The 110,721-nt window shown below is 64.4% G+C and carries 112 protein-coding genes (2 of these 112 running past the window's edge); 54 read left to right on the top strand and 58 right to left on the bottom strand.

The window, feature by feature from the left end:
- Positions 1-858: the 5' portion of a LysR substrate-binding domain-containing protein gene (locus BMI86_RS07235; protein WP_078540355.1), read on the bottom strand. 33 nt of this gene lie to the left of the window's left edge; only the first 858 of its 891 coding nucleotides appear in the window; its start codon is at positions 856-858; its stop codon lies off the left edge, out of view.
- A 135-nt stretch (positions 859-993) separates the two neighbouring features.
- On the opposite strand from BMI86_RS07235, the gene BMI86_RS07230 reads away from it, so the two are divergent.
- Positions 994-2,214, top strand: coding sequence for an acyl-CoA dehydrogenase (locus BMI86_RS07230; RefSeq protein ID WP_078540354.1), 1,221 nt, complete (start codon positions 994-996; stop codon positions 2,212-2,214).
- Positions 2,214-3,329, top strand: a complete 1,116-nt coding sequence (locus BMI86_RS07225; protein WP_078540353.1) for a CaiB/BaiF CoA-transferase family protein — start codon at positions 2,214-2,216, stop codon at positions 3,327-3,329. Before BMI86_RS07230 ends, BMI86_RS07225 begins: the two co-directional genes overlap by 1 nt.
- 160 nt (positions 3,330-3,489) lie before the next feature.
- On the opposite strand, the gene BMI86_RS07220 is transcribed toward BMI86_RS07225, so the two are convergent.
- The 9 genes from BMI86_RS07220 to BMI86_RS07180 form a co-directional block, all read right to left on the bottom strand.
- Positions 3,490-4,080 (bottom strand): DUF1007 family protein, encoded by a 591-nt coding sequence (locus BMI86_RS07220; protein WP_078540352.1) that lies wholly within the window; start codon positions 4,078-4,080, stop codon positions 3,490-3,492.
- Positions 4,077-4,877 (bottom strand): hypothetical protein, encoded by an 801-nt coding sequence (locus BMI86_RS07215; RefSeq protein WP_078540351.1) that lies wholly within the window; start codon positions 4,875-4,877, stop codon positions 4,077-4,079. The genes BMI86_RS07220 and BMI86_RS07215 overlap by 4 nt, the downstream gene beginning before the upstream one ends.
- Positions 4,867-5,514, bottom strand: a complete 648-nt coding sequence (locus tag BMI86_RS07210) for a HupE/UreJ family protein (protein ID WP_078540350.1) — start codon at positions 5,512-5,514, stop codon at positions 4,867-4,869. The genes BMI86_RS07215 and BMI86_RS07210 overlap by 11 nt, the downstream gene beginning before the upstream one ends.
- Before the next feature lie 118 nt (positions 5,515-5,632).
- On the bottom strand, positions 5,633-7,540 hold the full coding sequence (locus BMI86_RS07205) for a ferrous iron transporter B (RefSeq protein ID WP_078540349.1): 1,908 nt from the start codon (positions 7,538-7,540) through the stop codon (positions 5,633-5,635).
- The gene (locus tag BMI86_RS07200) at positions 7,537-7,824 is read right to left on the bottom strand and encodes a FeoA family protein (RefSeq protein ID WP_078522079.1); all 288 of its coding nucleotides are present in this window, start codon (positions 7,822-7,824) and stop codon (positions 7,537-7,539) included. The genes BMI86_RS07205 and BMI86_RS07200 overlap by 4 nt, the downstream gene beginning before the upstream one ends.
- Before the next feature lie 244 nt (positions 7,825-8,068).
- Positions 8,069-9,421, bottom strand: coding sequence for an HlyD family type I secretion periplasmic adaptor subunit (locus tag BMI86_RS07195; protein WP_078540348.1), 1,353 nt, complete (start codon positions 9,419-9,421; stop codon positions 8,069-8,071).
- A complete protein-coding gene (locus tag BMI86_RS07190) occupies positions 9,418-11,499 on the bottom strand; it encodes a type I secretion system permease/ATPase (RefSeq protein ID WP_143594709.1) in 2,082 nt (693 codons plus the stop codon). Before BMI86_RS07190 ends, BMI86_RS07195 begins: the two co-directional genes overlap by 4 nt.
- 36 nt (positions 11,500-11,535) lie before the next feature.
- Positions 11,536-13,824 (bottom strand): hypothetical protein, encoded by a 2,289-nt coding sequence (locus BMI86_RS07185; RefSeq protein WP_078540346.1) that lies wholly within the window; start codon positions 13,822-13,824, stop codon positions 11,536-11,538.
- A 174-nt stretch (positions 13,825-13,998) separates the two neighbouring features.
- The gene (locus BMI86_RS07180; protein WP_078540345.1) at positions 13,999-15,441 is read right to left on the bottom strand and encodes a hypothetical protein; all 1,443 of its coding nucleotides are present in this window, start codon (positions 15,439-15,441) and stop codon (positions 13,999-14,001) included.
- A 680-nt stretch (positions 15,442-16,121) separates the two neighbouring features.
- Here BMI86_RS07180 and BMI86_RS21460 point away from each other — a divergent pair.
- Both BMI86_RS21460 and BMI86_RS07170 read left to right on the top strand, forming a co-directional pair.
- Positions 16,122-16,835 (top strand): response regulator transcription factor, encoded by a 714-nt coding sequence (locus BMI86_RS21460; RefSeq protein WP_246831651.1) that lies wholly within the window; start codon positions 16,122-16,124, stop codon positions 16,833-16,835.
- A complete protein-coding gene (locus BMI86_RS07170) occupies positions 16,828-17,352 on the top strand; it encodes a hypothetical protein (RefSeq protein WP_246831650.1) in 525 nt (174 codons plus the stop codon). The genes BMI86_RS21460 and BMI86_RS07170 overlap by 8 nt, the downstream gene beginning before the upstream one ends.
- A gap of 39 nt (positions 17,353-17,391) precedes the next feature.
- Here the strand turns inward: BMI86_RS07170 and BMI86_RS07165 are convergent, their stop codons facing one another.
- The 3 genes from BMI86_RS07165 to BMI86_RS07155 all read right to left on the bottom strand — a co-directional run bounded on the left by BMI86_RS07165 (position 17,392) and on the right by BMI86_RS07155 (position 21,058).
- On the bottom strand, positions 17,392-17,778 hold the full coding sequence (locus BMI86_RS07165; RefSeq protein ID WP_134330188.1) for a response regulator: 387 nt from the start codon (positions 17,776-17,778) through the stop codon (positions 17,392-17,394).
- An 8-nt stretch (positions 17,779-17,786) separates the two neighbouring features.
- Positions 17,787-19,667 (bottom strand): GAF domain-containing protein, encoded by a 1,881-nt coding sequence (locus tag BMI86_RS07160; RefSeq protein WP_078540342.1) that lies wholly within the window; start codon positions 19,665-19,667, stop codon positions 17,787-17,789.
- Positions 19,668-19,993: 326 nt separating this feature from the next.
- Complete coding sequence (locus BMI86_RS07155) at positions 19,994-21,058, bottom strand: YeeE/YedE family protein (protein ID WP_078540341.1); 1,065 nt, start codon at positions 21,056-21,058, stop codon at positions 19,994-19,996.
- 123 nt (positions 21,059-21,181) lie between these two features.
- Between BMI86_RS07155 and BMI86_RS07150 the strand changes: the two genes are divergently transcribed.
- From BMI86_RS07150 to BMI86_RS07135, 4 genes are all read left to right on the top strand, one after another.
- On the top strand, positions 21,182-22,414 hold the full coding sequence (locus tag BMI86_RS07150) for an MFS transporter (RefSeq protein ID WP_078522071.1): 1,233 nt from the start codon (positions 21,182-21,184) through the stop codon (positions 22,412-22,414).
- 68 nt (positions 22,415-22,482) lie between these two features.
- Positions 22,483-23,127 carry a peptide-methionine (S)-S-oxide reductase MsrA gene (gene msrA, locus BMI86_RS07145; RefSeq protein WP_078540340.1) on the top strand — a complete coding sequence of 215 codons (645 nt, stop codon included), beginning with the start codon at positions 22,483-22,485 and terminating at the stop codon, positions 23,125-23,127.
- A 79-nt stretch (positions 23,128-23,206) separates the two neighbouring features.
- A complete protein-coding gene (locus BMI86_RS07140; protein ID WP_078540339.1) occupies positions 23,207-24,076 on the top strand; it encodes a 50S ribosomal protein L11 methyltransferase in 870 nt (289 codons plus the stop codon).
- Positions 24,077-24,168: 92 nt separating this feature from the next.
- Complete coding sequence (locus BMI86_RS07135; protein ID WP_078540338.1) at positions 24,169-24,516, top strand: hypothetical protein; 348 nt, start codon at positions 24,169-24,171, stop codon at positions 24,514-24,516.
- Between the two features lie 75 nt (positions 24,517-24,591).
- Here BMI86_RS07135 and BMI86_RS07130 read toward each other — a convergent pair whose 3' ends face one another.
- The gene (locus BMI86_RS07130; protein WP_078522067.1) at positions 24,592-24,777 is read right to left on the bottom strand and encodes a DUF1127 domain-containing protein; all 186 of its coding nucleotides are present in this window, start codon (positions 24,775-24,777) and stop codon (positions 24,592-24,594) included.
- A 216-nt stretch (positions 24,778-24,993) separates the two neighbouring features.
- On the opposite strand from BMI86_RS07130, the gene ruvC reads away from it, so the two are divergent.
- The 4 genes from ruvC (at position 24,994) to BMI86_RS07110 (ending at position 27,712) form a co-directional block, all read left to right on the top strand.
- On the top strand, positions 24,994-25,527 hold the full coding sequence (gene ruvC / locus BMI86_RS07125; protein ID WP_078540337.1) for a crossover junction endodeoxyribonuclease RuvC: 534 nt from the start codon (positions 24,994-24,996) through the stop codon (positions 25,525-25,527).
- Positions 25,524-26,192, top strand: a complete 669-nt coding sequence (gene ruvA / locus BMI86_RS07120) for a Holliday junction branch migration protein RuvA (RefSeq protein ID WP_078522065.1) — start codon at positions 25,524-25,526, stop codon at positions 26,190-26,192. The genes ruvC and ruvA overlap by 4 nt, the downstream gene beginning before the upstream one ends.
- A gap of 85 nt (positions 26,193-26,277) precedes the next feature.
- On the top strand, positions 26,278-27,312 hold the full coding sequence (gene ruvB / locus BMI86_RS07115) for a Holliday junction branch migration DNA helicase RuvB (RefSeq protein WP_078540471.1): 1,035 nt from the start codon (positions 26,278-26,280) through the stop codon (positions 27,310-27,312).
- Positions 27,305-27,712 (top strand): group III truncated hemoglobin, encoded by a 408-nt coding sequence (locus tag BMI86_RS07110; RefSeq protein ID WP_078540336.1) that lies wholly within the window; start codon positions 27,305-27,307, stop codon positions 27,710-27,712. The genes ruvB and BMI86_RS07110 overlap by 8 nt, the downstream gene beginning before the upstream one ends.
- A 96-nt stretch (positions 27,713-27,808) precedes the next feature.
- On the opposite strand, the gene BMI86_RS07105 is transcribed toward BMI86_RS07110, so the two are convergent.
- The 6 genes from BMI86_RS07105 to BMI86_RS07080 all read right to left on the bottom strand — a co-directional run bounded on the left by BMI86_RS07105 (position 27,809) and on the right by BMI86_RS07080 (position 35,200).
- Entirely contained in the window at positions 27,809-28,807 is a 999-nt protein-coding gene (locus BMI86_RS07105) for a TIGR01620 family protein (RefSeq protein ID WP_246831649.1), read from the bottom strand.
- Entirely contained in the window at positions 28,804-30,207 is a 1,404-nt protein-coding gene (locus tag BMI86_RS21455; protein WP_078540335.1) for a YcjX family protein, read from the bottom strand. The genes BMI86_RS07105 and BMI86_RS21455 overlap by 4 nt, the downstream gene beginning before the upstream one ends.
- Before the next feature lie 113 nt (positions 30,208-30,320).
- Positions 30,321-31,799 (bottom strand): NAD-dependent succinate-semialdehyde dehydrogenase, encoded by a 1,479-nt coding sequence (locus BMI86_RS07095; RefSeq protein ID WP_078540334.1) that lies wholly within the window; start codon positions 31,797-31,799, stop codon positions 30,321-30,323.
- Positions 31,800-31,832: 33 nt separating this feature from the next.
- Positions 31,833-32,843 carry a P1 family peptidase gene (locus BMI86_RS07090; RefSeq protein ID WP_078540333.1) on the bottom strand — a complete coding sequence of 337 codons (1,011 nt, stop codon included), beginning with the start codon at positions 32,841-32,843 and terminating at the stop codon, positions 31,833-31,835.
- 63 nt (positions 32,844-32,906) lie between these two features.
- A complete protein-coding gene (locus BMI86_RS07085) occupies positions 32,907-33,647 on the bottom strand; it encodes an SDR family oxidoreductase (RefSeq protein ID WP_078540332.1) in 741 nt (246 codons plus the stop codon).
- 107 nt (positions 33,648-33,754) lie between these two features.
- The gene (locus tag BMI86_RS07080) at positions 33,755-35,200 is read right to left on the bottom strand and encodes an aldehyde dehydrogenase family protein (RefSeq protein ID WP_078540331.1); all 1,446 of its coding nucleotides are present in this window, start codon (positions 35,198-35,200) and stop codon (positions 33,755-33,757) included.
- 199 nt (positions 35,201-35,399) lie between these two features.
- Here BMI86_RS07080 and BMI86_RS07075 point away from each other — a divergent pair, with 199 nt between their 5' ends.
- The 3 genes from BMI86_RS07075 (at position 35,400) to panC (ending at position 38,185) form a co-directional block, all read left to right on the top strand.
- Positions 35,400-36,332 carry a L,D-transpeptidase gene (locus BMI86_RS07075; RefSeq protein WP_338113658.1) on the top strand — a complete coding sequence of 311 codons (933 nt, stop codon included), beginning with the start codon at positions 35,400-35,402 and terminating at the stop codon, positions 36,330-36,332.
- Positions 36,333-36,524: 192 nt separating this feature from the next.
- Positions 36,525-37,349 carry a 3-methyl-2-oxobutanoate hydroxymethyltransferase gene (gene panB / locus BMI86_RS07070; protein ID WP_078540330.1) on the top strand — a complete coding sequence of 275 codons (825 nt, stop codon included), beginning with the start codon at positions 36,525-36,527 and terminating at the stop codon, positions 37,347-37,349.
- Entirely contained in the window at positions 37,346-38,185 is an 840-nt protein-coding gene (panC, locus tag BMI86_RS07065) for a pantoate--beta-alanine ligase (protein WP_078540329.1), read from the top strand. The genes panB and panC overlap by 4 nt, the downstream gene beginning before the upstream one ends.
- 138 nt (positions 38,186-38,323) lie before the next feature.
- On the opposite strand, the gene BMI86_RS07060 is transcribed toward panC, so the two are convergent.
- Entirely contained in the window at positions 38,324-39,604 is a 1,281-nt protein-coding gene (locus tag BMI86_RS07060) for an acetylornithine deacetylase/succinyl-diaminopimelate desuccinylase family protein (protein ID WP_078540328.1), read from the bottom strand.
- Positions 39,605-39,719: 115 nt separating this feature from the next.
- Between BMI86_RS07060 and BMI86_RS07055 the strand changes: the two genes are divergently transcribed.
- The 3 genes from BMI86_RS07055 to BMI86_RS07045 all read left to right on the top strand — a co-directional run bounded on the left by BMI86_RS07055 (position 39,720) and on the right by BMI86_RS07045 (position 40,999).
- Positions 39,720-40,028, top strand: a complete 309-nt coding sequence (locus tag BMI86_RS07055; protein WP_078522055.1) for a hypothetical protein — start codon at positions 39,720-39,722, stop codon at positions 40,026-40,028.
- 61 nt (positions 40,029-40,089) lie between these two features.
- Positions 40,090-40,368 carry a hypothetical protein gene (locus BMI86_RS07050; protein WP_143594708.1) on the top strand — a complete coding sequence of 93 codons (279 nt, stop codon included), beginning with the start codon at positions 40,090-40,092 and terminating at the stop codon, positions 40,366-40,368.
- A gap of 7 nt (positions 40,369-40,375) precedes the next feature.
- Entirely contained in the window at positions 40,376-40,999 is a 624-nt protein-coding gene (locus tag BMI86_RS07045; protein ID WP_078540327.1) for a DUF1523 family protein, read from the top strand.
- Positions 41,000-41,104: 105 nt separating this feature from the next.
- Here BMI86_RS07045 and grxD read toward each other — a convergent pair whose 3' ends face one another.
- The 6 genes from grxD to BMI86_RS07015 all read right to left on the bottom strand — a co-directional run bounded on the left by grxD (position 41,105) and on the right by BMI86_RS07015 (position 47,151).
- Entirely contained in the window at positions 41,105-41,464 is a 360-nt protein-coding gene (gene grxD / locus BMI86_RS07040; RefSeq protein ID WP_078522053.1) for a Grx4 family monothiol glutaredoxin, read from the bottom strand.
- A gap of 42 nt (positions 41,465-41,506) precedes the next feature.
- The gene (locus tag BMI86_RS07035) at positions 41,507-41,749 is read right to left on the bottom strand and encodes a BolA family transcriptional regulator (protein ID WP_075775791.1); all 243 of its coding nucleotides are present in this window, start codon (positions 41,747-41,749) and stop codon (positions 41,507-41,509) included.
- A gap of 78 nt (positions 41,750-41,827) precedes the next feature.
- A complete protein-coding gene (locus BMI86_RS07030) occupies positions 41,828-42,820 on the bottom strand; it encodes an FUSC family protein (protein WP_168173800.1) in 993 nt (330 codons plus the stop codon).
- A gap of 101 nt (positions 42,821-42,921) precedes the next feature.
- Positions 42,922-45,084, bottom strand: coding sequence for a phosphoribosylformylglycinamidine synthase subunit PurL (gene purL, locus BMI86_RS07025; protein ID WP_078540325.1), 2,163 nt, complete (start codon positions 45,082-45,084; stop codon positions 42,922-42,924).
- A gap of 141 nt (positions 45,085-45,225) precedes the next feature.
- Positions 45,226-45,822 carry a hypothetical protein gene (locus BMI86_RS07020; protein ID WP_078540324.1) on the bottom strand — a complete coding sequence of 199 codons (597 nt, stop codon included), beginning with the start codon at positions 45,820-45,822 and terminating at the stop codon, positions 45,226-45,228.
- A 426-nt stretch (positions 45,823-46,248) separates the two neighbouring features.
- Positions 46,249-47,151: a LysR family transcriptional regulator gene (locus BMI86_RS07015; protein WP_078522049.1), complete on the bottom strand. Its 903-nt coding sequence runs from the start codon at positions 47,149-47,151 to the stop codon at positions 46,249-46,251.
- Between the two features lie 157 nt (positions 47,152-47,308).
- Here BMI86_RS07015 and BMI86_RS07010 point away from each other — a divergent pair, with 157 nt between their 5' ends.
- From BMI86_RS07010 to BMI86_RS07000, 3 genes are all read left to right on the top strand, one after another.
- Positions 47,309-50,719, top strand: coding sequence for an indolepyruvate ferredoxin oxidoreductase family protein (locus BMI86_RS07010; RefSeq protein ID WP_078540323.1), 3,411 nt, complete (start codon positions 47,309-47,311; stop codon positions 50,717-50,719).
- Between the two features lie 77 nt (positions 50,720-50,796).
- The gene (locus BMI86_RS07005; protein WP_143594707.1) at positions 50,797-51,699 is read left to right on the top strand and encodes a lysophospholipid acyltransferase family protein; all 903 of its coding nucleotides are present in this window, start codon (positions 50,797-50,799) and stop codon (positions 51,697-51,699) included.
- A 40-nt stretch (positions 51,700-51,739) separates the two neighbouring features.
- Entirely contained in the window at positions 51,740-52,552 is an 813-nt protein-coding gene (locus tag BMI86_RS07000) for an aspartate/glutamate racemase family protein (protein ID WP_078540322.1), read from the top strand.
- 18 nt (positions 52,553-52,570) lie between these two features.
- Here BMI86_RS07000 and BMI86_RS06995 read toward each other — a convergent pair whose 3' ends face one another.
- Positions 52,571-53,386 carry a DUF805 domain-containing protein gene (locus tag BMI86_RS06995; RefSeq protein WP_078540321.1) on the bottom strand — a complete coding sequence of 272 codons (816 nt, stop codon included), beginning with the start codon at positions 53,384-53,386 and terminating at the stop codon, positions 52,571-52,573.
- 103 nt (positions 53,387-53,489) lie between these two features.
- Between BMI86_RS06995 and argC the strand changes: the two genes are divergently transcribed.
- From argC to BMI86_RS06975, 4 genes are all read left to right on the top strand, one after another.
- On the top strand, positions 53,490-54,518 hold the full coding sequence (argC, locus tag BMI86_RS06990) for an N-acetyl-gamma-glutamyl-phosphate reductase (protein ID WP_078540320.1): 1,029 nt from the start codon (positions 53,490-53,492) through the stop codon (positions 54,516-54,518).
- A gap of 63 nt (positions 54,519-54,581) precedes the next feature.
- The gene (gene ccmE / locus BMI86_RS06985; protein WP_078522044.1) at positions 54,582-55,025 is read left to right on the top strand and encodes a cytochrome c maturation protein CcmE; all 444 of its coding nucleotides are present in this window, start codon (positions 54,582-54,584) and stop codon (positions 55,023-55,025) included.
- Positions 55,026-55,110: 85 nt separating this feature from the next.
- Complete coding sequence (locus BMI86_RS06980) at positions 55,111-55,722, top strand: holin-associated N-acetylmuramidase (protein WP_078540319.1); 612 nt, start codon at positions 55,111-55,113, stop codon at positions 55,720-55,722.
- Positions 55,713-56,207 (top strand): holin family protein, encoded by a 495-nt coding sequence (locus BMI86_RS06975; RefSeq protein WP_078540318.1) that lies wholly within the window; start codon positions 55,713-55,715, stop codon positions 56,205-56,207. Before BMI86_RS06980 ends, BMI86_RS06975 begins: the two co-directional genes overlap by 10 nt.
- Positions 56,208-56,349: 142 nt before the next feature.
- Here the strand turns inward: BMI86_RS06975 and metG are convergent, their stop codons facing one another.
- On the bottom strand, positions 56,350-58,059 hold the full coding sequence (gene metG / locus BMI86_RS06970) for a methionine--tRNA ligase (protein WP_078540317.1): 1,710 nt from the start codon (positions 58,057-58,059) through the stop codon (positions 56,350-56,352).
- Positions 58,060-58,160: 101 nt separating this feature from the next.
- Complete coding sequence (locus BMI86_RS06965) at positions 58,161-58,622, bottom strand: GNAT family N-acetyltransferase (protein ID WP_078540316.1); 462 nt, start codon at positions 58,620-58,622, stop codon at positions 58,161-58,163.
- A 163-nt stretch (positions 58,623-58,785) separates the two neighbouring features.
- On the opposite strand from BMI86_RS06965, the gene BMI86_RS06960 reads away from it, so the two are divergent.
- Positions 58,786-59,496: a YoaK family protein gene (locus BMI86_RS06960; protein WP_078540315.1), complete on the top strand. Its 711-nt coding sequence runs from the start codon at positions 58,786-58,788 to the stop codon at positions 59,494-59,496.
- Positions 59,497-59,581: 85 nt separating this feature from the next.
- Here the strand turns inward: BMI86_RS06960 and rpmE are convergent, their stop codons facing one another.
- Positions 59,582-59,803, bottom strand: a complete 222-nt coding sequence (gene rpmE, locus BMI86_RS06955; RefSeq protein WP_078522037.1) for a 50S ribosomal protein L31 — start codon at positions 59,801-59,803, stop codon at positions 59,582-59,584.
- Positions 59,804-59,814: 11 nt separating this feature from the next.
- Positions 59,815-60,192 (bottom strand): 50S ribosomal protein L19, encoded by a 378-nt coding sequence (gene rplS, locus BMI86_RS06950; RefSeq protein ID WP_075775806.1) that lies wholly within the window; start codon positions 60,190-60,192, stop codon positions 59,815-59,817.
- Between the two features lie 399 nt (positions 60,193-60,591).
- Between rplS and BMI86_RS06945 the strand changes: the two genes are divergently transcribed.
- Positions 60,592-61,008 carry a VOC family protein gene (locus BMI86_RS06945; RefSeq protein ID WP_078540314.1) on the top strand — a complete coding sequence of 139 codons (417 nt, stop codon included), beginning with the start codon at positions 60,592-60,594 and terminating at the stop codon, positions 61,006-61,008.
- A 49-nt stretch (positions 61,009-61,057) separates the two neighbouring features.
- Here BMI86_RS06945 and trmD read toward each other — a convergent pair whose 3' ends face one another.
- The 8 genes from trmD to BMI86_RS06905 form a co-directional block, all read right to left on the bottom strand.
- Positions 61,058-61,876, bottom strand: a complete 819-nt coding sequence (gene trmD, locus BMI86_RS06940) for a tRNA (guanosine(37)-N1)-methyltransferase TrmD (RefSeq protein WP_078540313.1) — start codon at positions 61,874-61,876, stop codon at positions 61,058-61,060.
- A complete protein-coding gene (locus BMI86_RS06935) occupies positions 61,869-62,684 on the bottom strand; it encodes a hypothetical protein (protein ID WP_078540312.1) in 816 nt (271 codons plus the stop codon). The genes trmD and BMI86_RS06935 overlap by 8 nt, the downstream gene beginning before the upstream one ends.
- A gap of 4 nt (positions 62,685-62,688) precedes the next feature.
- The gene (gene rimM / locus BMI86_RS06930; RefSeq protein ID WP_078540311.1) at positions 62,689-63,195 is read right to left on the bottom strand and encodes a ribosome maturation factor RimM; all 507 of its coding nucleotides are present in this window, start codon (positions 63,193-63,195) and stop codon (positions 62,689-62,691) included.
- Between the two features lie 83 nt (positions 63,196-63,278).
- Positions 63,279-63,653: a 30S ribosomal protein S16 gene (gene rpsP / locus BMI86_RS06925; protein WP_078540310.1), complete on the bottom strand. Its 375-nt coding sequence runs from the start codon at positions 63,651-63,653 to the stop codon at positions 63,279-63,281.
- 45 nt (positions 63,654-63,698) lie between these two features.
- The gene (locus tag BMI86_RS06920) at positions 63,699-63,995 is read right to left on the bottom strand and encodes a chorismate mutase (protein ID WP_078540309.1); all 297 of its coding nucleotides are present in this window, start codon (positions 63,993-63,995) and stop codon (positions 63,699-63,701) included.
- Entirely contained in the window at positions 63,992-64,534 is a 543-nt protein-coding gene (locus BMI86_RS06915) for a GNAT family N-acetyltransferase (protein WP_078540308.1), read from the bottom strand. Before BMI86_RS06915 ends, BMI86_RS06920 begins: the two co-directional genes overlap by 4 nt.
- Before the next feature lie 4 nt (positions 64,535-64,538).
- Entirely contained in the window at positions 64,539-66,038 is a 1,500-nt protein-coding gene (ffh, locus tag BMI86_RS06910; RefSeq protein WP_078540307.1) for a signal recognition particle protein, read from the bottom strand.
- A 207-nt stretch (positions 66,039-66,245) separates the two neighbouring features.
- Positions 66,246-66,818, bottom strand: coding sequence for an NAD(P)H-dependent oxidoreductase (locus BMI86_RS06905; RefSeq protein WP_078540306.1), 573 nt, complete (start codon positions 66,816-66,818; stop codon positions 66,246-66,248).
- A gap of 123 nt (positions 66,819-66,941) precedes the next feature.
- Between BMI86_RS06905 and BMI86_RS06900 the strand changes: the two genes are divergently transcribed.
- Positions 66,942-67,838, top strand: a complete 897-nt coding sequence (locus tag BMI86_RS06900; RefSeq protein ID WP_078540305.1) for a LysR family transcriptional regulator — start codon at positions 66,942-66,944, stop codon at positions 67,836-67,838.
- Positions 67,839-67,851: 13 nt separating this feature from the next.
- Here the strand turns inward: BMI86_RS06900 and BMI86_RS06895 are convergent, their stop codons facing one another.
- From BMI86_RS06895 to BMI86_RS06880, 4 genes are read right to left on the bottom strand one after another with little or no spacing between them, the layout of a single operon-like run.
- Entirely contained in the window at positions 67,852-69,048 is a 1,197-nt protein-coding gene (locus tag BMI86_RS06895) for an OpgC domain-containing protein (RefSeq protein ID WP_168173799.1), read from the bottom strand.
- On the bottom strand, positions 69,041-70,855 hold the full coding sequence (gene mdoH / locus BMI86_RS06890) for a glucans biosynthesis glucosyltransferase MdoH (protein ID WP_078540303.1): 1,815 nt from the start codon (positions 70,853-70,855) through the stop codon (positions 69,041-69,043). Before mdoH ends, BMI86_RS06895 begins: the two co-directional genes overlap by 8 nt.
- Position 70,856: 1 nt before the next feature.
- Positions 70,857-71,069: a hypothetical protein gene (locus BMI86_RS06885; protein ID WP_078540302.1), complete on the bottom strand. Its 213-nt coding sequence runs from the start codon at positions 71,067-71,069 to the stop codon at positions 70,857-70,859.
- Positions 71,066-72,694, bottom strand: coding sequence for a glucan biosynthesis protein (locus BMI86_RS06880; RefSeq protein ID WP_348638951.1), 1,629 nt, complete (start codon positions 72,692-72,694; stop codon positions 71,066-71,068). Before BMI86_RS06880 ends, BMI86_RS06885 begins: the two co-directional genes overlap by 4 nt.
- 440 nt (positions 72,695-73,134) lie before the next feature.
- Between BMI86_RS06880 and BMI86_RS06875 the strand changes: the two genes are divergently transcribed.
- The 7 genes from BMI86_RS06875 to BMI86_RS06845 all read left to right on the top strand — a co-directional run bounded on the left by BMI86_RS06875 (position 73,135) and on the right by BMI86_RS06845 (position 80,224).
- Complete coding sequence (locus tag BMI86_RS06875; protein ID WP_078540300.1) at positions 73,135-76,131, top strand: monovalent cation/H+ antiporter subunit A; 2,997 nt, start codon at positions 73,135-73,137, stop codon at positions 76,129-76,131.
- On the top strand, positions 76,131-76,469 hold the full coding sequence (locus BMI86_RS06870; RefSeq protein WP_078522021.1) for a Na+/H+ antiporter subunit C: 339 nt from the start codon (positions 76,131-76,133) through the stop codon (positions 76,467-76,469). Before BMI86_RS06875 ends, BMI86_RS06870 begins: the two co-directional genes overlap by 1 nt.
- Positions 76,469-78,184, top strand: coding sequence for a monovalent cation/H+ antiporter subunit D (locus BMI86_RS06865; RefSeq protein ID WP_078540467.1), 1,716 nt, complete (start codon positions 76,469-76,471; stop codon positions 78,182-78,184). Before BMI86_RS06870 ends, BMI86_RS06865 begins: the two co-directional genes overlap by 1 nt.
- 13 nt (positions 78,185-78,197) lie before the next feature.
- Positions 78,198-78,689 carry a Na+/H+ antiporter subunit E gene (locus BMI86_RS06860; RefSeq protein WP_078522020.1) on the top strand — a complete coding sequence of 164 codons (492 nt, stop codon included), beginning with the start codon at positions 78,198-78,200 and terminating at the stop codon, positions 78,687-78,689.
- Entirely contained in the window at positions 78,686-78,955 is a 270-nt protein-coding gene (locus BMI86_RS06855; RefSeq protein WP_078522019.1) for a K+/H+ antiporter subunit F, read from the top strand. Before BMI86_RS06860 ends, BMI86_RS06855 begins: the two co-directional genes overlap by 4 nt.
- A 7-nt stretch (positions 78,956-78,962) precedes the next feature.
- The gene (locus BMI86_RS06850) at positions 78,963-79,379 is read left to right on the top strand and encodes a Na+/H+ antiporter subunit G (protein WP_078540299.1); all 417 of its coding nucleotides are present in this window, start codon (positions 78,963-78,965) and stop codon (positions 79,377-79,379) included.
- Positions 79,380-79,480: 101 nt separating this feature from the next.
- The gene (locus BMI86_RS06845) at positions 79,481-80,224 is read left to right on the top strand and encodes a sterol desaturase family protein (protein ID WP_078540298.1); all 744 of its coding nucleotides are present in this window, start codon (positions 79,481-79,483) and stop codon (positions 80,222-80,224) included.
- Positions 80,225-80,436: 212 nt separating this feature from the next.
- Here the strand turns inward: BMI86_RS06845 and BMI86_RS06840 are convergent, their stop codons facing one another.
- Positions 80,437-81,486, bottom strand: a complete 1,050-nt coding sequence (locus BMI86_RS06840) for an FAD-binding oxidoreductase (RefSeq protein ID WP_078540297.1) — start codon at positions 81,484-81,486, stop codon at positions 80,437-80,439.
- Between the two features lie 49 nt (positions 81,487-81,535).
- On the opposite strand from BMI86_RS06840, the gene mnmD reads away from it, so the two are divergent.
- A complete protein-coding gene (mnmD, locus tag BMI86_RS06835; protein ID WP_078540296.1) occupies positions 81,536-82,210 on the top strand; it encodes a tRNA (5-methylaminomethyl-2-thiouridine)(34)-methyltransferase MnmD in 675 nt (224 codons plus the stop codon).
- On the top strand, positions 82,203-83,078 hold the full coding sequence (locus tag BMI86_RS06830) for a DMT family transporter (protein ID WP_078540295.1): 876 nt from the start codon (positions 82,203-82,205) through the stop codon (positions 83,076-83,078). The genes mnmD and BMI86_RS06830 overlap by 8 nt, the downstream gene beginning before the upstream one ends.
- Positions 83,079-83,188: 110 nt before the next feature.
- Here BMI86_RS06830 and BMI86_RS06825 read toward each other — a convergent pair whose 3' ends face one another.
- Positions 83,189-85,132, bottom strand: a complete 1,944-nt coding sequence (locus BMI86_RS06825; RefSeq protein ID WP_168173798.1) for a lytic transglycosylase domain-containing protein — start codon at positions 85,130-85,132, stop codon at positions 83,189-83,191.
- A gap of 157 nt (positions 85,133-85,289) precedes the next feature.
- Here BMI86_RS06825 and dapA point away from each other — a divergent pair, with 157 nt between their 5' ends.
- On the top strand, positions 85,290-86,162 hold the full coding sequence (gene dapA / locus BMI86_RS06820) for a 4-hydroxy-tetrahydrodipicolinate synthase (RefSeq protein WP_078540293.1): 873 nt from the start codon (positions 85,290-85,292) through the stop codon (positions 86,160-86,162).
- A gap of 76 nt (positions 86,163-86,238) precedes the next feature.
- On the opposite strand, the gene BMI86_RS06815 is transcribed toward dapA, so the two are convergent.
- From BMI86_RS06815 to BMI86_RS06805, 3 genes are all read right to left on the bottom strand, one after another.
- Positions 86,239-87,405, bottom strand: a complete 1,167-nt coding sequence (locus BMI86_RS06815) for a flagellar motor protein MotB (RefSeq protein ID WP_078540292.1) — start codon at positions 87,403-87,405, stop codon at positions 86,239-86,241.
- 199 nt (positions 87,406-87,604) lie between these two features.
- On the bottom strand, positions 87,605-88,069 hold the full coding sequence (locus BMI86_RS06810; protein ID WP_078522010.1) for a MucR family transcriptional regulator: 465 nt from the start codon (positions 88,067-88,069) through the stop codon (positions 87,605-87,607).
- A 169-nt stretch (positions 88,070-88,238) separates the two neighbouring features.
- Positions 88,239-88,508: a MucR family transcriptional regulator gene (locus tag BMI86_RS06805; protein WP_078540291.1), complete on the bottom strand. Its 270-nt coding sequence runs from the start codon at positions 88,506-88,508 to the stop codon at positions 88,239-88,241.
- Positions 88,509-88,849: 341 nt separating this feature from the next.
- Here BMI86_RS06805 and BMI86_RS06800 point away from each other — a divergent pair, with 341 nt between their 5' ends.
- The 5 genes from BMI86_RS06800 to BMI86_RS06780 all read left to right on the top strand — a co-directional run bounded on the left by BMI86_RS06800 (position 88,850) and on the right by BMI86_RS06780 (position 93,545).
- Entirely contained in the window at positions 88,850-89,581 is a 732-nt protein-coding gene (locus BMI86_RS06800; protein WP_078540290.1) for a winged helix-turn-helix domain-containing protein, read from the top strand.
- A gap of 495 nt (positions 89,582-90,076) precedes the next feature.
- Positions 90,077-90,337: a hypothetical protein gene (locus tag BMI86_RS06795; RefSeq protein WP_078540289.1), complete on the top strand. Its 261-nt coding sequence runs from the start codon at positions 90,077-90,079 to the stop codon at positions 90,335-90,337.
- Between the two features lie 240 nt (positions 90,338-90,577).
- The gene (locus BMI86_RS06790) at positions 90,578-91,321 is read left to right on the top strand and encodes a sigma-70 family RNA polymerase sigma factor (protein WP_078540288.1); all 744 of its coding nucleotides are present in this window, start codon (positions 90,578-90,580) and stop codon (positions 91,319-91,321) included.
- 168 nt (positions 91,322-91,489) lie between these two features.
- Positions 91,490-92,860 carry a flagellar hook-length control protein FliK gene (locus tag BMI86_RS06785; protein ID WP_078540287.1) on the top strand — a complete coding sequence of 457 codons (1,371 nt, stop codon included), beginning with the start codon at positions 91,490-91,492 and terminating at the stop codon, positions 92,858-92,860.
- Between the two features lie 10 nt (positions 92,861-92,870).
- Positions 92,871-93,545: a flagellar hook assembly protein FlgD gene (locus tag BMI86_RS06780; RefSeq protein WP_168173797.1), complete on the top strand. Its 675-nt coding sequence runs from the start codon at positions 92,871-92,873 to the stop codon at positions 93,543-93,545.
- 39 nt (positions 93,546-93,584) lie between these two features.
- On the opposite strand, the gene BMI86_RS06775 is transcribed toward BMI86_RS06780, so the two are convergent.
- The 5 genes from BMI86_RS06775 to flgF are packed head-to-tail and all read right to left on the bottom strand — an operon-like array spanning position 93,585 to position 97,009.
- Positions 93,585-94,019: a hypothetical protein gene (locus BMI86_RS06775; RefSeq protein ID WP_143594705.1), complete on the bottom strand. Its 435-nt coding sequence runs from the start codon at positions 94,017-94,019 to the stop codon at positions 93,585-93,587.
- Positions 94,020-94,028: 9 nt separating this feature from the next.
- The gene (gene flgH, locus BMI86_RS06770) at positions 94,029-94,784 is read right to left on the bottom strand and encodes a flagellar basal body L-ring protein FlgH (RefSeq protein WP_348638950.1); all 756 of its coding nucleotides are present in this window, start codon (positions 94,782-94,784) and stop codon (positions 94,029-94,031) included.
- Positions 94,781-95,458, bottom strand: a complete 678-nt coding sequence (gene flgA / locus BMI86_RS06765; protein WP_078540284.1) for a flagellar basal body P-ring formation chaperone FlgA — start codon at positions 95,456-95,458, stop codon at positions 94,781-94,783. The genes flgH and flgA overlap by 4 nt, the downstream gene beginning before the upstream one ends.
- A gap of 4 nt (positions 95,459-95,462) precedes the next feature.
- Positions 95,463-96,248: a flagellar basal-body rod protein FlgG gene (gene flgG, locus BMI86_RS06760; protein ID WP_078540283.1), complete on the bottom strand. Its 786-nt coding sequence runs from the start codon at positions 96,246-96,248 to the stop codon at positions 95,463-95,465.
- 23 nt (positions 96,249-96,271) lie between these two features.
- Positions 96,272-97,009, bottom strand: coding sequence for a flagellar basal-body rod protein FlgF (flgF, locus tag BMI86_RS06755; protein WP_078540282.1), 738 nt, complete (start codon positions 97,007-97,009; stop codon positions 96,272-96,274).
- A 170-nt stretch (positions 97,010-97,179) separates the two neighbouring features.
- Between flgF and BMI86_RS06750 the strand changes: the two genes are divergently transcribed.
- The 4 genes from BMI86_RS06750 (at position 97,180) to BMI86_RS06735 (ending at position 102,886) form a co-directional block, all read left to right on the top strand.
- Positions 97,180-98,934: a hypothetical protein gene (locus BMI86_RS06750; protein WP_143594704.1), complete on the top strand. Its 1,755-nt coding sequence runs from the start codon at positions 97,180-97,182 to the stop codon at positions 98,932-98,934.
- Positions 98,935-99,067: 133 nt separating this feature from the next.
- Positions 99,068-100,366 (top strand): flagellar hook protein FlgE, encoded by a 1,299-nt coding sequence (locus BMI86_RS06745; protein WP_078540280.1) that lies wholly within the window; start codon positions 99,068-99,070, stop codon positions 100,364-100,366.
- 27 nt (positions 100,367-100,393) lie between these two features.
- Positions 100,394-101,806: a flagellar hook-associated protein FlgK gene (gene flgK / locus BMI86_RS06740; RefSeq protein WP_078540279.1), complete on the top strand. Its 1,413-nt coding sequence runs from the start codon at positions 100,394-100,396 to the stop codon at positions 101,804-101,806.
- A gap of 12 nt (positions 101,807-101,818) precedes the next feature.
- The gene (locus tag BMI86_RS06735; protein WP_078540278.1) at positions 101,819-102,886 is read left to right on the top strand and encodes a flagellin; all 1,068 of its coding nucleotides are present in this window, start codon (positions 101,819-101,821) and stop codon (positions 102,884-102,886) included.
- A gap of 9 nt (positions 102,887-102,895) precedes the next feature.
- On the opposite strand, the gene BMI86_RS06730 is transcribed toward BMI86_RS06735, so the two are convergent.
- Positions 102,896-103,648: a response regulator transcription factor gene (locus tag BMI86_RS06730; RefSeq protein ID WP_078540465.1), complete on the bottom strand. Its 753-nt coding sequence runs from the start codon at positions 103,646-103,648 to the stop codon at positions 102,896-102,898.
- 152 nt (positions 103,649-103,800) lie between these two features.
- Here BMI86_RS06730 and BMI86_RS06725 point away from each other — a divergent pair, with 152 nt between their 5' ends.
- From BMI86_RS06725 to BMI86_RS06695, 7 genes are all read left to right on the top strand, one after another.
- Positions 103,801-104,958: a flagellar basal body P-ring protein FlgI gene (locus tag BMI86_RS06725; RefSeq protein ID WP_078540277.1), complete on the top strand. Its 1,158-nt coding sequence runs from the start codon at positions 103,801-103,803 to the stop codon at positions 104,956-104,958.
- The gene (locus tag BMI86_RS06720) at positions 104,958-105,275 is read left to right on the top strand and encodes a rod-binding protein (RefSeq protein WP_078540276.1); all 318 of its coding nucleotides are present in this window, start codon (positions 104,958-104,960) and stop codon (positions 105,273-105,275) included. The genes BMI86_RS06725 and BMI86_RS06720 overlap by 1 nt, the downstream gene beginning before the upstream one ends.
- Positions 105,268-105,762 carry a hypothetical protein gene (locus BMI86_RS06715; RefSeq protein WP_078540275.1) on the top strand — a complete coding sequence of 165 codons (495 nt, stop codon included), beginning with the start codon at positions 105,268-105,270 and terminating at the stop codon, positions 105,760-105,762. Before BMI86_RS06720 ends, BMI86_RS06715 begins: the two co-directional genes overlap by 8 nt.
- Before the next feature lie 119 nt (positions 105,763-105,881).
- Positions 105,882-106,709, top strand: coding sequence for a flagellin (locus BMI86_RS06710; RefSeq protein ID WP_078540274.1), 828 nt, complete (start codon positions 105,882-105,884; stop codon positions 106,707-106,709).
- 159 nt (positions 106,710-106,868) lie between these two features.
- Positions 106,869-107,270, top strand: coding sequence for a flagellar biosynthesis regulator FlaF (locus BMI86_RS06705; RefSeq protein WP_078521980.1), 402 nt, complete (start codon positions 106,869-106,871; stop codon positions 107,268-107,270).
- Between the two features lie 13 nt (positions 107,271-107,283).
- Entirely contained in the window at positions 107,284-107,718 is a 435-nt protein-coding gene (locus tag BMI86_RS06700; protein ID WP_078521978.1) for a flagellar biosynthesis repressor FlbT, read from the top strand.
- Positions 107,712-108,539 (top strand): DUF1217 domain-containing protein, encoded by an 828-nt coding sequence (locus BMI86_RS06695; RefSeq protein ID WP_078540273.1) that lies wholly within the window; start codon positions 107,712-107,714, stop codon positions 108,537-108,539. The genes BMI86_RS06700 and BMI86_RS06695 overlap by 7 nt, the downstream gene beginning before the upstream one ends.
- Positions 108,540-108,563: 24 nt before the next feature.
- Here the strand turns inward: BMI86_RS06695 and BMI86_RS06690 are convergent, their stop codons facing one another.
- The 3 genes from BMI86_RS06690 to BMI86_RS06680 all read right to left on the bottom strand — a co-directional run.
- Positions 108,564-109,580: a flagellar motor switch protein FliG gene (locus BMI86_RS06690; protein ID WP_078540272.1), complete on the bottom strand. Its 1,017-nt coding sequence runs from the start codon at positions 109,578-109,580 to the stop codon at positions 108,564-108,566.
- Positions 109,581-109,704: 124 nt separating this feature from the next.
- Complete coding sequence (fliP, locus tag BMI86_RS06685) at positions 109,705-110,568, bottom strand: flagellar type III secretion system pore protein FliP (RefSeq protein WP_078540271.1); 864 nt, start codon at positions 110,566-110,568, stop codon at positions 109,705-109,707.
- Positions 110,565-110,721: the 3' portion of a FliM/FliN family flagellar motor switch protein gene (locus BMI86_RS06680; RefSeq protein ID WP_078540270.1), read on the bottom strand. The gene runs 245 nt beyond the window's last position; the window shows 157 of its 402 coding nt (coding positions 246-402); its start codon lies off the right edge, out of view — the gene reads right to left on this strand; it ends in the stop codon at positions 110,565-110,567. The genes fliP and BMI86_RS06680 overlap by 4 nt, the downstream gene beginning before the upstream one ends.

The raw sequence follows: 110,721 nt of genomic DNA, 5'->3' as shown, positions 1-110,721 counted from the left end.
GAAGGCGCTTACATGCGGCGCCTCCCGCGCGCGCTCGGGCAGGATCAGCGCGTAATTCTCGCCCGTGGCAAACCGGCGCGGCGTCGCCTGCACCAGCCGCCCCGAGGCCAGCGCCCCTTCGGCGATGATCGCGGGCACCAGCCCCAGCCCCATCCCCGCGCTCGCCGCATCGAGGATCATGTCGAAATGATCAAACCGCGCGCCGCGCAGGATATGCCGCGCATCGCGCCCGCTCTCGCGAAACCAGTCGAGCCAGAGCGTCGGGCGCGTCGATTGCTGCAATAGCGGCAGGGCTAGTAGCGCGTTGTCCTCCAACGCCGCACGCCCCGCCATCAGGTTCGGCGCGGCCACGACGATCAACTCCTCCGCCACCAGATTTTCGACCTCGGCCCCTGCCGGTTCATGCCTTGAGCGCATGATCGCCAGATCGAAAGGCTCATGCTCGAACTCCACGGGCAAGAGCCGCGCGCTCAGATCGAGGCTCACCTCCGGCTGCGCGGCTTCAAAGCCTGCCAGCCGTGGGATCAGCCAGGACCGCGCAAAGCTCGGCAGCACCGCCATGCGCAGCACCGCCCGCGCGCCGCCGAAAGCCATCGCCCCCATCGCGGCCCGGTCGATCTGGCCCAGAATTTCCTCAGCCTGCGCCAGAAAAACCTGACCCGCAGGCGACAGAGACAGCCGCTTGCGCACCCGGTCGAACAGCGCCACGCCCAGCCGCTCTTCCAACGTCCCGAGCGAGCGCGACACCGCCGATTGCGTCAGGTTCAACTCCGCCGCCGCCCGTGTCGTCGTGCCCAAGCGCGCACAGGCGGCGAAGGCCTGCAGCTCGTTGATCGTCGGGGTGTAGCTCTTACGCATGGTTGCGAGGGTGCTCCGCTGTGGTTCGCATGGATCATGCGCAAAACTCATCATCTTCGCAAATTTAATCGTTTGCGCCGCGCGCCCCGATGCCTAGAGTCCGACGCAACCAAAGATAGCCTCCGAGGACCCGCCATGACCGACCGCCCCACGCTCAAAGCCAAGGATGCCCCCGATCTGGGCAAGTTCACCTGGGACGACGCGCTGCGTCTCGAAACCCAGCTGAGCGAAGACGAACGGATGCTGCGCGATGCGGCCCGTGCTTATGCGCAGGACAAGCTGCAGCCGCGCGTGATCGAGGCCTTCGAGAATGAGACCACCGACCCCGCGATCTTCCGCGAGATGGGCGAGATGGGCCTCTTGGGCGCGACCATCCCCGAGGAATATGGCGGGATCGGCGCGGGCTATGTCTCCTACGGCCTGATCGCGCGCGAGATCGAGCGCGTCGATAGCGGCTACCGCTCGATGATGTCGGTGCAGTCGAGCCTCGTGATGTATCCGATCTACGCCTATGGTTCGGAGGAGCAGCGCCAGAAATACCTGCCGAAGCTGGCCTCGGGCGAGTGGATCGGCTGTTTCGGCCTGACCGAACCCGATGCGGGTTCGGACCCGGCGGGCATGAAGACCCGCGCCGAGAAAACCGAGGGCGGCTACCGCCTCACCGGTTCGAAAATGTGGATCACCAACTCGCCGATCGCGGATGTCTTCGTGGTCTGGGCGAAATCCGAGGCGCATGGCGGCAAGATTCGCGGCTTCGTGCTGGAGAAGGGCATGAAGGGGCTGAGCGCGCCGAAGGTCGGGCAGAAGCTGTCGCTCCGCGCCTCGATCACCGGCGAGATCGTCATGGACGGCGTCGAGGTCGGCGAAGACGCGCTGCTGCCGCATGTCGAGGGACTGAAAGGCCCGTTCGGCTGTCTCAACCGCGCACGCTACGGCATCGCCTGGGGCGTGATGGGGTCGGCCGAGTTCTGCTGGCACGCCGCACGCCAATACGGGCTCGACCGCAAGCAGTTCAAGAAGCCGCTGGCGCAGACGCAGCTGTTCCAGAAGAAGCTCGCCGATATGCAGACCGAGATCACGCTGGGCCTGCAAGCCGCGCTGCAAACGGGCCGCCTGATGGACGAGGCCGACGCCGCGCCCGAGATGATCTCGCTCATCAAGCGCAACAATTGCGGCAAGGCGCTGGATATCGCGCGGATGTCCCGCGACATGCATGGCGGCAACGGAATCTCGGGCGAGTTTCAGGTGATCCGCCACATGGTCAACCTCGAGACGGTGAACACCTACGAGGGCACCCATGACGTCCACGCGCTGATCCTGGGCCGTGCGCAAACGGGCCTGCAGGCCTTCTTCTGATGGCCCCGCTGGAAGGTGTGAAAGTCGTCGAGCTGGCGCGCATTCTGGCCGGTCCCTGGGCCGGTCAGGTGCTCGCTGACCTCGGCGCGGACGTTATAAAGGTCGAGGCGCCCGAAGGCGACGATACGCGTCGTTGGGGCCCGCCCTTCATCGCCCGCGAAGGCGACGGGCCCGAGGGCCGCTCGGCCGCCTATTTCCACGCCACCAATCGCGGGAAGATTTCGGTCGTGGCCGATTTTCGCACCGAGGAGGGCCAGAAGATCGTGCGCGATCTGGTCAAGGACGCCGATGTGGTGATCGAGAACTTCAAGCTCGGCGGCCTCAAGAAATACGGGCTCGATTACGAGAGCCTTTCGGCGATCAATCCGCGTCTCGTCTATTGCTCGATCACCGGTTTCGGGCAGGACGGTCCTTATGCCAGCCGCGCGGGCTACGACTTCCTGATCCAGGGGATGGCGGGCTGGATGGACCTGACCGGCGACCCGCAAGGCCAGCCGCAAAAGGTGGGCGTCGCCTTCGCGGACATCTTCACCGGGCTTTACGCGGTGATCGGCATTCAGGCGGCGCTGGCTGCGCGGGCGCGCACCGGGCGCGGGCAGTTGGTCGACATGGCGCTTCTGGATTGCGCGGTGGGCGTGCTCGCCAATCAGGGGATGAACTTCCTCGCGACCGGCAATGCGCCGCAGCGTCTGGGCAATGCGCATCCCAACATCGCGCCCTACGAGGTAGTCAGTGCCAAGGATGGCGATCTGATCCTCGCAGTCGGCAATGACGGGCAGTTCAAGCGGCTTTGTGAGGTGCTGGGCCTCAACCTTGCGACCAACCCGGACTTCGCCACGAACGAGGCCCGCGTCGCCAATCGCTCAGCGATGCGTGAGACGCTTCTGCCTTCGCTCGCGCAATGGCCGCGCGCCGATCTGCTCGCCGCGCTCGAAAAGGCGACGGTGCCAGCCGGCCCGATCAACTCCGTCGATCAGGTCTTCGCCGACCCGCAGGTTGAGGCGCGCGGGATGCGGATCGAGGCCGAGGGCATCCCCGGTATCCGCACGCCGATCCGCTTCTCGGACACGCCCTTGGCGGAACCAAAACCCGCCCCGAAGCTCAAAGCCGACTAGCCTCTTCCTCTTGGTGGAAATATCCCGGGGGGGAGGCGGGATCAGCGGCCTTCCAGTGGAAGGACGCCCCGCCGAACTCCCGAAGCGCAAGCGAAGGGCCGTCAGCGCGGGGGCAGCGCCCCCTCCCGATTCAAGTTTTGCACGCCGACGCGTGCGGGCGTCACCCCTTACAAGCCAGCGTCAGCGCGATCGGAATATTGTCCGGCCCGCCATGCACATCCGGTTGGTTGACCGACACGTTCGGCACGCAGGTCGCGCCGTCGGCCAAGCCCCGGATCACCACCGGGTTGGATTTCACCGGCACCAGACCGGTCAGGTTCTCGGGGTCATACATCTCGATGCGCAGATCGTTCGGGTTCTCGGCTTGGGGCAGGGCGAGCGCGAAGGCCATCGTGACGGCCCCGTCCTTCACTGTCGCCTGAAAACCGTAGATCTGCGGATCGGGCAGTCGCTCGGCCCCTTTCCAGAAGCGGGTGTAGAAGAACGAGCCTTCCGAATTCTGCTTCGCCGCGTCTTGCAGCGGAGCCAACTCGTCTCCGGTGAACGCTCCGTCGCCATTCTTGTCGAAGGTCTGTATCAGCCAGTCGGAAACGGTCGGATCGAAAGTCCAGCTTTCGCCGATATGGGTGACTTTGCCGCTCTCCATGCCGACGAGCAGGCGGATCAGGATTTCGTCTTCCGGGTGGGCTGCGGCCAATCCCGGCGCGAGTCCGATCAGGGCGGCGAGGGCGAAAGCGGCAGGACGGATCATGGCTGGAAATCCGGCTTCTTGCTGCCGGGCGGGGCGGCGGGCGGTGGCGCGCCGAAGCTCGGGAACGCATCGGCCTCGGGCACGGCGGCCTCGGCGGCGGGCGCGTTCTCGGAGGCCGCGGTCGAGGGATCGGCATTCTTCGGCTTCAGCTTGCCGCCCATCAGCGCGACCCCGCCATAGAGTAGCCCGATCGCGACCAGCCAGCTGCCGACGATCCGGCCCGCGATCTCGAACCAGCGCGCCTGCCAGCTGCGCAGCACCAGATAGACCGCACCGATCAGCCAGACGCCCAGCCCAACCCCAGCCAGGAAGACCCACGGTTTGCCGCCATAGCTCGGATCGGACAGCTTCACCGAGAGCGCATACATCACCCCCAGAACAAAGCCCGCAGGCACGATCAGCGCGGGCCGCGACCACCGCCCCAGCGCGAGCGTCGCGCCAATGGCGATGGCCGAGATCGGCATGGTCAGGAAGTGATGTGTGATCGCGCCGGGGAGTTGTTGCAACGCGGCCATCAGCTCGATGCGGAAGGTGAAGCCGAGTGCGATCCCGACGGCCCAAAGGAGCGCCGCGATCAGCGCCGCGCGCCGCCCGACCAAGGCCAACGCGATCCCGAAACCAAACAGCGGGAACAGCCGCTCGATCGCGACCGCATCGCGGATCAGCCATGCGCCGGTCTCGCCGCGGTCCGCGGGCGGGATGACCGCCAGCACGATCAGGGCCGTCAGCCCGGCCAGCACCCAGAGGTGACGCAGCCAGCCGAGGCCGGAACGGTTATGCGATACGTCAATGGCCAAAGAGGCTTAGCCCACCTTGTAGGAACCCGAGCTGAGATTGCAGGTAACCCAGCGCCAGCGCAAGGAAGCCAACCCCGACCACCGCGATGATCGCACCCAGCCCGCGCGAGAGTTGCCCGCCCCGGATCGGCTCGAGGATGAGGCCCACGCCGACGCCGATCACGTGGATCATCCCGGTCGCCAGCACGAAGCCGATCGCGAAATCGGCCGGGTCGGCGGCCAGCGGCAGTTCCGCCCCATGCGCATAGCCGTGATAGAGCGCGAAGACCGAGATGATCGCCAGCGCGACCCATTCGTAGGGTTTCCACCCGGCGGCGATGGCGAGGCCGAGCACCACGATCGACAGCGCGATCCCGATCTCGATCCCCGGCAGTGGCAGGCCGAGAATGCCGATCACGCCGCCCACGACCATGATCAGCGGAAAGGTCACCGGCAATTGCCAGACCTGCCGCCCGCCCATCTGCGCGCCCCAGAGGCCCACGGCGAACATCGCGAGGAAATGGTCATAGCCCGAGAGCGGATGCTCGAACCCCGCGGTGAACCCGCCCGACCCGGTCGCGGTGATATGGGCGGTGGCCACCTGCGGCAGCATCAGGGCGACGAGGCCCGCGAGGGCGGCGAGGCGGCGATGGATCATGCGATGGTTCTCTGTCCCGTGATTGTTGGGCGGCATCATCCGGATCGGGACACGAAACTCAAGGCGGCAAATGGTTCACCGCGCCTCACCATCGATTGAAGGGGCCGGGCGCGCGCGCTCAGCCCGCGCCGAGCAGGGCGGAGATCTGATAGGTCGCGAAGGCCGCGAGATAGGCCAGCGCGAACATGTAGACGACGGCGACCCACATCCATTTCGCCGAGCCCGCCTCGCGCCGGATCACCGCCAGCGTGGAGATGCATTGCGGCGCGAAGATATACCATGCGAGGAGCGCCAGCGCGGTGCCGAGGCTCCATTGATCGGAGAGCGTGTGGATCAGCCCGTTCTCGCCGCCTACCGCATAGACCGTCGCAAGCCCGGCCACGGCGACTTCGCGCGCGGCCATACCCGGCACCAGCGCCACCGCGATATGCCAGTCGAAGCCCAGCGGATGCAGGATCGGGGCGACGAAATGGCCGATGATCGCGGCGAAGGAGTAGTTGATTGCGGGCTCCGTCGCGCCTTCTGGGGCCATCGGGAAGGTCGACAGGAACCAGATCACGACCATCGCCCAGAAGATCACCGTGCCCGCGCGGCGCAGGAAGACCCGCGCACGCTGGTAAAGCCCCAGCGCGATATTGCGCAGGATCGGCGTTTTGTAGTCGGGCAGGTCGAGCATCAGCGGCGCCGAGCGCTCCTCTCGGGCAAAGAGGTAGCGCGCGACGAAGGCCACCGCGAGGACCGAGAAGACGCCCGCCGCATAGAGGCCGAACATCACCAGACCCTGCAGGCTCAGCCCGCCGAGGACTTTCGTGTTCGGGATGAAGGCCGCGATGATCAGCGTATAGACGGGAATGCGCGCCGAGCAGGTCATCAGCGGTGCCACGAGGATCGTCGTCAGCCGGTCGCGTTTGTTGTCGATCACCCGCGCCGCCATGATGCCGGGGATCGCGCAGGCAAAGCTCGACAGGAGCGGGATGAAGGCGCGCCCGTTCAGCCCCGCGCGGCCCATGATCCGGTCCATCAGGAAGGCCGCCCGCGCCATGTAGCCGAAATCTTCCAGCAGCAGGATGAAGAGGAAGGTGAACAGGATCTGAGGCAGGAAGATGATGACCGAGCCGATGCCCGCGATCAGCCCGTCCGCGATGAAGCTCTGGATCAGCCCGTCCGGCAGCAGCTGCGTCACCGCTGCGCCAACGGAGGTAAACGCCCAGTCGATCGCGTCCATGAACGGCGCGGCCCAGGAAAAGACCGCCTGAAACATCACGAAGAGGATTGCGAGCAGGATGATCGGCCCGGCGATCGGGTGCAGCACGACGCGGTCGATCTTGGCGGAGACCGTGTCCGGCTCTGGCGGCTGGATCACATGGGTCTTCACCAGCCGTTCCGCCTCGCGCATCGAGACACGCATGTCATGGGTGCTCGGCACGGCCCAGCTTGACGGTTGCGGTGCGTCGAGACCGGCTTCCAGCATCGGGTCGACTGCGGACCAGAGCTCGTCCAGTCCGCCACGGCGCACGGCGGTCGCGGGGATCACCGGGATGCCCAGTTCCTCGCTCAGCGCCACATGGTCGATCTGCAAGCCGCGATGGCGCGCGATGTCGATCATGTTGAGGATCATCACGATCGGCAGGCCGATCTTCTTGAGCTCCGAGACCAGACGCAGCGCGCCGCGCAGGTTGGTCGCATCGCCTACGGCGAGGATCATGTCGGGGACACGCTCGCCCGGACGCTGGCCCAGCAGCACGTCGCGAGTCACTTCCTCATCGGGGGAGCGGGCGCGCAAGGAATGGGTGCCGGGCAGGTCGATCAGTGCGAACTTGCGCCCCGCAGGCGTGGTGGCCACGCCGACTTTGCGCTCCACGGTCACGCCGGAATAATTGCCGACCTTCTGCGTCGCGCCGGTCATCGCGTTGAACAGCGCCGTCTTGCCGCAATTGGGCGCACCGACAAGCGCCGCCTCGATCGGCTGGGCGTCGGGGTCGGTCTGGGCTGCTTTGGGCTGGTTTATGGCAGGTGCCGACGTCATTCCGCGAGGATGGCCATCGCCTCGGCACGCCGCAGAGCGACGGTGGTGTCGTTCACGCGCACCGCAATCGGATCGCGCCCGAACGGACCTTCGTGAAGGATGTGGACCGAAGCGCCCTCGATGAAGCCAAGCTCCAGCAGGCGCAGTTCCAACTCGTCCGCGTCATAGCCGTCATTCCCGGCGAGCGGGCAGACCGATACCAGAGTGCCCCGGAACCCACGACGGCACTGGCCAAGCGGCAGCGCGCATTTGCAGGTTTCGTTCTCGATAGGGCTGGCCTTCATGAGGGCACCTCCGTGATGGGTCGCGAGTTGGTCTTCGCTTCCTACAGATTGGAGATAGTCTGGAAATTGATCTCTGACAAATGAAGTCTGGTATTTTCCCGCCTTCGTGATCGATTATTTTAGTCAGGAATTTAGAAGGACTCTAAATTGTAGGATAAGTGGCTGAAAAGATTGTTTTCACATGGAAAGGCGCCGCCCCCTTGGGAGCGACGCCTTCAGGCCGGTTTTCCGCCGGATCGACCCCTCAATGCTCGCGGAAAGCGCGGTTCATCGAATCCACCACCGGTTTCGCGATGTATTGGGCGAAGGTTCGCGACGCGGTCTGGATCATCACTTCGACCGGCATCCCCGGCATCGGCGCGAAGCCCGGCACGCGGCGCAGTTCCGAGGCGGGCAGGCGGATGCGCGCGATATAGACCTCGCGCGGATGTTCGCCCGAGCGCTCCACGATCGCGTCGGCGGAGATGTAATAGACCTCTCCGATCAGGATCGGCGTCGTGCGCTGGTTGAGCGCTGACAGCCGCACCGAGGCCTCCTGTCCGACCTTGATCGCGTCGATATCGGTGCGTGCGATCATCGTCTCGATGATGAGCGGCGCTTCCGAGGGCAAGATCTCGGCGATCACCTTGCCCGCTTCGATCACGCCGCCCGCGCCGGAATAGTTCAGCCGCACCACGGTGCCCGACACGGGGCTGTCGATCACGACGCGCTTCAGGATGGAGGTGGCCTTGCGCTCTTGTTCGCGCACGGAATCCAGCTCCGCCTGCACGGTTTCCAGCTCGTCGAGCGCGGCCTGCTTGTGGGTTTCGATCGTCTGCGTGGTCTGCGCCTGATATTTCGCGCGCATCTCCTCGCTCTCGCCGATCTCCGCTTTGAGGCGTCCGATCTGTCCCTCCGCATCGGCCAGAGCGCGCAGCAGGGCGTTCAGTTCGGTCCGTCGGATCAAGCCGCTCTCGTAGAGTTTCGCCTTGCTCTCGTGGTCCTGCGCCAGCAGGTCGCGCTGGGCCTCGGTGGCGGTCAGCTGCGCACGATAGCCTTCGGCGCGGCTTTCCATGGCGGCGATGTTGCGGGCCAGAAGGTCCAGCTCGCTCTGCACTTTCGCCCGTGTCACCTCGAAGGCGAGGCGCTGCGAGTCCATCATCGCGGCGATCTCCGCATCGCGCCGGGCCTCTTGAAGCCAATCCGGGAAGACCAATTCGCGCCAGCCGTCATATTCGGCCTGAATCCGGGCCTCCATCGATGTCAGTCGCGCACGACGCAGAAATAGCGCGCGTTCATTGGCCAGAGCCGAGGTCTCGTCGAGACGCAGGAGCGGTTGCCCCGCCGTGACGAAATCGCCCTCGGAGACGTTGATCTCCTTGATGATCCCGCCTTCGAGGTGCTGGATCATCTTGTTGCGGCCCGTGGCCACGAACGAGCCCGGCGCCATCACGGCGGCGGCGAGCGGTGCGCTGAAGGCCCAGACACCGAAGCCTCCGAAGGCCATCGCGAAGATCGTTAGGCCGACGATGACGAGCGTCTTGATGTTGCGCGGAACCTCGGTCGACCAGTCGCGGGTTTCGGCAGATTGGATCGGGTTGGTCAGAAGGAGTGTCATGCCGGCGCTCCTTGCATGGGTGCGTTGGCGGCGCTGGTGGCGGGTTGGGCCGCTGCGCGCTGTTGCTGGACCTGTTGAGTCTTGGCCTGCTTGCGCCGCTCCAGTTCCGCCAGCATCTGATCGCGCCAGCCGAACATCGCTATATTGCCGTCATTGAGCAGCATGATCTTGTCGACCGCGCTGAGCAGCGAGGGTTTCTGCGTGACCACGACCACCGTGATCCCGTTCGCCTTGGCATGGCCGAGCGCGCGCACGAGGGCCGCATCGCCTTGGGTGTCGAGGTTCGAGTTCGGCTCGTCCAGCACCACGAATTTCGGATCGCCGAAGAAGGCGCGTGCGAGACCGATCCGCTGTTTCTGCCCGCCCGAGAGCGGCGAGCCATCCGAGGCCACGACCGTCTCATAGCCCTGCGGCAGCGAGGCGATCATCTCATGCACATCGGCGAGCGCGGCGGCGCGGTGGATCGCTGCGTCGCTCGCATCCTCGCGCATCCGGGCGATGTTCTGCTTGATCGTGCCCGGGAACAGCTGCACGTCCTGCGGCAGGTAGCCGATGCATTCCCCGAATTGCCGCGGGTCCCAGTTGCGGATGTCCATCAGATCCAGTCGCACAGCCCCCGAGGTCGGCAGAACCGATCCCACCAGCATCTTGCCGAGCGTCGTCTTGCCCGCACCCGAATTGCCGATGATCGCCAGCTGATCGCCCGGCGCGAGCGAGAAGGTCAGCGCGTTCAGCACGACATGTTTGGTGCCCTGCGGGACATAAAGGAGACGCTCGATATCGAGCCGCCCCTCGACCTTGGGCAGGCGCAGCTTGTCGTTGCGGGTCTTGGCCGAGGCCAGAAGCTGGCCGACCCGGTCATAGGCGCCGCGTGCCAGCAGGAACGAGTTCCAGCCCTCGATCGCCCCTTCGATCGGCGCAAGCGCACGGCCCGCCACGATCGAGGCGGCGATCACCATGCCGCCGGTGATCTGCCCGTCGAGCGCGAGATAGGCGCCCCAGCCGAGCATTCCGATCTGGGTGAACAGGCGGAACATCCGCGAGGCGGAGGCGGTGAAGACGTTGCGGTCCTGCGCCTCGGTCTGTGCGCGCAGCGAGGCGGCGGTATCGCGGCCCCAGATCGACACGGCCTCGGGGATCATCGCCATCGCGTTGATGATCTGGCTGTTGCGCGACATCGACTCGAGATGAAGGTTCGCCTTGGTCTGCGCGATATTGGCGCGGCGGAAGCCCTCCGAGGTGATCTTCTGGTTGATCCAGGCGAAGACCATCAGGATCAGCGCGGTGATCACCACGATCGTGCCGAGATGCGGGTGGATCAGGAAGACCGCGAGCACGAAGATCGGTGTGAAGGGCACGTCCAGAAAGGACAGTAGCGTGCCGGACACGAGGAAGCTCCGCAGCGCGTTGAGATCGCCCAGAACCTGATATTCGCGCCCGTTGGAATGCAGCGAGGCCTGCGCCGCCGCCGACAGAACCGGCGCGCCCAGACGTGCCGCCACATCCACCGCCGAGCGCATCAGCACCAGCCGTCGCACCGCATCGAGCAGCGTCTGCACCACGATCGCCCCGACGATCACGATGGTCAGCATCACCAGCGTATCGGTCGAGCGCGAAGTGAAGACCCGGTCGGAAATCTGGAACAGATAGATCGGCACCGCGAGGATCAGGATATTCGTGGCGCAGGTCATCAAAGCGACGAAGGCAATGTTCGCGCGCAGGCGCTTCTTCATGTCATGCAGCGTGCGGGTGAAATCCACCGGACCGAGGCGCTTGTGAAAGGTTGGAGTGGAGGGTGGCGCCGGTGGGGAGCCGGAGGCATTTTGCGCGGGGACACGACCCGCCTCCTTTTGGGTGTCAGCACCACCCTCCGTCCGGGCGGCGACTGTTTCGACAGTCCCCTCCGCGCCGGTCTCTTCGGCTTGCGTCTCCGCCTCGGGACGGTCTCCCGTGGTGGCTTCCGCCTGCCGTTTGTCTGTCGGATCGACCTCTGGCCGGTCCTCGTTCTGAGCCATCGCGTCATGACCATCTTGGCGGTGCGCCTGCCCCCCGGCGGCGTCGTCAGTCCTGTCTTTCATCGAAGTTCCCCTAGTATGTGTAGTTCCGCGCCCCCGTCAGGCCAGAACCGTGTGCAATGCATCGAGCGACCCGCTTCCCCCGTGGGAGCCCGGATGCACCTGGAATTCCTCATCGTCGTAATTCGGCGTGTTCTCGATCATCCCGTCCGCGAGGAAAGCGACCGCCTCCGAGGCGAGCGCCCCTTCGCTGGAACTCGTCGGACCCAGAGGATCACCGCTGCCGTCATCCATCATGCCCGCCTGCCAGATCACCGCGTCGGAATAGACGCCATCGGCGGCCATGATCGTGCTGTCGACACCCGCGACGGTCAGCGACGCGACATTGCCAAGCGTGTTGCCGCCAGCCTCGACGCCGAACTCGCCCGGCCCGTCGATCGAAATCAGGTCGGCGTCATCGAGTATGTTGATCTGGGTGAAGTTGTCCCGGATGACGAGGTCGCCCTCGATATAGAGCACCCGCAGCGCCATCTGGCCGCCGAGAAGCTCATCGCCCAGAAGCCCTTCGACCGCCTCGAAGGCCGCGCCCGGAGGCATCGAATGGTCTTCGCCCGCGTTCGGACCGAGGCCGCCGTAAATCTTGGCAAGCTGATCGAGGACGCTCTGATATTGCGCGTCCATCTCCATGTACTGGTCGATGCCCACCTTGGTCAGATGCGCCTCGTTCCACAGCAGGTTATCCTCGCTCGACACATGGCCCGCGCCGCCATGCCCGACGCCGCCAGATCCGCTCATCACCAGATCGTCGTCGAGCAGCACGTTGATCTGCTCGAGCTGCGCGATTTCGTACATGTTGCCGCCGATCATGATCAGATCGAACTGCGAACCGATTTCCAGCAGCAGCTGCAGATTGACGGTCGAGTTGTCGCCCATCACGATCTCGGCGGAATAGGAGCCGAATTCGAAGCTCACCAAATCCCCGTCGGAGACCGCGTTCACCTGCGTCGTATGGTTATCGATGATCAGGTCGCCGCGAATTGCCGTCATCGCGATCAGGCTGCTGCCAGCCGGCATGACGAGATTGAGGAAGTTCGCGGGATTGGCCTCTTGGGTGTAGACCGCGATGTTGTGGGCCTGCGAGGCGAGCGGATCATAGCCCTCCGCGTTCCCGAGGCCGTTCCCGCCAGCGCTGTTCCCGGTGCCGTGATGGCCCAGTCCGAGCTTCATATCCACGTCGCGCAGCACGTTGACCTGCGAGATCACCGAGAGCGAGGTCATCGACCCGCCCACTGCGATGACCGGCGCATCGAGCCAGTCATGCACCGCCTGCGACTGGTTCAGCAGAAGGTTGTTGCCGGTGCTCAGGCTCTGCACGATTTCCAGCGCCAAGCCAGCCGGATCAACGGGCATGTCGGGGCTTTGGACCAGTCCGGCGGCCCCGTCCTCGCCGCCGATCCCGTCGATCTCGACCTCGACCACACCTTCGCCAAACGGTGCGTCCTCGTCCTCAGACGGATCGCGCGCTTCCAGCCGCAGCGTCAGCGTCTCGGGCATCTCGTCCATGAGCTGTCCGTCGAACACCACTTGGCCGGAGAAGGCGGGCGGAAGGGGGGAGGAGGCTTCACCGTCTTCGAGGCTTTCGTTTTCCGGCTCGGTCATGGTGTCAGGATCGGAAGCGCCCGCTCCTGCTTCGTCTTCCGCATCGGTGTTGGTGGGTGCGGCGAAGATCGTCTCGCTACGGAACATCGCAGCCGTTGCGCCGCCGGGCACGGCCTCGGGATCGAGCGCGTCGATCTGGGCCATCAGTGTCTCTGTCTGCGCTTCGATGGTCGTGCCCACAGGCGCGGTGCTCACCGTCAGCGCATCGGCATAATCGGCCAGCGCCATCAGCTTCGATGCGGAGGCCTCCGGGCCGTATTCGTCCATCAGCTCCGCCGGCATCATGAAGGGCTTGTCGTAGAGCACGTCATGATCGTTCAGCGTGTTGATCTGCGAGGTAATGTGGAGCACCGAGGAGGGCGGGGCCATTCCGAGGAACACCTGAAACGGCACCGGAACTGGCGGAAAATCATAGGGCGGGATCGCGAACTGGCCGGGCGGCAACCCGGGCGGTGCGATGTCGCGCAACTGGTAATCGTCGACGAAGGGCAGCCAGGGCGCGCCGGGCGGCGGCGCCAGTGGCAGTCTCAGCTGCAGCGACGGATCGAAATCTCCGAGCAGGTAATTCGAGTCGACGTTGACGGTGACGGAGAGCAGAACCCCCGGAGCAGGCGTGGAGGCCTGCAGCGCGCGGAAAGCGTCGTATTCCTGTCGGGCGACATAGGCCTCGGTCGTCTGATTGAAGGCACCGATGAAATGGGCGATGATTTCGGTCTGCCGGTCAAGCATCTTACTTCCCCCCTTCATGACGCTGGAGACCCGCGCTTGGATGCGGGTCGTCAGACTGTCGGTTCATCGCATCGGGCGGGCGAATGCCGCCGAGGTCAGGTCCGGGCGTGATGCGATGTGAAACGCCGGGAACGAGATGCGGCGCGCCTCCGGGGAGGCGCGCCGCGCAGGAGCTTATGCCCCGGTGGTGTCGTCGTCGCCGATATAGGTCGAGGACAGCGAGCCACCGACCACGGTGGTATCCACGGCGTTGCCGAGGATGTTCGCACCCATCACGATCGACTGGTTGAACGCGGTGGTGTCGATGGCCGCGCTCGCATCGGCGTAGGACTGGCCGGTGACGATGCCATCATCGCCATTGCCCGAACCCCAGTTGCCGAGGCTGCCGCCATTGCCGCCGCCGCCTGCGGTGACGTCGCCACCGCCGTTACCGCCGCCAGCATAGCCGCCCGTCGCCCAGGAACCGCCGCCCGAGGCTTGCGAACCGGTCGAGGACCAGCCGTAGCCGTCGCCGCCAGCACCGCCGTTGCCGCCTTCACCAGCGCCGAGGCCCATACCATGGCCGACACCCATCGAGCCTGCGGTCGCGCCGCCGAACTCCATCGCACCGGCATCGCCGCCCGTCGCCAGTTCCGGCGAAATGATCGGAAGGATGTCCAGGCTTCCCGTGTCGCCGCCGCCAGCGATCGCACCGGCGCCGCCGTCTTGCGCTGCGGCACCCGAGGCGCCCACACCCAGCCCGACGCCGAGACCGAGGCCTGCGCCGCCGTCACCGCCGTCATCGCCTTCACCCTCGGTGTCCGAGGCCGCGATCGACACGCCGCCGCCCGACAGGGCGATACCGCCACCGGCAAGTGCAGCGCCACCGGTCGAGCCGACATCTTCGGCACCGTTGCCGCCTTCGGAGGCTGCATCGATCCCGTCATCCGCCTCTGCCGAATTGTCCTTGATCGTGGCGTCGACCTGGAAATTCGCTTCGTTGGAAACGCTCGGATTGCTCAGCGTGTCGTTGTCGTTCAGGCTGTTCGACTGAGCATTGATGAGCATGTTGTCGTTACCCGCGCCGTTGAGCACGTCGGTAAAGTTCATGTCATCGCCGGGATCATAGGCGTAGTTCATGTTGCCATCGGCCATCAGAACATCGCCGACGCTCGCCGAGCCGCTCAGGTCAAAATCGGCGAAATCGTCATCGCTCGGCTCGTAGCCGTCGAGATTGAGCCCCACCTGCACATCGACCGCAGTCAGGTTCGCATTGAGGTTCGCATTGGCGTTGAGGTTGCCATTGCCGTTCATGTTCGTGTTGTCGCTGGAGCTATGAGCGCCAGCCCCTGCATGCGAACCGCTATGCGAGCCGGAATCGCTGTTCGAGCCGGAGCCCGCATGCGCACCGGCACCTGCTCCCGACATCGCGCCCGAACCCGCAAGGCTGCCAGCGCCCGATCCCGCCAGCGAACCGGAGTCGCTGCTGTTCTCGGTGGTCGAGTGCTGATACTGGCCCTGGCCTTGACCTTGGTTCTGGGCCTCTAGCTGAGCCTGGCCCTGAGCTTCCGTCTGGCCCTGATTTTGACCCTGCACCTGGATGCTCGGATCGAACCAGTTATGCTTAAAGCTTCCCATTTTCTTACTCCCAGTTGATCGGTCCGGGATCCGTCACTCTGTCTAAAACGGATATGGTCGGACCTTCGTGATTAAGGGCTTTCGCCCCGGTGAATGTCCGCTTCCCCAACCGCTCGGCACCCCGATCCCGATCCCCGAATCGAGCGATTCGCAGGTGGGTCACCCTTTACGGGCGGAGTGTGGAAACAGACGAGTCACAGCCCCCAGCTGCGACACCAACATCCTGCGCCCCGTGATCCTGAGGACCTAGCTAGCAAATGGGTCTAGCCGGTCGGGTCCTCTAACTAACCGGCTGAAACGCATCCATTTTCTAAAATTCCGCGCGCAGAGGGCTGCGGAATCCCGGAGGATCGCGGTGATTTTCACAAAGCCGTTGCAAATGCAGAAATTGGGACAAGGTCTAGTGGCGAAGCTAATGCGCGCTACCACTGGCGCGCGCCAGTAAGTGCCGCAGCGCAGAAATCCCACCACTCGCCCGCCGATTCGAGTAAGATTACGTTACGTAAGAGAATCCTTACCATCGGGTAAACACTTCGGGTAACGCTGATCTCACTGGTCCGTGATATGGTTGATGCGGGCGGTATGACGTGGGGTTAACCGTCCGCATATTGAGTTCAGGGTAGGAGGAGGGGGCCGCCATGAATGCGTTATATAAGAGTGAACCCGCGGGGAAACGTGTAATGCCGTCTTGCCGCAAACAGGATGCTGCGATCTGTTTTCTGGGCGCGTCGCAGATTTTTTCCGATACCGTATTGAGAACCGTCGATGCCGAGGTGGCACCGGCGACTTGTCTGCGTCTGGATGATTTCGAAACGTTGCTCGAGGCGTTGCGGTCCGACGGTTGGATCGAGGATCACGGTGCGCTGTGTTCCCTTATCGTCGATGAGGACCACGCTGATGGTCTCGTCGCGCTGGCCGAACGACGTGAGCCGCTTCTGTCGCGCGTGAAGCTGATCGTCGCGATCGAAGACGAGGCTTATGCGCAAGATCTGATGACGCGCCATAGCGCTGCCATTCTGTCTCATCACATCAGTCTGCTGCCGATGAACGTCAATCTGACGACGTGGCTCTTGATCCTGCGGATGATCGTCTCGGGGGGGCACTATATCCCGCCCGCGCTTCTGCGCTGCCGTCCGGCAGATCCGCCGATCTCGGCGCTGAACGGATCGGCTGCAGCCAACGCGTCGCATGCGATCGACGTATCGGGTCTGACGCCGCGGGAAACCGAGGTGCTGGAGATGCTCGCCTCGGGGCAGCCGAACAAGATCATCGCGGGGCAGCTGAACCTCTCCGAACATACGGTGAAGCTGCATATCCACCGCATCATCGGGAAGCTCGGCGTCACCAACCGCACCGAGGCGGCGATCTGGTATCACCGAAACCGAAGTGCCTAAAGATCCGCCCACGCCGACGGAGATGCGCCCGCCGGATTTCGATCAGTTCCTGATGCAGATCGGGCGCATCAACTACGCGTGGACCAATACGGAGAGCCTTCTGATTCATCTGATCGCGGGGCTCGCCGGGACCGACAAGGGCGTCGCGACGATCATCCATCTGACGCTGAACACGACGCGGGCGCGGCTCGATCTGGTGGATCGGCTGGCCAAGCGCGACGACTGCCCCTGCGCGCCAAAGGCCTGCGAACGGGTGCTGGCGGTGTCCGCGCGGATGAAGAAAGTTTCGGGGCTGCGCAATCATTTCAACCACTGTCTCTACGCCTTCGACGAGGGCGGAGGGCCGGTGCGCGCAATCCAGATGCGGATTGCGGATCGCAAGACCAGTCTGAGGATTGGAGAGGAAAGCGTTCTGGACCGCGCAACGCTCGCAGATCTGGAAGCTGCGCTTGTGGAAATGCAGGCGATCAATGCAGAGATCTGGGCGATCGCCAAGGACTATGGAATGCCGCTGTAAAGCGGGCAGGGGGCGGCAGAAGATATGCCGCGCCGAAGCTCAGTTGCGCATCTGGCGTCCCAGCGCCTCGGCCAGTTCCCACGGGTTCGTCGGCTTCGAGAAGACGGGAATTTCCGGCATGATCGACTGGAAGGCGAGCGGCAGCGGCTCGGCCGTGTTCACCACCAAGGGCACTTCGCGTTTCCACAGCTCAACGATCAGGGCTTCCGCCGATCCGTCGAGCAGGTTCATGTCGAGGATCGCGCCATCGACGTTCATCGAGCCGTCGGACAGCGCGGCACGCGCGCGCGCCAAGGTCGCGAAGGGCCCGGCAACCTGACCGCCCGCCTCCTCGACCGAGAAGGCGATGTCGTAGGCAATGAATAATTCGTCTTCGACCACGAGGACATTGCTGCCCTCGAGGCAAGTCATACTGCTCTGTAACATGGGCTACGCTACCCTTTTATCAGGTCCATTGGCACGGTCATGCGAGCTTGGAACCCGTCGGGAACCCATTCGGTTCCATAGGTTCCCCGCAATTGGCCCTGAATGGTCAGGTCGATGAGCTTGGATCCGAAGCCGCTGTTGCTCGGCCGCACCAGTTCTTCGGGATAGCCGCTTTCTCGCCAGTCGAGTTCGAGCTGCCCGGACGTGTCGCGCCAGGTCAGTTCCAGAAGCCCCGCGTCATGCGACAGCGCCCCGTATTTCACGGCGTTAGTCGCAAGTTCGTGGATCACCAGCGCAAGGTTGGTCGATCCCGCGTGGTTCAGCGCGACAGGAGGACCGCTGAGGACCAGGCGCGGATCGTCGATCCCGGTATAGGGCGAAAGCACGCCCAGCAACAATTCGCGCAACTCGACCATCCCCCGGAAATCGCGCTCGGGCGTGGCGGTCGGATTGATCAGCTCATGGGCGCGGGCCAGTGCACCGATCCGCTCGCGCAGGCCCCGCGCCATTTCCTCCGGCGTCGTCGCATGGCGCGCGGTCATGCCGACCAGTCCCGACATCATCGCGAAGGCGTTCTTGACCCGGTGGTTGAGTTCGCGCGTCAGCGTGTCGCGCGCTTTCGCGATCTGCCGCTCCTCGGTCACGTCGCGGAGATAGGCGAGGATCGCGCCGTGCTCGGGGTAAAGGCGTGCCTCCAGAATGCGGCCGTCTCGCCCGTCCTGATCGGTGACTGTCGGGACACCTGTGCGACGGGCCTCTTCCAGAGCTTTTTCGAAACTGCTTCCGATCAGATGGGGCGCGGTCTCCCAGAGCGACCGCCCGACCGCCTGTGCTTCCGCCTCGGCTCCGACCGAGTCGCGGATGCGGGCGCGCATGACCGAATTGGCGAACCGGATTTTGTCTTCGCTATCGAGTTCGACAATCGCGTCGAAGGTGATTTCGTGAAAATGCGCGAGCCGCCGGTCGACCTCGGCCGCATGTTCGCGCGCCGCGTTCAGATCGGAAATGTCGAGCGCGGTTGCCACGGCCACGGGCGGCTCGCTTTCGACCCGCTGCGCCGAGACTAGCAGATTGCGTTCCGGCCCGTCATGGCGCACGCAGCGCAGTTCCATATGGCTGATCGTCTCTTCGTTGCGCGCCGCGCGCACGATCGGAAACTCGCTCAAGCTGAGCTTGCGCCCTTCTGGCGTGTACGCGTCGAAGGCGAGCTGCTTGGTCACGTCGCCGTCCGTCACGCCGAACATCTCGATCGCGGTGGCATTCAGATCGATAAGCCGACCGGTGCCCAGCTCGGCCACACCGACGCCGATCGGCATCTGGTCGAGAACAGCGCGGAACCGGTTTTCCTCACGATGGGCGACGTTGATCTGACGCCGCAGCCGGATTTCCGCCTCGACCCCGGCGGCGATGTCGGACAGCGCCTCGTATTCTTCCTCGGTCCACTGACGCGCTTCCCGGTCGATCAGGCAGAACGCCCCCAGCGGCTGCCCGTCGATCGTGCGCAGCGGAACCCCGAGATAGGCGGTCACACCCAGATCGCGCACCGCGCCATTTTCGTGCAGCACCGCGTCCTCGCGCGCATCGGATACGTTCAGCGGCGCATCGGATTCCACGACATAGCGGCAGAAGGAATGGCTGAGCGGCGTCTCCGAGGGGGCAGGGGCGTCCAGCCCGGTTTGTGCCACGAAGACCTGTCGGTTCTCATCGACCATGGAAACCAACGAGACAGGCACTCCGGTCACCCGCGTGGCGAGCCGTGTCGCGCGCTCGAAGATTTCCGCAGGCGCACTCTCCAAAAGACCGGTTTCGCGCAACGCGCGAAGCCGCGCCGGATCGGCGAGTCTGGACCGTTCTTCACCGGTCAGCGGAGGGGGCATAGAGGTGTTCATGCGCAGGCTCTCATAATTCCACCTATGCCCCGAAGAAACCCATTTCGCCCAGTGTCATTTGACACGGTTGCGATCACGATTTCCGCCAAACACGATTTTTTTCTACGTTTTTCGTGACTCGGTTGCGGTGTCGACGAATCGCAGAGCCAAGAGGTCGCGATCACCCGCATTCCGAAGGCGCCTTATCCTGAATCCGTAACGCTTTCTAAGGGGTGACGTTAGGTAAGGATTCGCGCAGGTTTCACGTGAACCGGCAGGAACTCGCCTAAGGCGCGCCCCGGTCTTGCCGGGACGCGCCATACGCAAGCACGCGACGGAGAGCGTGCTTAGCAAGCAGCGGCAGGTGTCATCGTGCGTTGGTCGAGCAGGAAGTCGGTCACCATCGCGCCGATCCACATACAGAACAGCGCCAGCCACGCGGTGCCTGCCAGAACGGAGGTGCCCGTCACGCCGTTGCCGATGGCGCAGCCGCCTGCGAGCATCGCACCGAAGCCCATGAAGATCGCCCCGATCATCGAGCGCCGCATCACCGGCATCGAGTCGAAGCCCTGCCATGCGAACTGGCGCGAGAAGAGCGAGCTCAGGAAAGCGCCCAGAACCACGCCGGGCACGAGGCCCACGTCGAATTCCAGCACCGAGTTGCGGTCGAGGAAGAACATCAGCGTATTGGCCGAGGGGCCCGAGAAGGTGACGGAGTTCACCGGCACCGGGTCGAAAGCGACCTGGCTCAGCATGAAGGTCAGCACCCAGCCCACCGCGACCGCGAAACCGACGCCGGAGGCGAAGATCCACGTCTTCACGCCGATCTCGTTGCGCTTGGCCAGATACATACCCGCGACGGCGAAGACGATGCCGATCGCAAGCCCGGTCCAGTTGGGCAGGTGCAGCGCGTCGAGGATATTCACGTTCTGCGCACCGGTGATCCAGAGGCTCGCCAGCCGGTCACGTAGTGGCGCGAGGATGCCCTTGAGGCTCATCGTGGCGGTCACGGCGAAGATCAGCCCCGAGACGACCGAGCGCAGGTTGCCCGTCGCCGCCAGCACCAGAAGACGGCCCGAACAGCCGCGCGACAGCACCATGCCGACCCCGAAGAGAAGCCCGCCGATGATCGCGCCCGACCACGAGCCCGGGACCGACATCACCCGGCTGTCGCCCTGCCGGAACAGGTCCAGAAGCTGCGCGCCCTGCACCCAGACGAGCGCGGTCGAGAAGGTCAGGAACCACACCGCGACCTTGCCGCCCAGCTTGCCGCGCGCGAATTCCACTGTCGCCGCGCGCAGGCAGAAGTTGGATTTCTGCGCGGCGACGCCGAAGATAAGCCCGGTGATCACCCCGAAAAGCGCCGCTGTGGGGCCTTCGCCGATCCGCTCGATGAGTGCGATGATGTCCATGATACGATCTCCCGTTCGCGCACGGGTTCTGCCAGAAACCGCAGAAACGCACATTGATCTGAGTCAGGTTGCACCTTTTGCAGACTTGTCGCGGGGTGCGCGGTCGCGTCTAAGGAGAGGATGATGAAGTTCCGATCCGTCCCTCTCGACGAGGCCCACGAGCTGCCGCGCTGGCGCAGACCCGAGGCGCTGCTCTACGTCATGGCCACCGCCATGCCGATCTCCTTCGCCACCTGGTCGGCGCTGCTGAATAACTTCGTCATCGACGTGGTGAATTTCGACGGCGTCGATATCGGCTGGCTGCAGAGCTTCCGCGAAGTGCCGGGCTTCCTCGCGATCGGCGTGATCGTCGTGCTCTGGGTGATGCGCGAGCAGACGCTAGCGATTCTGTCGCTGCTGCTACTGGGCGGGGCGACGGCGGTGACCGCGCTGTTTCCGAGCTTCGCCGGTTTGATCATCGTGACGCTGCTGTCCTCGATCGGGTTTCACTATTTCCAGACGGTGAACCAGTCGCTGCAATTGCAGTGGATCGACAAGGCGAAGGCGCCGCAGACGCTGGGCCGGATCGTGGCTATCGGGTCTGGCGCCTCGCTTGCGGCCTATGCATTGCTGGTGCTGACCTGGAAAACGTTCAACCTCAGCTACGAATTCGTCTACGCCACCGCCGGGATCGCGACGATGGTGATGATGGCGGCCGCCGCGCTGATCTATCCGCAATTCCACACCCGCGAGCCGCAATCGAAGAAGTTCGTGCTGCGCCGTCGCTACTGGCTCTATTACGCGATCACCTTCATGGCGGGCGCGCGGCGGCAGATTTTCGTCGTCTTCGCCGCCTTCATGATGGTCGAGCGCTTCGGGCTGCGGGTGGATGAGATCACCGCGCTCTTCCTTATCAACTTCGCGGTCAACATGGCCGCCGCGCCTGCAATGGGCCGCTTTGTGCATCGCTTCGGCGAGCGCCGGGCGTTGATCTTCGAATATGTCGGGCTGACGCTGCTGTTCCTCGCCTATGGCGGGATCTACTGGTTCGGCTGGGGCATCTGGCTGGCCTGCGCGCTTTACGTGGTCGATCACTTGCTGTTCGCTCTGGCCTTCGCGCAGAAGACCTATTTCCAGAAGATCTGCGACCCCGAGGATATCGCCCCCACCGCCGCCGTCGCCTTCACGATCAACCATATCGCGGCTGTTTTCCTGCCGGTGACGTTGGGCTATCTGTGGATGGTCTCGCCCGGCGCGGTCTTCGGGCTGGCGGCCTCGATGGCGGTGATCTCGCTGGGGCTTGCGCTCTTAGTGCCGCGTCACCCCTCCAAAGGCTACGAGACGGTGCTGCAAGGCCTCGGTCCGGTTCCGGCGTGACGCCTGCTTGAACTGGAAATTCCGCCGCTCCGCGCCTATCTGAGAGGGGCGCGAAAGGGAGATTTACCATGCTGTTCGGAAAACCCGCCACCATTCCCACCAAGGCCGACGCCCTGCCGGGCCGGGACGAAGCGATGCCTCTGGCAGAGCCGCATTTCCTCTGGGGCCGCGACCTGCGCTCGCCCGTGCCCGAAGGCATGGAAGAGGCGATGTTCGGCATGGGCTGCTTCTGGGGCGTCGAGCGCATGTTCTGGAATACCGACGGCGTCTGGCTCACCATGGTCGGCTATGCGGGCGGTCCGACGCCCAACCCGACCTATCGCGAGGTCTGCACCGGCATGACCGGCCACAACGAAGTCGTCCGCGTGATCTACGACCCCGCCAAGGTCAGCTACGAAGACCTGCTGCGCGTCTTCTGGGAGGGTCACGACCCGACCCAAGGGATGCGCCAAGGCAATGACCGCGGCACGCAGTATCGTTCGGGCATCTACACCTACACGGATGCGCAGAAAGAGGCGGCTGAAGCCTCCCGCGACGCCTATGCCGAACGCCTGCAGGCGGCGGGTTATGGCACGATCACGACCGAGATCATCGACGCGCCGCCCTTCTACTATGCCGAGGATTATCACCAGCAATATCTGGAGAAGAACCCCGGCGGCTATTGCGGCATCGGGGGCACCGGCGTGACCTGCCCGATCGGGCTGAATGCGTGATCTGATGCGTGTGCGCGCCGCTTGACGGCTCGCGCCCGCGGCCCTAAGCCCGGGCGCAACCATCCCGAGGAGCGCGCCCATGACCACCTTCACCGCCTTTACCACGCTGGCCGATCGCGAGGCCGCCGAGGCGCTGTCCGAACGTCTCGAGGAGCTCGATCCCGGCCCCTACGGCACCGGCGTGTTCGAGATCGAGGACGGGTCGGGCCGCTACGAGGTCTCGGGCTATTTCCTCGAGGCCCCCGACGATGTGGCGCTGGACCTGCTGGCGATCTCGCACGGGGCGCAGCCTTTCGTCGTCTCGGAAATCCCGGAAACCGATTGGGTCGCCCATGTGCGGCGCGAACTGGCCCCGGTGCGCGCGGGCCGCTTCTTTCTCTATGGCAGCCATGACGAGGACAAGATCCCCGCCGATGCGATCGCCCTACGGATTGATGCGGCGATGGCTTTCGGGACGGGCCATCACGGGACCACCTCGGGCTGCCTGACCGCGCTCGACGATCTGGCGAACGAGGATCACACCTTCCACAACGTCGCCGATATCGGCTGCGGCACCGCCGTTCTGGCGATGGCGGCGGCGAAGCTCTGGCCCGAGCCGGTGCTGGCCTCCGATATCGATCCGGTCGCGGTAGAGACGGCGGCGGCGAATGTCGCGGTGAACGATCTTGAGGGGCGCGTGATCTGCATCGAGGCTGCGGGCTTCGGCGATCCGCGCCTGAAAGAGGCCGCCCCCTTCGATCTGATCTTCGCCAATATCCTCAAAGGCCCGCTCGTCGCGCTCGCCCCCGAAATGGGCCGCAACTGCGCCGAATCGGGCTTCGTGATCCTCAGCGGGATCCTCAACGAACAGGCCGATGAAGTCGTCGCCGCCTATCAGGCGCAGGGCTTTGTTTCCCATTCGCGTAAGGAATTCGGCGAATGGACGACATTGGCCATGCAGCGCGCCTAATGCGCCACAAATCCGCTCTGATTGCCGTAAGGATTGCTTTACCCTGACCTGAGAAATTGCCTTTGGGGGCATCGCAGTTAACGGGGTTTGCCATGCGCGATCCGCAAATAGAGTCTTTTGAAAAGCGTCTGCATCGGATTGACCAGATCCATCAAGCAGGCGGCGCATTCGAGGCGTCCGGTGCATTGGGGCGCAGCTATTTTGATTCCATGCGCCCGAAATCGCGCCGCAGTATTCCGCTGCGCGGTGTGGCGCTGATTTTTGCCGGTATTTTGCTTGTGAAGGGCGCGATGCTCGCGCAGGTGGGCCAGGAGAGCTACGAGGCGCGTGTCGCAAGCCTCGCGGGTGGGTCGCAATTTGAACGGGTGGGGGCCTGGATCATGCATGCCGACCCGATCACCCGCAAAATCGCCGGGCTGCTCGCGCCGTATATCGGTTGAGCACCGAAGCCACTCCATAAAGAAAGGGCTGCGCCGTTGCCGGGGCAGCCCTTTTCGCATGACCTGTCGGTCGCGTTAGCGCAGGCGCGCCACGTCGAGCCGGGTCAGGCCGATATCGTCCAGCGCGCGGTCGCTGAGCTTCATCAGAGCCTTGCGGGTGACGCGTGCGTCGTTCCAGTCGTGCAGGGCTGCGATCAGCGAGGTAAAGACGCTCGGTCGGGCGCTGCGGCTCATGCGGGTGTTGATATCCATCGAAGCCATGGGGAGGATCCTTCAGTTCACAAACTGCTCAAGTTTCGGGCATTACATCTTCTGAAGCGCAGATAAGACCGGCAGGGTGCGAAAACAATCTCAGTTTTGGCAGCCCCGCCATGCAGGAATCGCATGTGATATGAGGCCTGTTTCCGTATCGCCTCTGGCCGATGTTCCCTTTTCGTGCTAGTTCTTGCGAAACAACACGAGAACGAGGCAGGGCAAATGCGGGTGATCGGGATCGATCCGGGGTTACGCAATCTCGGATGGGGCGTGATCGAGATGGACGGATCGCGACTCAGGCATGTCGCGAACGGGATTCTCCACTCCGAAGGTAAGGATTTGGCAAAGCGCCTGCTGGTGCTGCACGAAGGGCTGAGCGCGGTTATCGCGACCCACGCACCCGAAGCGGCGGCGGTGGAGCAGACCTTCGTCAACAAGGACGCGGTGGCGACGCTGAAACTTGGGCAGGCGCGCGGCATTGCGCTTCTGGCGCCGGCGCAGGCCGGGCTCGAGGTCGGCGAATACGCCCCCAACGCGATCAAGAAAACCGTCGTCGGCGTCGGCCATGCCGACAAGACACAGGTGCAGCACATGGTGCGTCATCAACTGCCCGGCGTGCAGTTCGAAGGTGCGGATGCCGCCGATGCGCTCGCCATTGCGATCTGCCACGCATTCCACCTGCAATCGGCCTCTCGCCTGAACGCGGCGCAACTCTCCCGCGATGCCTTGGGCACAACCCAGCGGAGGCGCGCATGATCGGTCGCATCGCAGGGGTCATCATCCACCGCGCGCTCGACCACGTCATGATCGACGTGCGCGGCGTGGGCTATGTCGTCCATGTCAGCCAGCGCACCGCGCAATCGCTGCCGCCCGTGGGCGAGGCCTGCGCGCTCTATACCGATCTGCTGGTGCGCGAGGACCTGCTGCAACTTTTCGGCTTCCCGACGCTGTTGGAGAAGGAATGGCACCGGCTGCTGACCTCGGTGCAGGGGATCGGCGCGAAAGCCTCGCTCGCGATCCTCGGCACGCTCGGCGCGGAGGGGCTGGGCCGCGCGATCGCGCTGGGCGACTGGTCGGCGGTGAAATCCGCCCCCGGCGTCGGCCCGAAACTTGCCCAACGCGTCGTGCTGGAGCTGAAGGAGAAAGCGCCGACCGTCATGGCGATGGGGGCGGAGTTCACCGTCGATGCCACCCCCGAGGTGATCGAGGACGCGCCCGCCAAGAAGCCCGCGAAGAAAGCGGCCCCGGCCGCGACGCCGAAGGTGAACTTCACCGCCGAGGCGATCTCCGCGCTCACCAATCTCGGCTATGCGCCCTCGGACGCGGCCGGGGCCGTGGCGCAGGCCAATGACGACCCGGAGGTCACCGACACGGCGAAGCTGATCCGCGCGGCGCTAAGGCTCCTGGCCCCAAAGGATTGACCTCTTCCTCTTGGTGAAAATATCCCGGGGTGCGGGGCAGAGCCCCGCTTGCTCCCCTCCGTCAAAGGCGCGACAGTAAATGACGATGAGCGAACCTGATCCCACCCTGCGGCCCGACCGCCTGCCCGAAGACGTCGACCGCGCCCTGCGACCACAGGCGCTGGAGGAATTCACCGGTCAGGCCGAGGCCCGCGCCAATCTGCGCGTCTTCATCGAAAGCGCCAAGATGCGCAGCCAGGCGATGGATCACACGCTGTTCCACGGCCCGCCCGGTCTGGGCAAGACGACGCTCGCGCAGATCATGGCGCGCGAGCTGGGCGTGAACTTCAAGATGACCTCGGGGCCGGTGCTCGCCAAGGCGGGCGATCTCGCTGCGATCCTGACCAATCTCGAGGCGCGCGACGTGCTCTTCATCGACGAGATTCACCGGATGAACCCGGCGGTGGAGGAAGTGCTCTACCCCGCGATGGAGGATTTCGAGCTCGATCTGGTGATCGGCGAGGGGCCTGCGGCGCGCACCGTGCGGATCGAATTGCAGCCCTTCACGCTGGTCGGCGCGACCACGCGGCTCGGCTTGCTGACGACGCCGCTGCGCGACCGTTTCGGCATCCCGACGCGGCTGCAATTCTACACCGAGGACGAGCTGAACCTGATCGTGACACGCGGGTCGCGGCTTTTGGGTATCCCGTCCGACCCCGCGGGCACCCGCGAGATCGCCAAGCGCGCGCGTGGCACCCCGCGCATCGCGGGACGTCTGCTGCGCCGCGTCGTCGATTTCGCGCTGGTCGAGGGCGACGGGCGGCTGACCCGCGAGATCGCTGACCGCGCGCTGACGCGGCTCGGTGTCGATAATCTCGGGCTCGACGGGGCGGATCGGCGCTACATGATGCTGATGGCCGATCATTACGGCGGCGGCCCGGTGGGGGTGGAGACGCTCTCGGCCGCACTCTCGGAAAGCCGCGACGCGATCGAAGAAGTCATCGAGCCTTACCTGCTGCAACAGGGCCTGATCAGCCGCACCCCGCGCGGGCGGATGCTGGGCGCGCGGGCGTGGCGGCATCTGGGGCTGGAGGCACCGAAACCCGCCACCCCGCAGACGGACCTCTTTGGCGATGGCTGACCCTTTGGCACGTTTCGAGATCACCGAGGCCGAGATCGACCACGTCGTGGCGCGCTTCTACGAGCGTGTGCGCGGCCACGCGATGCTCGGTCCGGTCTTTGCGGTGCATGTCACCGACTGGCCCACGCATGAAGACAAGGTCGCGCGGTTCTGGAAGAACGCGATCCTGCGCAAGCCGGGCTATGACGGCTCGCCCATGCAGGTCCACCGCGCGGCAGGCAATGTGCGCCCGGGCATGTTTTCAACCTGGCTTGCGGAGTTTGACAAGGTGCTGAGCGCGGAGCTCTCGCCCGAACAGGCGGCGGGCTGGTCGGCGCTGGCGCATCGCATCGGCATGAGCCTGCGGCAAGGCGTGGTCGAGCGCGAGACCTTTGCGGGCGGTATTCCGAAGCTGAAATGACCCGCGCGCGTAGGCGCGCAAAACTAGAGGTGGAGGGGGCGCTGCCCCCGCTCGTTTCACGAGCCCCCCGGGATATTTCTGCCAAGAGGAAGAGGCTCAGTCCTCTTTCTTGCCGAAGACTCCGGTAAGCGATCGACCGATCAGGTTCGTCACGCGGGGCTTTTGCAGCTTGCGGAAGGGCATCGGACGGCAGACTTCCAGCGCGGCTATGCCAACGCGCGCGGTCAGTGCTCCGTTGATGACGCCTTCGCCGAACCGGCGCGAGAGCTTCGACACCAGATGGCCGCCGGTGACGGTCTCGATCAGATCGTCACCCGCCGCCACCGCACCGGTCGCGACGAGATGGGTCATTACCGTGCGCGCCAGCCGGATCGAGCCGAGCGTGCCCGAGCGCCCGCCATAGATTTCCGCGATGCGCCGGATCATCCGCAGGTTCGCGGTCAGCGCAGTGAAGACGTCGGCCAGCGCCAATGGAACGATAGCAGTGACGGTGGCCACGGTGCGCGACGCAGCTTCGATCTCCAGCCGGGCGGCCGCGTCGAGCGGTCCCATCAGCTCGGCTTCCGCCAGCCCCATCAGCGTGTCGGTGTCGAGTACCTCGCCCGTTTGCTCGGCCAGCCGCTTGCGCGCCCAATCCATCTCGGGCCGCGCCGCATAGAGGCCCGAGACATGGGCCGTCACCTTGCGCGCGCGGCTCAGATCATCTTCGCTCAGCGCTTCCGAGACTTCCTTATGGACCTTGTCGAGCCGCGCCAGCCGCGAGAAGGCGGCGATCTCGCGGCCCGTGATCAGCAGCGCGCCAAGCGCGAAGGCCGCGACCAGCGCGGTGCCGATCCAGCCGAGGATCGGATGGGTGGCGAACAGCCCGTCGATGAAGCGCCAGAGCGCGACGGAGATCAGGAAGCCCACCAGCGCCACGCTCGCGCGCCAGAAGAAGCGCACGATGGGCGAGGTGCGCCGCGCCCCCAGCCGGGTCGCGATCTGCATGGCGCGGCCCTCCAGCCGTTCCTCGGTCGCGCTCGGCATATCCTCGATCGGCGCGGCCTCGGCGGGCGAGGGCGCGTCCTCGATCTCGATCATCACCGGTTTTTTCATAGCTTGTCCCCGATCAGGAAATCGGCCGCGCGGTCGAGCCGGATATGCGGCGGGCCTTCGCCGGGTCGCAGGATCACCGGGGCCGGGGCGAAGTTCATGATCGAATAATCCTCGTCGAGCCATGCGGAGGCCCCTTGCGCCGCGGGCGAGAGAAGCTGCGCCGGGTCGGCGGGTAATTCGCCGGGATAAAGCGCGACCGATTTGCCGCTCTCCAGCCGCCCGCGCACGGCCTGCAACTCCGCCCCGTCATGCGAGAGGGTTTCTTCCGTGGTGCTGCGCAGCGCCGCGATCGACAGCGCGAGAGTCTTCGCGCCCGCGAAATCGGCGCGGTCCTTGGCCTCGCGCAGCAGCGCTCCGGTGATCGCGGTCAGGCGGGCGTGTTGGGTGTGGTGCAGATGGTCGGCCTTGGTCGCGGCGAAGAGGATTTTCTCGACCCGCTTGCCGCCGATTAGCGAGGTCAGCCAGCTTGCGCGTCCCGGTCGGAAGGCCGCCAGAATATCGGCCATCGCCTGGCGCAGATCGTCGAGCGCGGCGGGCCCGGAATGGATCGCGCCCAGCACGTCGACCAGCACCACCTGCCGGTCGATCTTGGCGAAATGATCGCGGAAGAAGGGACGCACCACCTCGCGTTTATAGGCGTCGTAGCGGCGCTCCATCTCGCGCCGAAGCGATCCGCGCGGGGCCTCACCCTCAGGCAAGGGCGCGAAGGTTAGCGCAGGCGATCCGGCCATCTCGCCGGGCAGCAGGAAGCGCCCCGGCGTGCAGTCGGAGAACCCCGCATCGCGCGCCGCGACCAGATACCGTGTGAAGCCCGCCGCCAGTGCCTTGGCTTGCGGCTCGGTGAATTCGGCCGTGCCATCCGCCGCGTCGGACTGCGCCAGATACTCTGCGCCTTGAGGACGGTTTGGCAGGCGCGCCAGCGCCTCCGCAGACCACTCGGCATAGCTTTTGTCCATCAGCCCGAGGTCGAGCAGCCACTCGCCGGGATAATCCACGATGTCGAGATGCACGACGCGCGGCCCGCGCACCGCGCCCAGCATCCCGCGCGGCTGGATGCGGAAGGACAGCCGCAGCTCCGAGACGGCGCGCGTGCCCTCGGGCCAATGCGGCGAAGGGCCGGTAAGCGCGGCAAGGTGGCTCTCATAGTCGAAGCGCGGGACGGTGTCGTCGGGCTGCGGCTGCAGGTAAGCAGCGGTGATATCCGACGCCGATCCCAGCGCCGGCATCCGCCCGCGATCCAGCAGGTTCGCGACCAGCGAAGTGATGAACACGGTCTTGCCCGCGCGCGACAGACCCGTCACGCCGAGCCGGATCACCGGTTCGAATAGCGCTTCCGAGACCGAATGGCCCATGCCCTCGATCCCGCGCGTGATCCCGTCCGCAATGTCGGAAATGCCCAAAGCCCGGCCCCTCACTCTCGTTCACGGACAAGATAAGCAGCGGAGAGTGTTAATGAAAGAGAGGGCGGACACGCGGCCCGCCCTCTGCATTGTTCTTCCGCCTCGGATCGGTCTCAGACCGCCAGGCAGATATATTTCATCTCGAGATAATCCTCGACGCCGTGATGCGAGCCCTCGCGGCCCAGACCGGACTGCTTGACGCCGCCGAAGGGCGCGACCTCGGTCGAGATCAGGCCGGTGTTCACGCCGACGATCCCGTATTCCAGCCCCTCCTGCACGCGGGTGATGCGGCCCACATCGCGGGCGTAGAAATAGCTCGCGAGGCCGAAGATCGTGTCATTGGCCTTGGCGATCGCCTCCTGCTCGGTCTCGAATTTGAAGAGCGGGGCGACGGGGCCGAAGGTTTCCTCATGCGAGACCTTGGCCTCCTGCGTCACCCCGGTCAGCACGGTCGGTTGGAAGAAGGTGCCACCCATCTCGTGCCGCGCGCCGCCGGTGACGATCGAGCCGCCATGATCGAGCACGTCCTGAATATGCTCCTGCACCTTCTTGACCGCGTCCTCGTTGATCAGCGGACCCGCCTCGACGCCCTCCTTGAGGCCGTCGCCCACCTTGAGGGCGTTGACGGCCTTGGCCAGCTTCTCGGCGAAAGCGTCATAGACCCCGGACTGGACGTAGATGCGGTTGGCGCAGACGCAGGTCTGACCGTTATTGCGGAATTTCGACGCCATCGCGCCTTCGACCGCCGCATCGAGATCGGCGTCGTCGAACACGATGAAGGGCGCGTTGCCGCCCAGTTCCATCGAGCATTTCATCACCTGATCCGCCGCCTGACGCAGCAGGATGCGGCCCACCTCGGTCGAGCCGGTGAAGGTCAGCTTGCGCACGCTGTGGTTCTCGCAGAATTCCTTGCCGATATCGGAGGCTTTCGCGGAGGTGATGACCGAGAGGATGCCTTTGGGCAGGCCCGCCCGTTCGCCCAGCACCGCCATTGCCAGCGCCGAGAGCGGCGTCTCGGATGCCGGACGGCAGACGAAACCGCAGCCCACAGCGAGCGCCGGGCCCGCCTTGCGCGCGATCATCGCGTTGGGGAAGTTCCACGGCGTGATCGAGGCTGCGACCCCGATCGGCTGCTTGATCACGGTGATCCGCTTGTCGCGCTGATGGCCCGGGATCGTCTCGCCATAGACCCGCTTGGCCTCTTCGCCGAACCATTCGATGAAGCCCGCGCCATAGGCGATCTCGCCCTTCGCTTCGGCCAGCGGCTTGCCCATCTCGGCGGTCAGGATCGCGGCGAGATCGTCCTGATTTTCCATCATCAGATCGTACCATTTGCGCATGATCTGCGCGCGTTCCTTGCCGGTGCGTGCGGCCCAGTCCTTCATCGCCTCGTCGGCGGCGGCGATGGCGCGGGCGGTTTCGGCGCGGCCCAGATCGGGCACGGTGCAGATCACGTCACCCCGCGCGGGGTTGGTCACGTCGAAGGTGGTGCCGTCATCGGCATCGACCCATTCGCCCGCGACGAGGGCCTTGGTCACCAGAAGCGAGGGATCCTTTAGGATGGATTTGAGGTCGGTCTTGTCGTCGAGCATGATGTCCTCCGAAGGGCTGGATGGGTCGTCCGGTCAATGCGCCGGGCTTTTTGATGTTCCGTAACGGCTGCGCCAGCAGGGCTGCAGATCGCCGGGGTGTTCTTTGGCTTCATAGATGGCGCGGGCGATGGCGCGGGCAAGCACGCATGACGCCGCATGGCCAAGCTGGAACGGATCGCGGACCGGATCGGCCAAGGGCTTCTCGCCGGTCGCGGCGGCGAAGATCAGATCGCCGTCCATCGGTGTATGGGAGGGCACGATGGCGCGCGCCATGCCGTCATGGGCGGCCGTGGCCATGCGCTGCGCCTGCGCTTGGGTGAGCGCGGCATCGGTCGCGACGATGGCGATGGTGGTGGCTTCGCCCTGGCGTTTCATCGGTTCGGGTTCGGTAGCGGGATCATGGTGAAGGGCGGGACCCAGCCCGCCGAATTCGTCGTCAAGCTCCCACGGCGCGGCCCAGAAATGCGGCCCCTCGCCGACGATCACCGAGCCGAGCGCATTCACCGCCACCAGCGCGCCGACGGTAAAGCCGCTCTCCAGCACCGCCGAGGCCGACCCGAGCCCGCCTTTGAAGGTCCCGGTCATCGCGCCAAAGCCCGCCCCGGCGCTGCCGATCTCGAACCGCTCCGTGGCCGCCTCGAGCGCCGCGCGCCCAAGCCCGGGATAGGGTGTCTCCGCCCAACTCTTGTCGCCGCCGTTGAGCAGATCGAACAGGATCGCACCGGGTACGATCGGCACGCGCTGATCGCCCACCGCGAACCCGCGCCCTTGCGCGCGCAGCCCCGCCATCACCCCGTCGCAGGCGCCAAGCCCGAAGGCCGAGCCGCCCGAGAGCACCAGCGCATCGACATCCTGCACTAGCTTGTCCGGCGCCAGAAGATCGGTCTCCCGCGTTCCCGGCGCGCCGCCCATCACCTGCACCGCTGCCGTGAAGGGGCGCTCGCCCAGCAGAACGCTCACACCCGAGCGCAGCCCCGCATCCTCGGCATTGCCCACGCGCAGCCCGGCGATATCGGTGATCAGATTGTTCGGCCCTGCCTTCATCTTCCTCTTGGTCCAAATATCTTGGGGGTTTGGGGGCAACGCCCCCAACTCAATGCTCTACGCTCAGATACAGCGCCCGCCATCGACCTCCATCGCGACGCCGGTGATCATGCTCGCCTCGTCCGAGCACAGGAACAGCGCCGCATTCGCCATGTCCTCGGGCGTCGAGAACCGCCCCAGCGGGATGGTCGAGAGAAACTTCGCGCGGATTTCCGGCGTGTCCTCGCCCATGAAGCTTTTCAGAAGCGGGGTCTCCCCGGCGACCGGGTTGATCGCGTTGACGCGGACCCCGGAGGGCGCAAGCTCCACCGCCATCGCGCGGGTTGCGGTGATCATCCAGCCCTTCGAGGCATTGTACCAGCTCAGGTTCGGCCGCGGGCTGACGCCGGCGGTGGAGGTCACGTTCAGGATCGCGCCCCCGCCGCGGGCCTTCATCCCCGGCACGATATGGCGCGCGGTCAGATAGACCGATTTCGCGTTGACGGTGAGGACGCGGTCGAACTCCTCCTCGGTCACCTCCTCCATCGGCTTCGGCAGATGAGTGGTCCCGGCATTGTTCACCAGAATGTCGATCTGCCCGAACGCCTCGCGCGCCGCCTGCGCCAGTGCGGCGACATCCGCATCGCGGCTGACATCCACGGTGCAGGCCACGCCGCCGATCTCGTCGGCGATGGCCTGCGCGGCCTCGGCGTTGAGATCTGCGACCAGAACCCGCGCACCCTCGGCGGCGAAGCGGCGCGCGATCCCCGCGCCGAAGCCCGAGCCCGCGCCGGTGACGATCGCGCTTTTGCCTTCCAGTCTCATCGGTGCTCCTCCTCGGGGCCTACTGTTGTCGCAGGACACATCGGGTGCAAGGGGGCTCTGCCCCCCGGTCTCCGACCGTCCCCCGGGATGTTTTAGCAAGCCCGAGATCAGCCATGCCAGGCGGCGACGGTTTTCAGGGTGGAGAAGCCGTAGAGCGCCTCGAACCCTTTCTCGCGCCCGTGCCCGGATTTGCCGATGCCGCCGAAGGGAAGCTCCACGCCTCCGCCCGCGCCGTAATTGTTCAGGAAGACCTGTCCTGCGCGGAGGCGACGGGCGAGCCGCATCGTCCGCCCGCCATTCTCCGACCAGACCGAGGCGACGAGCCCGTATTCTGTGCCATTCGCGATGGCGACGGCCTCCTCTTCGTCCTCGAACGGGATGACGATCTGCGCCGGGCCGAAGATTTCCTCCTGCGCAAGCCGATGCGCGCCGTGGCCGCCGCCGATCAGGGTCGGTGCCACGTAATGGCCGCCCGCAGGGACGTCCTCGGCGATCCGGCCTTGGGCCGCGATGGTGAGATCGGAAGCGAGCGCTAGATAGCCCTCGACGATCTCTTTCTGCCGCCCCGAGATCAGCGGGCCGAGGTCGTGATCGCCAAGCGCGGGCCCCGCTGTCAGGCCGCGATAGCGCGCGGCCATTTTCTCCAGCACCTCGTCATAGCGCGAGCGCTGCACGAGGATGCGCGAGGAGGCCGAACAGGTCTGCCCGGCGTTCTGGATGCCTGCATTCACGAGGAAGGGCAGCGCGCGGTCGAGATCGGCATCGGTGAAGACGAGCTGCGGGGATTTGCCGCCAAGCTCCAGCGTGACGGGCACGGCATTCGCTGCGGCGGCGGCCTGAATGTGCTGGCCGACCGCGACCGATCCGGTGAAGGAGATATGCTGGATGCCGGGATGGGCCGAGAGCGCGGCCCCGGCCTCCTCTCCCAGACCCGGCACGATATTGAGTGCCCCGGCTGGCATCCCCGCTTCTTGCGCGATCCGCCCGAAGGCCAGCGCGGTGAGCGAGGCTTCCTCGGCAGGTTTCACGACCGCCGCATTGCCCATTGCCAGCGCCGCTGCGACCGAACGCCCGATGATCTGCATCGGGTAGTTCCACGGCACGATATGTGCAGTCACGCCATGCGGCTCGCGTAGCGTGTAGGCGGTGTAGCCGTTGAGATAGGGGATCGTCTCGCCCATCACCTTGTCGGCGGCCCCGCCATAGAATTCCAGATAACGCGCCAGTGCCGCGACATCGGCGCGTGCCTGCGTCAACGGTTTGCCGACATCGAGCGCCTCGATCACGGCGAGATCCTCGGCATGGGCCAGCACGAGCCCGGACATCTTCAGCAGGAGCCGCCCGCGCTCTGCCGCACTTAGCTGCCCCCATTCGCCTGCAAGCGCCGCCTGCGCGGCCTCGACCGCCGCATCGATCTCCGGCTTGCCGCCCCGGGCGATCTGCGCCATCTCGCGACCATCCGAGGGGCATTCCACGGGAAGGCAGACCTGCGTCTTGTGCCAGGCGCCTCCGATCAATATTTCCTCGGGATCGAACCAAAGCGGCAAACTCATGCGCAGCACCTCCTCTTGTCACGCGATTTCGCAGCACGCTCGGCGCGCGCGCGCGGAAAATCAAGAGGGCAGGAATCTGCCGGGGTGAGCCTGATCACATTCATGTGAGTGTGAGTGGAGGGAACTTTCCCCTATCTAGCCCCTTGAATGACGGAACCGGGCCGAAGGCCCACCGGAAAAAGAGACAGGAAAATTGCAAGTGACCGCGAGTTATTCGACGCTCAAACGCGCAATCCGCCCGGCCATGCTCTTCGGGCTGGCTGGCATCTTGGCTGCCTGCGCGAGTGCGCCGGAACAGCGCTATGCGCAACCGACCCAGTCGACGAAGGCCGTGCCCGCCGAATATCAGGCGCGCGAAGATGACGGGAAAACCATCCCGGCGATCAGTCCGAAATATCTGGTGGAGCGCAACCGCCGCCAGGTCGTGCCCTATCACGGGCCCGAGGCTGTCGGGACGATCGTCGTCGATCCCTATGCGCGTTTCCTCTACTACATCACCGCGCCGGGCAAGGCAGAGCGCTACGGCGTCGCAGTCGGTCGCGATGGCAAGACCTTCTCGGGGGATGCCACGATCAAGCGTAAGCAGGAATATCCGAGCTGGACGCCGACGCAGAACATGATCCAGGAAGATCCCGACCTCTACGGGCCGCTGAAAGACGGTCTGCCGGGTGGTCTGGACAACCCGCTGGGCGCGCGTGCGCTCTATCTCTACCAGGGTAATCGGGATACCTATTACCGCATCCACGGCACGATGGATCCGTCCTCGATCGGGCGTGCGACCTCGGCTGGCTGTATCCGTCTGTTCAATCAGGACATCATCGACCTGTTCGCGAAAGTGCCGAAGGGCACACCGGTGAAGGTGCGCAGCCGCGCCGAGAGCCTCGAGATGGAAGGTCCGGTCGTGCAGCTGCATTCGGGCTATGTGGTCTCCGCCTATAATCAGGTGGCGATCAACGAGGACGAGGCCGCGTGGAAAGCCGGCCAGATCCCCGATCAGCAGAAGGTCGAGGAAGAGCAGCATCAGGCGTCGGTTGCGATGGCCCAAGAGGTCGGCGGCTCGGGCGAGACTGCCAGCTCCACCGTCGATTGCGGCTATTCCGGCACCGGCACCTGCGTCGATACCACCAACTGATCGAGCTGATTTTCGAGATGACACTCACGGCGCGGGGGCAACCTCGCGCCGTTTTTCTTGGGCCGCGACGCCTCCAGAGCCGCGCCAAATCGCGCGATACGCGCCCCGATGCCGCAGCGTTTGCGCGTTCACGTCTTTCCTTGCGGGCCGGGTGACGCTAGGACTCGCGCGCAAGCAGATCAGGAGGATGCCATGAGCGTCACCGGAACCACGCGGCAGAAAATGCCCGCAGATATTCTCGCGATGAAGGGCGGCGCGCCGATCGTTTGCCTGACCGCCTACACCACGCCGATTGCGAAACTGGTCGACAGCCATTGCGATCTCGTGCTGGTCGGCGACTCGGTGGGCATGGTGCTCCACGGGCTGCCCTCGACGCTGGGCGTGACGATGGAGATGATGATCCTCCATGGCCAAGCGGTCGCACGCGGCCTCTCGAATGCGCTGATGGTGATCGACATGCCGTTCGGGTCGTATGAGGAAAGCCCGGCGCAGGCGTTCCGCAATGCCTCGCGGCTGATGGCCGAGACCGGCGCGGGGGCGGTGAAGCTCGAAGGTGGGGCGCATATGGCCGAGACCATCGCTTTCCTGACCGCGCGCGGTATTCCGGTGCAGGCCCATATCGGGCTGACCCCGCAATCGGTGAACACGCTGGGCGGTTACAAGGTGCAGGGCCGCGGCGACAGCCGGGCGCGTCTGGTCAAGGATGCGAAAGCGGTGGCCGAGGCCGGTGCGTTCTCGGTGGTGCTGGAGAAGGTGCCGCAGGGGCTGGCCGACGAGATCACCGCGATGGTCGCTATCCCCACCGTGGGCATCGGCGCAGGCGCGGGCTGCGACGGGCAGGTGCTGGTGGTCGACGACATGCTGGGCCTCTTCACCGATTTCAAACCGAAATTCGTCAAGCGCTTCGGCCAGCTCGGTCAGGAAGCCGAAGCCGCCGTCGCCGATTACGCAGCCGAGGTGCGCGACCGCAGCTTCCCGGCAGCCGAGCACAGCTTCGCCGACGAGGTGAAGAAATGACGCAGGTGATCCGCAAGGCCGCTGAACTGCGCGACAAGGTGGCGGCGTGGAAACGCTCGGGGATGCTGGTCGGCGTGGTGCCGACGATGGGCGCGCTGCATGACGGCCACCTCAGCCTCGCCCGCGCCGCGCGCAAGCAATCGGACCGCGTGATCGTGACGGTCTTCGTGAATCCCATGCAGTTCAACAACACCTCGGACCTCGACAAATACCCGCGCGACGAGGCGCAGGATCTGGCGCTTCTGGAAGCGGAAGGGGTCGATGTGCTCTTTGCGCCGGGCGTGGACGAGGTCTATCCCGACGGGTTCGCCACCACCGTGTCCGTCGCGGGCATCACCGAACCACTCGAGGGCGCGTTCCGGCCCGGCCATTTCGATGGCGTGGCGACGGTCTGCTCGAAGCTCTTCGGCATGACGCAGGCGGGGCGCGCGTTCTTCGGCGAGAAGGACTGGCAGCAATTGCAGGTGGTCCAGCAACTCACCCGCGATCTCAACATGCCGATCCGCATCATCGGCTGCCCGACCATCCGTGAGGAGGACGGTCTCGCGATGTCCTCGCGCAATGTGCGGCTGACGGCTGAGGAACGCGAATTGGCGCCGCGCCTTCATACGGTGATGCAGGAAGCGGCCGGGAAGATCCGCGACGGCGTGCCGGTCGAAGGCGCGCTCAACGATGCGAAAACCGAGCTGAAAGACGCGGGCTTCGGCGCGCTCGATTATCTGGAGCTGCGCACGGTCGACGGGCTGAAACCCGCGACGGACCTGTCGCAACCCGCGCGGATGCTGGCTGCGATCTGGCTGGGCGATGTGCGCCTGATCGACAATATCGCCGTCTGATCTCTCGAGGGGGCGCTGCCCCCGCGGCTCCGCTGCCCCCCGGGATATTTCGACAAGAGCGAAGAAGGAGGGAATGCTCCTTCCCCTTGGTCCAAATATCCCGGGGTGAGGCGCGGAACGCGCCGAGGGGCAGCGCCCCTAAGACCCCAGCAGTTCCGCCAGAACCAGTGCCATGACCTTCGCGCTGTCGGTCATATCCTCGATGCCGACCCATTCGTCGGGCTGATGGGCGAGTTCCAGAAGGCCCGGCCCGTAGGCGATGCAATTCTGCAGCCGCCCGATCCGGTCGATATGTTTCTGGTCATAAGTGCCGGGAGAGACGACGTAAGCCGCCTCGCGGCCCAGCACCGCCTCGATCGCGGCGGCGGTGGAGCGCACGATCGGCGCGCCCTTGTCGGTCATCGTGGGCTGCACCTCGAACAGGTCGCGGATTTCGTAGCGGAAGCTCGGACGCTGGGCTTTCACGCGCTCCATCAGGTCGGTGATTTCGGCCTTCACCTCCGTGAGGTCTTCCTCGATCAGAAAGCGGCGGTCGATCACGATGCGGCAGCGATCGGCGACGCAGGGCGTGGGCAGGCCGGTGTAATCGGCCCCCTCTTCCGGCGCGCCGCCATGGATCGAGTTGACGTTCAGCGTCGAGGCCCGCGCGCCTTCGGGGATCACGGGCATCTCGGTCTGCTTGCCCAGAAGGAGCGGGTAGAGCGTCTCCTCCATCTCGCTCAGAACGGCGCTCATATGGCGGATCGCGCTGTCGCCGAGAAACGGCATCGAGCCATGCGCGATACGGCCATGGGTCTCGATCTCGGCCCACCAGACGCCGCGATGGCCGAGGCAGATCTGGTCCTTGTGCAGCGGCTCGGGGATGATGACATGCTGCACGCGGGTGGGATCGAAGCGGCCCTGCTCGGCCAGATAGGCCACGCCGCCATAGCCGCCCGATTCCTCGTCGGCAGTGGCGGAAATCTCGATACTGCCCGCGAAATCGGGGCAGGTGTCGAGGAACGCCTCCGCCGCGATCACCGAGGCCGCCAGCCCGCCTTTCATGTCGCAGGAACCGCGCCCGTAGATGCGGTCTCCGTCGATCTCGGCCCCGAACGGATCGCGGGTCCAGCCATGGCCGATCTCGACCACGTCGTGATGGGAGTTGAAATGCACGCAGTCGCCGGGGCGCGCGCCCTCGATGCGGGCGACGAGGTTCCAGCGCGGATAACTCTCGCTGTCGCCGGGCGCGCCATGGGCGCGGATCAGTTCGGTCGTGAAACCGCGCTCGGAGAGATAGGCGGCGAGAAAGTCGCAGACCTCGCGGTAATTGCGCCCCGGCGGGTTCAGCGTCGGGATACGGATCAAGGCCTGCGTCAGCGCGATCAGTTCGTCGCGGCGCGCGTCGATGGCGGATTTCAGGCGGGTGGCGAGGTCCATACCCAAGGCTAGCGCCGGGCGCCGCCGCGGGCCAAGCGAAAACGCAAGGACTGAAAACACATGGCTTTTACAGCCCCCGCGCGCTATTGCGGTGCAAATTCCTACGGAGGGACGGATGAACCTGTTCTTGGCCTTCGCGCTCGTGCTTTGCATTGCGGTCGGAGGATGGCTGTCGAAATACGACTGGGCGAAGCTTTTGGCGCTGGTGCCTGTCGCGATGATCGTGCCTGCATTCTACATGACCGGCACCGCCTGCGGTGCGGGCTTCGTGCTGCATTTCTTCTCCGACACGGCGAGCTGCTCGAACGGCTACGTGCCGCGCCAGATGTTCGCCGCGACCTATGTGCTCGCGCTGATCCCGGTCGCGGCCTCGGCCATCGTGATCAAGCTGATCCGGATCGGCATGGCGCGCCGGAAGGGCTGATCTGGTCAACCGCGCCGCCACGGCCTAGGCTTGCGACAGCGAAGGGCAAGGAGGGCGCGCGATGCTGGCCTTCATTCGACTGGCGATCTTCGGGCTGATCGTGCTGACGATTCTGTTCTGGCTGGTGCGTCTCTATGCCCGGTCGGTCCGGCGCGAGGCGCTGGAAGAGGATTGGAACGAGGCCGCCGCCGAAGGCCGGGCCGAGACCACGCGCGATACCTTCGTCGAGGCCGGGATGCGGGACTACGAGAAAAGCCTGCTGCGCAAGCTGATCTGGCTGGTCTATGTCCTGCCGATCGTCGTGGTGGGGCTCATTATCTATCTGATGAATTACAGGTGAGAATCCGATGCGTTACGTGAAATGGGGTTTCTGGCTGGTCGTGATCGGCTTTGTCGCGGTGTTCCTGCATTACAACCTGCCGCGTCATGACATCGTGCGGATCGTCGGCACCGAGGTGCGCCGCGTCGATTTCGGCGAGAACTCGATCTTCTGGGCCGCGCCCGACGTTGGCACCGCGACCGCGACCAGCCGCGACGTGCGCTTCATCAACTCGGTGCGGCCCAACGGCAAGACGCTGGTCTTCCGCAACGAGGATACCGGCTGGGGCTGGCCGCCTTATTTCAAGCTCGACAGTTCGGACCTGCAGGCGCAGGCGGAGTCGCTGATCTCGACCTCGGCCGATCCGATCTGGGTGTCGGTGACGCGCTACGGCTGGCGGTCGCGCTGGCTGACGATCTACCCCAATGCGGTCGGACTGAAGGTTGTGCCGGGGCCGGATACGCGGATAATTCCCTGGGGCAGCATCATCATCCTGACGCTGCTGGTGATTGTCTTGCTGACGATCCGGGCGATGTGGCGGCAGTTCCGCCAACGCTCGATCGATCCGCTATTCGAGGATGCGAGCGAGGCCTGGGACGATGCCGAAGAGGGCGCGAAGGGCTGGTTCGACCGCTTCATCGGGCGCAAGTGAGACGAGGGGGCCGGACCGCCGGGCCGCGCCCAACTCAGACAGACGCTGAAACGCAAAAGCCCCGCCACAGAGTGACGGGGCTTTCGATTAAGTCGGGATCTGCGCTTAGGCGTTGGCGGCGCGGATTTGCTCGGCGGCGTCCTTGTTGAAGCTCACGCCCTTGGTCTCGAACAGCTGGTCCAGCTCGCCCGAGAGGGTCATCTCGGTGATGATGTCGCAGCCGCCGACGAACTCGCCTTTGACGTAGAGCTGCGGGATGGTCGGCCAGTCCGAGTAGTCCTTGATGCCCTGACGGATGTCCTGATCCGCGAGCACGTTGACGTCCTTGTAGGTCACGCCCATGAAGTTGAGCACGCCCGCGACGCGGCTCGAAAACCCGCATTGCGGCATGTCCTTGGTGCCCTTCATGAAGAGAACGACGTCATTCTCAGAGATTTGCTGGGCGATTTGGTCTTGCGCGTTCATCGCTAAATCCTTTCTCCGTCCCGCTTGGAGACGTGTGTGAAATCACTCGGGCGCTTTGGTGGTCAAAGCGAGCGCGTGCAGCACCCCGTTCGGCCCGTCCATCGCCCCTTTGAGCGCGGCATAGACCGCGCGCTGTTGCTGGACGCGGTTCTTGCCGCGGAAGCTCTCGTCGATGACCTCCGCCGCCCAATGATTCCCGTCCCCGGCGAGATCGGTGATCGTGATCTTGGCATCGGGGAATTCGGCCCGGATCAGGGCTTCGATGTCATGGGCTTCCATTGCCATAAATAGGGCTCCTCGTCCTTTGCCGCAAACTTAAGTGGCGCGGCGGCTGGCTGCAAGGGGATGCGCGGGAGCGCGGACCTATGCGGTGGCCGCTGGCGGGTGCAATCGCGACAGGAAAAACATGAGCGTCGCGATGGCGACGCTGCCTGCGAACATCGCTGCGGCGCCTGCGGCCGTCACGGGCAGGGAATGGCCGGGCGCGCCGATCTCTCCGGCGAGCAGGAAGCACATGTTGATGTCGATCCCCATCAAAGTGGTGCGGGGATGGGCGCGCAGCAGCGCACCGCCCGCGATGAAGGCGAAGGCGAGGATCAGAAGCTCGGTCTGGTCGCCGCCCGACAGATGCGTGAGCCCGCGATAGGCGACGGCGGCGAGCACGCCAAGCGCGACACCGGGCACGAGAAAACGCACGGCGGGGCGCGGGTTCGGCATGGAGCCCAGCACCGAGGAGAAGACGATCACCGAAAGCGCGGCGGCCGTCGCGGCGGGATGGGTGAAATGGGCGTCGATCAGCGTGGCCCCGCCGGTGAGCGCCGCCACCGCCGCCATGCGCAGCCAAAGCTGCTGGACGAAATGCGGGTTCGGCCGCGGCGGCATCGGCGCGCGACGGGCCGGCGTGAAGAGCCAGTTCACCGCCGTCACCGAGATGACGCCCAAAAGGGTGCAGGCGACCCGGTCGAGCGCGAGCGGGATCGCATCCGCCCCCATCCCCAGCGCGGGCATCACCACCACGCCGATCGTGATCGCCATCAGCGTGAAGCCATAGGCCCAGTGCGTCCCGATCCGATAGGCGATGCCGACGCCGACGGCCGCCGTGAGTGCCACGGTCAGTGCGATTCCCGGCACCAGCAGCCATGTCAGAGCGGCGATCCCGATACCGGCGCCGACCAAGGTGCCTGCGACCCGCAGCACCGCGCGCAGCGCCATGTCTTCGCGATGGGGTTGGATCACGACCCAGACGGGCATGGCCGCCCAATAGATATTGGTCAGGCCCAGTAGCCGGGCGGCAGTCAGGGCAAGCGTCGCGGCGAGGAACAGCCGGGCGGCATAGGCGAGGGTGGAACTGGTCAAAGCGGGAACCTGAAATCGGTGGATCGCCGCGACATTAGCTTGTGCGCGGGCGGTAAAAAACCGCCCGGCGCGCATGTCCGCCCTGCGTCAGGTCACAGAACTCAGGCGTCGATCGCCGCTTTGAAGGCCGTGCGATAGAGGTTCGACAGCTCCTCCAGCGGGGCGCTGTCCGAACCGAAGCCGACCGTGTCGCCGCCGAAGCGACCCACGGTGTAAAGCGGCACCTCGGCCTTGCGGGCGGCGACCATCAGCGCCTCCGCCTGGTCGAAGGAGCAGGCCACGAGGTAGCGGCCCTGATCCTCGCCGAAGAGCGTCGCGATGTCGTCAGCCTCGAGCGTGACGCCCAGACCGGCTTCTTCCGCCATCTCGAAAGCTGCGAGCGCGAGCCCGCCATCCGACAGATCGCTTGCGCCTTTGACCAGCGCGCGGTTCTCGCGCAGGAACTCGCCATTGCGTTTCTCGACGTCGAGATCGACCTCGGGTGCATCGCCGGACTCGAGCCCGAAGGCCTCAAATGCCAGCGCGGATTGATCGAGGTGCCCCTTGGTCTCGCCAATCACCATCGCCACGTCGCCCGCCGTCGGCAGGCCCGCGATCAGCTCGTCGAGCGAGCTCAGCAGACCGACCGCGCCGATGGTCGGCGTGGGCAGGATGCCGGTGCCGTCGGTTTCGTTGTAAAGCGAGACGTTGCCCGACACGATCGGCATGTCGAGCGCGCGCACGGCGGCGTCGATGCCTTTGATGGCGCCCACGAACTGGCCCATGATCTCGGGCTTCTCGGGATTGCCGAAGTTCAGGTTGTCGGTGGAGGCCAGCGGCTTGGCGCCCACGGCGGTCAGGTTGCGATAGGCTTCGGCCACCGCCTGCTTGCCGCCCTCGAACGGGTTCGCCTTGACGTAGCGCGGGGTCACATCGGCGGTGAAGGCGAGCGCCTTGTCGGTTCCGTGCACGCGCACGACGCCCGCGCCGAGACCCGGACGGCGCACCGTGTCGCCCATCACCTGCGTGTCATATTGCTCATAGACCCAGGACTTATGCGCGTAGTTCGGCGAGCCGATCAGCGCCTTGAGCGCATCGATCGCACCGATCTCGGGCAGCGCCTCGCCAGCGGTCGCGACGGGCGTCTCGACCCACGGACGATCGTATTCGGGCGCTTCCGAGGACAGCTTCGACAGCGGAACGTCGGCTTTCACCTCGTTGCCATGCATGATCAGGAAGCGGTCTTCCGCGATGGTCTCGCCGACGATGGCGAAGTCGAGATCCCATTTCACGAAGATCTCGCGCGCGATGTCTTCCTTCTCGGGGTTGAGGACCATGAGCATCCGCTCCTGGCTCTCCGACAGCATCATCTCATACGCGGTCATCGCGGCTTCGCGCTGCGGCACCGCATTGAGGTTGAGCTTAACGCCCAGCCCGCCCTTGTCGCCCATCTCGACCGCCGAACAGGTGAGGCCCGCGGCCCCCATGTCCTGAATCGAGATCACCGCGCCGGTCTGCATCAGTTCGAGACAGGCTTCCATCAGGCATTTCTCGGTGAAGGGGTCGCCGACCTGAACGGTGGGGCGCTTCTCTTCGATCGTGTCGTCGAACTCGGCCGAGGCCATGGTCGCGCCGCCGACGCCGTCGCGGCCCGTCTTGGCACCCAGATAGACGACCGGCATGCCGATGCCGGAGGCGGCGGAGTAGAAGATCTTGTCGGCATCCGCGAGGCCCGCCGCGAAAGCGTTCACGAGGCAGTTGCCGTTATAGGAGGGGTGGAAGCGCACTTCGCCGCCCACATTCGGCACGCCGAAGCAGTTGCCGTAGCTGCCCACGCCCTCGACCACACCTTTCACGACATGGGAGGTCTTGGGATGGTCGGGCATGCCGAAGCTCAGGCTGTCCATCGCGGCCACCGGGCGCGCGCCCATGGTGAACACGTCGCGCAGGATGCCGCCCACGCCGGTCGCGGCGCCTTGGTGCGGTTCGATATAGGAGGGGTGGTTGTGGCTCTCCATCTTGAAGACCACGGCCTGCCCGTCGCCGATATCGACAACGCCCGCGTTCTCGCCCGGACCGCAGATGACCTGATCGCCCTCGGTGTGCAGCGTGCGCAGCCATTTCTTCGACGACTTGTAGGAGCAGTGCTCGTTCCACATCGCCGAGAAAATCCCGAGCTCGGTGAAAGTCGGCTCGCGTCCGATGATCTCGAGGATCCGGTCGTACTCGTCGGGTTTCAGGCCATGGGCTGCGATGAGATCAGGCGTGATCTGCGGCTCGTTCATGAGGATCCTCCGGCATCGGCTTTGCCGCCCCTATTAGGCGAATATGTGCAGGGGGAAAAGAGAGGCCGGACGTTGCGGAAAGAAAAAACGCGAGGCCCGAAGGCCCCGCGTCGTAAAAGCACGTATCAAGTGACGCCCGGATTACGAGCGCATGTCCACCTGCGTCTCGAGGTTGGTCAGCAGCTCCGACACGGTCCAGCCAAGCTTGACCTGACCATTGGCGGCTGCGCCTTTCGGCACGTTGACCTTGAAGAGCGACACGGTGGTGTCGAGCTTCGGCGAGGTGCGGATATAGACGGTGTCGTAGCCGTCATTCGCCTCGACCTTCTCGATCATGCCGATAATGTTGTCATCGACGCTCAGCGCCTTGTCTTCGGCATTGGCGGCGGTCTTCATGCCCGTGATGCCGGCTTCCTCGGTCAGCTGACGCTGCGCGGGGATCATTTCCTCACCCCTCGAGGTGCTGTCGAACTCGGCAGTGCCGGTCTTCACGTCCGTGATGCCGTACTGGTCGGTCGACTCGAAGGTGTTCGACGAGGTCACCGCGGGCGGCGTGCCCGTCGAGGTTTCCTGACCCGGCACCGCGCCAACACGATAGTCGGCGATGCCGTAATACTGGCCGTCACCATTGTTCGTGGAGGGCACTTTCGACAGGTCGAGGGCCGAAGCCGAACCTGCGATGGTCATCGCGCCAAGAAGAGCGGTCGAAGCGGCAAAGATGTTTTTCGCGGTAGTCATAACAGTATCCTTTCAACTGGTTACTCAAGTGCTGCGCCGTTGCTGGCGTCGGGAAAGGAACGGACTGAACCGGCGAAAGTTCACTGAAATTTTTGTGAACGAGATCGTAGAATTTTAAATGAACCTGAGGGGATAGTTGCGCGTAAGGCGGGGTTTGCGCGGTCGCGAGTGCGTGAAATTTCGTGAGGTCGGGGCTGTTGGAAGGGGCTCTCGCGCCCTGCGTGAAAGCCGCATCTGGGCGTTGGACAAAAAAAAGGCCGAGCAAAGCTCGGCCAAAGTCCAACAGGGAGGTAGAAGGTGCTGCGCCTTTCGGCACGGCCAACCCTTCTGAGCCTCATTTATGGGCAGTTTGTTAACGCATCAAGGGAAAACATGCTGCGGGCGCGTCATGGCCGGTATGCGTTGCGGTAAAGTCGCGGTGCAACCCTAAGTTGAATCGCCCGCCTGGAAGCGCCGATAGTTGGTGATTTCTTCCTGAATGAAGTCGCGGAACGCGGTCACACGGCGCGACGAGCGCAGCTCTTCCGGGTAGGCGAGGAAGATCGGGATCTCGACCGATTCCAGATCGGGAAGCACCCGTTGCAGGTCGTTGAAGTCTGCAGTCAGGTAGTCAGGCAGGATGCCGATCCCGATATGGTTCAGCACCGCCTGCAGCACGCCGAAGTAGTTGTTCACCGTCAGCGTCGAGCTTTGATCGAAGGCCAGAACCTGCCGCGCGAGCTGCGCGCCCGCCTGCACCTGCGGGGTACGCGGGGTCTGGCAGATCAGGCGATGCTTGCGCAGATCCTCGATCTTTTCGGGCGAGCCCCATTTCGCGAGATACTCGGAGGTCGCGTAAAGCCGCATCCGGATGTTCAGCAGACGCTTGCGGATCAGATCGGCCTGTGCGGGCTCTTTCATGCGCACGGCGACATCGGCCTCGCGCATCGGCAGGTCGAGAACCCGCTCCTCCAGCATGAGGTCGATCTTCAGATCGGGATACTTCTCGTAGAGCTTCGTCAGGCGCGGCGCGAGCCACAGCGTGCCGAAGCCCGTCGTGGTGGTCACGCGCAGCTCGCCGAACACTTCTTCTTCGCTGTCACGGATGCGTGCGGAGGCGCTATCGAGCTTTTTCGCCATCGACGAGGTGGCCTCGAACAGCAATTCGCCCTGCTCGGTGAGAATCAGTCCGCGGGCGTGACGGTGAAAAAGAGTCGTTCCGAGGGCCTCTTCGAGCGCCCGAATCTGTCTGCTCACGGCAGATTGAGACAGGTGCAGTGCGTCGCCGGCATGAGTCAAAGACCCTGCATCGGCCACTGCGTGGAAGATTCTGAGCTTGTCCCAATCCATCAAGGTCACTTTCGCTTTATCATCTGCTGTTCCGCGCAAGTTTCTTTACATTAATCTCGAGGATTTACGAAACCGCTAAGTAACAATTTTCCGCTTTCTAGGTCAGATATTATGACCTACCATGTCTCCATGCCCAGTTAGCAAGGGGAGGTGCTTAATGGGAAGGCAAGAAATATCCCTAGCGGATCGGTTCGACCTTACGAAATCTCCGGTTTTGCTGAACGGGACGCAGGCTTTGGTGCGTCTCGTTCTGGCTCAGGCCGCGCGCGACAAGGCGGCGGGACTGCATACGGCCGGCTATGTGACAGGCTATCGCGGTTCGCCGCTCGGCGCTGTCGATTTGCAGATGGCGCGCGCCAAGACCGTGCTGGAAGAGAGCGATGTTCGCTTCGAGCCGGGCCTGAACGAAGACCTCGCGGCCACCGCGCTGTGGGGCTCGCAGCAGGCGGAATTGCGCGGCGAAGGCAAGTATGACGGCGTTTTCGGCCTCTGGTACGGCAAAGGGCCGGGCGTCGATCGCTCCGGCGATGTGATGCGCCACGCCAATATGGCGGGCACGTCGAAATACGGCGGCGTCCTGATGGCGATGGGCGACGACCACACCGGCGAATCCTCGACCGTGCTGCACCAGTCCGACTGGGCGATGGTCGATGCCTACATGCCGGTTCTGTCGCCCGCGGGCGTGCAGGAAATTCTCGATTTCGGTCTCTACGGCTATGCTTTGAGCCGCTTCGCCGGTGTCTGGGTCGGTCTGAAAACGATGAAGGATACGGTCGAGGCGACGGCAGTCGTCGACGGCGACCCCTTCCGTCAAGATTTCGTGATCCCTGACTTCAAGATGCCCGAAGGCGGGCTGAACATCCGTCTCGGCGATACGCCGGTGGCTCAAGAAGCGCGGATGATCGACTTCAAACGTTACGCGGCCGAGGCATTCGCCCGCGCGAACCGCATCGACAACCGCGTCTGGGGCAAGCCCGGGGCGAAGATCGGTCTGGTGGCGGCGGGCAAGAACTGGCTCGACCTGACCCATGCGCTCTCGCTGCTGGGCATCGACGAGGCCGAGGCCGAACGGCTCGGCATCACGACCTACAAGATCGGCCAGACCTTTCCGCTCGACATGACCTCGTTCCATGAATGGGCCGAGGGGCTGGAGCTGATCATCGTCGTCGAGGAAAAGCGCAAGCTGATCGAGGTGCAGGTCAAGGAGGCGATCTTCGACGACCGTCGTGGCCGTCGCGTCTATGGCTGGCACAAGGGCGACACCTGGGAAAATGGCCGTCAGGTGGAGCTGTTCCCCACGCGCTACGCGCTCGACCCGGTGATGATCGCGCGCAAGCTCGGCGATATCTTCATCGAAGAGGGCCGCGGCACGGATGCGATCAAGGCGGGTATCGAGAAGATCGAAGCCGCCCAACGCGCCGACAACGCGCCGGAGATCGCGACCCGCACGCCGTGGTATTGCTCGGGCTGCCCGCATAACAGCTCGACCAAGGTGCCCGAGGGCGAACGCGCCTATGCCGGGATCGGCTGCCACTACATGGTGCAGTGGATGGGCCGGAACACCGAAGGCTTCACCCATATGGGCGGCGAGGGTGTGAACTGGGTCGGCGAGGCCCCGTTCTCCACGCGCGAGCATATGTTCCAGAACCTTGGCGACGGCACCTACAACCACTCCGGCGCACAGGCGATCCGGGCGGCTTTGGCGGCCGGCACCAACATCACCTACAAGATTCTGTTCAACGATGCGGTCGCGATGACCGGTGGGCAGGAGAACGAGGGCGGGCTAACCTCGCAGCAGATCGCCTCCGAGATCGTGGCGATGGGCGTGAAGCCGGTCGTGGTGGTCTATGACGAGAAGGAAGAGCTGGACCTGTCCACCTTCCCCGCCGGCGTCGAGAAGGTCGAACGGGCCGAGCTGATGGCCGTGCAGAAACGTCTGGCGAAGACGAAAGGCGTCTCGGCTCTGATCTACGTTCAGACCTGCGCCGCCGAGAAGCGCCGCCGCCGCAAGCGCGGCAAGTTCCCCGATCCGGACAAGCGCGTCTTCATCAACACGGATGTCTGCGAAGGCTGTGGCGATTGCGGGGTGCAGTCGAACTGCGTCTCCATCGTGCCGGAGGAAACCGAACTGGGCACCAAGCGCGCGATCGACCAGTCGTCGTGCAACAAGGACTTCCGTTGCCTCGACGGGTTCTGCCCGAGCTTCGTGACGCTGCACGGGGCGAAGGTGAAAAAGGCCGAGGCGCAGGCGCTCGACCTACCGGACCTGCCCGAGCCCACGCTGCCCGTGATCGACGGCACCCATAACGTGGTGATCACCGGCGTTGGCGGCACGGGCGTCGTGACCATCGGCGCGGTGCTCGCCATGGCCGCGCATATCGACGGCAAGGGCGCGGGCATGATGGAGATGGCCGGTCTCGCCCAGAAGGGCGGGGCGGTGCATATCCACCTCCGCATCGCGAACAAACCCGAGGATATTTCCGCGATTCGTGTCGCCGTGGGCGAGGCCGATTGCGTGATCGGCGGCGATCTGGTGGTCTCTGCAGGCGCCAAGACACTGGGGCTGATGACGACGGGCCGAACCGGTGCCGTCATCAACAGCCACGAGATCGTCACCGGCGAGTTCACTCGCAATCGTGACTTCCGCCTGCCGGGCGAACAGCTTCGGTTGAGCCTGGAGGCGCGGCTGAAGGATCGCGTGGCCTTTGCCGATACCTCGGAACTGGCGCGGCAGATGCTGGGCGACTCGATCTACTCGAACATGGTCGTGCTGGGGGCTGCGTGGCAGCAAGGCTACGTGCCGCTGACCCTCGAGGCGATCTTCGAGGCGATCGATTTGAACGGTGCCAAACCGGCGGAGAACAAGCGCGCCTTCGATCTGGGGCGCTGGGCGATGGCGTTCCCGGCCGAGGCTGCGAAAGCGATGGCTGCTGAAGTGATGAAGGTCCCGGTCGATCCGGTCGAGTTCCGGGCTTCGCACCTCGTCGATTACCAGAATGCGCGTCTCGCGAAGCGTTTCCGCAAGATGGTGGACGAGGCGCCGTCGGAGCTGCGTGAGGCCGTGGCGAAGGGCTATCACAAGCTCCTGGCCTATAAGGACGAATACGAGGTCGCGCGGCTGCATCTGTCCACGGCAGAGAAGGCGCGGGCCGAGTTCGAGGGTGATTTCGAGATGCACTTTCATCTCGCCCCGCCGATCCTGTCCAAGGAAGGCCCGGATGGGCGTCCGAAGAAGCGCGAATTCGGCCCCGGCATGGAGCGCAACTTCCGTCTTCTGGCGAAGCTGAAAGGGCTGCGCGGTACGCCGTTCGATCCCTTCGGCTATGCCACCGAGCGCAAGATGGAGCGGGCGCTGATCAAGCAATACGAGGCCGACATGGCCGAAGTGCTGCCCAAGGTCACGCCGGAGACGATGGAGATCGCGCGTGAACTGGCCGAACTGCCGCTGACCATCCGGGGCTTCGGCCCGGTCAAGGCACAGGCCGAGCAAATGGCGGCGAAGCGGCGCGAGGAATTGCTCGCCGCTTTCCGCGCAGGCGGTACTCCGCAGAAAATGGCTGCCGAGTGAGGGCTGTCATCTGAGTGTCGTACCTTCGTGACATGGCGCTGGCATAGTGAAGCCAGCCCATGTTGCGGAGGTTCGAGATGACCGCCACCCCGATGGCCCCCCGGACGCCTGTCCGCCAGGCCACACAGGAAATATCCTATGCTTGGTCCGCGCGCTCGAAAGGCGCGCGGGTTCTGATCCGCGCGATGGAGAACGCGACCGGGCGGATCGGTCTGATCAAACGTGCCAGAGGCTACGAGCACGACATCGCACAAGGCGCGGATTTCTGGCAGGTGATGGCGGAACGCTACGGCCTGCAGATCGACGTGACCCGAGGCGCGCTGACGAATATCCCGCGGACCGGGCCGCTGGTGCTGATCGCCAACCACCCTTACGGCATTCTCGACGGGCTGATCATGGGCCTGCTGCTGTCGCGCATCCGCGGCGACTTTCGCATCCTCGCGCATAACGTCTTCAAGCGCGCCGAAGAGATCGACCACATCATCCTGCCGGTGGATTTCTCCGAAACCAAAGAGGCCATGAAGGCCAATCTGCGCACCCGTTCGGACGCCCTGCGCTACCTCGGCGATGGCGGTGCGATCGGGGTGTTTCCGGGCGGCACGGTCTCGACCGCGGCCAAGCCCTTCGGTGCGCCGATGGACCCGGGCTGGCGCAATTTCACCGCCAAGATGATCGCGAAATCCGATGCGACCGTGGTGCCGGTCTTCTTCGAGGGCCATAACAGCCGTCTGTTCCAGCTGGCGAGCCATCTGCACTACAGCCTGCGCATGGGGCTGATGATCCGCGAGTTCAAACGCCACGCCAATCGGCCGGTGCGACTCTGCGTCGGTGAGCCGATCCCGCAGGCCGATCTCGCACCGCTGCGTGAGAGCCCGAAACAGATGATGGATTTCCTGCGCCGTGCGACGTATGACTTGTCGCCGACTCCCTTGAAGTCTTACGGCTATGGCTTCGAGTTCGAGGCGAAATATAGAAACTGACCGGCGCCCGTTGCGGCCCGGACGGGCGAGGGGCGCGAGCATGGCAGTAGGCGTTTTCGATTCAGGTCTGGGCGGGCTGACGGTCTATGATGCCTGCGCCAAGCGGCTGCCGGACATGGCCTTTTGCTATTATGGCGATAACGCCCATGCGCCTTACGGGGTGCGCGATGCCGATGACATCTTCAACCTGACCTGCGCGGGTGTCGAACGTCTGTGGGACGAGGGCTGCGATCTGGTGATCCTCGCCTGTAACACCGCCTCGGCCGCCGCGCTGAAACGGATGCAGGAGACTTGGATCCCCGAAGGCAAGCGTGTGCTGGGCGTCTTCGTGCCGATGATCGAGGCGCTGACCGAACGCAAATGGGGCGACAACTCCCCGCCGCGCGAAGTGGCGGTGAAGCATGTGGCGCTGTTCGCGACGCCCGCGACGGTGGCGAGCCGCGCGTTCCAGCGCGAACTGGCCTTCCGCGCGATTGGCGTCGATGTCGAGGCGCAGCCCTGCGGCGGCGTGGTCGATGCGATCGAGACCGGCGACGAAATCCTCGCCGAGGCGCTGGTGAAGTCCCATGTGGAGGCGCTCAAGCGCCGGATGCCGAAGCCCGAGGCCGCGATCCTCGGCTGCACCCATTACCCGCTGATGCAGAAGACCTTCCAGGAAGCGCTGGGCCCGAGCGTGGACGTCTACAGCCAGGCCAATCTGGTGGCCGAAAGCCTCGCGGATTACCTCGAGCGTCGCCCCGAATTCAGAGGCGCGGGCACGGAATCGAAATTCCTGACAACGGGCGATCCGGCCTCGGTCTCGAGCCACGCGACGCAATTCCTGCGCTACGCGATCCGGTTCGAAGCGGCCTGAGCCGCCGCGCCTCAGGGGTCAGCCGAAACGGTTTTCGCCGTATGTGCCTCTGAGCAGCATGAAGACGAAGAGCATGATGCCCCAAACCAGCATCAAAATGGCCCAAAGCATCGTCAGCATCCCCATCGACGCGAGAATGGCGTCCGGGTCTCGGATGCCCGAGGAGATGGCGAGGAAGGCGATCACGAAGCCGCCCAGGAAGCTCATCAGGATGTAAAGCCCGAACCACCAGCCCGAGCGGTTCGTGTCATGTAGCCGGCGCACCGTTACCGAGACCGAGGGCAGGAAGGTCGCGATGGAGATCACCGCGCTGATTGCGGCCCCGTCCTGACCCATCGAGGCCTCCGCAAAGCCGCCCGCGAACCCCGCCAGCGTGACGAACAGCACGAACCACCAATATTCCGACCGGCTCGCCCGGCCTTTGAAGGTCACGTATTTCCGGAAGCAGACCTTGATCGCCTCGAAGAAGCCGCGCGAAGGCGCCCCGGCATACATCCCGTCCGAGCCAATCCCGCGCTTCGCGCGCTCGCGTTCGATCGAGGCATCGGCATAGGCGCGGGGATCGGCGGAGGAGAGCTTGCCCTCCTGCTGATGGCGCTGTGCAATGCGGGCCGCGTAATTCGTCGCGCCGCTATGCGGGTCGGCGCCCGTGGTCGCAGTGTCCGGGGCTCGCCGGAAGAAGTGATCGCCCGCAGGCTCCCATCCTTCCATTCCGTCTTGCCAAACCATCGTTTCGGGCTTGATACGACCTGCCCGCACCATATCCGTCATATGTTCTGCGGGGAACGGACCGACGGGATCTTTCCCATCGGCGTAATACCACTGCTCTGCCACGGCCTGCCTCGTTCACTGTCGGTCGTCACTCCGGTTCACACGGAGTTTATTTGAGTGTGAGCTTAGGGTAAGGGAGAGCCGAGCGACAAGCGCGGAGGTTGTTATGACGAAGAAAATCGCGATTCTGGGCGCATCGGGCTACACCGGCGCCGAACTCGTCCGGCTGATCGCCACCCATCCGAATATGGAAATCGTGGCCCTCTCGGGCGAGCGAAAGGCCGGTATGGCGATGGGCGACGTGTTCCCGCATCTGCGCCATCTGGGCCTCCCCGATCTGGTGAAGATCGAAGAGATCGACTTCTCGAATGTCGATCTGGCCTTCTGCGCGCTGCCGCATGCGACCTCGCAGGCGGTCATCAAGGAGCTGCCGCGCGATCTGAAGATCGTGGACCTCTCGGCCGATTTCCGGCTGCGCGATCCGGCCGAATACGAGAAGTGGTATGGCAAGCCCCATGCCGCGGTCGAGCTGCAGAAAGAGGCGGTCTACGGCCTGACCGAGTTCTACCGCGATGCGATTCGCGACGCGCGGCTGGTGGCAGGCACGGGCTGTAACGCCGCTGCGGGCCAATTCGCGATCCGTCCGCTGATCGAAGCCGGGGTGATCGACCTCGATGATATCATCCTCGACCTGAAGAACGGGGTTTCCGGCGCGGGCCGCTCGCTGAAGGAAAACCTGCTGCACGCAGAGCTGTCGGGCGGTGTCGCGCCCTATTCGCAAGGCGGAAAGCATCGTCACCTTGGTGAATTCGATCAGGAATTCAGCGCCTTGGCGGGCCGCCCCGTGATGGTGCAATTCACCCCGCATCTGGCACCCTTTAACCGCGGCATCCTCGCCTCGGCCTATGTGAAGGGCGAGCCCGAGGCCGTCTACAAGGCACTGGCAGACCGCTACGCGGACGAAATCTTCATGGAGATGCTACCTTTCGGCGCAGTTCCGTCCACCAGGTCTGTAACTGGCTCCAATTATGCCCATATTGGTGTATCAGGAGACAGGATCCCCGGGCGCGCGCTCGTGGTCGTGGCCATCGACAACCTTTGCAAGGGCTCGTCGGGACAAGCGATCCAGAACGCGAACCTCATGCTCGGGCTGGAGGAAAGCGAAGGGCTGATGCTCGCCCCCGTCTTCCCTTGATCCGCGTCAATGGCACGGCCGGCGCGGTAAGGTAGACGAAGCGGCATCTGAGGAGGCGAAGAGATGAAGAGTCTGAAGAAGAAACGTCGTATCCAGGTGCTCAGCGTGGCCGCGCTGGCCTTGGTGATCGCGACCGGCACGATCGGGTACTCGATGCGGAGCGGCATCAACTTCTTCCGTGCGCCTTCGCAGCTTGCCACCGAACCGCCGCAGCCCGGTGAGGTCTTCCGCCTTGGCGGGCTGGTCGAGAAAGGCTCGCTCAAGCGCGGTCAGGGCGAGGTCATCGAATTCAAGGTCACCGATGGCGGCGCAACCGTCCCGGTGAAATTCGCGGGCGTCCTGCCGGACCTCTTCAAAGAGGGTCAGGGCATGATCGGCACGGGCAAGATGGAAGGCGATACTTTCGTCGCCTCCGAAATTCTTGCCAAGCATGACGAGAACTACATGCCCAAGGAAGTCGTAGACGCGCTGAAGGAACAGGGCGTCTACGAGGGCCCGTCCTCATGATCGCAACCCCGGCGAACGCTCTCTTTTTGCCCTCTTAATCGCACGGCCCGAGCCTGCCTGACGTTGTCATTAACGGAGGCAGGCCATGAAATCGGTCACCCAGATCGCGGCGGAGATCGTCGCGCGCGAAGGCGGTTATATCGATGATCCGGACGATCCGGGCGGTGCGACCAAGCACGGCGTCACGCTCGGAACCCTGCGCCGGTTGGGGCGCGATCTGACCGGCGATGGCCGGGTGGACGAGATGGATATCCGCGCGCTCGACCCCGCGCAGGCTGCCGAGATTTTCATCGAGCATTACTACAAGAGCCCGCGCATCGACCGGTTGCCGCCATCGGTACAGGCCCCGGTCTTCGATATGTATGTAAACGCGGGCGGCAATGCGGTTGTCATCCTGCAACGTCTGTTGGGCGACATGGGCCAGCGCGTCGTGGTGGACGGGATCATCGGCCCGCAGACCATCGCCGCCGCCGAACTCGCCGATGCAGCCGCGCCCGGCTACTTCGCCGATGCCTACGGGATCGCCCGGCGTAACTACTACTACCGCATCGCCGATGCCCGGCCCGCGAGCCGCAAATACGCGACGACGCGGGCGGGCAGGAAGGGCGGCTGGATTCGCCGCGCCGAGGAGTTCATCTCGCCGCGCTTTCACCTCACCGAGGGCGAGCATCGCAAGCGGGTGGCGAAATGGGCATGATCGAGAAACTGCTCGGCGGTGCGGGCACGGTGAAGGCGGCGGGCGAGGCGGCCAGCTCGGTGGCGGAGGTTTTCGTGCCCAATGCCACGAAGAAGCTCGAGGCCGCGCAGTCCGCCTATATTGCGGCCCTTCAGGAGCACGGGGCCGAGTTCGAATATATCCGACCCGGTCGCTTCGATCGGATAGTGAACGGCCTCAATCGCCTGCCGCGCCCGGTGCTCGCCTTCGGGATCGTGGGGCTTTTCGTCTATGCGATGCTCGACCCGGTCGCCTTCGCGCAACGCATGGTCGGGCTGAGCTACGTCCCGGAGCCGCTCTGGTGGCTTCTGGGCGCGGTGGTCAGCTTCTATTTCGGCGCGCGCGAGGCGCATTACTTCCGGATGAAGACGGCTCTGCCGAAGCCGCCTGACGCTCTCGCTACGCCTCCGGTCGAGGAAAACGCGGCGCTCTCCGCTTGGCGGTCGCTCAAGAAACAGGACGAGTAGGGGGCTCTGCCCCTGCTCCCTGTGGGAGCCTCCCCGGGATATTTCGAAAGAGCGAAGAAACGCGCGGGGCTGTCTTCGCTCTTGGTCAAATATCCCGGGGTGAATTCGCGAAAGCGAAGAGGGGCAGAGCCCCTGATGCGCCTCAGTCGCGGGTGCCTGCGAACCGCTCCTGCCATTCCTCGCGCTCTTCATCAGTGATCTTGCGGAAGAGCACCTCGGGCGTGCTGAAGGCATGACCTGCGGGTAGCGCCTCGAGCGCCGTTTTCACATCGCCCGGCCAGCCGCGATCCTCGTCGCCCATCGCCTCGAGCATGATCTTCGCCGCATCGGGAATGAAGGGCGCCGAGAGCACCGCATAGATCGGGATCAGGTTCAGCGCGAGCCGTGCAATGGCCGCCGCCTGATCGGGGTCGGTCTTGAACACAGACCACGGTGCCGACGCCTGCAGGTATTCGTTGCCCGCGACCCAGATTCCGCGCAGCTCCATCGCCGCCTTGCGGATATCCTTCTCTTCCATATGCGTCTCGTAGGCGCGAATGCGGGTGGTCAAATCCTCGATCAGCGCCGCTTCCTGCTCGCCCCAGCTGCCACCTTCGGGGATCGCCTCGCCGAATTTCGAGCGGGTGAACTTGGTGATCCGGCTGACGAAGTTGCCCAGCACATCGGCGAGGTCCTTGTTCGCCGAGACCTGGAAGTTCTCCCAGGTGAATTCGGCATCCGCGCTTTCGGGCGCATGGGACAAAAGCCACCAGCGCCAGTAATCGGCGGGCAGAAGCTCCAGCGCCTGATCCATGAAGACGCCGCGGCCGCGCGAGGTCGAGAACTGGCCGCCATCGTAGTTCAGGTAGTTGAACGACTTGATGTAATCCACGAGCTTCCACGGCTCGCCCGAGCCGAGGATCGTCGCAGGGAACGAGAGCGTGTGGAAGGGCACGTTATCCTTGCCCATGAACTGGGTGTAGGTGACGTCGTCGGCGCCCTTGTCGGTGCGCCACCAGCGCTCCCAATCGCCGCCCGTCTTCTCGGTCCACTCCTCGGTCGCGGCGATATACTCGATCGGCGCGTCGAACCAGACATAGAAGACCTTGCCTTCCATGCCCGACCACGGCGCGCCCTCGAATTGCGCAGGCACGCCCCAGCTGAGATCGCGGGTGATGCCGCGGTCCTGCAGCCCGTCGCCGTCATGGAGCCATTTCTTCGCGATCGAGGTGGTCAGCACCGGCCAGTCGGACTTGCTGTCGATCCACGCATCCAGTCGATCCTTCATCGCCGACTGGCGCAGGAACAGGTGCTTGGTCTCGCGCATCTCCAGATCGGTCGAGCCCGAGATCGTGGAATGCGGGTTGATCAGGTCGACCGGGTCGAGCTGCTTGGTGCAGTTGTCGCATTGATCGCCGCGCGCGCTCTCGAAGCCGCAATTGGGGCAGGTGCCCTCGATATAGCGGTCGGGCAGGAAGCGCCCGTCGGCCTTGGAATACATCTGCGTTTCCGAGACTTCGCGGATCAGGCCGGCCTCGGCCAGCTTCACCGCGAAATGCTGCGTCAGGCGATGGTTCTGCGGGCTGGACGAGCGCCCGAAGTGATCGAAGCTGAGGCGGAAGCCTTCCGCGATCTTCGCCTGCACCTCATGCATCTCCGCGCAATACTCGGCGACCGGCTTGCCTGCTTTCGCGGCGGCCAGTTCGGCGGGGGTGCCGTGCTCGTCGGTGGCGCAGATGAACATCACCTCGTTGCCCCGCGCGCGCTGGTAGCGGGCGAAGAGATCAGCCGGCAGCTGCGAGCCCACGAGATTGCCGAGGTGCTTGATGCCGTTGATATAGGGAATGGCCGAGGTAATGAGATGGCGCGCCATGTAGGACCCTCTTGCTGTGGAGCGTTTGAGCGCGGGTTTACTAGGGAATCATGGGAAGGGCTAGGGGGGAGCGCCGAGACGCACCGCTTGCGGCTTTGCGATCAGTCGAGCGTGTAGACCTTGCCGATCGCACCGTCGGTTTCGCGCCATGTCTCGAAGCCCGCTTGGCCGTAATAGGCAAGCGCAGCGGCGTTCTCTGCGCCGATATAGGCTTCGATCTTCACAAGGCCTTCGCCGCGTGCCGCGCTGAGGCTCCAGGCCCACAATCTGCGCCCGACACCGCGCCGCGCGGCCGAGGGGCGTACATGAGTGCCGATAATGCCCCAGCCTTCCGGTGTGCCGTAAGGATTGCCCGCGCGCGCATGTTTGAGCGACTGGAGCCCGAGGGCATGGCCTTCGTCATCCTCGCAGATCGCGCAGCGGATGAGGTCGGGATGCGCCAGATAATGCGAGCGCACGAATTCCGCGTCGCTGGCTTTGCTGCGCTGGCCCGAAATCACCAGTTCATCGAGCACGTCGGCCAAGGCGGCGGCGTCTGCGGGCGTAGCGTTTCGGGTTCTCACGGGCGGCTCCTATCAATTGTCTGAAATCGCGCGTGACTGTGGAAGCGGGGCCTTTCGGGGGCAAATCACGAAACGAGGCGCATTGCGCCGCGCCTCCAAGGCTTGCTTTTGCGCGGGTGGCGTCGATAGTCGGGGCGAGGCGGAGCGAGCGTAGGGGGCAGCGGTGCTGATACATGCCGGAGACGATCGGAGCGTTTCGATCGACCTCGCGCTGGCGGTCTGGCTGGCGCTGGTCGCGGGCGCGGTGAATGCGGCCGGGTTCCGGGCGCTGGGGTATTTCTCGGCCAACATGACCGGGAATGTCTCGACCGCGACCGACCTGCTCGCGCTGGGGCGGTTCGGCACGGCGATCTGGTTCCTGCTGCTGCTTCTAGCTTTCGTCTTCGGGGCCTTCGCCTCCGGGGTGCTGATCGACGTGGGGCAGCGCCGGCGGCTGCACGGGATCTACGCGCTGTCGATCCTGCTGGAGGCTGGGCTGCTGATCGTGCTGACGATCCTCGACATGGTCTGGGCTGCGGCGATGAGCGAGCATCTGATGATGATCGGGCTCAGCTTCCTGATGGGGCTGCAGAACGCGGCGAGCACGAAAATCTCGGACGGGCGGGTGCGCACGAGCCATGTGTCCGGCATCGCGACCGATCTGGGGCTGGAGCTTGCGGCGCTTTTGCCGGGCGCGCGCGATGCGGAGGCCAGGCAGGTGCTTCGCTCGCGGCTTCTGCTGCATGTCGCGACGCTATGTTCGTTCTTCGCGGGGGGGATTGCAGGCGTGCTGGGATATGAGCGCATCGGCCCGATGGTCTTCGCGCTGGCGGCGGCGCTGCTGATCGTCATCGCCGTGCCGGAGCTGCGCAAAGTCTATCGCGGGGGACGGTGAGCCTTGCCGCTATGAGCGAAAGGCGCGCGCATGAAAAAGGGCGCCCGCGAGGCGCCCTTTTCCGTAACAGTCATGCAGCTTAGGCTTAGAAGCCGAGGCCAGCATATTTGTTCTTGAACTTCGACACGCGACCACCGGTGTCCATGAGGCGCGACGAACCACCGTTCCACGCCGGGTGCGAGGTCGGGTCGATGTCGAGGGTGAGGGTGTCGCCCTCGGAGCCCCAGGTCGAGCGGGTCTGATACTCGGTCCCGTCGGTCATCTTGACGGTGATCGTGTGGTAGTCCGGATGGGTTTCGGCTTTCATCGTCCCGCTCCTTATTTCGCAGCTTTGGGCTTGTAGTGGGTGTCTTCGGCGATACGAGCCGACTTACCGCGACGTGCGCGCAGGTAGTACAGCTTGGCGCGACGCACGCGGCCACGGCGGACCACTTCGATCGAGTCGATGTTGGTCGAATACAGCGGGAACACACGCTCCACGCCTTCGCCGAAGGAGATCTTGCGCACGGTGAACGAAGCCGCCAGCGTGTCGCCGCCCTTGCGCGAGATGCAGACGCCTTCATAGGCCTGCACGCGCGAACGGGTGCCTTCGGTCACTTTGTAGCCGACGCGAATGGTGTCACCGGCTTTGAAATCCGGGATGGTCTTGTTGAGCTCGGCGATTTGTTCCGCCTCGAGCTGTGCGATCAGGTTCATCGCAACGTCCTTTCACATGCTCACGGTTTGTCCCGTGAAGGTTTCGCCGCCTCAGAGCTCCGCGTCTTCATCGGGTCCGGTCGCCTTTTCAGGGTCGCGCCCGCGGGAGGTTTCAGGTCGTCTTTCGCTTGTTGCGCCCTTCGCCGGTGCCGTGTCGCGGACCGAAGAAGGCTCCGCCGGGCAACAGCAAAAGGGTCCGAGGGCCGATTCCGGCTCCGGACCCGCGCGTATTACGGGGAAATGACCAATGTGGCAAGGGGGAAGTGGGGGTGCTTCGGCTTTGCGGGACAAAGTGAACTTTCGCCAGGGCTGTTGCAAAGGCCGCTTCCGACTATGCTACTTTCGCGTCTAACCGCGGTCCCATCGCCATCGCCACGACTCCTGGAGGAACGCCACAATATGATCGCTTACGTGACCGTTGGAGCAGACGACATCGCGAAGGCAGAACGCTTCTACTCGGCCTTTCTCCCAAGTCTTGGCTATCGGCTGGAAGAGTACCAAGGAGACTTGAGTTACATCTTGCCCGAAGAACCAGGTCAGTCCTCCGTTCAGCCTGATTTCTACGTCAAATCCCCCTTCAACGGGCAATCTGCATCGGCTGGGAACGGCGCAATGGTGGCGTTTCAGGCGCGATCGCAGAAACAGGTCCGGGACCTTTATGATGCCGCGTTAGCCGCGGGCGGCTCCGACGACGGGCGGCCTGGTTTTCGGGCTGCTTATGGCCCGCACTTCTACGTTGGCTATCTTCGTGATCCGCACGGCAACAAGATCGCGCTGTTTTCCAGCGATCCTGATGAACCGGGGCGCGATGGCTAACGCGGGCGCCAGCAATAGAGCCAGACGCAGCATCAGTTAATTCGGCCTCTTAGCTGCCGCCCCCTTTATGTTTCTCCCATAGATCCGGCCGCCGTTCCTGCGTGAGCTTTTCGCTCATCTCGCGACGCCACTCTTCGATCTTCTTGTGGTTGCCCGAGGTCAGCACTTCGGGGATCAAACGGTCTTCCCATTCGGCGGGGCGGGTGTATTGGGGATGCTCCAGCAGCCCGCTGGAATGGCTTTCCTCGACCGCGCTCTCGGCATTACCCAGAACGCCCGGCAGCAGCCGCACGGTGGCGTCGATCAGCACTTGGGCGGCCACCTCACCACCCGTCAGGACGAAATCGCCGATCGAGACTTCCTCGACGCCGAAATGTTCCAGCACGCGCTCGTCCACGCCCTCGAAGCGACCGCACAGAAGCGTCATGCCGTCAGCCTCGGCGAAGCGGCGCGCCATCTCCTGCGTCAGCGGCTTGCCGCGCGGCGAGAGATAGACAACCGGCCAGCGCGCACGGTCATCCGGCGTGCCGTGGGCGGCCTGCTTGAGCGCCTCGCCCACCACATCGGCGCGCAGTACCATCCCCGCGCCGCCGCCCGCTGGCGTGTCGTCGACATTGCGGTGCTTGCCGATGCCGAAGGGGCGCAGGTCGATCGTCTCCAGCGCCCAGAGGCCCAGATCGCGGGCGCGGCCCAGAAGGCTCAGGCCCAGCGTGCCGGGGAAGGCTTCGGGGAAGAGCGTGACGATCTTCGCGGTCCACGCGCCTTTCAGCCGCGGCGGCTCGTCCATCAGCGAGCTGGGCTTGCGCGTCGGCGAGATCGTCAGGCGGCCATGCGACTTGGTCGCGAGCTTAGGTTTGTCGTCACTCATCGGATTTCGCCTCTGCCTCTTCGCGCCATGCGGCTCGCAATATGGCGCGCTTTTTCTCTTTTGTGGCCTCGCGCGGCAACCCTTCAGCGTTGATTGCGGCGAGTTGGTCGGCGAGCGCCGCCCGGTCCACCCTCCGCGGGCGTGCATTGGCCGTGATCCCGAGGCCCAGCGACGCGCGCACCTCGGGGGGGACGCCCATCAGATCGAGCAGCGGCGTCAGCGGGCCGTGGGGATTGTCGCGGGCTTCGTCGAGCATCACCCATGTCACCGGGGCGGGGTCCACAGTGCTCACGATCTCGCGCAGAACGGGGGCGAGGTCGAAGCCCGACAGCTGGGTGCGGAAGGTGTCGAGCGAGTCCGTCAACATGCCGCTGCGCACATGCTGCCAATGCAGGCTCTCGATCCACGCGGTCTTTTCGCGCGTGGTCAGGAAGAGCTGCAACTCCAGCGCGTCTTCGTATTTCGCCTGGAAGACCTCGGCCAGTGCGCCCATCAGGGCGGGCGTCGCGGAGTAGTCCAGCACGCCATCGCGGCCCGGCATATGGCCTGCGAGCCCTTCGATGGAAATCACAGCCTGCGTGGTGTCTTCGGGGAGAGCGTCGGCCCAACTGGCCAGCGCGGCCTGATAGAGCCCCAGCTCGAACGGGTCGCGAGTCAGTGAAAAGGCGCGGGCGGCGGCGGCGGCATCGGGAATGTCTTTGCGGAGCGCAATCGCCCAGTCGGGCAAATGGGCGCTGACTTCGCGCAGTCCGGTCTGGATCGTGGAGGTTCCGGTCTTGTGAAAGCCCGGATGGACGATCACACGCATCCGATTACAGATCCTCGGGCGGGTCGGCGACGATACGCTGCGCGGCGAGGTCCACGGTCGGCACGATGGCCTTGGTGAAGGGCAGCAGCAGCGCCTGTTTGCGCCCGGGCGCGAAGATTTCGAGAATGTCGCCCGCGCCGTGATTGTGGACCGCGCGCACGGTGCCGATCTTGGTGCCGCCGGTATCGACCACCGTCAGCCCGATCAGGTCGGCATGATAGAATTCGTCGTCAGGAAGCGAGGGCAGCTTGTCGCGGTCGGCCCAGAGGGTCACACCACGCAGAGCATCGGCCTCTTCCTTCGATGCCACGCCCGACAGCCTCACGCCAAGCCCGTTCTTCAGGCCTCGCGTCAGCGTCACGTCGAACTGGCGCGCGCCGTCTTCGGTATAAAGCGGGGCATAGCCCACGATATCCTCGGGTTCGGCGCAGAAACTCTTGAGGCGCACTTCGCCCTGCACGCCGAAAGCTCCGGCGATGGCACCCACGCAGACGCGTTCGGGTTGGGTCATGATGCGATCCTCTGTGCTAGATCGGATGGGGCAGGGGCCGGGCACATATCGCGCCCGGCCCGCCAGCCATCCATAGCTGCCGATTATTCTTCGGCGGGTGCTTCTTCAGCGGCGTTCGCCTCGGCGGCCTTGGCGGCACGCTGCTCGGCGCGCTCCTGGGCTTTCTTGCCCGGAACGGCTTTCTTCATGTTGGCGCGGGTCGGCTTGCTGCGCTCGCCAGCGGCTTCGAGGAAGCGCGCGATGCGGTCGGTCGGCTGCGCGCCTTGGTCGAGCCAGTACTTCACGCGCTCGATGTTCATCTTAACGCGGTCTTCGCTGTCTTTCGGGAGCAGCGGGTTGTAGGTGCCCAGCTTCTCAAGAAAGCGGCCGTCACGCGGCATGCGCGAGTCGGTAGCGACGATCGAATAGAACGGACGCTTCTTGGAACCCCCACGAGCGAGGCGGATTTTCATAGCCATGTCAGTTGTCTCCTTTGGATGGCTGGTGATGGGCCGGATGGCCCGTCATTTCTGGAATTTCTCGTGATGCCGGATCACTTCCGAAATCACGAAATTGAGGAACTTCTTCGCGAATTCCGGGTCGAGCCCGGACTCGCTCGCCAGCTTTTCGAGCCGGGCGATCTGCTTGGCCTCCCGATCGGGATCGGAGGGCGGAAGGTCGTGCTCTGCCTTCAGCTTGCCAACGGCCTGCGTCTGGGCAAAGCGTTCGGCCAGCGTGTAGATCATCACCGCATCGAGCCGGTCGATGCTGTCGCGATGCTCTTTCAGCAACTCAGCGGCACGGGTGGTTGCATCGCTCATGCGGCGGCCTCCTTCGGTGCGGGGTGACGCCAGACGACGATCGGCGGCTCCCCGGGATAGGCGGCCTGCGGGTCGGGGCGCGCGCCCAGACGCTCGGCCAACGCGGTCGAACGGGTGTTGTTCGGGTCGATGTAGCTGACCGCGGTGGACCAGTTCAGGTCGCGGAACGCATGGTCGATCACCGCGCGCGCAGCCTCGGCCACGTAGCCCTTGCCCTCGGCGTCCTGCGACCAGACCGACCAAGCGATCTCGGCCTCGGGCCAGCTCTCGGGCATCCAGGGGCCAAGCGCGCCGAAACCCCGATCCGAGCCGCGTTCGGTCATCACGAACATGCCCCAGCCGCGCAGGACCCAATGGCCGGTGATCGCAGCAAAACTGCGCCATGCGGCCTCCGGGGTCGGCTCTTTTACCGGGCGGAACCAGTGGCTGCGCTCGGACATGTAGAAATCGCGCCATGCTTCCCAGTCCGCAGCCTTCGGGGCGCGGAGCACGAGACGCTCGGTCTCGAGAACAGGGGTGGGGGAGAGCGCGACGGTCATCGGGTCACTTCTTCTTGCCGAAGCCCGACAGGCCCGGCGGCAGCGCGCCGCCCAGACCGGGCATGCCGCCCTTGGGCATCTTGCCGCCCATCGCCTTCGCCGCAGCTTCGACCTCGGCGGGATCCATGTTGGCCAGATCCGGCGCACCGCCGCCCTTGCCGCCCATCATCTTCATCGCCTGTTTCATCATGCCGCCCTTGCCCATCTTGGCCATCTTCTTCATCGAGTCGGACATCTGGCGGTGCATCTTCAGCAGCTTGTTGAGGTCGGAGACCTCGAGGCCTGCGCCCGCCGCGATGCGCTTCTTGCGGCTCGCCTGAAGGATCTGCGGGTTGGCGCGCTCTTTCTTGGTCATCGAGTTGATGAGCGCGATCTGGTGGGTGATCGTCTTGTCGTTCAGGCCCGCATCTTCGGCCTGCTTAGCGTATTTCGACATGCCCGGCATCATCCCCATGACGCCCTGCATCCCGCCCATCTTGATCATCTGCTCAAGCTGGTTCTTCATGTCGTTCATGTTGAACAGGCCCTTCTGGAAGCGCTTGGCCATGCGCTCCGCCTGTTCCTGTTCCAGCGTTTCCTGCGCGCGCTCCACGAGGGCGACGATATCGCCCATGCCGAGGATGCGGCCCGCGATACGCTCGGCCTCGAAGGTCTCGAGCGCGTCCATCTTCTCGCCCAGACCGACGAAGCGGATCGGCTTGCCGGTAACCGCGCGCATCGAGAGCGCCGCACCGCCGCGACCGTCGCCGTCCATCCGGGTCAGCACGACGCCCGAGACGCCGACCTTCTCGTCGAACTCGGTCGCGACGTTCACCGCGTCCTGACCGGTCAGGCCATCGACGACGAGGAGAGTCTCACGCGGGTTCGCGACGTCGCGCACCGCCTGAACCTCGTCCATCAGCACTTCGTCGATATGCAGACGGCCCGCAGTGTCGAGCATGTAGACGTCATAGCCGCCGAGCGTCGCTTGCTGCTTGGCGCGCTTGGCGATCTGCACGGCGCTCTCGCCCTTCACGATCGGCAGCGTGTCGACACCGATCTGGGTGCCGAGGATCTGCAGCTGCTCCATTGCGGCGGGGCGGTTGGTGTCGAGCGAAGCCATCAGCACGCGCTTGCCTTCGCGGTCCTTGAGACGCTTGGCGAGCTTGGCGGTGGTGGTGGTCTTACCCGAGCCCTGCAGACCGACCATCAGGATCGGCGCGGGCGGGTTGTCGATCTTCAGCGCATCGGCGGCCTCTTCGCCCGCGAGCATCTTGATCAGCTCGTCATGGACGATCTTGACGACCTGCTGGCCCGGCGTGACCGATTTGGTGACCGCGGCGCCGGTGGCCTTGCCCTCGACCGACTTAATGAACTGGCGGGCGACCGGCAGCGAAACGTCGGCTTCGAGTAGCGCGACGCGCACTTCGCGCATGGCCGTTTTCACGTCATCGGCGGAAAGCGCACCTTGTTTGGTCAGCCGGTCGAAGACGCCGCCTAGGCGCTCTGATAGACTTTCGAACATGGGCCACCCTCCTGTGATTGGGGCCGGGACAAACGACAAGCGCACCAGTGGGCGCAACGCGCTGACTGGTGGCGATCCCGACCTCATGCCGGGACCGGAGGGATTCGTCCTCCGGGGAAATCTCGCGTGAACTATGACAAAGGCCCCGCGGAGTCAACCACGGGGCCAGTCGGGGGAGGTAGGGACGTCTTTGCAGGCTTGAGCGGATCAGGCCGCGAGATGGATGATCTGCTCTTCGGCCTTGGCGACCGCCGCAGCCTCGTCGAGGTTCACGCCCTCGGCGGCCACCACGGTCACGTCGGTGATGCCGATGAAGCCGAGGATCTGCTTGATGTAGGGCGTCGCGAAATCGAAGGCGGAGCCCTGCGGCACGCCGCCCGAGGAGTAGGCGATGACAACGCGCTTCGGACCGGCGAGGCCCTCGGGGCCAGCCTCGGTGTAGCGGAAGGTCTCGCCCACGCGGCAGACCATGTCGATCCAGTGCTTGAGGGGGCCGGTGACGCCGAAGTTGTAGACGCCGCAACCGATGACGAGCGTGTCGGCGGCCTTGAGTTCAGCGATCAGCTCGTCGGACAGGGCGAGCAGCTCTTTCTGTTCGTCGCTACGCTGGTCGGCAGGGGTGTAGGCCGCGCCGAGCCACGCACCGTCGATGGTGGGGATGGCGGTCGCGTCGCGGGTGGTGACGTCGCCGCCGAGCCGCTCGACGATCTTGTCGGTGAGGCGTTTGGAGATCGACGCGTCGCCTTTGATGGAGCTGTCGATACGAAGGGTCTTAGTCATGGGGAGGACTCCGTAAAACGTGTTCGATGTGGGGTCGTGAATTTCGGTCTGCGCCTTACTTGTCTCTTGCAATCCAGAACGCAACGGGCATGATCGAGCAGATTATGTTCACGGATGCACAGCATGAGCTTTGACAGTTGGGATGAAATCCGCACCGCTTTCCACGTGGCGCGCATCGGCACCGTCTCGGGGGCGGCAGAGGTTTTGGGCGTTCACCACGCCACGGTGATCCGCCATGTCGACGCACTGGAAGACAAGCTGGGCACCAAGCTGTTCCAGCGCCATCCGCGTGGCTACACGCCGACCGAAGCGGGGCAGCAATTGCTCTCCGTGGGGCAGGCGACCGAGGACCAGTTCAGCCAGCTCGCCGCCCGGATCGCAGGCGCGGGCGACGAAGTCACGGGCGAATTGATCGTGACGTCGCTGACCGCGGTTTCGGTGCTTGTTCTGCCCGCGATGGAAAAGCTCTTGGGCGAATATTCCGGGCTGCGTCTGCGCTATCTCACCGATCAGCGCGTGTTCCGGCTGGAATATGGCGAGGCGCATGTCGCGATCCGCGCCGGCAACCGCCCGACTGAGCCCGATAACGTCGTGCAGTCGCTGGGCCGGATGCAGAACGCGCTTTATGCGAGCCACGCCTATGTCGAGCGTTTCGGGATTCCGCGCTCCAAGGAAGAGCTCGCCAAGCATCGCTTCGTCTCGAACGACAACCGCGACAGCCGCGCGCCGTTCTATCGCTGGCTGCGCGACAACGTCCCCGACGAGCAGGTCGTGTTCCGCGCGAACGAGCACGAGAGCCAGGTCGATGCGATCAAGGCGGGGCTTGGTTTGGGCTTCCTGACCGTGCCGATGGGCCGTGCCGATCCGACGCTCGAAGAGGTGGTGAAGCCCTATGATACCTGGGACACCAACCTGTGGCTGGTGACCCACGTCGATTTGCACCGGACGCCGAAGGTTCAGGCCGCCGTGAAGGCGATCAAGGAACAGGCGGCCCGTTCGGACGGTCTGATCCTGAGCTGACTCCAGAGCTGAGCTATTCGGCTGCGTGCAGCCGGACCGGGGCCGGTGCCGGTTCGGCCTCTTCGCGGGCCTTCCGGCGTCGCGCCACGGCCTTCGCGCCGAAATTGTCGCGCCCGTAGGCGAAGGCGAATTGCAGCGCGAGCCCGCCGAAGATCAGCAGCGTATCCTGCCAGAACCCGCCCGGATGTACCTGCTTCACCGTCTGGCCCGCGATTGCCAGCACGGTGCCGAGTGCGAAGATCGGCAGCGAGTGACGTCCCAGCATCCGGATCGGCTCCAACACGCGCGCCTCGGCGATGCGCGGGATGATCCCCGGCAGCGACAGGATGTAGGCGAGCGCCAGCAGGTGCGACAGGCGCGGCAGCGACACGAAGGTCTTGTCGAAGCCTGCGATGAAGAAGGGCACGTTCCACTGGCGCAACTGCCAGACCGCGTGGCCGAAATTCTTCAGCATCCAGCCGTTGTGGATCCAGACGAAGGTCAACGCCAGCCAGCCCGCCGCGAGGGCGATGATCCAGCCTTTCACCGGCACCAGACGCTTTCCTTGGCGCAGCGACAGCCCGGTCAGGATGCCGAGGCTGAACACCAGTTGCCACGCCAGCGGGTTGAAGAACCAGCCGCCCTCCATCGGGTAGTTCGGCAGGTTCAGCCGGAAAAGCCCCGTCGCCACCCAAAGCCCGACCGAGGTCGCCAGCAATGCCAATTTGCTGCGCTGACCGATCCGGATCAGCGCGGGTGCCATCAACAGGAGCGCCATATACATCGGCAGGATGTTCACATAGCCCAGCTGGTGGCCCAGCGTCGCGATCCCGATCAGGAAGCCGAACGGGTCGGTGCCATAGATTTTCATCGCATTCTTGGACAGCATCGCATCGTTGCCCCAGAACTGAACGGCGGCGGAGACGATAGCGATCGCCCAGACGGCGGTCAGGATATGCACGAGATAGAGAAGCCATGCTCGGCCCCAGAGCCGCGAGGTGCCTTCCCAGCTCAGCCCCTTCGCGAGCGCCGGACCGTAAGCCAGCGCGGCGGCGAGACCGGACATGAAGACGAAGCCCTCCGCCGCATCCGAGAAGCCCAGATTGCGGGAGGTGAAATGCTCGTAGAGATTGCCCGGGATGTGATCGATATAGATCATCACCAGCGCGAGACCGCGGAACAGGTCGATCCGCAGGTCGCGCCCGGGTTTCATCAGCGCGATATTACGCATGTGCGGGGCTCCGGTGAGGGGCGTCCGCGAAACCGGCGCGGTCGCCCTCGGGGGCCGGGAAAGCGTTTTCCCAGCGGGTGAAGATCGCATCGTGCAGACGCAGGATGCGGGGCGTGTCGATTTCGCTCGGCACCAGCATCAGCTGCGAGCGCGAGGGCTGCGACGACCATGAGATCAGCCACGGGGCGGCGATCATCGGCAGACCCACCGGCAGCAGCCAGAAAAGCAGGCCCGGCGCGAGCCACCACGTGACGGCAAGGCCCGCAGCCCCGATGGCGACGATACACCACGCCGCGTTGAACCCATCGGCCACGCTCAACCGCCCGTCGCCGCGGTTGTTGGTGGGCCAGCCGCCATCCGCGCCGAACAGCACTTGAAAGACCGAGCGCGTCGCGAAGGCCAGTAGCACCGGAGCCGTGAGCGAGGAGAACAGCAGCTCGCCCAGCGTCGAGGCGAAGGCGAGGTTGCCGCCGCCGAAACCGCGCGCCGTGCCGTTCATCGCCGCACGCGCCGCGATCAGCAGTTTCGGCACCAGCAGAAGCCCGAAGATGCCGATGGCGAGGCCGATCGCTTTCGAGGCCTCCGACGGCGGGAAATAGGGGAAGGGCCAATAGGGCTCGGGGAAGTAATCCGGCGGCGGCACGAACAGGGGCGCTGCGACCGAGGCCACCAGAAAGCCCAGCCAGAACAGGGGCGCGATATAGGCCATGATGCCCTGCGCAAAGACGAACCGCGACCAGCCGCGCAGCCCGGGCGCGCCGATGATGCGCGCGTGCTGCAGATTGCCCTGACACCAGCGGCGGTCGCGCTTGGCGTGATCGACGATATTCTCGGGGCCTTCCTCGAAGGAGCCTTCCAGATCGTCATCGAGCCGCACGAGCCAGCCGTTGCGTGCCAGAAGTGCCGCCTCGACATAGTCGTGGCTCATCACATGCCCACCGAAAGGTGGTTGCCCCTCCAGCGCGGGCAGGCCGCAGCTTTCGGCGAACGCGCGCGTGCGCACGATGGCGTTGTGGCCCCAGAACGGGCCGGTCCTGCCCTGCAGCATCGCGAGACCGCGGGCGAAGACGGGCGAGAAGAAGCTGGCCGAGAATTGCATCGCGCGCGCGAAACGCGAGCGCCCCCGCACGACTTTCGGCAGGGTCTGCAGCAGGCCAAGGCGCGGCTCGGCCTCGATCCGGCGGATCATCTGCAAGATCGTCTCGCCTTCCATCAGGCTGTCCGCATCGAGGATCAGCGCGAAATCATAGGCCGCGCCGGAGCGGGTGATGAAATCCTCGATATTACCGGCCTTCTTGCCGACGTTGTTGGTGCGGCGGCGATAGAAGAACCGGCCAAGCGCGTCACGCTCTTCCACGAGATGGGCGAAGACCTGCAGCTCGCGATGAGCGATGTCGTCCTTGCGGGTGTCCGAGAGGATCGCGAAATGCACCTCCGCGTCGTCGCCGGTCGCGGCGAGCGAGGCATCCATCGCGGCCACGCGCGAGAAGGTCGAGACCGGGTCTTCGTTATAGACCGGCACCAACACGACCGTACGGCCCTGGATGCGCGCATGCGGGTCCACCCGCGGCGGCGGCTCGGCGCGCGAGGTCAGCCCGATCAACGCCTGCACCGCGCCCCAGGCGAGCCAGAGCGTCGAGATCAGGATGAGAAGTGCGCGCACCACGTCGAGCGTCTGCAAGCCGTCGGCCTGGCCGAACTGAATGAACAGAACGAAGGCGCCGATACCCGCAAGCGCAGCGAGCCCGAGCGCCAGAGCGCGCAGGCCGATCAGCAATGCGCCGCGAGGACGCGCGAGCGCGGACATGTCAGGTGCCTTCCCCGACCGGGCGGCGGGTCAGCATCCGGGCGAGCCGGGTGCTCAGCCGAAGATCGGGTTCGATCTGTTGGGCAGGCATGGCCATCGGGGCCACCGGCAGCGCGGCGGGCCCGGCAACGAGGTCTTCGGGCGACAGCCGGCGCTGGGCGCGCGGCTGGTCGGTCAGCGCCGGCACTTCCGGCAGCGTCAAATGTGAAATCATGTTTTGGTCCACTGGTAGAGCCAGGTCTCGGAGAGGTTCCGTCCAAAACCGGCAAGAGTGGCAGAGAGTTCCACGGGCGCGTCGCCATCGGCGGAAATATCCAGCACGAGACGCCAGACATTGTCCTGTTCGACCTTCGAAAGGGTCTGCGTTTCGATCTTGCCCTTATTCGCGTGGGTGACCGGTTTGATTTCGTCGACGGCCGAGGCCGGCAGGCGCGAAATCTCTCCGCCCTTGAAATCAATGACGAATTTCCGGGTGCCCTTGGTGTTCTCGACGCCCGAGACACCGCCGGTCCCGGCCCATGTCTGGTCCACATAGGCGCGCTGATCGCTCGGATCGGGGGGCAGATCGCCCCATTCCAGCCGATAGGCGAATTCCAGCGCATCGCCTGCCTTTGCCGGAGCTTCGGGCACCCAGAAGGCGACGATATTGTCGTTCACCTCGAGTTTCGAGGGGATTTCGACCAGCCGAACCATGCCCTTGCCCCAGTCGCCCTGCGGCGTCACGCGGACCGAGGGGCGGCGCTCGTAGCGGGCCGAGGCGTCCTGATAGTGATCGAATTCGCGCTCGCGCTGATAGAGGCCGAAGCTCTGCGGCGCGCTTTCGGCGAAATAGGAGGAGGCGAGCTTGTCGGGGTTCTGCAACGGGCGCCACAGCTTGTCGCCATCGGCCTGCTCGATCGCCAGCCCGTCGCTGTCATGCACGCGCGGGCGGTAGTCGTCGAAATTGTGCCGGTTGCGCGGTCCGTAGAGGAACATCGAGGTCAGCGGCGCGACACCGAGCTGCTGGATGTCCTCGCGGATGAAGAGCCGCGCGGTCACGTCCACCGAGGTCGCCTCGCCCGGGGTGATAACGAATTTGTAGGCCCCCGTCAGCGAGGCCGAATGCATCTCTGCGAAGACGGTGATCGAGGTCGCGCCCGAGGCAGGTGTCTCGACCCAGAACTGGGTGAAACGCGGGAATTCCTCGGCGACGGAGACGCCGGTGTTCACGGCAAGCCCGCGGGCCGACAGGCCATAGGCCGAACCCCGGCCGAGCGCGCGGAAGTAGGACGCGCCCTGGAACGCGATCAGCTCGTCCATGACATCGGGGCGGTTGAGCGGCGTGTTCAGCCGGAAGCCCGCGATGCCCGGCAGATCGGCATGTTCGGGCACGATCTTGCGGGCTTTGCTCTGGTAGATGAAATCGTCGGTCGAGAAATTCATCGGGCTCGCTTGCCCGTTGTCGACGCTGGAGAGGTGCACCGGCTCTTTAAACAGCCAGCCCAGATGGAAGGCCTGCAACTCGAAGCGCGTGTCCTCGATATTCTCGAAGCGCGACTTGTCCGGGTCGAAGCGGATCATCCGGTAGCTGTCGTAATCCAGCTTGCTCAGAAAATCGGCCGAGCTGGTCTCGGGCGGCACGGCGTCGCCCTTCGCGGCCTTCTGCATCCGTGCCGCGAGATCGTCGAAAGAAAACGGCGATTGCTGCGGTGCGGCGGGGGTCGGGGCGGGAGCGGTGGAGGGTTCGGCCGGGGCGGCGCTATCTTGCGCGCGCGCAAGACCGGGCCAGCCTCCCGCGGCGGCGAACGCGCCAAAAGCGGAACCGGCGGCGAGGAGCTGACGGCGGGAGAATTGGGGCACTTGCACAGTGCGGGAATTAGGCATCTGTTTCCCTGCGATTACAGTCGCTTCGCACGGAGAAAAATCGCCGTGCTGCAATTTGCATAGCCACATGCCCGGAAAAACTGCAAGAGGGGAAGCGAGGCGCATCGGGCGGATAGGGTCGAGCCATGCGATTCTCGCATAACATCGCCCATCCATGCATCGAAAAGCGCGATTTCCCGCCGATTCAGCGACATTTTCGCCGCAGAATGCCGCATGTGCGAAATGGCGGGAGAGGAGCCGATCGGTGCCGCTTTGAGGCGGCCTCCGCACAATGCCTTGCGATTCTACTCAGGAAACGCCGTCGCGAAGCTTGACAGACATGCCCCCTGTGCGCAGGTAAAGTAATGCTTGCGCGGGGGGAGAGTGCGGTCGCATCCATCGCCCCAAGGCCCGCCAAAGAACGGACCGGAGAGAAGATGTCGCCTGCCTTGATCGCCGCTTTGCCCTTCCTGGGCGCAGCCATGCCGTCGATCCTTATCCGCACCGGACGCACCAATGCCGCCGCGGTTTCGGCCCTGTTTACGGGGCTGGCGCTGCTTGGGTTGTTGCTGAACCTGCCGACCGTTATGGCAGGCGGTGTCGTCGAGACCAAGATCGACTGGCTGCCCTGGCTGGGCCTGAACGTGAATTTCTGGATCGACGGTCTGGGGATGCTGTTCGCGACGCTGATCCTCGGGATCGGGCTGCTGATCATCCTCTATGCGCGGTTCTACCTGTCGAACAAGGACCCGGTCGGTCAGTTCTACACCTATCTGCTGCTGTTCCAGGGCGCGATGGTGGGGATCGTCCTGTCGGACAACATCCTGCTATTGCTGATCTTCTGGGAGCTGACCTCGCTTAGCTCCTTCCTGCTCATCGGCTATTGGAAGCACCTGCCTGCGGGCCGTCAGGGCGCGCGCATGGCGCTGACCGTGACCGGTCTGGGCGGCCTGTCGATGATCGCGGGGATGCTGATCCTCGGCAATATCGCGGGCAGCTACGACATCTCGGAGATCCTGCAGCACAAGGACGCCATTCAGGCGAGCCCCTATTACATCCCGGCTCTGCTGCTGATCCTCGGCGGCGCGTTTACGAAATCCGCCCAGTTCCCGTTCCATTTCTGGCTGCCGCACGCGATGGCGGCGCCGACGCCGGTCTCGGCCTATCTGCACTCCGCCACGATGGTGAAGGCGGGGCTGTTCCTGATGGCGCGGATGTGGCCGGTTCTCTCGGGCACGCCGGAATGGTTCTATATCGTGGCGAGCGTTGGCCTGATCACCATGCTGATCGCGGCGAAGATCGCGATCTTCAAACACGACATGAAGGCATTGCTGGCCTTCTCGACCGTATCGCATCTGGGGCTCATCACCTTCATGCTGGGTCTCGGCACCGAGGCCGGGGCGCTGGCCGCCGTGTTCCACATCATCAACCACGCGACCTTCAAGGCGGCGCTGTTCATGTCGGCGGGTATCGTCGATCACGAGGCGGGCACGCGTGACCTCACCCGCGTCTCGGGGCTGCGCAAGCTGATGCCGATCACCTTCGTGATCGCGACTATCGCGGCGCTGTCGATGGCCGGTATCCCCTTCTTCAACGGGTTCCTGTCGAAAGAGATGATGCTGGAAGCCGCGGCCCATACGAAGTGGCTCGACAATAGCTGGCTGATCCCGGTGCTGGCCACCATCGCAGCGCTGTTCTCGGCCACCTATGCCTTCCGCTTCATCAGCCACGGCTTCTTCGGCCCGCCGCCGGAGGACCTGCCGAAGACCCCGCATGATCCGCCCTTCGGCATGTGGATCAGCCCGGCTTTCCTTGCCTTCCTCGTGATCGCGATCGGTCTGTTCCCGATGGCGGTGGCGGGCGGCTATGTCCAGATGGCGACCAATGCGGTCGTCGGTGGCGGCTATCACATGCACGAGCTGAAGATCTGGCACGGCGTCACGCCCGCGCTGATCATGTCGGCCATTGCCGTCACCGGCGGTATCGCTCTGCTCGCCGCGCATCGCCCGTTCCAGCGCATCTGGGACGCCACTCCGCGCCCCGAGGCCAAGGTGATGTTCGACTGGGTGGTCGCGAAGGTCCAGAGCCTTGCCGCGTGGATCACCCAGGGGCTGCATACCGGCGCGATGGCGCGTTACCTGATGCTGTTCACGATTACCGCGGTCGGGGTGGGGCTCTATGCCTTCATGAGCGGCACGCTGGGGCCGCAGACCCGCGCGCTGACGCCGGTGAACGGCGCGGCCGTGACCTCTTGGCTGCTGCTGCTGACGGCCACGATGTGTATCGTCGCCTTCCATCACAACCGCATCCTCGCGCTGGTGCTGATCGGGATCGTCGGCCTGACCGTGTCGATCTCCTTCATCTTCCTCTCGGCGCCCGACCTCGCCCTGACGCAGATCTCGGTCGAGATCGTGACGACGGTGCTGATGCTCCTGGCGTTGAACTTCCTGCCCAAGATCACCTCGATCGAATCCAGCCGGATGAAGATCGGCTTCGACGTCGGGCTTTCGGTCGCGGCGGGCGTTGCGGTCTCGGGGCTGATCTACGCGCTGCTGACCCGCGATTTCGCCTTCCCGACGATGTCCGGCTACATGCTCGATAACAGCTACAACCTCGCGGGCGGGGATAACGTGGTGAACGTGATCCTCGTGGACTTCCGTGGCTACGATACGTTTGGTGAGATCACCGTGCTGGGCATCGCCGCGCTGGTGATCTTCGCGCTGACCGAGGCGCTCCTGCAGGGCGCGTCCTCGCGCAAGCTGATCGCGTGGCGCCCCGACGTGCCGCGTGGCGGCGACAAGCACCCGCTGATGCTGTTGATCGTGACGCGGGTGATGATGCCGATCGCGCTGGTCGTGGGGCTCTATATCTTCCTGCGCGGCCACAACGAGCCCGGTGGCGGCTTCATCGCCGGTCTCGTCGTCGCGATCGCGCTGGTGACGCAATACATGGCCTCGGGCTTCGCGTGGACGCAGGCGCGCCAGAAGGTCTATTACCACGTGCTGATCGCATCCGGCGTGCTGGTCGCGGGGATCACCGGGGCCGGGGCGTTCTTCAACGACATGCCCTTCCTCACCTCCGATTTCGGCTATGTGAAACTGCCCGGCCTCGACAAGTTCGAGCTGGCGACCGCTGCGGGCTTCGACCTTGGCGTGTTCCTCGGCGTCGTCGGCTCGGTGATGCTGGCGCTTGGCGGGCTGAGCCGCCTCGCGCGCCGCGCCGCGATGGGCGAGGAAGGCGGCGAGGAGGGCGCGCATATCGCGGCCGAGAAGCCGGAGGCCCGCGTGCTCGCACCGCTCTCGGCCGGGCCCTATCCGCCCGAAGCCAAAGTGCCGCGCCGCTGGTGGAAGACCGCCCGCGCCGCGCGCGAAGCCACCCAGAACGAGCGTGACACTGTGCACGAGAACAAGAAGACCAACGGGGGCGATCACTGATGGAAGTGCTCGTTGCATCGGCCATCGGCGTGCTGACCGCCGCCGGCATCTACATGATCCTGCGTCTGCGCACCTTCCCCGTGGTGGTGGGCATGTCGCTGCTGTCCTACGCGGTGAACGTGTTCCTGTTCGCCACCGGTCGTCTGGTGATCAACCAGCCGCCGATCCTGCGCGACGGCGTGACCTCCTATACAGACCCGATCCCGCAAGCGCTGGTCCTGACCGCGATCGTGATCTCCTTCGGGATGACGGCGGTCGTGGTGATGCTCGCGCTTGGCGCCTTCATCGAGGCGGGCAATGACCGCATCGACCTCGAGGAAGAGGAGGACGGCCAATGATGGAGCATTGGATCATTGCGCCCGTCCTGATCCCGGCGATGCTTGCGCCGCTGATCGTGCTGTGGATGCGCTACGATCTGGTCACGCAGCGCGTGGCCTCGATTCTCGGCATGTCGGCGCTTCTGGTGCTGGCGATCGTGCTGATGACCTCGGCCTCGATGGGCCCGCCCGAGGTCTATCGCCTCGGCAACTGGGAGCCGCCCTACGGCATCGTGCTGGTCCTCGACCGGCTGTCGGCGCTGATGCTGCTGCTGACCTCGATCCTCGGCCTCGTGATCGTGCTCTATGCGATCGGCTCGGGCTGGGACAAACGCGGCTGGCATTTCCACTCGCTGATGCAGTTCCAGATGATGGGGATCAACGGCGCCTTCCTGACGGGCGACGCGTTCAACCTGTTCGTCTTCTTCGAGGTTCTGCTGATCGCCTCCTACGGTCTGATGATCCATGGCGGCGGGCGCGCGCGGCTGAAATCGGGCGTGCAATATGTGGTCTATAACCTCGCAGGCTCCACGCTGTTCCTGTTCGCGCTGGGGACCATCTACGCGACGGCAGGCACGCTCAACATGGCGGATCTGGCGGTTAAGGTCGCGCAGATGCCATCCGAGCAGACGGCGCTGATCAAGGTCGGTGCGGCGCTTCTGATGTTGGTCTTCGCGGTCAAGGCCGCGCTGGTGCCGCTGCAGTTCTGGCTGCCTGCGACCTACACCAATGCGCCCGGCCCGGTGGCGGCGCTGTTTGCGATCATGACCAAGGTCGGCGCCTATGCGATCGTCCGCGTCTATACGCTGATCTTCCCGATCACCGGCACGATGGGCACGCTTGCCCATGACATCCTGCTGCCCTCCGCCTTCCTGACGATCGCGATCGGGATGATCGGCATTCTCGGCGCCCGCGACATGGGCCGCACGGTCGCCTATGCGGTGATCGGCTCGGTCGGGACGATGATGCTGGCATTTGCGCAGTTCACTCAGGGCGCGACCACGGCGGGTCTTTACTACATGATCCACTCGACGCTGATCGCCGGGGCGATGTTCCTGATCGCCGATCTCGTGCGCGAGCGGCGCGGGCGCTGGGGGCTCGGTTTCACCGATGCGCCGCTGATGAAGAACCACGGGCTGATGGCGGGCCTGTTCTTCATGGGCGCGATCGCGATGGCCGGGATGCCGCCGCTCTCGGGTTTCCTCGGCAAGCTGATGATCCTCGATGCGACGCGCGGCCAATGGGCGCTTTGGGCGACGGTTCTGGTGACCTCGCTGATCGCCATCGTGGGCTATGCCCGTGCGGGTAGCCAAGTGTTCTGGCGCTCCTACGCGGTCGAGGCAGAGGAAGACGAGCTGCCGCCCGCGCCGAAGGATGCGAGTTCGCCGGGCCTCGCCTTTACCGCGACCGGTATCCTGCTGGCCGGGTCGGTGGCGCTGACCGCGCTGGCCGGACCTGCGAGCACCTGGCTGCAGGGCACCTCCGCGCAGCTGTTCACGCCGTCGCAATATATCGACGCGGTTCTCGCAGGCGCGGAAGAGCGCGCGCAGGAGGCGGCACGGATCGGGGCCCATGAGCACGGGCATATGGAAGTGAGCGAGGAGATGCAGGCCGAGGACGGCCATGGTGGCGACGCCAATGCCGCCGACCCGCATGCCGACACTCAGCCCGCCGATCAGACCGACACCCACACCGGAACCGAGACGGGGCAGGACGCCCCCGCCGCGGCGCATTGAGGGGAGCAAAGAGATGATCCGCAAGATCCTTCCCCACCCCTACCTGACCGTCACGCTGGTGATGGTCTGGCTGATGCTGGCCAACAGCTACACGCTCAATTCGCTGGTCTTCGCGATCCTCGTCGGGCTCGTGATCCCGTGGATCACCGCACCCTACTGGCCCGCGCGCCCGCGTTTCGCGAAGCCGCTGAAGATCATCGAGTACATCTTCATCGTGATCTGGGATATCATCGTCGCGAATATCACCGTGGCGAAGATCGTGCTCTTCATGCCCAATTCCAAGCTGCACCCCGCCTGGGTCACGGTGCCGCTCGACATCGTCACGCCCGAGGCGGTGACGGTGCTGGCGGGCACGATCACGATGACGCCCGGGACGCTGACGGCGGAGCTGGCCGCCGACGGTCACTCGCTGCTGGTCCACGCGCTGCATGCGCCCGATGCCGACGAGGTGCGCGACGAGATCAAGTCCCGCTACGAGGCCCGCCTGAAGGAGATTTTCGAATGATCACCTATGCCCTGATCTTCGCCATCGCCTGCTATTCGCTGGCGCTGCTGTTCAACCTCTACCGGGTCGTCAAGGCGCCGGGCGTGACCGACCGGGTTCTCGCGCTCGACACGATGGCGATCAACGCGATCGCGATGATCGTGCTGTTCGGCATCTGGGAGGGCACGGCGCTCTTCTTCGAAGCATCGATCCTTTACGCAATGACGGGCTTCGTGGCGACGGTTTCCTTCGCCAAGTTCATCCTGCGCGGCGACATTATCGAGTGAGGGCGTGATGGAACTGTTCTGGGACATCCTGATTTCCGCGCTGCTCGTGATCGGCGGCATTTTTGGCCTCGTCGGCAGCTTCGGGCTGGTCAAACTGCCCGACCCGATGACCCGCCTGCATGCGCCGACCAAGGCCGCGACGCTGGGCGTGGGCGCGATCCTGATCGCCTCGATGGTCTGGTTCGCGGTGAAGCAGGGCCACGTGACCCTGCACGAGCTGATGGTCACCATCTTCATCTTCCTGACGGCCCCGATCACCGCGCATTTCATCTCGAAGGCCAATATCTTCCGCGACTGGCCGGCCGAGAAGCTGCCGAAGCCCGCAGGCGAGGGCGACTGGGCGGTGCACACAGCCGATGCCGATACCTCGAAGGGCGAACTGGCGGTCGAGCGGGAAAAGAACATCCCGCACGAGAACGACTGACGACAAGAACGACGGACTGGCCCTGACGTTGCGAAACGCTTTGACGCGCGCGTAACCCGTGGCAGGCTGATCCCCGGAGGAGATTTCGGGAGACTTTCGCGATGCGGATGCGGCTGATGCTGTCCCATCTGTCGATCTGGGTGATGATCGCCGTCGTCGCCGCAGCGGCCTATTGGATCGCGCAGGGGCCTTGGTGGCTCTGGGCGGTCGCGCTGCTGGGGATCCCGGCGCAGATGCTCAACGAATACGGGCTCCACCGCTACATCTTCCACATGGCGCCACCGAAGCGGCAATGGGCCTTCAACTGGCTCTACCGGGTGCATTACGGCCACCACGAATTCCCCACCTGCTGGCCGCTTCTGTTTGCGCCGCTCTCGGTGATCGTGCCGGTGCTCGTGGGCAATACCGCGCTTCTCTGGGCGGTGCTGTCGCTGATCGGCGCACCCCATGCGCTCGATATCGCCGTGGCCGTCGTGCCGCTTGGCGGAGCCGCCACCTTCCTTGCCTATGAATGGTTCCACACCACCGCCCATGTCACCGTGAAGAAGACCGCGATCGAGCGCCATGTCTCGACGCTGCACAACCAGCACCATTTCCGCGACTTCTCGAAATGGTTCCACGTCACCGCGGGCGGCGAGGTAATCGACCGGCTGATGGGCACCGCGATTTCGCGCGATCAGCTCAAGACCCAGAGCCGCGTCGAGTTCATCCGCACGCTGGGCCTGCGCCCCGACGACCCGCGTCTGATCGCGGCACGGGAGAAATTCGCGCCGCGCTTCGGGATCACCGAGGCAGAGGTCTCGCGGGCGGGTCATGTCGGAGGGGGCGCTGCCCCCGCGCGCTGACGCCCGCCCCCCGGGATATTTCCGCCAAGAGGAAGTTAAACCTTCCGTAACCAGAATCGCCTGACCCTAATTTCGCGGAACAGGCGGGGACGCCGATGGCCGCCCAAGGGGAAGCGCCCGGCCAGCCGCCCGCAACCGGGTTCGAGCCGGGCGTTTTTCTTCCTCTTGGCGGAAATATCCCGGGGGAGGCCGCAGGCCGGGGGCGGAGCCCCTTACAGGTTGTCCGTCACGCGGAAGCCTTCGGGGATCGTGTCGCGCCCCTCCAGCACCAGATCGACCATCACCTCGGCCACTTTCGGGGCCATGCCGAAGCCGATCTTGAACCCGCCATTGGCGATGAAATGCCCCGGACGGTCGGGCCAGTCGCCCAGCATCGGCGCGCGCGACTTGGCGCGCGGGCGCACCCCGGCCCAACGGTCGATAACCGGGGCTTCGGCGAGGGGCGGGCATAGCACGCGGGCCTTCTCGATCAGCGCGTCGAGTTGGGTGTCGGTAGTGTCGGGGGCATCGAATTCGCGCTCGGAGGTCGACCCGATCGCGACCGTGCCGTCTGAATGAGGAATGATGTGAAGGCTTTCCGCGAAAAGCTGCGGCACGTCGCCAGCCGCGTATCGAAAGAGCGCCGATTGGCCCTTCACGCCGGTGCCGACGGTTTTGCCGACCACCGCGTTCAACTCGGCCAAACCTTCGGCGCCGGTCGCGTGGATGACCGGACCAACCTCCTCGGCCTCGCCGATCACGATCTCTGCGCCCATCGCGTCGAGCGCCGCGACCAGCGCAGCCCCGGCGGCGCGGGGATTGGCGCGGGCTGTGAGCGTGTCATGGATCACGAGCCCGGTGGGCGAGGGGGGCGCAAAGGCGCCGAATTCCGCAGCCTCGGCCACGCGCCACGTGGCGAAGCCCTGCCACAGCTCGGCCGCCCCTGCCGCTCGCTCCTTGGCGCGTGCGATCTGCGCCTCGTCTGCCAACGGCTGCAGCCGCCCGAGGCGCGCATAGCCCGGGTCGCCGCCGCCAATGCGCTGCACGTCGGCCCAGAAATCCTCCGCCATGCGCAGGCTCTCGAATTGGAACTGTTTCTTGGGGTTCCAGTTCTCCGGCACATGCGGGGCGAGCGCGCCGACATGGCCGCCCGAACTGCCCGCGCCGATGCGGCTGCGCTCGATCAGCCGGACCTTCGCGCCGCGCTTTGCTGCCTGATACGCGATCGCGAGGCCGAAGATGCCGCCGCCGCGCACGGTTATGTCGTGTCTGCCGCTTGTCATTTCGCGCCTCCTGCTTCAAGGCTGGGCCGGAGACTGTGGACTATCCCCGATGAACGCCCCTGACCAGAGCAAAGCCGATCTCGATTGGCGCGATGACCTTGTGCCGGTCTCGCGACGATTCGACGATCCCTATTTCAGCCTTGCGGGCGGTCTGGACGAGACGCGGCATGTGTTTCTGGCGGGCAATGATGTGCCCGCGCGGCTGCGTCCGGGCTTCCACGTGGCCGAGCTGGGCTTCGGTACGGGGCTGAACCTGCTGGCGCTGCGGCTGGCCTGTCCGGAGGACTGCCCGATCGGCTTCACCTCCTTCGAGGCCTACCCGATGGAGGCCGACGAGATCGCACGGGCGCTGGACGCATTTCCGGAGGTCGCGCCCGTGGCCGGTCCTTATCTGGAAGCCTGGGCTGCGGGGCAGCGCCAGTTTCAACTCGGTCCGATCGCGGTGGAGATCATCGAGGGGGATGCGCGCGCGGCGCTTCCCGCTTGGGCGGGAAAAGCCGATGCGTGGTTCCTCGACGGGTTCTCGCCCGCGAAAAACCCCGAGCTTTGGGGCGACGATCTGATGGCCGAGGTCGGCGCGCATACGGTGCCGGGCGGCTCCTTCGCGACCTATACGGCGGCAGGCTTCGTGCGCCGCGCCCTTGAGGCCGCGGATTTCAACGTCAACCGCAGCCCGGGTTTCGGGCGCAAACGCCACATGTCGCGCGGGGTGAAACATGGTTGAACAATCGACTCGCCGCGGCATCGCGCTGATGGTCGCCGTGACCTTCATCTTCGCGCTTCAGGACGGCATCTCGCGCCATCTGGCCGAGACCTACAACGTCTATATGGCGCTGATGGTGCGCTTCTGGTTCTTCGCCGCCTTCGTGCTGGTGATCGCAGCGCGCAGCCCCGGTGGGATCAAGCGGGCAACGCGCTCGGGCCTGCCTTGGGCGCAGGTGATCCGCTCGCTCATCTTGATCACCGAGGTGGTCGTGATGGTGCAGGCCTTCGTCTATCTCGGGCTCGTTCATTCTCATGCTGTCTTCGCCTGCTACCCGCTGCTGGTCGCGGCGCTGTCCGGGCCGGTGTTGGGCGAGAAGGTCGGCTGGCGGCGCGTGGCGGCGATCGGGGTGGGCTTCATCGGGGTGCTCATCATTCTCAAGCCCGGCTTCGGCGTCTTCTCTCCCTACGCGCTGATCCCGCTGGCGGCGGCGACTTTGTTCGCGCTCTACTCGCTAATGACGCGCTATGTGGGCCGCGTCGATCCGGCCTCGGTGTCCTTCTTCTACACCGGCGTGATCGGGGCGCTGGTGATCACGGCAGTCGGCATCTGGCACTGGGAGAACATGATCGCGTCCGACTGGGCGTGGATGGTCGTGCTGTGCTTCACCGCCGCGACCGGGCATTTCCTGCTGATCAAGGCCTATGAGGTGGCCGAGGCCTCTGCGATCCAGCCCTTCGCCTATCTGCAGCTGGTCTTCGCCTCGACGCTGGGCGTCGTCGTCTTCGGCGAGTCGCTGGAGTGGAACGTGGTGATCGGCGCGGGGGTCGTGGTCAGCGCGGGGCTCTTCACCCTGTGGCGTGCGCGGGTGGTGGCCGAAGGGGCGTAACCGCCCTTTCGCCTTGGTTCAAATATCCCGGGGTGAGGCCGTCAGGCCGAGGGGCAGCGCCGCTCTCCTTTATTCACTTGTCGCCCTGCGGCGACGGGGAGCAGCGCCCCTCAATCCGTCACGTCACCGCGCAGGATGTCGGTGAATTTCACCTCACCCTTGCCCAGCCGCGCGCGGTAGGGCGGGATCGCCTCGGAGACGCGCATCACGTAGTTGCGGGTCTCGGTGAAGGGGATCATCTCGACCCAGTCGATCACGTCGACCGTGCCGATCCGCGGGTCGCCGCGATCTTCCATCCAGTTGCGCGGCCGTCCGGGCCCGGCATTGTAGCCTGAGGCGACCAGCACCGAAGACGGTCCGAATTCGTCGCGCAGCTCGGCCAGATAGGCGCCGCCGAGCTTGAGGTTATAGGTCGCATCCGTCGTCAGCCGCGCCTTCTCGTAGGGCAGGCCGGTTTTATCCGCCATCATCTTTGCGGTGCCGGGCATCAGCTGCATCAGGCCCTGCGCGCCCACCGGAGAGCCCACGCCGATCGCGAACTGGCTTTCGCGCCGTGCGACCGCGAGGACGACTTCTTCCGGCACGCCCAGATCATGGCTCGTCAGCCCCGGGATCGGCCAGAGTGCCTGCGCGATGATCTCGCCCTTCAGCGCGGCGCGTTTGCCGATGATCAGCGCCAGATAGGTGTCGTCCTCTTCCAGCGCGTACTTCGTGAGCGCGCCGAAATTGCCCGGTCCGAGGCTTTCCTCGAGATGCAGAACGAAGCGCGCGCCCAGCTCGTTTTCCCCGGCCTCGTAAAGCAGCTGCGCGGCCTTGAAGACGGAAGAATGACGCAGCTTATAGCGCCGCCAGTCGGGCAGGTCGGGGCCCTTGGCGAAATTCGCGGGCAGGGACAGGTTCAGCCGCTCCGCCGACAGGAGCCCGTAATAGGCGTCCTGATTTTCCGCGCCTTTGCGCCATGCGGCCTTGGCTTCGTCGCTGCGGCCCAGAACCTCCAGCGCGCGGCCCTGCCAATACCATGCCCGCGACGACGAGATCGGCCCGTCCACCGCCTTTTCGAGATTGTGGAAATGGCTGTAGGCCGTATCGGCACGGCCCAGTTTCAGCGCGGCATAGCCCGCGACCCATTCGAGATCGGCGTAATCCGCGCCGCCCGGTTCCAGATGGTGCGAGGAGGCAAGATCATAAGCGCGCTGCGTATTGCCCGCGCGCAGATCCCAGCGCGCCTGATAGCCGCGCAGCGTCGCCCAAAGGTCGGGGTCTTCGAGGTCGGTTGCGGATTTCGACCGCTCTAGGATCAGCTCTGCCGCGCCGTCTTCCAGCCCGGCGCGCCAGCGCCACATCGCGCGGTCGCGGGCTAGCCCGGCGGAACGCTCGACCATGTATCGGGGGACGGCGGCGACGAGATCGTCCACGCCGTGCTCGCGCGCCTGCAGGGCGATCCGCGCCTCGGCCACGGCCTTGGTGCCCGGCGTGACCAGACCGATCATCCGGCGCGCATCCGACAGATGCCCGCGATCGAGCATGTTCTGCATCCGCCCGCCATGATCGGCGGAGATGAGCGAGGGGTAGTCGGCCAAGAACTTCGCCTGCTCGTCTTCGTCCATTGGCAGTTGGCGCCACGCGGTTTTGGCGACCTCGGCTGCCAGCGCCTTCTGGCCCAGTGCGAGATGCGCGCCAATCAACGCCAGCGCGCCGGTGCCGGTCTGCGGCGGGCCGAGCTTGAAATAGGCGATCACCTCGCGCGGCGGGATGCCGTCGAGCGTGGCCTCGCCCTTCTCGCGCAGCCACGGCATGCCGGGCCAATCGGCGCGGCGGGTGGCGAAATCGAGATAGTCGGCGAAGTCTCCTTCGCCGTCGCGCAGGCGTTTCCACTCGATGACATCGAAGCCCAAGGGGCCCACGCGGCGCGCGAGATTTTCAGCCTCGTCCCAGTTGCCGGAATTGGCCGCGGCGAAAGCATCGGACAGCGCAGAACTCGCGGCGCGAAGTGCGGCCGGCGAGAGCGCGAAACTCGAAGCCGCAAGCGCGGCGAGGAACTGGCGTCGGATCATCATGGCTGCTCGTGGTCGCGGGTATGCCCCTTTGATACGGGCCTCTCACAGATGGGGATGAATCACAAGTTGGCAACCGTCGCGCAACCGCCTATAACCCGGCCGATTTCCGCCGGGACGACTCACCTTCCCGGACCAACCAAAAAAGGAGCGTGTCATGTTCAAAGGGTCTCTTCCCGCACTGGTCACGCCGTTCAAGGACGGCGAACTGGATTTGGACACGCTCAAGAAACTCGTCGAGTGGCATATCGACCAGGGCAGCCACGGCCTCGTGCCGGTCGGCACCACCGGTGAAAGCCCGACGGTGAGCCATGCCGAGCATATGACCGTCATCACCGAGGTCGTGAAAGCCGCGAAGGGTCGTATCCCGATCATCGCAGGCGCGGGCTCGAACTCGACCGCGGAAGGCGTCCGGCTGATCCAGCACGCGGCTGAAACCGGGGCCGATGCGGCGCTCGTCGTGACGCCTTACTACAACAAGCCGACGCAGCGCGGCATGATCGCGCATTACCGCGCGCTGCACGACGCCTGCGAGCTGCCGATCGTGATCTACAACATCCCCGGCCGCTCGGTGATCGACATGATCCCCGAGACGATGGGCGAGCTGGCCAAGCTGCCGCGCATCGTCGGTGTGAAGGACGCGACCGGCAAGCTGGAGCGTGTCTCGATGCAGCGCGCGACCTGCGGGGCCGATTTCATCCAGCTGTCGGGCGAGGACGCGACCGCGCTCGGCTTCAACGCGCATGGCGGCGTGGGCTGCATCTCGGTGACCGCGAATGTCGCGCCGAAGCTCTGTGCCGAGTTCCAGGAAGCGACGCTTGCGGGCGATTACGCCAAGGCGCTGAGCTATCAGGACAAGCTGATGCCGCTGCATATGGCGATCTTCCTCGAGCCGGGTGTCGCGGGCGCGAAATACGCGATGTCGAAGCTGGGCGTGTGCTCGGCCGAAGTGCGTCTGCCGCTGACCGAGCTTCTGCCCGAGACGAAGGCCGCGATCGACGCCGCGATGGCGCATGCCGGTCTGATCTGAGATCTCAATCCAAGCGAACAAAGAAAAACGCCGGCGCGGTTAAGTTCGCGCCGGCGTTTTTCTTTGACGGGGAAGCTTATTGCAGGGCGCTGCGCAGATCGTCGAGCGCGACTGAGCTGAATTTCTGCGGCTGTTCCGACGTGCTCGGCGCGGCGGGTGCAGCGGGCGCGACGGCTTCGGGGGCCGCGTGTTCGACTGCCGGGGCCGGTTGCGGGGCCGCGGGCTCCGCATTCGCCTCGAGCCGCGGCGTCGCTGTATCGGTCGGCGCTGCCGCATCTGTTTTCGGCTGAAGATAGGCGAGGGTCACGGTGATCCGGCGGTTCGAGGGATCGCGGGGCTCTGCCGGTTTCAGCGGATCGGTGTCCGACAGGCCAGAGACCCGGGTGATACGCTCCGGAGCGACCCCGGCGGTCACGAGGGCCCGGCGCGTCGCATTGGCGCGGTCCGAGGACAGTTCCCAGTTCCCATAGGTGCCGCCCGCTTTCTGATAGGGGACCGAGTCGGTGTGACCCGCGATCAGTACGTCATTGGGCAGATCGGAAAGGGCGCGGCCAAGCTGATCCATCAGCTTTAACGTCGGCCCGTCGATCTTCGCGCTGCCCGAGGCGAACATGGCTTTGCCAGCCTGATCCACGACCTCGATATTCAGCCCGTCCGGCGTGCGCCGGAACAACACGTTCTGCTGCAGCGGGCGAAGGTCCGGGACGTGCTGGATCGCTTGCGTGATCCGGGTCTGAAGCGTCTCGAAGCGGGCGTCGTCGACGGCATGCGGCGTGGCGGCGGCTGCGGTCTTGGCGTCGGTTGTGTCGCTGGCTTTAGTCGTGGCCGTTGCCGCAGCTGCGAGCTTGTCCGTCGTCGCGTCGGGCATGGTGTCCTCAGACTTGCCGGAGGCGTTCGCCATTTCGGTGGACGGTTCGGTCGCGCTTCCGACACCGGGATTGGCGGGGATGGCATCATTGGCACGCGAGGCGTTCAGGACGCCTTTCGGCCCGATCGTCTCGCCAGCGAGCGGACCGGTGCCACCGGGCGCCTGCATCGAGATTTTCGCCGGCGCGAAGTAATCGGCGATCCCGGTCAGTTGGTTCTCGTCCGACACGGACAGGATCCACATCAGCAGGAAGAAGGCCATCATTGCGGTCATGAAGTCCGCGTAGGCGACTTTCCACGCTCCGCCGTGATGCTCGGATTCGTGATCGTCATCGCTCCGCTTCACAATGATCGGCGCTTGGTTCGACCGTGCCATGGATTGCCCTTTCCCACCTCGCTGACCGGAGCCAGCAGCATTCTCGGGGCATGCGTCTACTGCAGCCCCTGACTGTGGGTTGTCGGATTAAAAATGGGCCAAAAGAGGGCGATAATCGTTCATGATCTGGAAACAAAGCCGCCAATGGTGGCTCTGGAACCGTTTTCGAGCGACGGGCGTTGTGTTAGTCAGCTCGCGCTCAGGCGTCGTGAAGCGAAGCTTCGAGGTCGTCGCGGCTGTGCTTGCCTAGGCCGACTTTCTTGGCATAGGCCGCTTTGCGCGCCGAATAGCTGGGCGCGACCAGCGGCATATCGGCGGGCAGATTGAACAGGGTCCGATATTCGTCTTCGCTCAATCCGTGTTCCGAGCCGAGATGGCGTTTGAGCATCTTGAAGCCGCGCCCGCAGCACAGGCAGAAGACCTTATCCTCGGTCACCGCGTCTTCAATAGGAAGTGCGGGTTGCGGGCGTGCATGGCTGGCGTTCGCCGTGGCTGTGTCCGTTGCATGAGAGGCGCTTGCCTCGCCCAGCTCCTCGCCAAACTGCGCGGAGAGCTTCGCCACGAGGTCGACCACTTGATCCGCCGTTACATCCGCGCGGGCGGCATAGGCGGCAGCCACTGTCGCGATAATGTTAGCTGCATCCGTGGGCCGATCCTTCGACATGTGGTCTCTCCAATGCTTAAATTTTGCACTATCCCCGGATTAGTAGAGAAAGTTACGTGCAACATGCGTTTCTGTCAACAAACGCGGGTAACTGTGCTTGGGTTTCCTGCAAAGATACATTTTTTTGGCAGGATTGTTATGGCGAGTGCTTCGGCTGTCCTAGCGGTGATCAATGCAGTTTGTCGCGCGTGCGCCAACGCTGCTTGGCGAGCTGATAGTCCGGGGCACTCGTAGGATAGTCCGGCGGCAAATCCCATTTGGCGCGATATTCCTCGAAGGTCATTCCGAGCAGGTTTTTAAGATGACGCTTCAACATCTTGATCGGGCGGCCCGTCTCCAGGCAGATCAGCCGATCAGGAAAGACACTCTCCGAAATCGGCACTGCCGGGGTGCGGGAAGTCGCTGGCTCGCCGGCGCAAGCCGGGGATTGTCGCGTCATGTCTACTCTCACATGGTTTTGTTCTTAGGGGAAAGATTGAAGAAATTCTTAAAGTTAGGTCAAAGAAATCCAATTTTTCCGCTGAACGTCCGTCGATGCGTCCTATTTCAAGGCACAGGCTGGACTTGTCTGGCAAAAACACGTGAATTATCGCATATCGCAGGGATAATAATTCGAAAACGCAAAGATGTCAGGCTCGGCGGATTTACGCTTCGCCTTCCAGTCTGACGCTCGGTGTTATTCGAAAGTGACAGTGCGACGGGGGGAGGGCGTAAGACCTGAGTCTCGCCCCGAAAGCGCTGAGGGATACGGGGAGTTGCCTTTTGTTTGGCTCAGACGCCATGCGAAGACAGAACGTCATCATCGTAGCGGAAGAAGGCGCTAAGCAAGCACAGTTGGCCGACTTCTTTCGCGCATGCTGCGGCTGGGAGGCTTTGCCCTTCGCGACTGCGATGGAAGCGGAGCAATATATCCTGCTGCATGGACCCCCATGCATTTTGCTGATCAGCCTCACCGACGCAGAGGGTGCCGCGGATCTGATCCGAACTGCGCGCGTCAGTACGAAGGAGAGCCTGATCTTCTTCGTCGACTCCACTCCGGATGGAGAGCTTGCTGCCGAGATGATTCTGGCCGGTGCCGATGATGTGATCAGGCAGCCTTATTCTCAAAGGGAATTGGCCGCGCGTCTCTGGCTTCGGGCGGGCAACAGTCTGCCCATCAGCTTCCCGAGCGAAGAAAAGCGGGTCGCTCGCCTCAAGATCGACGAAGAAAACCGCCTGACCGGCCCTGATGCCGTCGAGGCGGTGCAGCTTACCCCTACGGAGGGGGAGATCATGATCGAGCTGATCCGGAGCGGTGGACGAATCGTCACGCGGGACGCGCTGTCGCGACGAATCGACAACTGCATGTGGGTCTATGGTGATCGCAAATTCGACGTTCACATCACCAAGATTCGCAAGAAGCTGCGTGACGCGTTCGGCGAGAGATATGTCGTGGAAACAGTGCGTTCGGCTGGATACTCGTTCTACGAGATTCCCGTCGGGAAGTCGCGCAGCCTTACAACGTCAGATTGAGTTGTTGAGTCTCTGGGACTGTTTTAGCGGTAGTCGCTGTCAAGCTATTAATTGTTAACATCTCGGCGACTGATCGTGAGCACACAATCTGTGGTCGCACCATCGACAAGCTGTGGATGGTTGAGGGGGTGCCCACAACCGATAGTGTTTGAACCTATGAAAAATAGGCTTTCCAACGCTTCGCCCGTTGCCGGTCTGGGGATAACTTGGCGGTCACCGGTTCGCCACCTTCACGTAGAATTTATCCTTACTCGCCTTACGGTTTAACAATCCTTAACCTTACCGGATCGTGAATCGCTGGTAATCTGCCGTTACTGGAATTTGGGGACTCGGGGATTAGGGATGTCCATGAAAAATAACGATTTGTTAGCGCAGATTTGGGAAGGTTCGGTGACGCAAGCGTCATCGGGCGCAGGGTCTCAGGGAAGTTTGGTGGCGGCTGCGCTTCTGCCTGCGCACAGTGTTTTGCTGCGCTCGACTCGCAAGGATGCAAGCTTGCTCGTGCTGCCCGAAGCCGAAGAGCTTCTGCCGGGAATCTCGCTTGGTGATATTCTTGCGGAAGAGCTTGGAATTGAGGTGCCTTATGGAAGCCTCGTGGTGATCGAGCCGACGCATGTCGCAGAGGTGACGCATGGCTTTGGGGGCCGTGCGATCGACCTCCGGCTGCCGGCGATGGCGTCGCCTGCGCGCGGTGGCTTTTCCCTTCACGAAGATGCGCGGGATCGCGGCGCGAGCGCGACGGGCGGTCACCTGTGAGTGCGAAGGCCGTGGAAAACGGCCGCTGTGCGTTCTGCGCCCGGTTGGCGGACCGGGCCTGTCTGACAACGTCATGAATATGCCGCGCCGTCTCGAGAGGCGGCGCGGCCTACCGCGGCATTAATCCGAGGTTAACCAGAAAAGCCTCCGATTAACTTGCCTTTAATCAAGTAAAGCTTTCTCCAGACATGCCCCCGTGGTCTTCTGTTCTTCAAGAATAGAGCGGATAGAGGCGGAGTAATGTTTGCATTGAGCTTCCGTGCTGCACTTGATGCGCCATTTCTGAATGTTGAAGAAGAACGGCAGGCCATCTCGCGCTGGCAGGAATACGGAGATCGGGACTCGCTCGAAATTCTCCTGCGCTCGCATGTCCGTCAGGCCTATGCGCAGGCGCGTCGCTGGGCGACCAATCCGGTCGAGCTCGAAGACCTCGTGGCGGAAGGGATCATCGGTCTGATGCGTGCCGCCGAACGGTTCGATCTGACGCAGGATGTGCGGTTCTCCACCTATTCGCACTGGTGGGTGATGACCTGCGTCCTAAATGCGCTCGCCCGGATCAAGACGGTGATCGATGTGCCGGCGCGGGTCTATCTCGATGCGCGGATGGGGCGGCTCGACAATCCCGAGGCGAGCCAGCTTTTGACCGGACTGGTGGCGCTGGATGCCAGGTCGTTCGATGACAGTGACGCCGAGATGATGGAGATGATGCGCAGCCCGGACCTCACGCCCGAAGAGCAGACTGTGGCCGCATCCGCCGCACGTGCTGCGCATGAGGTTCTGGAAGATGCATTGGACGATCTGGATGCGCCGGATCGCGAGATGGTCTTGCGGCGTAAATTGCAGACGCCGCCGGAATCGCTCGACGATCTGGCCCGCGATCTCGGGATGAGCCGCGAGCGCGCCCGGCAGGTCGAAAAGCGCGCGCTCATCCGGTTGAAGCGATGCCTTGAAAAGCGCGGGTTCAGCCCTGCGATGCTGAACTGAGAGGGCTGGGATGGCACGTCATCTGATGATCGCAGGGCATGGGCGCGCGGGTGCCGGGCTGCCTTGCAAGATGCCGCGTGCGACAAGCGTGCTCGCGCGGATCTCGCAGTCGGGTTTCTGGGGCGCGCGCGAACAGGGATGCCGGGCTGATGTGAAGAGGACGATGAGATGGACGCGATAGCTGCGACATTGCTGAAGACGACGGCCTCTGGCGCAGGGGCCGGGCGGAAGCCGTCATCGGAGGCGACCGGCTTCGGATCGCTTTTGCAGGGCGTGCAACCGGATGCGGGTAGTGCCGCGAAGGCGAGGGCGTCGGCGGCGGCCGCTTCGCCCAAGGGGGCGACAGCGGCGGTCCTTGCGGGGAATGCCGCGCTTCAGGCCGAGCTGGCTGGGAAGCTGCAGAAGCTTCGGGACGGTGCGCTGGCCGAATTGGCGCAGGGCAAGCCGATCGGGGTCGTGTTGAAAGAGCTGGGCACGTCGCTCGCGACGGTGCTCGCCGAGTTCGACGCCGCGCATGGCACGAAATTGCAGGAAGGTCTGGCCCAGGCGCTCGAAGCTATGCAGCTGCAAGCGGGCGGCGTGGCGACAAAGCCCGCTTCGGATCATGCGCGCGACAAAAGCGATACGATCGACGAGGTCTTCGCGAGCCTTCTGGTCTCGCTCGGTCTGCAAGCGAAGCCGCCTGAGCCCGCATCGCCGCAAAAAGGCGGCGCGCAACCCTCGTCGGTAGCGGGGCTCATGCCCGCGCATTCTGCGGGCGACCTATCCTCTCCGGCGGGGCAGCCGAAGCCTGAGGCACCGCAGACGCAGTCGCAGATCATCACATCCGTTCCGCAGGGGCTGGCCGGGGCGGTGCCCGCGCCACTTGCGCCGGAGGTCCCGCAGAACGACATGGACCCGCGCGTGCGCGCCGTTCTGGAAGCGGCCGCGAAAGGCGCGGGGAAGACCGGCAAGGCCGAGGCGCAGGCAGCACTGCTGCCCGCCGGGCCGAGCAAAGGCGATCCCAAACCGGCGCAGCCATTCGCCGAGGCCGCCCGCGCAGGTGCGCTGCCCGATGCGGCCGTGGCACGGCTCACGCAGCATGACGCAAGTCACGCGGCCCGCAGCGAGGCTGCGGCGCAATCGGGGCAGGCGGCTCAGCCCTCGCCGCGCTTTGCGGCCTTCGTCGCAACGCAGCTTCGGCGCGCCGATCTGCAGGAGGGACGCACCCGTGTGGCGCTGACCCCGCGCGGGCTGGGCGATATCGAGATCGACGTGGAGCGCGACAAGCGCGGTCAGGTCAACGTCGTCGTTCGGGCCGAAAGCCCGGCGGTGCTAAGCGCCTTGCGCGGGGATCGCGAGACGCTCGCGGCGATCCTGGCGGGGCAGGGCTTGCAGATGGATAGCGGCACGCTCGATTTCGAGCAATTCGGCGGTCATGACGAGGGTGGAGAAGAACGCTCCTCCGGCCAGAGCGCGAGCATTGACGAAGACGTCCCCGTGCTGGGCGCCGATTGGCAGCCCACCATCGACGACGGACAACTGGATATCAGGACCTGAGGAGCCACAGATGAGCATCTCCCCGACAAGCACCACGCCGACCGCGGCCACGACCGATGCCGCGACGAACACCGCGCAGTCGAAGCTCTCGGCGGATTACAACAGCTTCTTGCAGCTTCTGACGGCGCAGATCAAAAATCAGGACCCGCTGAAGCCGATGGACTCGACGCAATTCGTCTCGCAGCTGGCGCAGCTCAGTCAGGTCGAGCAATCGGTGCAGACCAATACCAACCTCAAGACGATCGACGCCAAGTTGAGCGCGATCGGCGGGATGTCGGATGTGGCCCTGATGGGCAAGACGGTGTCGCTCGCCTCCGACCGGATCGAGCTGCGCGACGGTCAGGCCAGCACCAGCTACGAGCTTGCCGCACCCGCCGACAAGGTGACCGCGATCATCAAGACGGAGGACGGGACCGAACTGCGCCGAATCACAGGCCTGCCCGGACGTTCGGGCGAGAAGATTGCGCTGAACTGGGATGGGCGCGATTCTGCGGGGTTGCCGGTGCCCGATGACACGTTCCGGGTCGAGATCGACGCGCAGGATACCGATGGCAATGCGGTTTCCTATGACACCTATCCCAGCACGCAGGTCGAGCAGGTACGGTTCTCGTCACAGGGGCAGTCGCTGGTTCTGCGCAATGGCGAGGAAGTGCCCAGCTCGCTCATCGTTGCAGTGTCGGGCTGACGCGAGTGTTCCCCGGCGCGGTGCGCGGCGGGGGCTTTCCTATCCTTGCTCGAATGGCGCCGCGCTGTTCACCTTCGCCGCCTGTAAGCCGGGCACACGGTCCTTGAGGCCGCGCTCGAGCAGCGGGACGAGGTCGTCAGGCGTGACCGTATCGGGTTCGAAGATCCGATTCTCCGCGAGTCTGGTCAGCAGATCGAGCGTCTCGTCGCGCAGTTTCGGCACGAGCGCCGGTCCATCGGGAAGCTCTTTCCCCTTCAGAACCAGCGTCACGTCGACCGTCAGGTAGATGACCGCGCGGGCCCGGAAGATCGGGACCGTGATCGGCCCCAGCGCGACGTCGCGCGGGGCAGGCTCGGGCGGGGCTTCGGGCGCTTTGGGCCCCGGCGCGATCTGGCTGCCGCCAAGATAGCCCAGGCCCGCCGCGACGATCGGCACCACCACGACGAGCAGCACGAGTGTTCTCCAGCGCGGCATCGGTCGCGCTCAGTAGGGCAGGACGACGTCGAGCGCGTCTTCCCCGTAGCGGGGCTGTTGAACCTTGCTGATCTGGCCGCGCCCGCCATAGGAGATGCGTGCCTCGGCGATCTTCTCGTAGGGGATCGTGTTGTCCATCCGGATGTCTTCGGGACGGATGATCCCGGCCACACGCAATTCGCGCAGCTCGTGATTGACCTTCACCTCCTGGCGTCCGGCGATCACGAAATTCCCGTTTTGCAGTTTCTGGATCACGAGAGCCGCGACCTTGAGGCTGATCGTTTCGTTGCGTTTGATCGAGCCGGTGCCGCTTGCGCTCGATTGCGAGCTGAGATCGACGATGTTGCTGCCCGTGGGCAGGTCTTTCTCGCTGACGCCGGGCAGGATCTTCGCGATCTTGCCGCCATAGCCGAGGAAGGTCGGGAAGCCGACGCTCTGGCTGCCGTCGCGGCTGCGCTGGGAGGCGTTCTGAAGTTGCGCCTCGTCGTTGATGTCGATATCGACGGTCAGCAGATCGCCCACCTTGTCGGCGCGCTGATCGCCGAAGAAGCCGGTGGAGCCGGTTTGCCAGAGCGAAGCTGCCTCGGCCCGTTGCGGAATGCGCGTAGGCTCCAGCGGCGGCATCGGCACACTGACCCGGTTCACCTCGGGGATCGTGTCGCCATCGACGACCATGTCGCTCACTTTCGGGTCGCGCTCGAAGGCCGTGCCGGGACCGCAGGCGGCCAGCGCGAGCATCGGCAGGATGTAGAACGGATGTCTCACTTCTGAATCTCCACTTTGCCGTCGGGCTTGGCGATGCCTTCGACAATCTTGTTGCTTACGAGATTGACCACGCGCACCGACTGATCCGCATGGGCGTCGGAGATCGCCTTGCCGGGCGCGGTCAGCGACATCGGGCCTTTCGAATATTCGATCGAGACCGGGTCGCCGCGCGAGATGATGACCGGCTCGGTGATCGACTGGCTCATCACCGGGCGTCCGCGCGCCAGGACCCGGCGCACCTGCATCCCGGCCAGATGGTCGAGCTGCGTCACAGCATAGGCGCCGACTTGGCCATAGGGGAGATCGACCATCTGGAAATCATCGCCCGACAGGATGGCGCCGGGGAGAATCTGCTGCGTCGGCACCGGGACGGGCACGTTCAGAAGTGCAAGGCCCCCGAGGCGGCGCACGTCGCCCGACGCCTCGACCGCATTCGCGAGAAACTGCCCCGTGGAGCGGTCCATCCAGAAATCGCTGATCATCTCCGCGTCGCCGGGGGCGCTGTCTTGCAGCGTGATCTCGAAATGGCCGCTCGGCGGCATCTCGAGGCCCCAGGACTGCTCCGCCTTCTCGGCGATGAGTACCCGCACGGATTCCGCGCTCGCGGGACCGGCGAGAAGCGCGGTGACGAGCGTGGCGAGAACGGCAGTCGCAGAGGCGAATTTCGGGATCATGGCATCACTTGATCTGGTTCGAGGTGGACATCATCTGGTCGGCCGTCTCGATCGCCTTGGAGTTCATCTCATAGGCGCGCTGCGCCGAGATCAGGTCGGTGATCTGCTGGATGATGTTGACGTTTGAGCTCTCAAGGTAACCCTGACGCAGGATGCCGACGCCCGGATCGCCCGGCAGCGCCTCGGTCGGATCGCCCGAGGCGGTCGTCGCCTGCAGAAGGTTGTTGCCCAGCGGTTTCATCCCCGCCTCGTTGACGAAGGTCGACATCGTGATCTGGCCGATCTGCACCGGGGTCGGGTCTTTGCCGACATAAGCCATCACGAGGCCCTGCTGGTTGATCTCGACATTGGTGGTGTTGGCTGGAACGTTGATGCCGGGCGCGACCTCATAGCCGTCCAATGACACGATCTGGCCCTCGGGGCTCAGCTGGAAGGTGCCGGCCCTGGTGTAGGCCTGACTGCCATCGGGCATGTTGAGGGTGAAGTACCCGCCGCCGTCGATCGCGAGATCGAGCTGGTTTTCGGTCTGCACCAGACCGCCTTGCGTGTTGAGCCGCACCACGCCCGCGCTTTGCACGCCGAGGCCGATATCGACGCCCACAGGCCGCGCGGTCCCGTCGGCGGAGGTCAGCGAGCCTTCGCGTTGCAGCGACTGGTAGACCAGATCCTGAAACGCGGCGCGGCTGCTCTTGTAGCCGGTGGTGTTCGCGTTCGCGATGTTGTTCGAGATCACGTCCACATTGGTCTGCTGGGCCAGCATCCCCGTCGCGGCAATTCCAAGTGCTCTCATGGTTCAGCTCCTTTTCGCGCCGGTCAGACTTTGCCAAGCCTGCGCAGTGTTTCCTGACGAAGGGTGTTCTGTTCATCCATCAACTTCACCGCCCGCTCGTAGGAGCGCTGGATGTCCATCATCCGGGTCATCTCGACCACCGGCTGGACATTGCTCTCCTCAACGAAGCCCTGCGCGACCTGCGTCGTGTCAGACGGGGTGAAGGCGGGGGCGGCACCTCCGGGCGCGGCAAAGAGGCCGCCGCCCAGCCGGTTGAAGCTTTGGATGTCGGGCACGGTGAACATGCCCAGCGTGCCGATGGTGCCGCTATTGGGCCCCGAGATCGTGCCGTCGCGGGAGATCGTGATCTCCTCGCCCGGCGGGATCGCGATCGGCGCGCCGCCCCGGTCGAGAACCTTGTTGCCCGTCAGCGTCACGAGATTGCCCTGCGGGTCTACGGCCAGCCGCCCGTCGCGGCCAAACGCCGTCCGGCCCTCGGGCGTCGTATAGGCGAGCCAGCCGTCCCCGTTCAGCGCGACATCAAGCGGGTTGGACGTCTTGGTCAGCGAGCCCTGCCGGTCATCGAGATAGGAGCCCTTGTCGAGCACGTAGCTTACGTCATCCTCGGGGCCCGCATTGCCCTTCGAGTTGTAGCTCTCGGTCAGCGAGCGTTCCGCCTTGAAACCAGCCGTGTTGGCGTTGGCCATGTTGTTGGCCGAAATGTCGAGGCTGCGCCACAGCGTCGAGGCGAGGGATAGAGAGACGTAATTTGAGCTATCCATGAATTTCCGTCCGCGAGAATGGATCTTGTGGCTTTGTGCTTGGATCGCTGCCAATTTCTATTCAATAATGTTTGCTAATCTTGGAATAATCAATACTATTCTTTAAGGCGCGAAGGAATTCTGGTGCGTTTGGGCAAGAGGTGATGGAATTGCGAGGCGGATTCCCCTTCATGGGCGGCGTTTTGGCGCTCTGTCTTCTGTGCGGCGGCGCTGCGGCGGAGACGCTCCCCGCGCCCCCTCCTTTCGATTTCGCGCAATACACGCAGGCGGGGTTCCTCGCGGATCGCGATGCGCTGGCCGCTGGCGTCGCCACAGCCGAGCCGGGGCCGTCGCGCGCCATTGCGCGGCTCGATCTTGCGGAATTCTATCTCGCCCATGTCATGCTGCCCGAGGGGCGCTCCGTGCTGGGCGACGAGATGCCCGACGGTCTGATCCCGGCAGAGCAGGCCCGCTGGCGCGCGATTGCGGCAGGGTTCAGCATCATGGAAGGGACGGGGGTACCGACTGGCGCGCTCCTGCCGAATGCCGACTGGGCCAATTGGCAGGACTATCACCTCTGGGCGGCGCTTAACGCGATCACGCAGGGCGATGCGGTGGAGCTTGAGGGCAATCTCGCGGGCGCGGCGGACCGGCTTCCAGCCTATCCGCCCGTTTTCGTCGAGGCCTGTCTGCCTGCGCTTCTGGAAGGCGCGATCGCGGTCAGGAAGTGGCCGCTGGCTCAGCGGCTGAGCCGCGATTTCGACGGCTACCCCGAGCTCAAATCGCAGCCGGTCTATAGCTTCCTTATTGGGCGGGTGGCGGAGCAATCGCATCATCCCGACAAGGCCTATGCCGCCTATCGCGAAGCGGCGAAGGGGCAGGATCGCTACGCGCAGCGGGCGCGGCTCGCATTGGTCAGTCTGGGGCTCGAGCATGGAGCGCTGACACCCGACCAAGGTTTGTCCATGCTCGCCGAGGCTAACCTTGCGTGGCGCGGCGACAGGTTCGACCTGCAGGCGCTCGAACAGCGCGCGCATTTGGGCGAGACCTCCGGCCACGATGTGGATGCGCTGATTGCCTATGGCGAGATCCTTGCCCGGTTTCCCGAGCGTCCGCAGGCGCGTACGGCGGCGGAGGCCGCCGACAAGCTGCTCAAGGCGTTTTATGCGAAGGGTGCGGCGGGGAAGATTTCGCTCACGGATTTTTCCGAGGGGCATCAGCGGTTGGAGGCCTATTACGAAGTCCGCCCCGATTTTCAGACCTATGCCGAGCAATTCGCGGATCGCCTTTTGGAGCTGGGCGCGACGACTCAGGCCGCCACGGAATATCGCAAGATCCGGGAAGCTCTGAGCGCGCAGCGCAAGGATACCCCCGAGGCGGTGTCGCAAGATCGCATGGCCTATCTGGCGCTGCGCGAGGCGGAGGCGCTTGCGCGCGGGGGGCAATTCGCCCGCGCCGCCAAGGTGTTGGAGGCTTCCGAGCGCCCCGCCGATGTGCAGGAGTTGAACCAGTTCAATGCGCTGCAGGCCCGCGTTCTGGCCGAGGCCGGGAAGACCGATGCGGCATTGCAGGCCAAGGTCACCTCGCACTCGGCCGATCATCTGCGGCTTCAGGCGCGGCTCCACTGGAAGAAGGGCGATTGGACGGCGGCGACCCAGTCCTATCGCGAGTTGTGGAAGAAGGCCCCGGACGATTTCTCCGAGACCGACGCGGTCGAATTGCTGCTGGCCGCCTACCGGTCGGGCGACCTGACCACCGCCCGCAGCGTCGCCGAGGTCTTCCCGCGTCTGGCGGGACGTGAGGATTTGAACAAGCTCGTCGCAAGCCTTCTGGCGGAGCCCGCCAAGCTCAGCCCGCTGATGGACGCGGCTGCGCGGGACCGGCTGCGCAAGGCGGATGACGCGCTCGAGATGGTTGGGTCGGAGGCGAAGCAGGCTGGCGGGTAGATATCTTTGCTATGCATTGCCCCTCACCAACATCGCCAAAGACAAAACGCAGATATTTTTAACTCCAGTTAAACATCAGTCGCATATCTCCTAAATAGGACCCCCTTCTCTTCGGACATGAGAGGATAAAACCATGAGTATTTCGAGCGCGATGCAGACCGGCGTGAGCGGCCTGAACGCAAACTCCGTCGCCGTTGGCGAAATTTCCGAGAATATCGCGAATGCGAATACCACGGGCTACAAGCGCAGCTTCGCCCAGATGGTGACCATGACGCCGAGCGGCGGGCTCGATGCGCCCTCGGGCGTCAATGCTGTCGTTTCCTCCGACGTGACGAACGGGGGCGCGGTGATCCCCACCAGTTCCGCGACCGATTTCGCGGTGAACGGGAACGGGTTCTTCGTCGTATCCGGCAAAGCCAATACGAGCGTCGAGTCCGATTACGTCCTGACGCGCGCCGGGTCGTTCAAGCCCGACGAGAATGGCGATCTTGTAAATTCGGCAGGCTATTTCCTCTCGGGCTACCCCTATACCGACGGCACGCTCGGCTCGATCGACGGCAACAGCTTCAATGGGCTGAAGACGGTGAACGTGACCGATGCGATGCTGAGCGCGAAGGCGACGACCACGGTCAGCGTGCAAGGCAATCTGCCCTCGCAGGAAACCGGAAACGCCACGCCGGGCGCCCCCTTCACCTCGTCCTCGCAATATTTCACGCCGCTCGGTGCGGCGAAGCGGCTCGAATATTCCTGGCAGCCGACCGCTACGCAGAACCAGTGGGACGTCACCGTGTCGGATGGCGATGGCGTTCCCTACGGTCAGGTCACGGTCGATTTCGCCGCCAGCGGGCCGAATGCGGGTGCTCCGGTCAGCTATTCCGGCGTCACCAATCTCGCCACGGCACCCGGTGCCTTCTCGATGGACACGACCACGGGCGTCATGAGCCTGACGATGAATGACGGTGGCACAACCCAGCCGATCGATGTCGGGCTCGGTGCGCTGAACAGCTTCGATGGGATGACCCAGTTCGCCGGTGATTTCACCCCGCAGAAATTCGACACGGACGGCTCGTCCGCCGGCGCGCTGACCCGGATGGAGGTCGATGATACCGGCACGATGTACGGGATCTTCGATAACGGCCAGCGGCAGGCGCTCTACAAGATTCCGCTCGCCCATGTGGCGAACCCGAACGGGATGCAGGAGGTCGATGGCGACGCCTATCGGCTGACCCGCAACAGTGGCGACTTCACGATCCACAAGGCGAACGAGGGCCCGGTGGGCACCATTTCCTCGGGGACGCTTGAAGGGTCGAATGTCGATATCGCGCAGGAATTGAGCGATCTGATCCGCACCCAGCGCGCCTATTCCACCAACGCGAAGATCGTCACCACGATGGATGAGATGCTCGACGAGACCACGCGTCTCAAACGCTGATCGTCACGCTGAGAACGGAGTAAGCCGATGAGCCTCACGGGCGCCCTCCAGGCGAGCACGAGCGGTCTGCGCACGGCGCAGATGCAATCGGAAGCGACCTCGCGCAACATCGCGAATGCGAGCACCGAAGGCTATGTGCGCAAAGAGTTGCCGCAGGTCACGACCGCGGGCGGCCTCGTGCAAACCGGCGAGGCGCGGCGCGAAGTCGACGCCTCGCTCAACCGCATGTATCGGCAGCATTCCTCGGCCATGGCGCGCGAGCAGGCGATCTACGAGGCGGTGGGCGAATATACCGCGACGCTGGGGCAGCCGGGCGACGGTCTGTCGCCCGCGGATCGGTTGACCGATCTGCGCAGCTCGATGATCGCGCTGGTGAACAACCCCGGCAGTAACGCGGCGCAAAACGGCGTGGCGTCCTCCGCGCAGGAGATGGTGACCTCGCTGAACCAAAGCAGCGACATGCTCGCGCGGGTCGGTGGCGAGGTCGATATGGAGATCAAATACGACGTCTCCGATTTCAACGAGACGCTGCACAAGATCACCTCGCTCAACAAGCAAATCTCGGACGCGCCGCCCGGCTCGCTCGGCGCAGCCGATCTGGGAGATCAGATGGATGTGCTGGTGGAAAACGCGTCGAAGCTGATCGACATGCAGGTGCGCCGTTCCACCGATGGGCGGGCCACGCTCTACACGGCTGGCGGGACGCCTCTCGTCGACGGCGATCAGGCCAGCTACATCACCTATGATCAGGTGGCTGGAAAGCTGTTCGCGGGCAAGACGGAGATCACCCCGGACTCCACCGACGCGCGCGGCTTCCAGAATGGCAGTCTCGCCGGTCTGTTCGTGGTGAAGAAAGACGTTCTGCCGCGCTTCCAGCTTCAGCTCGATGAGATGGCACGGGGGCTCGTGCAGGGGTTCGAGGGGGCCGATGCCTCGCTCGCGCCGGGGCAGGCGGGGCTCTTCACCGATGCAGGCGCGGCTTTCGACCCGGCCAAGCTCGAAGGGTTGGCGGGGCGGATTTCGGTCAATGCCGCGGTGGACCCGGCGCAGGGTGGCCAGCTATCGCGCCTGCGCGACGGGATCGGCGCCACCACGCCGGGTGCCGCAGGCGACTCGACCCAGATCGAAGCCTTCGTTTCGATGTTCGACGATCCGCTTTCGGCGGACCCGGGAACGGGGCTGGAGACGTCGCTGTCGCTGCGCGATTACGGCAGCAACATGATCTCGGCGCAGGAATTCGAGGGCACCCGTTCTCAGGAACGGTTCGCCGCCGCGCGCACCGCCGCCGAGACGGTGAACGGCACGCGCCAGGGCATTCAGGGCGTGAACATCGACGATGAGATGCAGAAGCTGATAACGATTCAGCAAAGCTATGCCGCAAATTCGAAGATGATGACTGCCGTCATGAAGATGATGGACACGTTGCTTGAAGCCGTCTGAGGAGACTGAACGATGATCCCCCTAATCCGGAATTCGCTGTCGACCTTGCAGATGAGCGTGATCTCGCGGCGGTCGGTCAGCCGCACCACGGCAGAGCTGCAACGGACGAGCGACGAGGTCGCGACCGGACGCAAATCTGATGTCTATGCGGATATGGGGGCGAAATCGGCCTTCGTGCTCGCGCTGGAAGATCGCGCGACGACCAATTCGCATTTCATTACCTCGAACAAGCTCCTCGGGAGCAAGCTGGATATGATCGCATCCAGCGCGTCTACGGCGCGCGGGGCCGCGCAGGATGTGCTCGGGCTCGCCGTCGGCAACCTCGAGCGCCCCGGCGCCTCGGCAGCGACCCTGCAGCAAAGCGCGCGCGCCGCCCTCGACACCATCATGACGAGCCTGAATGTCTCGCTCGACGGGGAGCATCTGTTCTCCGGGGTAGCTTCGGACAAGCCGGCGCTGCGGGGCTATGACGTGGCGAATGGCGCAACGGGCCTGTCGGCAGGAGATGTCCTGTCGGGGATCGTGGGCAGCGGCCCCGCAGATGCGACCCAGGCCGCGGCGATGCTGTCGCAGATCGACAGCGTGTTCGACGACACCAATGCCGATCCGGCCAAACGCTACAGCTCGACCTTCTTCCAGGGGGACGCGACAGCCGGGACGCCGCGCAAAACGGCGCTGATCGGAGATGGCGAGACGCTCGATTACGGGATGCAGGCGGACGATCCCGAGTTCCGCAACCTCATCAAGGGGCTTGCGCTGTTCGCCTCGACCGACGTGTCGAAGATCACTGATCAGGATGCCTATAAAAGCTGGATAGCCGCCGGCGTCAAAGCGCTGAGCGATGGCGTCGAGGGGTTGCGCAATTCCGAAACTGCGCTGGGTGCGAAGCAGAAGCGGCTCGACATCAAGCTGACGCAGCAGCAATCGATGGATTCGGTGCTCAACAGCCGCCTGTCGGATTACGTCTCGGTCGATCCGTACGAGGCCGCGACCCGGATGACCGCGCTCCAGACGCAACTCAGCGCGAGCTACAGCGTAGCCGCACAGATGTCGAAGCTGTCGATCCTGAATTATCTCTGAGTCGCGCGCTTATCGCGCGGCTACCGTGCCCCGCGCGTCGGTTTTCTCATAAGCTGCGAGCTTCACGTCTCTCGTGCTTTCCAGTTCACTGAACTTGTAGCCACGACCGTAGACCGTCTCGATATATTGGTGGCCGCTATCGGCCGCATCGGCGATCTTCTTGCGCAGCTTGCAGATATAGACGTCGATGACCTTGTCGAAGGGCTGGTCGTCGCTCATCCCGTAGACCGCATCATAGATCGCGCCTTTCGCAATCACCTTGTTCGCGTTCAGCGCCAGGTGCTGGAAGATCGCGTGTTCGCGGTTCGACAGCTTCAGGCGGGCGCCCGAGACCATCGGATCGCGCCCGTCGAAGAAGGCGGTGATCTCGCCGACGCTGATGCTCTCGGCGGCGTGGCCATAGGAGCGGCGGATGATCGAATTGATCCGCGACAGCGCTTCGATCCCCTTGATCGGGCTGACCATGACGTCGTCGGCCCCGGCATCGAGCGCTTCCGAGGCATCGCGTGAGTTCTTGAAGTCGCGCATCACCAGAACCGGATTGCGGCAGCCGCAGCTCCGGATGGCCCGGATATAGTCGGTCACTTCCGGGCAGTCGCCGATCAGAATCGCCCGCGTGTCGACGCCCTTCTGGTTCAGCGTACTGAGATCGGACGCGAAGAAGGATGCGGGGACGAGGACGGGTTGCAGCCCAACGCTCTCCAGCTCGCTGAGCAGGCCGCGAACGCGGCCATCGCGAGGCTCAAAGACGTAAATATTCATGCAGGCCTCCATCCCGGGCAAGTTTCTCGCACAAGCGGCAAGATCACGCTAAGTTGCCACAAAGGATTAGTCAAGAATAGTACTGATTTATATTGGACACTATTTATGTTTTGCTTTAATTTGGCGGAATGTGCTGGTGATGTGAGGAAACTATGCTTGCTTCTTTGCGCCGAAAAGGTAATCGGGCGTCGTTTTCTCGCGCCGGGGTTCGTGGGGCGCTCGTCGCGCTCTCCGTCATTGCAGGGACGCTCTGCGCGATCCCGGCCGCCGCACAGGTTCGCATCAAGGATATCGCCAGTTTCGAGGGCGTGCGTGAGAACCAGCTCGTGGGCTACGGTCTCGTGGTCGGCCTGAACGGCACCGGCGACACCCTCAACGGCAGCCCCTTCACCAAGAAGTCGATCGAGGGGATGCTCGAACGGCTCGGGGTCGGCAATCTCTCCGGCGATGCGATCAAGACGAAGAATACCGCCGCGGTGATGGTGACGGCGAAGCTGCCGCCCTTCGCCCGCCGCGGTTCGACCATCGACGTGACAATCTCCTCGCTCGGCAATGCGGACAGTCTGCGCGGCGGCACGCTGATCGTGACGCCGCTCGTCGGGGCGGATGGTGAGATCTATGCCGTGGGGCAGGGGCCGATCTCGGTCGCGGGCTATAGCGCGAAGGGCAATGCGGCGAGCATCGTGGATGGAGTGCCGACCGTCGCGCGGATGGAGAACGGCGCCATCGTCGAGAAGGAAATCGCATTCGAATTGAACTCGATGAATTCCGTGCGGCTGTCCCTCCGCGAGCCCGATTTCACGACCGCGTCGCGCGTCGCCGGGGTGATTAACGACAAGCTCGGCCACGACACCGCGCAGATGCTCGACCCCTCCACTATCGAAGTGCAGGCGAAGGGCAAATACGGCGTGCCGGAGCTGCTGGCGATGATCGAGAACCTGCCCGTCACGCCCGATTCCGTCGCCAAGGTGGTGGTCGACGAAAAATCCGGGACCATCGTGATCGGTTCGAATGTGCGGATCGATCAGGTCGCGATCAGTCAGGGCGGTCTGACCGTGAAGGTCAAGGAAAGCTACGCGGTCAGCCAGCCGAAGCCGATCTCCATCGGGGAGACGGTCGTGGTGCCCGAAACGGATGTGCAGGTCGAAGAGAGAAACACCCAGTTCAGCGTGCTCCAGGGGGGCGATGTCAGCCTTCAGGACCTCGTGGACGGTCTGAACGCAATCGGCGTGGGCGCCCGGCAGACGATCTCGATCCTGCAGGCGATCAAGGCCGCGGGCGCGCTTCATGCCGATCTGGAGATCATCTGATGAACCCGCTGGATCCGTCGAAGCCGTCGCTCTCGGCTGCGTCGCTCAAAGCGCCTGCCGCTTCCGGTGCGAAGACGCAGGACGCGAAGGAGATCGCCAAGAATTTCGAGGCGACCTTTCTGCAGCAGGCGGTGGGCGAGATGATGAAGACCGTGAAGATGGGTGGGCTGGATGGCGGCCACGCCGAGGAGATGTGGAAATCTTTCCTCGCGCGCGGCATCGCGGATGAGATCGCCGCCTCCGGCCGGACCGGGATCGCGCAGAGCGTCGAGCGGATGATCGGCGCTTACAACTCGAACGGAGAAGAGCATGGCTGATGAGACCCCGTCGCGTTTTCGCAAGCGCATGCAGGCCCGGCGCGAGATTTCCGCCGAGGGACCTGTCCTCACGGAACAAGACGACGCCAACCTCGCCGCCTTTGAGGCGAATATCGATGCGACGCTCGATCTGTTGCGTGACGAAATCGCGGCGGTCGAGGCGGGGTATCTTGATCGCGTCACCGAGCTTTATGATCGCAAGGCGGACCTGCTGAAGCGGATCGAATTGAAGATCCCCGTGATCGAGCCGTTCCTCGAAGCGTCTGAGGATGCTGCGCCCGCGCTGCGCGAAAAGCTCCGCCAACTGAAGACCGCCGTGCAGGACAATAGCGTTCTGCTGTCGCGGATGTCCGAGGCGACCCGGGACATCGTGCGCGAGATCGAGAAGATCCGGAACCGGCACAGTCTCGATGGCCTCTATGGAAAGAGTGGCAAACCGGTCACAGGACAGGACGGGCCGCAGATGCATATCGATAGGGAATTCTAGATTCCGCCAAAACGTTAACCTGCGCTTAATCTTCGGTCCAAAATTCCTCTCCACGGCTCGCGCCGTTTTTCTGTCAGAAGACGAAAACAAATATCTTTCAGAATGAGGAGTGACTAGAAATGTCGTCCATTCTTACCAATACCTCCGCGATGAATGCTCTTTCGACCCTGCGTTCGGTGAACAAGGGGCTCGAAGACACGCAGAACCGCATCTCGACCGGCAAGAAGATCAACTCGGCGAAAGACAATGCCGCATATTTCTCGATCTCGGAATCGATGAACAGCGACAGCGGCATGTACAAGTCGATCAACGAAGGTCTGACCCTGACCAAGAACTCGGTTTCGACCGCGCGTCTTGGTGCAGAGTCGGTGAAGGATCTCGCCCAGCAGTTCGTCGAGCGTGTTTCGTTCGCTCAGGGCGACGCGGTTGATCATGCTGCGGTTCAGAAGGAACTGCGCAGCATCGTCGATCAGATCGGCACCACGATCAGCCAGGCAACCTTCAACGGCGACAGCCTCGTCGACGGTTCGGCCAACGTGACGGTCGTCACCGGGATCAGCCGCGCAAGCGGTTCCTTCGCGACCACGTCGATGACCTTCCAGGCGGTCGATCTTTCTTCGCTTCAGGCGACGCTGAGCGGGATCGATATCTCTGGTGGTTCGGCGGCGGTTCTGACCAGCGCGCTGACGAGCGCCCAAAGCGCCCTGTCGACGGCCATCGACAACGCGACCTCGCTCGGTGTTGCGGAGAAGTCGCTGGAATCCCAGCAGGACTTCCTCGGCAAGCTGACCGACAAGCTCGACACCGGTGTCGGCAACATGGTCGATGCGGACATGGAGAAGGAGGCGGCTCGCCTGCAGTCCTACCAGGTCCAGCAGCAGCTCGCGACGCAGTCGCTCTCGATCGCGAACCAGGGCCCTCAGAACCTTCTGAGCCTGTTCCGCTAAATCGTGGCGATGAACTGAATGGAAAGGCCCCGTGCAGTACGGGGCCTTTTCTTTTGTCGCGCTTGGGTTGTCTTTTCTGGCAAAGTTTAAAAACGCCTTTAACCGGGGCGTGCTAAGTTCGGGCAAAGAGAACAAAAGAATATCGAGAGGAGAGCTTGCATGAGCGTCGCCGCGTATAAGCGAACCATTTCCGAAACCGAGTCTCCGCGGCAGATCGAGCGTCGTATCCTGTCCCGCGTCACCGGAGAGCTTGAAGCCTTTCTGGCCGACTATGACAGCGCGTCGCAGGCCGGGCGCGGGGCGATCCTCGCGCAGGGTCTGCGCACTGCGCTCTGGGAGAACGAGCGCATCTGGACCGCACTGCGCGATGACCTCGCGGAGCCGGCGAACCAGTTCCCCGCCGAACTGAAAGCGGCGCTGATTTCTCTCGCGCTCTGGGTCGAGCGGGAGACGCAGGTCGTAATGGGCGGCGGTGGCACGGTCTCGCCCCTCGTCGAGGTGAATCGCAACATCATCCGCGGGCTCAGCGGCGACGCTGGCGAGCCGGTGGCTGCGGAATAAAGGGGCGCGGGTCATGGCACTACGACTGACGTTGAAACCGAACGAGCGGATCGTGGTCAATGGATGCGTGATCCGAAATGCCAACCGCCGACAGACGCTTCAGATCGAGAACACCGCCGACGTGATCCGGGCGGAGGATTTGTTGGATGAGAACTGCGAGCCGACTCCGGTGAAGCAGGCCTATTTCCTGATCCAGACCGCGCTGATCCGCGCCGATACGCGCGACACGCTGGTGCCGGTCATTCAGGAAAAGCTTGCCGATCTTGCCACGATTTTCAGTGCCCCCGTGGTCGGCGGCGTCTTCGAGGCAGCGAACTGGGTCTCCCAGGGCGATTACTACAAGGCGTTGAGCGCGCTGCGCCCGGTCATGCGACGCGAAGAGGAGCTGTTCGCGCGCCTCTCCGGAGATGCGAGCCCGGCGGTGGCGCTGGAGGGAGAAGAATGCTGACGATTTCGGGCATGAGCAGCCGCCTCGCTCTGAACCTGATCGACCGGACTCAATCCAAGCAGCTCGATCAGCTGGCGAAAGAGCCGCAACATGCCCGCGCGATCAGCCGTTTCCGCGAGAATATCGCCAATATCCACACTGCAGCCGATCTGGTGGACAATTACGACGCCTATAGCTTCGTGATGAAAGCCTTCGATCTGGAAGACCAGATGTTCGGTAAGGCGATGATGCGCGAAATCCTGTCGAGCGATTCCGCCGACAAGACCTCGCTTGTGAACAAGCTCACCGATCCGCGCTTCCGCAAGCTCTACGATGCGCTCGGGTTCACCAATGGCGGGACGGCGAATACGAATACCTCTTCGACCGCGTGGCAGGACAAGATCGTCGATCAATATGTCAGCCAGCAGTTCATCAATGGCGAGAGCGAGCAGAACGCGACCGTCGGGTCCGTGCTCGAATTCCGTCAGAAGCTCGATGGCGTCAAAACGTGGTATTCGGTCCTGAAAGACAAGGATACGGCGCAGTTCATGCGCACGGCCCTGGGCATCCCCAATGACGTGGTGAAGCTCGATGTCGAGCGGCAGAAACAGATTTTCGAGGACAAGTTCGACATCACGAAGCTCAAGGACCCGAAGGAGGTCGACAATCTGATCTCTCATTTCGTCGCCGTATCCGATGCGCAGAGTTTCGCGACGAACGGCGCGGGGAGTGCTGCGGTGACGCTGATGCAAGGTGCGGTTCAGGGCGGCTCGGGCCAGTTCGTGCCCGCGACCTTCGATCTGACCGCGATCGCGACCTTCTCGGCCTCGCGCTACCGGTAAGCCTGCCTTAGATCGCGGCTGACCTCAGTCGATAATCACGTCGTCATCGTCGAGCGGGATGCGGATCTCGTCGTCGCGCGACAGCTCCAGCGCATAGTCCACCAGCGCGGATTGCGCTTCCTGCACTTCGCGCCCGCGCACCGGGCCCATCGCGGTCATTTCCTCGTTCAGCATGTCGCGCGAGCGGGCGGGCAGGGCGCTCAGGAAGTAATCGCGCACCTCCTTCTTGGCCCCGCGCAAGGCGAGCGGAAGCGTTTGCCCTTCGACCCCGCGCATGACTTTGACGAGGCTCTGCTGGTCGAGCTTGCACAGATCGTCGAAGGTGAACATCTTCGCCTTGATCGCGCCGAACGCCTCTGGAATGCGCTTCTCCAGACGCTGGGTGATGTCGTCGAACAGCTTGCTGTCGAGCTTGTTGAAGAGGTCGGCCATGCGCTGCTGCGGGTCCGGCCCGGTGTTGCGCGTCGCCGAGCTCATGAACTCTTTCTGCAGCGTCTCCTCGATATTCTGGAAGACGTAGCGCGGCACGGTGTCGATGCCGATCATCCGCTCCAGCACTTCCATCATGCGCTCCTCGCCCAAGAGCGGCAGCACTTTCGAGGCCACCTCGGGCTTCACCTTGCTCAGGATCGCCGCGACCGTCTGATCGTGCTCTTCCTTGAGGTAATTGGCGATCACCTGTTCGTTGAGCGCAGAGAAGTTCTCCCAGATATTGCGCCCCACCAGCGGGCCCTGGATCTCGTGCATGATGTCGGTCACGCGATCCTCGGGCAGGAACCCCTTGAGCATGCTTTGCGCCATTTCCATCGACCCGACGATGCCGCCGCCATCGCCTGCGGTTTCCATGAACTCGCTCATCACCTCTTCCACGACATCGGCGGGAATCGTGCCCAGAGACGAGATCGCGTGGGTGATCGAGTGGATGTCGTAATCGTCGAGCCTCTGCATCAGCCCGGCGCCATGCTTCTCCCCAAGGCAGAGGAAAAGGATCGCCGCCTTCTCGGGGCCGCGGAGTTTCTTGTAATCCCGGGAGGTTTTCATCGTCGGCGCTCGATCTGTTCTGAAGTCTCGGCAAGAATAGCAGTCTATCCTTGCATTCTCAATCAGGATTGCGCGCTATTCTTTGCGGTTAGGCGTTTTCTAAGGATAGGGGCGGCGCCGAGGCTCAGCCGCCCCCGCCATAGGCGACATAGGATTGCATCATGCTCCCTGCGAGCATGTACCAGCCGTCGATCAGCACGAAGAAGATCACCTTGAAGGGCAGCGAGATCATCACCGGCGGCAACATCATCATGCCTGCGCTCATCAGCACCGAGGCGACGATGAGGTCGATTGCGATGAAGGGCAGGTAGATCAGGAAGCCAATCGTGAAGGCGCGCCGCAGTTCGGAGATCATGAAGGCGGGGACGAGGGTGCGCCAGCTCGCCTCCTCCGCCGTGGCAGGCGCGGGCGTCTCCGGCGCGGGTTCGGCGTTTTGCCCTGCTTCGTTGTCGCGGACGAGATCGGCAAAGAGCTTCAGATCCTTGGGGCGCGTATTGGCGAACATGAAGGCCTTGAACGGCGCGCCGATCCGCACGATCGCCTGTTCCTCGGTCACCGTGTTGTTCAGAAGCGGCCGCAGCCCGCCGGTCCAGGCATCGTCGAAGACCGGCTGCATCACGAAGAAGGTCATGAACAGCGCCATCGCGCTCAGCACCATGTTCGGCGGCGTCTGATTGAGCCCCAGAGCGGAGCGCAGCATCGAGAAGACGATCACGAAGCGGGTGAAGCTGGTCATGACGACGAGGACGCCCGGCGCGATGCTCAGCACGGTCATCAGCGCGATCAGCTGGATGATCCGCCCGCTCAGGCTGGCGGCGGCGTCGCTGCCCGGGGCGGCGTTGTTGAGCCCCTGCGCCAGATCGCCCAGCAAGCCGCCCGCCTCCTGTGCCTCGGCGCTGCCGCTGAACGCGAGCGACGCGGCGAGGGTCAGAACGAAGAGCGGCAGGCCAGCCTTCGCCGTCAAAGATCGCTTCGCGAGGGTGGTCATCGTGTCGGGACGTAGTCTTTGACGATCTCGGTCAGGGTGACGCCGAGGCGGTTCTCGCCCACCTTCACCAGATCGCCGCGCGCGACGAGCCGGTCGTTGATCACCACGTCCACCGGCTCGCCGATCTTCTTCTCCAGCTCGATGACCGAGCCG

The organism is Thioclava sp. DLFJ5-1 (assembly GCF_002020115.1).
Classification (GTDB): domain Bacteria; phylum Pseudomonadota; class Alphaproteobacteria; order Rhodobacterales; family Rhodobacteraceae; genus Thioclava; species Thioclava sediminum.
Note: the sequence above shows the minus strand (reverse complement) of the source record. Positions and strands in the feature narration are given on the sequence as shown.

Excerpts from the sequence above, each read along its gene's own strand:
- BMI86_RS07230 (WP_078540354.1), top strand. The coding sequence starts at position 994 with ATGACCGACCGCCCCACGCTCAAAGCCAAGGATGCCCCCGATCTGGGC.
- BMI86_RS07225 (WP_078540353.1), top strand. The coding sequence starts at position 2,214 with ATGGCCCCGCTGGAAGGTGTGAAAGTCGTCGAGCTGGCGCGCATTCTG.
- BMI86_RS07220 (WP_078540352.1), bottom strand. The coding sequence starts at position 4,080 with ATGATCCGTCCTGCCGCTTTCGCCCTCGCCGCCCTGATCGGACTCGCG.
- BMI86_RS07210 (WP_078540350.1), bottom strand. The coding sequence starts at position 5,514 with ATGATCCATCGCCGCCTCGCCGCCCTCGCGGGCCTCGTCGCCCTGATG.
- BMI86_RS07205 (WP_078540349.1), bottom strand. The coding sequence starts at position 7,540 with ATGACGTCGGCACCTGCCATAAACCAGCCCAAAGCAGCCCAGACCGAC.
- BMI86_RS07200 (WP_078522079.1), bottom strand. The coding sequence starts at position 7,824 with ATGAAGGCCAGCCCTATCGAGAACGAAACCTGCAAATGCGCGCTGCCG.
- BMI86_RS07195 (WP_078540348.1), bottom strand. The coding sequence starts at position 9,421 with ATGACACTCCTTCTGACCAACCCGATCCAATCTGCCGAAACCCGCGAC.
- BMI86_RS07190 (WP_143594709.1), bottom strand. The coding sequence starts at position 11,499 with ATGAAAGACAGGACTGACGACGCCGCCGGGGGGCAGGCGCACCGCCAA.
- BMI86_RS07185 (WP_078540346.1), bottom strand. The coding sequence starts at position 13,824 with ATGCTTGACCGGCAGACCGAAATCATCGCCCATTTCATCGGTGCCTTC.
- BMI86_RS07180 (WP_078540345.1), bottom strand. The coding sequence starts at position 15,441 with ATGGGAAGCTTTAAGCATAACTGGTTCGATCCGAGCATCCAGGTGCAG.
- BMI86_RS21460 (WP_246831651.1), top strand. The coding sequence starts at position 16,122 with ATGCCGTCTTGCCGCAAACAGGATGCTGCGATCTGTTTTCTGGGCGCG.
- BMI86_RS07165 (WP_134330188.1), bottom strand. The coding sequence starts at position 17,778 with ATGTTACAGAGCAGTATGACTTGCCTCGAGGGCAGCAATGTCCTCGTG.
- BMI86_RS07160 (WP_078540342.1), bottom strand. The coding sequence starts at position 19,667 with ATGAACACCTCTATGCCCCCTCCGCTGACCGGTGAAGAACGGTCCAGA.
- BMI86_RS07155 (WP_078540341.1), bottom strand. The coding sequence starts at position 21,058 with ATGGACATCATCGCACTCATCGAGCGGATCGGCGAAGGCCCCACAGCG.
- BMI86_RS07150 (WP_078522071.1), top strand. The coding sequence starts at position 21,182 with ATGAAGTTCCGATCCGTCCCTCTCGACGAGGCCCACGAGCTGCCGCGC.
- msrA (WP_078540340.1), top strand. The coding sequence starts at position 22,483 with ATGCTGTTCGGAAAACCCGCCACCATTCCCACCAAGGCCGACGCCCTG.
- BMI86_RS07140 (WP_078540339.1), top strand. The coding sequence starts at position 23,207 with ATGACCACCTTCACCGCCTTTACCACGCTGGCCGATCGCGAGGCCGCC.
- BMI86_RS07135 (WP_078540338.1), top strand. The coding sequence starts at position 24,169 with ATGCGCGATCCGCAAATAGAGTCTTTTGAAAAGCGTCTGCATCGGATT.
- BMI86_RS07130 (WP_078522067.1), bottom strand. The coding sequence starts at position 24,777 with ATGGCTTCGATGGATATCAACACCCGCATGAGCCGCAGCGCCCGACCG.
- ruvC (WP_078540337.1), top strand. The coding sequence starts at position 24,994 with ATGCGGGTGATCGGGATCGATCCGGGGTTACGCAATCTCGGATGGGGC.
- ruvA (WP_078522065.1), top strand. The coding sequence starts at position 25,524 with ATGATCGGTCGCATCGCAGGGGTCATCATCCACCGCGCGCTCGACCAC.
- ruvB (WP_078540471.1), top strand. The coding sequence starts at position 26,278 with ATGAGCGAACCTGATCCCACCCTGCGGCCCGACCGCCTGCCCGAAGAC.
- BMI86_RS07110 (WP_078540336.1), top strand. The coding sequence starts at position 27,305 with ATGGCTGACCCTTTGGCACGTTTCGAGATCACCGAGGCCGAGATCGAC.
- BMI86_RS07105 (WP_246831649.1), bottom strand. The coding sequence starts at position 28,807 with ATGAAAAAACCGGTGATGATCGAGATCGAGGACGCGCCCTCGCCCGCC.
- BMI86_RS07095 (WP_078540334.1), bottom strand. The coding sequence starts at position 31,799 with ATGCTCGACGACAAGACCGACCTCAAATCCATCCTAAAGGATCCCTCG.
- BMI86_RS07090 (WP_078540333.1), bottom strand. The coding sequence starts at position 32,843 with ATGAAGGCAGGGCCGAACAATCTGATCACCGATATCGCCGGGCTGCGC.
- BMI86_RS07085 (WP_078540332.1), bottom strand. The coding sequence starts at position 33,647 with ATGAGACTGGAAGGCAAAAGCGCGATCGTCACCGGCGCGGGCTCGGGC.
- BMI86_RS07080 (WP_078540331.1), bottom strand. The coding sequence starts at position 35,200 with ATGAGTTTGCCGCTTTGGTTCGATCCCGAGGAAATATTGATCGGAGGC.
- panB (WP_078540330.1), top strand. The coding sequence starts at position 36,525 with ATGAGCGTCACCGGAACCACGCGGCAGAAAATGCCCGCAGATATTCTC.
- panC (WP_078540329.1), top strand. The coding sequence starts at position 37,346 with ATGACGCAGGTGATCCGCAAGGCCGCTGAACTGCGCGACAAGGTGGCG.
- BMI86_RS07060 (WP_078540328.1), bottom strand. The coding sequence starts at position 39,604 with ATGGACCTCGCCACCCGCCTGAAATCCGCCATCGACGCGCGCCGCGAC.
- BMI86_RS07055 (WP_078522055.1), top strand. The coding sequence starts at position 39,720 with ATGAACCTGTTCTTGGCCTTCGCGCTCGTGCTTTGCATTGCGGTCGGA.
- BMI86_RS07050 (WP_143594708.1), top strand. The coding sequence starts at position 40,090 with ATGCTGGCCTTCATTCGACTGGCGATCTTCGGGCTGATCGTGCTGACG.
- BMI86_RS07045 (WP_078540327.1), top strand. The coding sequence starts at position 40,376 with ATGCGTTACGTGAAATGGGGTTTCTGGCTGGTCGTGATCGGCTTTGTC.
- grxD (WP_078522053.1), bottom strand. The coding sequence starts at position 41,464 with ATGAACGCGCAAGACCAAATCGCCCAGCAAATCTCTGAGAATGACGTC.
- BMI86_RS07035 (WP_075775791.1), bottom strand. The coding sequence starts at position 41,749 with ATGGCAATGGAAGCCCATGACATCGAAGCCCTGATCCGGGCCGAATTC.
- purL (WP_078540325.1), bottom strand. The coding sequence starts at position 45,084 with ATGAACGAGCCGCAGATCACGCCTGATCTCATCGCAGCCCATGGCCTG.
- BMI86_RS07020 (WP_078540324.1), bottom strand. The coding sequence starts at position 45,822 with ATGACTACCGCGAAAAACATCTTTGCCGCTTCGACCGCTCTTCTTGGC.
- BMI86_RS07015 (WP_078522049.1), bottom strand. The coding sequence starts at position 47,151 with ATGGATTGGGACAAGCTCAGAATCTTCCACGCAGTGGCCGATGCAGGG.
- BMI86_RS07010 (WP_078540323.1), top strand. The coding sequence starts at position 47,309 with ATGGGAAGGCAAGAAATATCCCTAGCGGATCGGTTCGACCTTACGAAA.
- BMI86_RS07005 (WP_143594707.1), top strand. The coding sequence starts at position 50,797 with ATGACCGCCACCCCGATGGCCCCCCGGACGCCTGTCCGCCAGGCCACA.
- BMI86_RS07000 (WP_078540322.1), top strand. The coding sequence starts at position 51,740 with ATGGCAGTAGGCGTTTTCGATTCAGGTCTGGGCGGGCTGACGGTCTAT.
- argC (WP_078540320.1), top strand. The coding sequence starts at position 53,490 with ATGACGAAGAAAATCGCGATTCTGGGCGCATCGGGCTACACCGGCGCC.
- ccmE (WP_078522044.1), top strand. The coding sequence starts at position 54,582 with ATGAAGAGTCTGAAGAAGAAACGTCGTATCCAGGTGCTCAGCGTGGCC.
- BMI86_RS06980 (WP_078540319.1), top strand. The coding sequence starts at position 55,111 with ATGAAATCGGTCACCCAGATCGCGGCGGAGATCGTCGCGCGCGAAGGC.
- BMI86_RS06975 (WP_078540318.1), top strand. The coding sequence starts at position 55,713 with ATGGGCATGATCGAGAAACTGCTCGGCGGTGCGGGCACGGTGAAGGCG.
- metG (WP_078540317.1), bottom strand. The coding sequence starts at position 58,059 with ATGGCGCGCCATCTCATTACCTCGGCCATTCCCTATATCAACGGCATC.
- rpmE (WP_078522037.1), bottom strand. The coding sequence starts at position 59,803 with ATGAAAGCCGAAACCCATCCGGACTACCACACGATCACCGTCAAGATG.
- rplS (WP_075775806.1), bottom strand. The coding sequence starts at position 60,192 with ATGAACCTGATCGCACAGCTCGAGGCGGAACAAATCGCCGAGCTCAAC.
- BMI86_RS06945 (WP_078540314.1), top strand. The coding sequence starts at position 60,592 with ATGATCGCTTACGTGACCGTTGGAGCAGACGACATCGCGAAGGCAGAA.
- trmD (WP_078540313.1), bottom strand. The coding sequence starts at position 61,876 with ATGAGTGACGACAAACCTAAGCTCGCGACCAAGTCGCATGGCCGCCTG.
- BMI86_RS06935 (WP_078540312.1), bottom strand. The coding sequence starts at position 62,684 with ATGCGTGTGATCGTCCATCCGGGCTTTCACAAGACCGGAACCTCCACG.
- rimM (WP_078540311.1), bottom strand. The coding sequence starts at position 63,195 with ATGACCCAACCCGAACGCGTCTGCGTGGGTGCCATCGCCGGAGCTTTC.
- rpsP (WP_078540310.1), bottom strand. The coding sequence starts at position 63,653 with ATGGCTATGAAAATCCGCCTCGCTCGTGGGGGTTCCAAGAAGCGTCCG.
- BMI86_RS06920 (WP_078540309.1), bottom strand. The coding sequence starts at position 63,995 with ATGAGCGATGCAACCACCCGTGCCGCTGAGTTGCTGAAAGAGCATCGC.
- BMI86_RS06915 (WP_078540308.1), bottom strand. The coding sequence starts at position 64,534 with ATGACCGTCGCGCTCTCCCCCACCCCTGTTCTCGAGACCGAGCGTCTC.
- ffh (WP_078540307.1), bottom strand. The coding sequence starts at position 66,038 with ATGTTCGAAAGTCTATCAGAGCGCCTAGGCGGCGTCTTCGACCGGCTG.
- BMI86_RS06905 (WP_078540306.1), bottom strand. The coding sequence starts at position 66,818 with ATGACTAAGACCCTTCGTATCGACAGCTCCATCAAAGGCGACGCGTCG.
- BMI86_RS06900 (WP_078540305.1), top strand. The coding sequence starts at position 66,942 with ATGAGCTTTGACAGTTGGGATGAAATCCGCACCGCTTTCCACGTGGCG.
- BMI86_RS06895 (WP_168173799.1), bottom strand. The coding sequence starts at position 69,048 with ATGCGTAATATCGCGCTGATGAAACCCGGGCGCGACCTGCGGATCGAC.
- mdoH (WP_078540303.1), bottom strand. The coding sequence starts at position 70,855 with ATGTCCGCGCTCGCGCGTCCTCGCGGCGCATTGCTGATCGGCCTGCGC.
- BMI86_RS06885 (WP_078540302.1), bottom strand. The coding sequence starts at position 71,069 with ATGATTTCACATTTGACGCTGCCGGAAGTGCCGGCGCTGACCGACCAG.
- BMI86_RS06875 (WP_078540300.1), top strand. The coding sequence starts at position 73,135 with ATGTCGCCTGCCTTGATCGCCGCTTTGCCCTTCCTGGGCGCAGCCATG.
- BMI86_RS06870 (WP_078522021.1), top strand. The coding sequence starts at position 76,131 with ATGGAAGTGCTCGTTGCATCGGCCATCGGCGTGCTGACCGCCGCCGGC.
- BMI86_RS06865 (WP_078540467.1), top strand. The coding sequence starts at position 76,469 with ATGGAGCATTGGATCATTGCGCCCGTCCTGATCCCGGCGATGCTTGCG.
- BMI86_RS06860 (WP_078522020.1), top strand. The coding sequence starts at position 78,198 with ATGATCCGCAAGATCCTTCCCCACCCCTACCTGACCGTCACGCTGGTG.
- BMI86_RS06855 (WP_078522019.1), top strand. The coding sequence starts at position 78,686 with ATGATCACCTATGCCCTGATCTTCGCCATCGCCTGCTATTCGCTGGCG.
- BMI86_RS06850 (WP_078540299.1), top strand. The coding sequence starts at position 78,963 with ATGGAACTGTTCTGGGACATCCTGATTTCCGCGCTGCTCGTGATCGGC.
- BMI86_RS06845 (WP_078540298.1), top strand. The coding sequence starts at position 79,481 with ATGCGGATGCGGCTGATGCTGTCCCATCTGTCGATCTGGGTGATGATC.
- BMI86_RS06840 (WP_078540297.1), bottom strand. The coding sequence starts at position 81,486 with ATGACAAGCGGCAGACACGACATAACCGTGCGCGGCGGCGGCATCTTC.
- mnmD (WP_078540296.1), top strand. The coding sequence starts at position 81,536 with ATGAACGCCCCTGACCAGAGCAAAGCCGATCTCGATTGGCGCGATGAC.
- BMI86_RS06830 (WP_078540295.1), top strand. The coding sequence starts at position 82,203 with ATGGTTGAACAATCGACTCGCCGCGGCATCGCGCTGATGGTCGCCGTG.
- BMI86_RS06825 (WP_168173798.1), bottom strand. The coding sequence starts at position 85,132 with ATGATCCGACGCCAGTTCCTCGCCGCGCTTGCGGCTTCGAGTTTCGCG.
- dapA (WP_078540293.1), top strand. The coding sequence starts at position 85,290 with ATGTTCAAAGGGTCTCTTCCCGCACTGGTCACGCCGTTCAAGGACGGC.
- BMI86_RS06815 (WP_078540292.1), bottom strand. The coding sequence starts at position 87,405 with ATGGCACGGTCGAACCAAGCGCCGATCATTGTGAAGCGGAGCGATGAC.
- BMI86_RS06810 (WP_078522010.1), bottom strand. The coding sequence starts at position 88,069 with ATGTCGAAGGATCGGCCCACGGATGCAGCTAACATTATCGCGACAGTG.
- BMI86_RS06805 (WP_078540291.1), bottom strand. The coding sequence starts at position 88,508 with ATGACGCGACAATCCCCGGCTTGCGCCGGCGAGCCAGCGACTTCCCGC.
- BMI86_RS06800 (WP_078540290.1), top strand. The coding sequence starts at position 88,850 with ATGCGAAGACAGAACGTCATCATCGTAGCGGAAGAAGGCGCTAAGCAA.
- BMI86_RS06790 (WP_078540288.1), top strand. The coding sequence starts at position 90,578 with ATGTTTGCATTGAGCTTCCGTGCTGCACTTGATGCGCCATTTCTGAAT.
- BMI86_RS06785 (WP_078540287.1), top strand. The coding sequence starts at position 91,490 with ATGGACGCGATAGCTGCGACATTGCTGAAGACGACGGCCTCTGGCGCA.
- BMI86_RS06780 (WP_168173797.1), top strand. The coding sequence starts at position 92,871 with ATGAGCATCTCCCCGACAAGCACCACGCCGACCGCGGCCACGACCGAT.
- BMI86_RS06775 (WP_143594705.1), bottom strand. The coding sequence starts at position 94,019 with ATGCCGCGCTGGAGAACACTCGTGCTGCTCGTCGTGGTGGTGCCGATC.
- flgA (WP_078540284.1), bottom strand. The coding sequence starts at position 95,458 with ATGATCCCGAAATTCGCCTCTGCGACTGCCGTTCTCGCCACGCTCGTC.
- flgG (WP_078540283.1), bottom strand. The coding sequence starts at position 96,248 with ATGAGAGCACTTGGAATTGCCGCGACGGGGATGCTGGCCCAGCAGACC.
- flgF (WP_078540282.1), bottom strand. The coding sequence starts at position 97,009 with ATGGATAGCTCAAATTACGTCTCTCTATCCCTCGCCTCGACGCTGTGG.
- BMI86_RS06750 (WP_143594704.1), top strand. The coding sequence starts at position 97,180 with ATGGGCGGCGTTTTGGCGCTCTGTCTTCTGTGCGGCGGCGCTGCGGCG.
- BMI86_RS06745 (WP_078540280.1), top strand. The coding sequence starts at position 99,068 with ATGAGTATTTCGAGCGCGATGCAGACCGGCGTGAGCGGCCTGAACGCA.
- flgK (WP_078540279.1), top strand. The coding sequence starts at position 100,394 with ATGAGCCTCACGGGCGCCCTCCAGGCGAGCACGAGCGGTCTGCGCACG.
- BMI86_RS06735 (WP_078540278.1), top strand. The coding sequence starts at position 101,819 with ATGATCCCCCTAATCCGGAATTCGCTGTCGACCTTGCAGATGAGCGTG.
- BMI86_RS06730 (WP_078540465.1), bottom strand. The coding sequence starts at position 103,648 with ATGAATATTTACGTCTTTGAGCCTCGCGATGGCCGCGTTCGCGGCCTG.
- BMI86_RS06725 (WP_078540277.1), top strand. The coding sequence starts at position 103,801 with ATGCTTGCTTCTTTGCGCCGAAAAGGTAATCGGGCGTCGTTTTCTCGC.
- BMI86_RS06720 (WP_078540276.1), top strand. The coding sequence starts at position 104,958 with ATGAACCCGCTGGATCCGTCGAAGCCGTCGCTCTCGGCTGCGTCGCTC.
- BMI86_RS06715 (WP_078540275.1), top strand. The coding sequence starts at position 105,268 with ATGGCTGATGAGACCCCGTCGCGTTTTCGCAAGCGCATGCAGGCCCGG.
- BMI86_RS06710 (WP_078540274.1), top strand. The coding sequence starts at position 105,882 with ATGTCGTCCATTCTTACCAATACCTCCGCGATGAATGCTCTTTCGACC.
- BMI86_RS06705 (WP_078521980.1), top strand. The coding sequence starts at position 106,869 with ATGAGCGTCGCCGCGTATAAGCGAACCATTTCCGAAACCGAGTCTCCG.
- BMI86_RS06700 (WP_078521978.1), top strand. The coding sequence starts at position 107,284 with ATGGCACTACGACTGACGTTGAAACCGAACGAGCGGATCGTGGTCAAT.
- BMI86_RS06695 (WP_078540273.1), top strand. The coding sequence starts at position 107,712 with ATGCTGACGATTTCGGGCATGAGCAGCCGCCTCGCTCTGAACCTGATC.
- BMI86_RS06690 (WP_078540272.1), bottom strand. The coding sequence starts at position 109,580 with ATGAAAACCTCCCGGGATTACAAGAAACTCCGCGGCCCCGAGAAGGCG.
- fliP (WP_078540271.1), bottom strand. The coding sequence starts at position 110,568 with ATGACCACCCTCGCGAAGCGATCTTTGACGGCGAAGGCTGGCCTGCCG.